Origin of the sequence: Sphingobium sp. Cam5-1 (genome assembly GCF_015693305.1) — a bacterium.
Taxonomy (GTDB): Bacteria; Pseudomonadota; Alphaproteobacteria; order Sphingomonadales; family Sphingomonadaceae; genus Sphingobium.
The window spans coordinates 112,644-222,402 of sequence record NZ_CP065138.1 but is presented as its reverse complement, the minus strand read 5'-3'; the positions used below and the strand labels follow the sequence as shown (position 1 = coordinate 222,402).

The 109,759-nt window shown below is 62.8% G+C and carries 124 protein-coding genes, 1 other RNA gene and 4 pseudogenes (2 of these 129 only partly in view); 64 read left to right on the top strand and 65 right to left on the bottom strand.

The annotated features are described in order from the left end of the window. The 6 genes in view from cpaB to IZV00_RS01170 are tightly spaced (at most 58 nt apart) and all read left to right on the top strand, a layout consistent with a single transcriptional unit that may run on beyond the window. Positions 1-849 carry the 3' portion of a Flp pilus assembly protein CpaB gene (gene cpaB / locus IZV00_RS01195; protein ID WP_196225423.1) on the top strand. It extends 165 nt beyond the left edge of the window, so the window shows 849 of its 1,014 coding nt (coding positions 166-1,014); the start codon falls outside the window, past its left edge; its stop codon occupies positions 847-849. A gap of 1 nt (position 850) precedes the next feature. Further along, positions 851-2,371, top strand: coding sequence for a type II and III secretion system protein family protein (locus IZV00_RS01190; RefSeq protein WP_196225422.1), 1,521 nt, complete (start codon positions 851-853; stop codon positions 2,369-2,371). Positions 2,372-2,388: 17 nt separating this feature from the next. Beyond that, a complete protein-coding gene (locus IZV00_RS01185) occupies positions 2,389-3,030 on the top strand; it encodes a CpaD family pilus assembly protein (protein WP_196225421.1) in 642 nt (213 codons plus the stop codon). A 2-nt stretch (positions 3,031-3,032) separates the two neighbouring features. After that, on the top strand, positions 3,033-4,313 hold the full coding sequence (locus tag IZV00_RS01180) for a pilus assembly protein CpaE (protein WP_196225420.1): 1,281 nt from the start codon (positions 3,033-3,035) through the stop codon (positions 4,311-4,313). A 58-nt stretch (positions 4,314-4,371) separates the two neighbouring features. Then, on the top strand, positions 4,372-5,367 hold the full coding sequence (locus IZV00_RS01175) for a type II secretion system F family protein (protein ID WP_196225419.1): 996 nt from the start codon (positions 4,372-4,374) through the stop codon (positions 5,365-5,367). A 16-nt stretch (positions 5,368-5,383) separates the two neighbouring features. After that, a complete protein-coding gene (locus tag IZV00_RS01170) occupies positions 5,384-6,373 on the top strand; it encodes a type II secretion system F family protein (RefSeq protein WP_196225418.1) in 990 nt (329 codons plus the stop codon). 103 nt (positions 6,374-6,476) lie between these two features. On the opposite strand, the gene IZV00_RS01165 is transcribed toward IZV00_RS01170, so the two are convergent. From IZV00_RS01165 to IZV00_RS01145, 5 genes are all read right to left on the bottom strand, one after another. Next, positions 6,477-7,169: an aspartate/glutamate racemase family protein gene (locus tag IZV00_RS01165; RefSeq protein ID WP_196225417.1), complete on the bottom strand. Its 693-nt coding sequence runs from the start codon at positions 7,167-7,169 to the stop codon at positions 6,477-6,479. 57 nt (positions 7,170-7,226) lie between these two features. Further along, positions 7,227-7,880 carry a hypothetical protein gene (locus IZV00_RS01160; protein ID WP_196225416.1) on the bottom strand — a complete coding sequence of 218 codons (654 nt, stop codon included), beginning with the start codon at positions 7,878-7,880 and terminating at the stop codon, positions 7,227-7,229. Then, a complete protein-coding gene (locus IZV00_RS01155; protein WP_196225415.1) occupies positions 7,877-8,158 on the bottom strand; it encodes an NADP transhydrogenase subunit alpha in 282 nt (93 codons plus the stop codon). The genes IZV00_RS01160 and IZV00_RS01155 overlap by 4 nt, the downstream gene beginning before the upstream one ends. A 127-nt stretch (positions 8,159-8,285) precedes the next feature. Next, positions 8,286-9,404, bottom strand: a complete 1,119-nt coding sequence (locus tag IZV00_RS01150; RefSeq protein ID WP_196225414.1) for an NAD(P) transhydrogenase subunit alpha — start codon at positions 9,402-9,404, stop codon at positions 8,286-8,288. A gap of 25 nt (positions 9,405-9,429) precedes the next feature. After that, entirely contained in the window at positions 9,430-9,537 is a 108-nt protein-coding gene (locus IZV00_RS01145; RefSeq protein ID WP_230463243.1) for an aa3-type cytochrome c oxidase subunit IV, read from the bottom strand. Between the two features lie 175 nt (positions 9,538-9,712). Here IZV00_RS01145 and IZV00_RS01140 point away from each other — a divergent pair, with 175 nt between their 5' ends. Next, positions 9,713-11,161: a sigma-54-dependent transcriptional regulator gene (locus IZV00_RS01140; RefSeq protein WP_196225412.1), complete on the top strand. Its 1,449-nt coding sequence runs from the start codon at positions 9,713-9,715 to the stop codon at positions 11,159-11,161. An 87-nt stretch (positions 11,162-11,248) separates the two neighbouring features. Then, positions 11,249-11,869, top strand: coding sequence for a hypothetical protein (locus IZV00_RS01135; protein ID WP_196225411.1), 621 nt, complete (start codon positions 11,249-11,251; stop codon positions 11,867-11,869). A gap of 171 nt (positions 11,870-12,040) precedes the next feature. Here IZV00_RS01135 and IZV00_RS01130 read toward each other — a convergent pair whose 3' ends face one another. Next, on the bottom strand, positions 12,041-12,856 hold the full coding sequence (locus IZV00_RS01130; RefSeq protein ID WP_196225410.1) for an HpcH/HpaI aldolase/citrate lyase family protein: 816 nt from the start codon (positions 12,854-12,856) through the stop codon (positions 12,041-12,043). A gap of 98 nt (positions 12,857-12,954) precedes the next feature. Here IZV00_RS01130 and IZV00_RS01125 point away from each other — a divergent pair, with 98 nt between their 5' ends. After that, positions 12,955-13,926, top strand: coding sequence for an SPFH domain-containing protein (locus IZV00_RS01125; RefSeq protein ID WP_196225409.1), 972 nt, complete (start codon positions 12,955-12,957; stop codon positions 13,924-13,926). Beyond that, the gene (locus tag IZV00_RS01120) at positions 13,926-14,369 is read left to right on the top strand and encodes an NfeD family protein (protein ID WP_196225408.1); all 444 of its coding nucleotides are present in this window, start codon (positions 13,926-13,928) and stop codon (positions 14,367-14,369) included. The genes IZV00_RS01125 and IZV00_RS01120 overlap by 1 nt, the downstream gene beginning before the upstream one ends. Before the next feature lie 421 nt (positions 14,370-14,790). On the opposite strand, the gene IZV00_RS01115 is transcribed toward IZV00_RS01120, so the two are convergent. The 3 genes from IZV00_RS01115 to IZV00_RS01105 all read right to left on the bottom strand — a co-directional run bounded on the left by IZV00_RS01115 (position 14,791) and on the right by IZV00_RS01105 (position 17,807). Continuing rightward, on the bottom strand, positions 14,791-15,606 hold the full coding sequence (locus IZV00_RS01115) for a ferredoxin--NADP reductase (RefSeq protein WP_196225407.1): 816 nt from the start codon (positions 15,604-15,606) through the stop codon (positions 14,791-14,793). Between the two features lie 173 nt (positions 15,607-15,779). Then, the gene (locus IZV00_RS01110) at positions 15,780-16,091 is read right to left on the bottom strand and encodes a hypothetical protein (RefSeq protein ID WP_196225406.1); all 312 of its coding nucleotides are present in this window, start codon (positions 16,089-16,091) and stop codon (positions 15,780-15,782) included. Positions 16,092-16,211: 120 nt separating this feature from the next. Then, positions 16,212-17,807 carry a phosphoenolpyruvate carboxykinase gene (locus IZV00_RS01105; protein WP_196225405.1) on the bottom strand — a complete coding sequence of 532 codons (1,596 nt, stop codon included), beginning with the start codon at positions 17,805-17,807 and terminating at the stop codon, positions 16,212-16,214. Positions 17,808-18,093: 286 nt separating this feature from the next. Between IZV00_RS01105 and IZV00_RS01100 the strand changes: the two genes are divergently transcribed. The 10 genes and pseudogenes from IZV00_RS01100 (at position 18,094) to IZV00_RS01055 (ending at position 26,162) form a co-directional block, all read left to right on the top strand. Further along, a complete protein-coding gene (locus tag IZV00_RS01100; protein WP_196225404.1) occupies positions 18,094-18,798 on the top strand; it encodes a response regulator transcription factor in 705 nt (234 codons plus the stop codon). Further along, positions 18,767-20,362, top strand: coding sequence for an ATP-binding protein (locus IZV00_RS01095; RefSeq protein ID WP_196225403.1), 1,596 nt, complete (start codon positions 18,767-18,769; stop codon positions 20,360-20,362). Before IZV00_RS01100 ends, IZV00_RS01095 begins: the two co-directional genes overlap by 32 nt. 94 nt (positions 20,363-20,456) lie before the next feature. Beyond that, positions 20,457-20,890: pseudogene (locus IZV00_RS01090) on the top strand (HPr kinase/phosphorylase). Continuing rightward, entirely contained in the window at positions 20,887-21,819 is a 933-nt protein-coding gene (gene rapZ, locus IZV00_RS01085) for an RNase adapter RapZ (protein WP_196225402.1), read from the top strand. The pseudogene IZV00_RS01090 and the gene rapZ overlap by 4 nt, the downstream one beginning before the upstream one ends. A 30-nt stretch (positions 21,820-21,849) precedes the next feature. Next, a complete protein-coding gene (locus IZV00_RS01080; protein ID WP_097091003.1) occupies positions 21,850-22,254 on the top strand; it encodes a PTS sugar transporter subunit IIA in 405 nt (134 codons plus the stop codon). After that, on the top strand, positions 22,251-22,523 hold the full coding sequence (locus tag IZV00_RS01075) for an HPr family phosphocarrier protein (RefSeq protein ID WP_196225401.1): 273 nt from the start codon (positions 22,251-22,253) through the stop codon (positions 22,521-22,523). Before IZV00_RS01080 ends, IZV00_RS01075 begins: the two co-directional genes overlap by 4 nt. Before the next feature lie 64 nt (positions 22,524-22,587). Beyond that, entirely contained in the window at positions 22,588-23,388 is an 801-nt protein-coding gene (locus IZV00_RS01070) for a TrmH family RNA methyltransferase (RefSeq protein WP_196225400.1), read from the top strand. Between the two features lie 115 nt (positions 23,389-23,503). Next, positions 23,504-24,778 carry an MFS transporter gene (locus tag IZV00_RS01065; protein ID WP_196225399.1) on the top strand — a complete coding sequence of 425 codons (1,275 nt, stop codon included), beginning with the start codon at positions 23,504-23,506 and terminating at the stop codon, positions 24,776-24,778. Positions 24,779-24,985: 207 nt separating this feature from the next. Further along, positions 24,986-25,165 carry a hypothetical protein gene (locus IZV00_RS01060; RefSeq protein ID WP_196225398.1) on the top strand — a complete coding sequence of 60 codons (180 nt, stop codon included), beginning with the start codon at positions 24,986-24,988 and terminating at the stop codon, positions 25,163-25,165. A gap of 4 nt (positions 25,166-25,169) precedes the next feature. Then, positions 25,170-26,162: a TerC family protein gene (locus IZV00_RS01055; RefSeq protein ID WP_196225397.1), complete on the top strand. Its 993-nt coding sequence runs from the start codon at positions 25,170-25,172 to the stop codon at positions 26,160-26,162. Between the two features lie 94 nt (positions 26,163-26,256). Here IZV00_RS01055 and rplS read toward each other — a convergent pair whose 3' ends face one another. The 6 genes from rplS to ffh all read right to left on the bottom strand — a co-directional run bounded on the left by rplS (position 26,257) and on the right by ffh (position 30,289). After that, positions 26,257-26,625, bottom strand: a complete 369-nt coding sequence (gene rplS, locus IZV00_RS01050; protein WP_196225396.1) for a 50S ribosomal protein L19 — start codon at positions 26,623-26,625, stop codon at positions 26,257-26,259. Positions 26,626-26,636: 11 nt separating this feature from the next. Further along, the gene (gene trmD, locus IZV00_RS01045) at positions 26,637-27,368 is read right to left on the bottom strand and encodes a tRNA (guanosine(37)-N1)-methyltransferase TrmD (protein WP_196225395.1); all 732 of its coding nucleotides are present in this window, start codon (positions 27,366-27,368) and stop codon (positions 26,637-26,639) included. Continuing rightward, positions 27,365-27,637 (bottom strand): hypothetical protein, encoded by a 273-nt coding sequence (locus IZV00_RS01040; protein ID WP_196225394.1) that lies wholly within the window; start codon positions 27,635-27,637, stop codon positions 27,365-27,367. The genes trmD and IZV00_RS01040 overlap by 4 nt, the downstream gene beginning before the upstream one ends. A gap of 13 nt (positions 27,638-27,650) precedes the next feature. Continuing rightward, the gene (gene rimM / locus IZV00_RS01035) at positions 27,651-28,133 is read right to left on the bottom strand and encodes a ribosome maturation factor RimM (RefSeq protein ID WP_196225393.1); all 483 of its coding nucleotides are present in this window, start codon (positions 28,131-28,133) and stop codon (positions 27,651-27,653) included. Positions 28,134-28,243: 110 nt separating this feature from the next. Then, positions 28,244-28,711, bottom strand: a complete 468-nt coding sequence (gene rpsP, locus IZV00_RS01030) for a 30S ribosomal protein S16 (protein WP_196225392.1) — start codon at positions 28,709-28,711, stop codon at positions 28,244-28,246. Between the two features lie 105 nt (positions 28,712-28,816). Next, positions 28,817-30,289, bottom strand: a complete 1,473-nt coding sequence (gene ffh, locus IZV00_RS01025) for a signal recognition particle protein (protein WP_196225391.1) — start codon at positions 30,287-30,289, stop codon at positions 28,817-28,819. 348 nt (positions 30,290-30,637) lie between these two features. On the opposite strand from ffh, the gene dapF reads away from it, so the two are divergent. The 4 genes from dapF to ispZ all read left to right on the top strand — a co-directional run bounded on the left by dapF (position 30,638) and on the right by ispZ (position 34,484). Then, complete coding sequence (gene dapF / locus IZV00_RS01020) at positions 30,638-31,438, top strand: diaminopimelate epimerase (protein WP_196225390.1); 801 nt, start codon at positions 30,638-30,640, stop codon at positions 31,436-31,438. A 3-nt stretch (positions 31,439-31,441) separates the two neighbouring features. Beyond that, positions 31,442-32,773 carry a tRNA (N(6)-L-threonylcarbamoyladenosine(37)-C(2))-methylthiotransferase MtaB gene (gene mtaB, locus IZV00_RS01015; RefSeq protein ID WP_196225389.1) on the top strand — a complete coding sequence of 444 codons (1,332 nt, stop codon included), beginning with the start codon at positions 31,442-31,444 and terminating at the stop codon, positions 32,771-32,773. After that, on the top strand, positions 32,770-33,708 hold the full coding sequence (ftsY, locus tag IZV00_RS01010) for a signal recognition particle-docking protein FtsY (RefSeq protein ID WP_196225388.1): 939 nt from the start codon (positions 32,770-32,772) through the stop codon (positions 33,706-33,708). Before mtaB ends, ftsY begins: the two co-directional genes overlap by 4 nt. A 128-nt stretch (positions 33,709-33,836) precedes the next feature. Continuing rightward, positions 33,837-34,484, top strand: coding sequence for a septation protein IspZ (ispZ, locus tag IZV00_RS01005; protein WP_196225387.1), 648 nt, complete (start codon positions 33,837-33,839; stop codon positions 34,482-34,484). Positions 34,485-34,554: 70 nt separating this feature from the next. Here the strand turns inward: ispZ and IZV00_RS01000 are convergent, their stop codons facing one another. Further along, positions 34,555-35,118 carry a urate hydroxylase PuuD gene (locus IZV00_RS01000; RefSeq protein ID WP_196225386.1) on the bottom strand — a complete coding sequence of 188 codons (564 nt, stop codon included), beginning with the start codon at positions 35,116-35,118 and terminating at the stop codon, positions 34,555-34,557. A gap of 212 nt (positions 35,119-35,330) precedes the next feature. Here IZV00_RS01000 and IZV00_RS00995 point away from each other — a divergent pair, with 212 nt between their 5' ends. Then, positions 35,331-35,942 (top strand): superoxide dismutase, encoded by a 612-nt coding sequence (locus IZV00_RS00995; protein ID WP_196225385.1) that lies wholly within the window; start codon positions 35,331-35,333, stop codon positions 35,940-35,942. Positions 35,943-36,072: 130 nt separating this feature from the next. Next, positions 36,073-36,504 (top strand): hemerythrin domain-containing protein, encoded by a 432-nt coding sequence (locus IZV00_RS00990; protein WP_196225384.1) that lies wholly within the window; start codon positions 36,073-36,075, stop codon positions 36,502-36,504. Here IZV00_RS00990 and IZV00_RS00985 read toward each other — a convergent pair. From IZV00_RS00985 to mscL, 11 genes are all read right to left on the bottom strand, one after another. Beyond that, complete coding sequence (locus IZV00_RS00985; RefSeq protein WP_196225383.1) at positions 36,497-36,841, bottom strand: (2Fe-2S) ferredoxin domain-containing protein; 345 nt, start codon at positions 36,839-36,841, stop codon at positions 36,497-36,499. The two genes, IZV00_RS00990 and IZV00_RS00985, sit on opposite strands and share 8 nt — an antisense overlap. Then, entirely contained in the window at positions 36,814-37,362 is a 549-nt protein-coding gene (locus IZV00_RS00980) for a J domain-containing protein (protein ID WP_196225382.1), read from the bottom strand. Before IZV00_RS00980 ends, IZV00_RS00985 begins: the two co-directional genes overlap by 28 nt. Positions 37,363-37,552: 190 nt before the next feature. Then, an RNA gene (rnpB, locus tag IZV00_RS00975) (RNase P RNA component class A) lies at positions 37,553-37,950 on the bottom strand. 43 nt (positions 37,951-37,993) lie between these two features. Beyond that, a complete protein-coding gene (locus tag IZV00_RS00970; protein ID WP_196225381.1) occupies positions 37,994-38,692 on the bottom strand; it encodes an N-acetylmuramoyl-L-alanine amidase in 699 nt (232 codons plus the stop codon). A gap of 144 nt (positions 38,693-38,836) precedes the next feature. Further along, a complete protein-coding gene (locus tag IZV00_RS00965; protein WP_196225380.1) occupies positions 38,837-39,709 on the bottom strand; it encodes a CheR family methyltransferase in 873 nt (290 codons plus the stop codon). Continuing rightward, positions 39,706-40,788, bottom strand: coding sequence for a chemotaxis protein CheB (locus tag IZV00_RS00960; RefSeq protein ID WP_196225379.1), 1,083 nt, complete (start codon positions 40,786-40,788; stop codon positions 39,706-39,708). The genes IZV00_RS00965 and IZV00_RS00960 overlap by 4 nt, the downstream gene beginning before the upstream one ends. A gap of 54 nt (positions 40,789-40,842) precedes the next feature. Beyond that, on the bottom strand, positions 40,843-41,208 hold the full coding sequence (locus IZV00_RS00955) for a response regulator (RefSeq protein WP_196225378.1): 366 nt from the start codon (positions 41,206-41,208) through the stop codon (positions 40,843-40,845). A gap of 77 nt (positions 41,209-41,285) precedes the next feature. Continuing rightward, positions 41,286-41,723, bottom strand: coding sequence for a chemotaxis protein CheW (locus tag IZV00_RS00950; protein ID WP_196225377.1), 438 nt, complete (start codon positions 41,721-41,723; stop codon positions 41,286-41,288). Between the two features lie 9 nt (positions 41,724-41,732). Continuing rightward, complete coding sequence (locus tag IZV00_RS00945; protein WP_196225376.1) at positions 41,733-44,096, bottom strand: chemotaxis protein CheA; 2,364 nt, start codon at positions 44,094-44,096, stop codon at positions 41,733-41,735. A 139-nt stretch (positions 44,097-44,235) separates the two neighbouring features. After that, positions 44,236-44,511: a hypothetical protein gene (locus IZV00_RS00940; RefSeq protein WP_196225375.1), complete on the bottom strand. Its 276-nt coding sequence runs from the start codon at positions 44,509-44,511 to the stop codon at positions 44,236-44,238. A 144-nt stretch (positions 44,512-44,655) separates the two neighbouring features. Then, positions 44,656-45,084: a large conductance mechanosensitive channel protein MscL gene (mscL, locus tag IZV00_RS00935; protein ID WP_196225374.1), complete on the bottom strand. Its 429-nt coding sequence runs from the start codon at positions 45,082-45,084 to the stop codon at positions 44,656-44,658. A gap of 102 nt (positions 45,085-45,186) precedes the next feature. On the opposite strand from mscL, the gene IZV00_RS00930 reads away from it, so the two are divergent. Genes IZV00_RS00930 through IZV00_RS00915 form a run of 4 tightly spaced genes read left to right on the top strand, consistent with a single transcriptional unit; the run spans position 45,187 to position 47,824 of the window. Further along, positions 45,187-45,789 (top strand): LemA family protein, encoded by a 603-nt coding sequence (locus IZV00_RS00930; protein ID WP_196225373.1) that lies wholly within the window; start codon positions 45,187-45,189, stop codon positions 45,787-45,789. A 9-nt stretch (positions 45,790-45,798) separates the two neighbouring features. After that, the gene (locus IZV00_RS00925) at positions 45,799-46,605 is read left to right on the top strand and encodes a TPM domain-containing protein (RefSeq protein ID WP_196225372.1); all 807 of its coding nucleotides are present in this window, start codon (positions 45,799-45,801) and stop codon (positions 46,603-46,605) included. After that, on the top strand, positions 46,605-47,282 hold the full coding sequence (locus IZV00_RS00920; protein WP_196225371.1) for a TPM domain-containing protein: 678 nt from the start codon (positions 46,605-46,607) through the stop codon (positions 47,280-47,282). Before IZV00_RS00925 ends, IZV00_RS00920 begins: the two co-directional genes overlap by 1 nt. Further along, positions 47,279-47,824: an NUDIX hydrolase gene (locus tag IZV00_RS00915; RefSeq protein ID WP_196225370.1), complete on the top strand. Its 546-nt coding sequence runs from the start codon at positions 47,279-47,281 to the stop codon at positions 47,822-47,824. The genes IZV00_RS00920 and IZV00_RS00915 overlap by 4 nt, the downstream gene beginning before the upstream one ends. A gap of 3 nt (positions 47,825-47,827) precedes the next feature. Here the strand turns inward: IZV00_RS00915 and IZV00_RS00910 are convergent, their stop codons facing one another. Continuing rightward, positions 47,828-48,286, bottom strand: a complete 459-nt coding sequence (locus tag IZV00_RS00910) for a DUF6456 domain-containing protein (protein ID WP_196225369.1) — start codon at positions 48,284-48,286, stop codon at positions 47,828-47,830. A gap of 101 nt (positions 48,287-48,387) precedes the next feature. On the opposite strand from IZV00_RS00910, the gene IZV00_RS00905 reads away from it, so the two are divergent. Together IZV00_RS00905 and IZV00_RS00900 are read left to right on the top strand one after the other, a co-directional pair. Further along, positions 48,388-48,951: a helix-turn-helix domain-containing protein gene (locus tag IZV00_RS00905; RefSeq protein ID WP_196225368.1), complete on the top strand. Its 564-nt coding sequence runs from the start codon at positions 48,388-48,390 to the stop codon at positions 48,949-48,951. Positions 48,952-49,009: 58 nt separating this feature from the next. Further along, positions 49,010-50,182, top strand: coding sequence for a glycosyltransferase (locus tag IZV00_RS00900; RefSeq protein ID WP_196225367.1), 1,173 nt, complete (start codon positions 49,010-49,012; stop codon positions 50,180-50,182). A gap of 98 nt (positions 50,183-50,280) precedes the next feature. Here the strand turns inward: IZV00_RS00900 and IZV00_RS00895 are convergent, their stop codons facing one another. Next, positions 50,281-51,027: an HAD-IIB family hydrolase gene (locus IZV00_RS00895; RefSeq protein WP_196225366.1), complete on the bottom strand. Its 747-nt coding sequence runs from the start codon at positions 51,025-51,027 to the stop codon at positions 50,281-50,283. On the opposite strand from IZV00_RS00895, the pseudogene IZV00_RS21095 reads away from it, so the two are divergent. Then, positions 50,920-51,723 (top strand): annotated as a pseudogene (locus IZV00_RS21095) (phosphotransferase family protein); the annotation flags it as partial. The gene IZV00_RS00895 and the pseudogene IZV00_RS21095 overlap by 108 nt on opposite strands. Before the next feature lie 198 nt (positions 51,724-51,921). Here the strand turns inward: IZV00_RS21095 and IZV00_RS00885 are convergent. The 7 genes from IZV00_RS00885 to thiS all read right to left on the bottom strand — a co-directional run bounded on the left by IZV00_RS00885 (position 51,922) and on the right by thiS (position 59,107). Beyond that, positions 51,922-53,190 (bottom strand): capsule biosynthesis protein, encoded by a 1,269-nt coding sequence (locus tag IZV00_RS00885; RefSeq protein ID WP_196225365.1) that lies wholly within the window; start codon positions 53,188-53,190, stop codon positions 51,922-51,924. After that, positions 53,183-54,775 (bottom strand): capsular polysaccharide export protein, LipB/KpsS family, encoded by a 1,593-nt coding sequence (locus IZV00_RS00880; protein ID WP_196226442.1) that lies wholly within the window; start codon positions 54,773-54,775, stop codon positions 53,183-53,185. Before IZV00_RS00880 ends, IZV00_RS00885 begins: the two co-directional genes overlap by 8 nt. Positions 54,776-54,851: 76 nt before the next feature. Then, positions 54,852-56,147, bottom strand: a complete 1,296-nt coding sequence (locus IZV00_RS00875) for a glycosyltransferase family 4 protein (protein WP_196225364.1) — start codon at positions 56,145-56,147, stop codon at positions 54,852-54,854. Between the two features lie 44 nt (positions 56,148-56,191). Beyond that, positions 56,192-56,632, bottom strand: a complete 441-nt coding sequence (locus IZV00_RS00870; protein WP_196225363.1) for an HIT family protein — start codon at positions 56,630-56,632, stop codon at positions 56,192-56,194. A 10-nt stretch (positions 56,633-56,642) separates the two neighbouring features. Then, entirely contained in the window at positions 56,643-57,278 is a 636-nt protein-coding gene (locus tag IZV00_RS00865; protein WP_196225362.1) for a CoA transferase subunit B, read from the bottom strand. After that, positions 57,278-57,988 (bottom strand): CoA transferase subunit A, encoded by a 711-nt coding sequence (locus tag IZV00_RS00860; RefSeq protein WP_196225361.1) that lies wholly within the window; start codon positions 57,986-57,988, stop codon positions 57,278-57,280. The genes IZV00_RS00865 and IZV00_RS00860 overlap by 1 nt, the downstream gene beginning before the upstream one ends. A gap of 117 nt (positions 57,989-58,105) precedes the next feature. Beyond that, entirely contained in the window at positions 58,106-59,107 is a 1,002-nt protein-coding gene (gene thiS, locus IZV00_RS00855) for a sulfur carrier protein ThiS (RefSeq protein WP_196225360.1), read from the bottom strand. A gap of 122 nt (positions 59,108-59,229) precedes the next feature. On the opposite strand from thiS, the gene aroQ reads away from it, so the two are divergent. The 6 genes from aroQ to polA all read left to right on the top strand — a co-directional run bounded on the left by aroQ (position 59,230) and on the right by polA (position 66,040). Further along, the gene (gene aroQ, locus IZV00_RS00850; protein WP_196225359.1) at positions 59,230-59,670 is read left to right on the top strand and encodes a type II 3-dehydroquinate dehydratase; all 441 of its coding nucleotides are present in this window, start codon (positions 59,230-59,232) and stop codon (positions 59,668-59,670) included. A gap of 96 nt (positions 59,671-59,766) precedes the next feature. Then, the gene (gene accB / locus IZV00_RS00845) at positions 59,767-60,255 is read left to right on the top strand and encodes an acetyl-CoA carboxylase biotin carboxyl carrier protein (protein WP_196225358.1); all 489 of its coding nucleotides are present in this window, start codon (positions 59,767-59,769) and stop codon (positions 60,253-60,255) included. A gap of 9 nt (positions 60,256-60,264) precedes the next feature. Further along, entirely contained in the window at positions 60,265-61,617 is a 1,353-nt protein-coding gene (gene accC, locus IZV00_RS00840) for an acetyl-CoA carboxylase biotin carboxylase subunit (protein ID WP_196225357.1), read from the top strand. Continuing rightward, on the top strand, positions 61,614-61,958 hold the full coding sequence (arsC, locus tag IZV00_RS00835; RefSeq protein WP_196225356.1) for an arsenate reductase (glutaredoxin): 345 nt from the start codon (positions 61,614-61,616) through the stop codon (positions 61,956-61,958). The genes accC and arsC overlap by 4 nt, the downstream gene beginning before the upstream one ends. Before the next feature lie 226 nt (positions 61,959-62,184). Then, entirely contained in the window at positions 62,185-62,763 is a 579-nt protein-coding gene (locus tag IZV00_RS00830) for a hypothetical protein (protein WP_196225355.1), read from the top strand. Positions 62,764-63,253: 490 nt separating this feature from the next. Further along, the gene (polA, locus tag IZV00_RS00825) at positions 63,254-66,040 is read left to right on the top strand and encodes a DNA polymerase I (protein ID WP_196225354.1); all 2,787 of its coding nucleotides are present in this window, start codon (positions 63,254-63,256) and stop codon (positions 66,038-66,040) included. A gap of 116 nt (positions 66,041-66,156) precedes the next feature. Here the strand turns inward: polA and IZV00_RS00820 are convergent, their stop codons facing one another. From IZV00_RS00820 to IZV00_RS00810, 3 genes are all read right to left on the bottom strand, one after another. Beyond that, on the bottom strand, positions 66,157-67,614 hold the full coding sequence (locus tag IZV00_RS00820) for a mannose-1-phosphate guanylyltransferase/mannose-6-phosphate isomerase (protein ID WP_196225353.1): 1,458 nt from the start codon (positions 67,612-67,614) through the stop codon (positions 66,157-66,159). Positions 67,615-67,710: 96 nt separating this feature from the next. Further along, positions 67,711-67,992 (bottom strand): TFIIB-type zinc ribbon-containing protein, encoded by a 282-nt coding sequence (locus tag IZV00_RS00815; protein ID WP_196226441.1) that lies wholly within the window; start codon positions 67,990-67,992, stop codon positions 67,711-67,713. A gap of 2 nt (positions 67,993-67,994) precedes the next feature. Continuing rightward, complete coding sequence (locus tag IZV00_RS00810; protein ID WP_196225352.1) at positions 67,995-68,705, bottom strand: Bax inhibitor-1/YccA family protein; 711 nt, start codon at positions 68,703-68,705, stop codon at positions 67,995-67,997. Positions 68,706-68,988: 283 nt separating this feature from the next. Between IZV00_RS00810 and cysS the strand changes: the two genes are divergently transcribed. From cysS to IZV00_RS00790, 4 genes are all read left to right on the top strand, one after another. Next, positions 68,989-70,506, top strand: coding sequence for a cysteine--tRNA ligase (gene cysS, locus IZV00_RS00805; protein WP_196226440.1), 1,518 nt, complete (start codon positions 68,989-68,991; stop codon positions 70,504-70,506). A 107-nt stretch (positions 70,507-70,613) separates the two neighbouring features. After that, on the top strand, positions 70,614-70,970 hold the full coding sequence (locus tag IZV00_RS00800; protein WP_230463242.1) for a Rap1a/Tai family immunity protein: 357 nt from the start codon (positions 70,614-70,616) through the stop codon (positions 70,968-70,970). A 155-nt stretch (positions 70,971-71,125) separates the two neighbouring features. Beyond that, on the top strand, positions 71,126-72,496 hold the full coding sequence (locus IZV00_RS00795; RefSeq protein ID WP_196225351.1) for a class II 3-deoxy-7-phosphoheptulonate synthase: 1,371 nt from the start codon (positions 71,126-71,128) through the stop codon (positions 72,494-72,496). A 139-nt stretch (positions 72,497-72,635) separates the two neighbouring features. Next, entirely contained in the window at positions 72,636-73,397 is a 762-nt protein-coding gene (locus IZV00_RS00790) for a ParA family protein (protein ID WP_196225350.1), read from the top strand. Positions 73,398-73,514: 117 nt separating this feature from the next. On the opposite strand, the gene IZV00_RS00785 is transcribed toward IZV00_RS00790, so the two are convergent. Then, positions 73,515-75,236, bottom strand: coding sequence for a fatty acyl-AMP ligase (locus IZV00_RS00785; protein ID WP_196226438.1), 1,722 nt, complete (start codon positions 75,234-75,236; stop codon positions 73,515-73,517). Between the two features lie 201 nt (positions 75,237-75,437). Here IZV00_RS00785 and IZV00_RS00780 point away from each other — a divergent pair, with 201 nt between their 5' ends. From IZV00_RS00780 to IZV00_RS21400, 4 genes and pseudogenes are all read left to right on the top strand, one after another. Beyond that, on the top strand, positions 75,438-75,962 hold the full coding sequence (locus tag IZV00_RS00780) for a regulatory protein RecX (protein ID WP_196225349.1): 525 nt from the start codon (positions 75,438-75,440) through the stop codon (positions 75,960-75,962). A gap of 65 nt (positions 75,963-76,027) precedes the next feature. Continuing rightward, on the top strand, positions 76,028-76,555 hold the full coding sequence (locus IZV00_RS00775) for a DUF192 domain-containing protein (RefSeq protein ID WP_196225348.1): 528 nt from the start codon (positions 76,028-76,030) through the stop codon (positions 76,553-76,555). Positions 76,556-76,606: 51 nt separating this feature from the next. Further along, complete coding sequence (locus IZV00_RS00770) at positions 76,607-77,005, top strand: NADH:ubiquinone oxidoreductase subunit NDUFA12 (RefSeq protein ID WP_196225347.1); 399 nt, start codon at positions 76,607-76,609, stop codon at positions 77,003-77,005. Then, positions 77,002-77,409 (top strand): annotated as a pseudogene (locus IZV00_RS21400) (DUF2155 domain-containing protein); the annotation flags it as partial. The gene IZV00_RS00770 and the pseudogene IZV00_RS21400, both read left to right, overlap by 4 nt. Positions 77,410-77,444: 35 nt before the next feature. Here IZV00_RS21400 and aat read toward each other — a convergent pair. The 7 genes from aat to sdhC form a co-directional block, all read right to left on the bottom strand. Further along, positions 77,445-78,200 carry a leucyl/phenylalanyl-tRNA--protein transferase gene (gene aat / locus IZV00_RS00760; RefSeq protein ID WP_196225346.1) on the bottom strand — a complete coding sequence of 252 codons (756 nt, stop codon included), beginning with the start codon at positions 78,198-78,200 and terminating at the stop codon, positions 77,445-77,447. A gap of 152 nt (positions 78,201-78,352) precedes the next feature. Next, positions 78,353-78,754 (bottom strand): hypothetical protein, encoded by a 402-nt coding sequence (locus IZV00_RS00755; RefSeq protein ID WP_196225345.1) that lies wholly within the window; start codon positions 78,752-78,754, stop codon positions 78,353-78,355. A gap of 174 nt (positions 78,755-78,928) precedes the next feature. Next, positions 78,929-79,171, bottom strand: coding sequence for a hypothetical protein (locus IZV00_RS00750; protein ID WP_196225344.1), 243 nt, complete (start codon positions 79,169-79,171; stop codon positions 78,929-78,931). Positions 79,172-79,267: 96 nt separating this feature from the next. Next, a complete protein-coding gene (locus tag IZV00_RS00745; RefSeq protein ID WP_196225343.1) occupies positions 79,268-79,699 on the bottom strand; it encodes a GFA family protein in 432 nt (143 codons plus the stop codon). Between the two features lie 92 nt (positions 79,700-79,791). Beyond that, entirely contained in the window at positions 79,792-81,606 is a 1,815-nt protein-coding gene (gene sdhA / locus IZV00_RS00740) for a succinate dehydrogenase flavoprotein subunit (protein ID WP_196225342.1), read from the bottom strand. Beyond that, on the bottom strand, positions 81,606-81,995 hold the full coding sequence (gene sdhD, locus IZV00_RS00735) for a succinate dehydrogenase, hydrophobic membrane anchor protein (protein WP_196225341.1): 390 nt from the start codon (positions 81,993-81,995) through the stop codon (positions 81,606-81,608). The genes sdhA and sdhD overlap by 1 nt, the downstream gene beginning before the upstream one ends. After that, on the bottom strand, positions 81,995-82,390 hold the full coding sequence (gene sdhC / locus IZV00_RS00730) for a succinate dehydrogenase, cytochrome b556 subunit (RefSeq protein WP_196225340.1): 396 nt from the start codon (positions 82,388-82,390) through the stop codon (positions 81,995-81,997). The genes sdhD and sdhC overlap by 1 nt, the downstream gene beginning before the upstream one ends. A 168-nt stretch (positions 82,391-82,558) precedes the next feature. Here sdhC and IZV00_RS00725 point away from each other — a divergent pair, with 168 nt between their 5' ends. From IZV00_RS00725 to IZV00_RS00710, 4 genes are all read left to right on the top strand, one after another. Further along, a complete protein-coding gene (locus tag IZV00_RS00725; RefSeq protein WP_196225339.1) occupies positions 82,559-83,890 on the top strand; it encodes a methyl-accepting chemotaxis protein in 1,332 nt (443 codons plus the stop codon). 80 nt (positions 83,891-83,970) lie between these two features. Next, positions 83,971-84,969 (top strand): 50S ribosomal protein L11 methyltransferase, encoded by a 999-nt coding sequence (locus IZV00_RS00720; protein WP_196225338.1) that lies wholly within the window; start codon positions 83,971-83,973, stop codon positions 84,967-84,969. Between the two features lie 203 nt (positions 84,970-85,172). Further along, positions 85,173-85,700 (top strand): porin family protein, encoded by a 528-nt coding sequence (locus IZV00_RS00715; RefSeq protein WP_196225337.1) that lies wholly within the window; start codon positions 85,173-85,175, stop codon positions 85,698-85,700. 148 nt (positions 85,701-85,848) lie between these two features. Beyond that, complete coding sequence (locus IZV00_RS00710) at positions 85,849-86,568, top strand: dienelactone hydrolase family protein (protein WP_196225336.1); 720 nt, start codon at positions 85,849-85,851, stop codon at positions 86,566-86,568. Between the two features lie 22 nt (positions 86,569-86,590). Here the strand turns inward: IZV00_RS00710 and IZV00_RS00705 are convergent, their stop codons facing one another. Continuing rightward, on the bottom strand, positions 86,591-87,721 hold the full coding sequence (locus tag IZV00_RS00705; protein ID WP_196225335.1) for a M14 family metallopeptidase: 1,131 nt from the start codon (positions 87,719-87,721) through the stop codon (positions 86,591-86,593). Then, positions 87,718-88,314 (bottom strand): hypothetical protein, encoded by a 597-nt coding sequence (locus IZV00_RS00700; RefSeq protein ID WP_196225334.1) that lies wholly within the window; start codon positions 88,312-88,314, stop codon positions 87,718-87,720. The genes IZV00_RS00705 and IZV00_RS00700 overlap by 4 nt, the downstream gene beginning before the upstream one ends. 200 nt (positions 88,315-88,514) lie before the next feature. Here IZV00_RS00700 and ykgO point away from each other — a divergent pair, with 200 nt between their 5' ends. Next, positions 88,515-88,640: a type B 50S ribosomal protein L36 gene (ykgO, locus tag IZV00_RS00695; protein WP_004210176.1), complete on the top strand. Its 126-nt coding sequence runs from the start codon at positions 88,515-88,517 to the stop codon at positions 88,638-88,640. Continuing rightward, positions 88,641-89,121, top strand: a pseudogene (locus IZV00_RS00690) (HAD-IA family hydrolase). Here the strand turns inward: IZV00_RS00690 and pyk are convergent. Then, positions 89,105-90,556 carry a pyruvate kinase gene (gene pyk / locus IZV00_RS00685; RefSeq protein ID WP_196225333.1) on the bottom strand — a complete coding sequence of 484 codons (1,452 nt, stop codon included), beginning with the start codon at positions 90,554-90,556 and terminating at the stop codon, positions 89,105-89,107. The pseudogene IZV00_RS00690 and the gene pyk sit on opposite strands and share 17 nt — an antisense overlap. Before the next feature lie 119 nt (positions 90,557-90,675). Between pyk and IZV00_RS00680 the strand changes: the two genes are divergently transcribed. From IZV00_RS00680 to ruvC, 5 genes are all read left to right on the top strand, one after another. Then, on the top strand, positions 90,676-90,963 hold the full coding sequence (locus tag IZV00_RS00680; RefSeq protein WP_443020069.1) for a DUF1244 domain-containing protein: 288 nt from the start codon (positions 90,676-90,678) through the stop codon (positions 90,961-90,963). A gap of 45 nt (positions 90,964-91,008) precedes the next feature. Next, positions 91,009-91,251 carry a DUF2312 domain-containing protein gene (locus IZV00_RS00675; protein ID WP_066524871.1) on the top strand — a complete coding sequence of 81 codons (243 nt, stop codon included), beginning with the start codon at positions 91,009-91,011 and terminating at the stop codon, positions 91,249-91,251. 90 nt (positions 91,252-91,341) lie between these two features. Further along, positions 91,342-91,668, top strand: a complete 327-nt coding sequence (locus IZV00_RS00670; protein ID WP_174525906.1) for a heavy metal-binding domain-containing protein — start codon at positions 91,342-91,344, stop codon at positions 91,666-91,668. 64 nt (positions 91,669-91,732) lie between these two features. Next, a complete protein-coding gene (locus IZV00_RS00665; RefSeq protein ID WP_196225331.1) occupies positions 91,733-92,476 on the top strand; it encodes a YebC/PmpR family DNA-binding transcriptional regulator in 744 nt (247 codons plus the stop codon). Between the two features lie 181 nt (positions 92,477-92,657). Continuing rightward, complete coding sequence (ruvC, locus tag IZV00_RS00660; protein WP_196225330.1) at positions 92,658-93,149, top strand: crossover junction endodeoxyribonuclease RuvC; 492 nt, start codon at positions 92,658-92,660, stop codon at positions 93,147-93,149. A gap of 85 nt (positions 93,150-93,234) precedes the next feature. Here ruvC and grpE read toward each other — a convergent pair whose 3' ends face one another. From grpE to IZV00_RS00645, 3 genes are read right to left on the bottom strand one after another with little or no spacing between them, the layout of a single operon-like run. Continuing rightward, positions 93,235-93,789: a nucleotide exchange factor GrpE gene (grpE, locus tag IZV00_RS00655; RefSeq protein WP_196225329.1), complete on the bottom strand. Its 555-nt coding sequence runs from the start codon at positions 93,787-93,789 to the stop codon at positions 93,235-93,237. Beyond that, complete coding sequence (hrcA, locus tag IZV00_RS00650; RefSeq protein WP_196225328.1) at positions 93,786-94,829, bottom strand: heat-inducible transcriptional repressor HrcA; 1,044 nt, start codon at positions 94,827-94,829, stop codon at positions 93,786-93,788. Before hrcA ends, grpE begins: the two co-directional genes overlap by 4 nt. A 43-nt stretch (positions 94,830-94,872) precedes the next feature. Further along, positions 94,873-95,382, bottom strand: coding sequence for a DUF6438 domain-containing protein (locus IZV00_RS00645; protein ID WP_196225327.1), 510 nt, complete (start codon positions 95,380-95,382; stop codon positions 94,873-94,875). Positions 95,383-95,477: 95 nt separating this feature from the next. Here IZV00_RS00645 and rph point away from each other — a divergent pair, with 95 nt between their 5' ends. Next, a complete protein-coding gene (rph, locus tag IZV00_RS00640) occupies positions 95,478-96,194 on the top strand; it encodes a ribonuclease PH (RefSeq protein WP_196225326.1) in 717 nt (238 codons plus the stop codon). 99 nt (positions 96,195-96,293) lie between these two features. Next, positions 96,294-96,923 carry an RdgB/HAM1 family non-canonical purine NTP pyrophosphatase gene (rdgB, locus tag IZV00_RS00635; protein ID WP_196225325.1) on the top strand — a complete coding sequence of 210 codons (630 nt, stop codon included), beginning with the start codon at positions 96,294-96,296 and terminating at the stop codon, positions 96,921-96,923. Positions 96,924-96,938: 15 nt separating this feature from the next. Here rdgB and IZV00_RS00630 read toward each other — a convergent pair whose 3' ends face one another. Next, on the bottom strand, positions 96,939-97,607 hold the full coding sequence (locus tag IZV00_RS00630) for a CAP domain-containing protein (RefSeq protein WP_443020054.1): 669 nt from the start codon (positions 97,605-97,607) through the stop codon (positions 96,939-96,941). Between IZV00_RS00630 and hemW the strand changes: the two genes are divergently transcribed. Next, the gene (gene hemW / locus IZV00_RS00625; RefSeq protein WP_196225324.1) at positions 97,606-98,781 is read left to right on the top strand and encodes a radical SAM family heme chaperone HemW; all 1,176 of its coding nucleotides are present in this window, start codon (positions 97,606-97,608) and stop codon (positions 98,779-98,781) included. The genes IZV00_RS00630 and hemW overlap by 2 nt on opposite strands. 10 nt (positions 98,782-98,791) lie before the next feature. Here the strand turns inward: hemW and grxD are convergent, their stop codons facing one another. The 8 genes from grxD to IZV00_RS00585 form a co-directional block, all read right to left on the bottom strand. After that, complete coding sequence (grxD, locus tag IZV00_RS00620) at positions 98,792-99,124, bottom strand: Grx4 family monothiol glutaredoxin (protein WP_196225323.1); 333 nt, start codon at positions 99,122-99,124, stop codon at positions 98,792-98,794. 64 nt (positions 99,125-99,188) lie between these two features. After that, positions 99,189-99,422 (bottom strand): BolA/IbaG family iron-sulfur metabolism protein, encoded by a 234-nt coding sequence (locus IZV00_RS00615; RefSeq protein ID WP_176591755.1) that lies wholly within the window; start codon positions 99,420-99,422, stop codon positions 99,189-99,191. An 18-nt stretch (positions 99,423-99,440) separates the two neighbouring features. Next, on the bottom strand, positions 99,441-99,764 hold the full coding sequence (locus IZV00_RS00610) for a DUF1476 domain-containing protein (RefSeq protein WP_196225322.1): 324 nt from the start codon (positions 99,762-99,764) through the stop codon (positions 99,441-99,443). Between the two features lie 58 nt (positions 99,765-99,822). Further along, positions 99,823-100,416, bottom strand: a complete 594-nt coding sequence (gene leuD / locus IZV00_RS00605) for a 3-isopropylmalate dehydratase small subunit (RefSeq protein WP_196225321.1) — start codon at positions 100,414-100,416, stop codon at positions 99,823-99,825. Between the two features lie 109 nt (positions 100,417-100,525). Continuing rightward, positions 100,526-101,980: a 3-isopropylmalate dehydratase large subunit gene (gene leuC, locus IZV00_RS00600; RefSeq protein ID WP_196225320.1), complete on the bottom strand. Its 1,455-nt coding sequence runs from the start codon at positions 101,978-101,980 to the stop codon at positions 100,526-100,528. 90 nt (positions 101,981-102,070) lie between these two features. After that, on the bottom strand, positions 102,071-102,757 hold the full coding sequence (locus tag IZV00_RS00595; protein WP_196225319.1) for a glutathione S-transferase family protein: 687 nt from the start codon (positions 102,755-102,757) through the stop codon (positions 102,071-102,073). Between the two features lie 140 nt (positions 102,758-102,897). Further along, complete coding sequence (locus IZV00_RS00590; RefSeq protein WP_196225318.1) at positions 102,898-103,050, bottom strand: hypothetical protein; 153 nt, start codon at positions 103,048-103,050, stop codon at positions 102,898-102,900. Between the two features lie 23 nt (positions 103,051-103,073). Further along, positions 103,074-104,666 carry an isocitrate lyase gene (locus IZV00_RS00585; RefSeq protein WP_196225317.1) on the bottom strand — a complete coding sequence of 531 codons (1,593 nt, stop codon included), beginning with the start codon at positions 104,664-104,666 and terminating at the stop codon, positions 103,074-103,076. Positions 104,667-104,808: 142 nt separating this feature from the next. On the opposite strand from IZV00_RS00585, the gene IZV00_RS00580 reads away from it, so the two are divergent. Further along, positions 104,809-106,209, top strand: coding sequence for a helix-turn-helix domain-containing protein (locus IZV00_RS00580; RefSeq protein ID WP_196225316.1), 1,401 nt, complete (start codon positions 104,809-104,811; stop codon positions 106,207-106,209). Positions 106,210-106,247: 38 nt separating this feature from the next. Here IZV00_RS00580 and IZV00_RS00575 read toward each other — a convergent pair whose 3' ends face one another. Genes IZV00_RS00575 through IZV00_RS00565 form a run of 3 tightly spaced genes read right to left on the bottom strand, consistent with a single transcriptional unit; the run spans position 106,248 to position 107,874 of the window. Further along, a complete protein-coding gene (locus tag IZV00_RS00575) occupies positions 106,248-106,658 on the bottom strand; it encodes a hypothetical protein (RefSeq protein ID WP_196225315.1) in 411 nt (136 codons plus the stop codon). Between the two features lie 28 nt (positions 106,659-106,686). Next, complete coding sequence (locus tag IZV00_RS00570) at positions 106,687-106,890, bottom strand: hypothetical protein (protein WP_196225314.1); 204 nt, start codon at positions 106,888-106,890, stop codon at positions 106,687-106,689. A 45-nt stretch (positions 106,891-106,935) separates the two neighbouring features. After that, positions 106,936-107,874, bottom strand: coding sequence for a right-handed parallel beta-helix repeat-containing protein (locus tag IZV00_RS00565; RefSeq protein WP_196225313.1), 939 nt, complete (start codon positions 107,872-107,874; stop codon positions 106,936-106,938). Positions 107,875-108,206: 332 nt separating this feature from the next. Here IZV00_RS00565 and IZV00_RS00560 point away from each other — a divergent pair, with 332 nt between their 5' ends. After that, positions 108,207-109,688, top strand: coding sequence for an ABC transporter substrate-binding protein (locus IZV00_RS00560; RefSeq protein WP_196225312.1), 1,482 nt, complete (start codon positions 108,207-108,209; stop codon positions 109,686-109,688). Positions 109,689-109,705: 17 nt separating this feature from the next. Further along, positions 109,706-109,759, top strand: partial view of a DUF4112 domain-containing protein gene (locus IZV00_RS00555; protein WP_196225311.1) — the start only. The gene runs 369 nt beyond the window's last position; 54 of the gene's 423 nt are visible here — the first part of the coding sequence; it begins with the start codon at positions 109,706-109,708; its stop codon lies off the right edge, out of view.

Below are 109,759 nucleotides of genomic sequence, written 5' to 3'. Positions count from 1 at the left end.
TTGCCGGTCGGCACCATCCTGGACGCGGAAAGCTTCCGCTTCCAGCCATGGCCGAAAGATCTGGTCGAACAGGCCTATTATATCCAGGGTCAGGCCGATCCCGCCAAGCTGGTGGGCAGTGTCGTGCGCACCGCCATCTCCGCCGGGCAGCCGATGACCGTCGGCTCGGTGATCAAGCCGGGTGAGCGCGGTTTCCTCGCCGCAGCGCTCGGGCCGGGCATGCGCGCTGTCACCGTGCCGGTGTCGGCGCAGAATTCGGTCGCGGGCTTCGTCTTCCCGGGCGACCGCGTCGACCTGATGCTGACGCAGAGCGTGGCGGGCGGCGGCGACGGTGAAGCGCTGAAGGTTTCCGAGACCATCCTGCGCAACCTGCGCGTGCTCGCCACCGACCAGCGCATGGACGCGCTGGGCGCGGACGGCAAGCCGGTCGTGCAGACCTATTCCAACGTGACCATCGAAGTGACACCCAAGATCGCGGAGAAGATCGCGGTGGCGCAGACCATCGGATCGCTCTCGCTGACGCTGCGTTCGATCGCCGACAATGCGTCGGACCTCGACGCCGCCATCGCTGGCACTGACGTCGATTTGCCTGATGGCGCCAATCCGAACGCGGAAAAGAAGATCATCGCAAAGCTCGCCGCGCGCCCGGTCGACAAGGGCAGCACCTTTTCAACGGGCGCCGACGTGTCGCGCTACCAGCGCAGCTCCGTCCCCGCCAAGCCGATGCAGACCGCCGGGGTCGCAGTGCCCGCAGATGGCTCGTCCGCGGCGCCGGGCGGCATCAGCGGCCCTGTGATCCGCGTCGCACGCGGCACCAATGTGACCGTCGTTCCGGTCGGGGGGAAATAAGATGAAGCGTATCAACATTGATGCGGGCAAGAAGGCGGTGAAACCGCTCATCGGCCCCGCGATCGCTCTCGGCCTCGCCGCCGCCATGGCCGCCACGCCGACCACCGCACTCAACGCCGCGCCTTCATCGATGCAGGACAATGCGATCCTGATGTCCGTGGGCGGCAGCAAGGTCATCAATCTGGGCGCGAAGATGTCGGACGTGGTGATCGGCGACCCCAATGTGGTCGACGTCCATGTCCGTGCCCAGAACCAGCTCTATTTGATCGCGAAGGCAGCCGGTGAAACCACCGTATTCGTGACCGCGACCAACGGCAAGGTACTGTTTTCCGGCACCGTCCGCGTCGGCAACAACCTGTCGAATATCGACGAAATGCTGAAGCTGGCGATGCCCGAAGCCGCCATCGCCGTCAACAAGATGAACGGCATGGTCCTGCTGACCGGCACCGTCGCCGCACCAGAAGATGCAGCGGAGGCCGAACGGCTGACGCAGGCCTTCGTGGGCAAGGACGTAACGGTGGTCAGCCGCCTGCGCACCGCAACGCCGCTTCAGGTCAATCTTCAGGTCAAGATCGCTGAAGTCAGCCGCGACATAGGGCATCAGATCGGCGTAAATCTGAGAGGTTTGGGGACCGGATCCGGCAACTTCAGCGGCTACATGAACCGATCGGATCGTGGCTTCGCGACTTCAGGGAGTTTCGTGCCGGGTCTTCCCAATGGCGATATCACTCGTCAATGGACGTTCAACAGCCCGATCGATGGCACCACGTCCCTCGGCTTCGTTGCCAAATTGCTCGGCATGGATGTCGCGGGCGCGCTGGACCTTGCCGAATCAAGCGGCCTGGCCACCGCACTGGCCCAACCGAACCTGACCGCACTGTCGGGCGAGACGGCCAGCTTCCTGGCGGGCGGCGAATATCCCTACACCGTCAGCAACGGCACGCAGGGCAACAGCATCGAGTTCAAGCAATATGGCGTGCAGCTGGCCTTCACGCCGACCGTGCTGGCCGATGGCCGCATATCGCTGCGCGTCCGTCCCACTGTGTCGAGCCTCGACTTCTCGGTGAACACCACCGTCCCGGCGCTCAAGAGCCGCACGGCCGAAACCACTGTTGAACTGGGTTCGGGTCAGGCCTTCATGATTGCGGGCCTGCTCAACAACGACACCGCCAACTCGATCAGCAAGACGCCGGGCTTCGGTGAAATCCCGATCCTTGGCAGCCTGTTCAAGTCACGCCGGTTCCAGCGTCATGAGACCGAACTGGTCATCGTCGTCACCCCTTATCTGGTGAAGCCGATGAACGCGTCGGACGTGCACTTGCCGACCGATGGCTTCCGCAATGCCAATATCGCCCAGGGCCTTCTGCTCCAGCAGGGGAATGACGGGGTGAGTGGCGCGCGCCCGCCCTTGCCACGCCGCGAACCCGGCCCGGCCCCCGCGCCCGGCCCGCAGGCGGCGGCTCCCCGCGACACAGGCAAGCGTTCGGCGAAAGCCGACGCTGCGCCGGGCTTCAGCTTCTGATCGGAAGGACGACAGTCATGACTTCCCTGTCCGCCAAAAATATCCTCCGCTTCGGCGCGCTCGCACTGCTGGCGCTGCCGCTTGCCGCCTGCAATTCCAGCGTCAATCGCGGCGTTGAATCGGTGCATCAGCCGGTCGTCAGCCACGATGCCTACACCTTCGACGTTCAGGCTGGCCCTGACGGCGCCCTTGCCCCTTCGGAAGCGCGCCGCCTGGACGACTGGTTCGCCTCCATCGGTCTTGGCTATGGCGATCAGGTCGCGATCGTTACCGACGCCTATTACAGTCCCGAATTGCGCGAAAGCATCGCCGATGTCGTCGCCCGCCACGGCATGCTGGTGGGCGAGGACAGCTCTGCTGCGGCAGGCTCCGCGCCTGCTGGCAGCGTCCGGCTGGTCGTGCGCCGCGCCACCGCTCGTGTGCCGGGATGCCCTGACTGGTCGAGCAAGAAGGAAACTGAATCCCAGCTCGGCACCACCTCCAATTACGGTTGCGCCGTGAACAGCAATCTTGCCGCCATGGTCGCCAATCCTGAAGATCTGGTGCGCGGCCAGAGCAGCGAAAGCGACCTGCGCACAGCGACATCCAACCGGGCCATTTCGACCTACCGTGAAAAGACGCCGACCGGTTCGGGCGATCTCAAGAACTTAGGACGCTGATCATGAACGCACCCTGGAAACCTGCCATGTCTGGACAGCGCGATCCCTTCCACGCCTTTGTTTGCGACGATCATAGCCACGATCTGCTGGCGATGGTCGCGGCCGAGATGGGCTGGGCACCGGAAAAGGTGAACAAGGGCGGCATGCGCAATGCCGTGCAGAGCCTGTCGGTCAGCGCCAGCCCGCAAATCCTGTTCGTCGATATGTCCGAAAGCGGCGACCCGCTGAACGACATCAACAGCCTTGCCGAAGTGTGCGAACCCGGCACGGTGGTGATCGCCGCCGGTCAGGTCAACGACGTGCGCCTTTACCGCGACCTCGTCGCCAGCGGCATTCAGGATTATCTCCTGAAACCCTTTGGTGCGGACCAGCTTCGCGACGCACTGGCTCAGGCGCAGGCGGTGTTCTTCGCCCCGCGCGACGCGGCGCCTGAACGGCCGCATCTGACCACCGCCGTCATCGGCACGCGCGGCGGCGTGGGCGCTTCCAGCATCGCCACCTCGCTCGCCTGGCTACTTAGCGACAAGCAGAAGCGGCCGACCGCGCTGCTCGACCTCGACGTTCATTTCGGCACCAACGCACTGGCGATGGACCTGGAGCCGGGCCGTGGCCTGACCGACGCGATCGATAACCCCAGCCGCATCGATGGTCTTTTCATCGAGCGCGCAATGGTACGGGCGAGCGACACGCTGGCGATCCTGTCGGCCGAAGCACCGATCAGCCAGCCGATGCTGACCGATGGTGGCGCCTTCTACCAGCTGCTGGAGGAGTTCCGCGCCGCTTTCGAATGCAGCGTCGTAGATCTGCCGCGCCATATGCTGATCCAGCATCCGCACCTGATGAGCGACGTCAATGTCGCCGTAGTGGTCACGGAACTGACGCTGGCGGCGGCGCGCGATTCGATTCGCATCCTGTCCTGGCTGAAGAGCAACGCCCCCCAAACGCGTGTGATCGTGGTTGCCAACCGCGTCCATGCAAGCGCGCAGGAAATCAGCCGCAAGGATTTCGAAACCTCGATCGAACGCAAGGTCGACATTTTGATCCCCTTCGACCTGCGGGTCGCGGCGCAGGCCGCCAAGCTGGGCAAGACATTGGCCGAGGCGGCCAAGGGCAGCAAGGTCGGCGCCGCGTGCGTCAGCCTGCTCGACGCCACCATGGGGGCAGCCGAGGATAGCGAAGCCGTCGATGGCAAGCCCGCAAAGAAAAAGGGCGACTCCCTGCTCGGCAAGATCGGCGACCTCCGGGGGCTGATCCCGGCGCGCAAGGACAAGGCCAAGGCCTAGATTTGGTTCTGGCATGCCGTCATCTGGCGGCATACCTTTTAACGGAACGGGCGATACCATGAGCAATTCGATATTGCTGATCATGCTGCTGACGGCCTTCCTGGGTCTGGTAGCGATGGCCTTTGCTGGCCCCTCGGCTGAAAAGGCCAGCAAGCGCCGTGTCGCCCTGATCCGCGAACGTCACAGCGGATCGACCGACGCGCTGATGGAAGCGCGCATGCGCAAGGCCATTTCCAATCGACAGCCGGGCAACGAGATGAAGATGCTCGTTTCGCTGGTTCCGAACCCGGAAAATCTGGCCAAGCGCATCCGCATGACCGGCAAGAAATGGACGGTCAGCCAATATATGACCTCCTGCGCCTTCATTGCTCTGGGCATCTGCGCCTTTCTGTTCGTGCGCGGCTTCGCACCGCTGCTCGCCATCATGGTCAGCCTGGCTGCAGGGCTCGCCCTGCCCCACATGTGGGTCGGCCGCCTGATCAAGAAGCGGGTGATGCAGTTCACGATGAAATTTCCCGACGCGCTCGAACTGCTGACACGCGGTCTGCGATCGGGCCTGCCCATCACCGAAACGCTGGGCGTCGTGGCAAACGAAGTGCCTGGGCCAGTGGGTGAGGAATTCAAGCTGATCACCGAGCGCATCAAGATCGGCAAGACGATGGATCAGGCGTTGCAGGAAACGGCCGATCGCCTCGGCACGCCGGAATTCCAGTTCTTCGTCATCAGCCTCGCGATCCAGCGGGAAACGGGCGGCAACCTTGCCGAAACTCTCTCCAACCTCGCAACCGTGCTGCGTCAGCGTGCGCAGATGAAGCTGAAAATCCGCGCCATGTCGTCGGAATCCAAGGCGTCGGCCTACATCATCGGCGCGTTGCCGTTCCTGGTGTTCGGCATGATCTGTTACATTAACTTCAGTTACATGCACCCCTTCTTCACGCCCGATCCGGCCGGCCTGTTTGGGATGTCGACGATGCAGGTCATCGGTCTGGGCGGCATGTGCTGGATGAGCATAGGCGTCTTCATCATGGCGCAGATGATCAACTTCGAAATCTGACGGGGGATAGAAAGACATGGAAACCGCTTCCCCCGCCGGCACTCTTTTCGGCATGAACGCCACGGATTTCGGCACCTTGCTTGCCGCCATGGCGACGCTGGCCATGCTGTTCGTGCTCTATACGGTAATGACCGTGCGCGACCCGATGGCAAAGCGGGTCAAAGCGCTCAATGAACGGCGCGAACAGTTGAAGGCGGGGATCACCGCGTCCACCGCGCGCCGCCGCGCCAAGCTGGTCAAGAAGAGCCAGACGACCGACCAGATGCGGTCCTTCCTGTCGAGCCTGAAGGTGTTGCAGGACGACCAGCTGAAGGAGGCCCAGCTGAAGCTGGCGCAGGCGGGCATCCGGTCGAAGGATTTGGCGGTCGCCGTCATCTTCGGCCGCATGGTGCTGCCGATCGTCATCGGCGGTCTGGCTGCTCTGCTGCTCTATGGCGTCGGCATCTATCCCGACTGGGGCGGCGCGAAGCGTTTCATGGCCTTCGCCGTGGCGCTGCTGCTGGCCTACAAGGCGCCCGACATCTTCATCGACAACAAGATCCAGAAGCGCTCCGCCGCGATCCGCAAGGGGTTGCCCGACGCGCTCGACCTGCTCGTCATCTGCGCCGAGGCGGGCCTGACCGTCGATGCCGCCTTCAGCCGCGTCGCCAAGGAATTGGGCAAGGCCTATCCGGAACTGGGCGACGAGTTCCAGCTGACGGCGATCGAACTCAGCTTCCTGACCGAACGGCGCATGGCCTTCGAAAATCTCGCCAACCGCGTGAAGCTGGATGCGATCAAGGGCGTGGTCACGACCATGATCCAGACCGAGAAATACGGCACACCGCTCGCTTCGGCCCTGCGCGTGCTGTCCGCTGAATTCCGCCATGAACGCATGATGCGCGCCGAGGAAAAGGCCGCGCGTCTGCCCGCCATCATGACGGTGCCGCTCATCCTTTTCATTCTGCCGACGCTGTTCGTCGTGATCCTTGGCCCTGCGGCCTGCTCGATCAGCACGGCATTCTGAGACAAGCTAAAAAGGGGAGGAAGGGGACGTCCGAGAGGGCGTCCCCTTTTCTTGTCCGGTCTATTCGTTTCTCGACAGCGCTCGAAACGAACGGAGTGCCGGACTAGTCGCCCAGGATAACATCGACCCCGGCCCGCGCGTGGATCGCCGTGCCGTCATAGATGGGCAGCACGTTCGCCTTCACATCCACGATCATTTCCAGTTCGGTGCAGGCAAGGATCGCCGCCTGCACATTCTCCTTGGCGATGTCCGTCAGTTCCGACCGCATATAGCGTTCGGATTCGCGGCTGACCTTGCCGATCGTCAGTTCCTCATAAACGATGCGGTCGATCCGCTCGGCGAGTTCCAGGTCCGCAGGCAGCAGCGAAATGCCGTGGCCGACCAGCCGTTGCCGGTAGAATTTCTCGGTCATGACGTTGCGGGTGCCTATCAGGGCAGCCCTTTGCACGCCGTCGGCCTTCATCTTGCGGCCCACCGCATCGGCGATGTGGATGATCGGCGTGTCCACCCCGCCCTGCACCTCTTCATAGACGCGGTGCATGCTGTTGGCGCAGATCAGCAGCGCCTTTGCCCCCGCCTGCTCCAGCCGCCGGGCGGACGCGGTCAGCACTTGCGCGGCATGCGCCCACTCTTCCTCCGTGGTGGAGCGGCCGATGTCGGCGAAGTCGAGACTTTCGATCAGCAGGGGCGCGCTGTGCTGCCCGCCCTTCGCGCGGTACACCGCCTGATTGATGATCTGATAATAACGTGCCGTCGATGTCCAGCTGAGACCGCCGATCAGGCCGAGCTTCTGCATGGTGCGCCTTACCCCAATTGCCGTCCGGGAGTGCCCCGGCGTCTGTCCGCTTCAGCGTTACGGACGGGCCTCCGCGTCGGCAAGCCCCTTCCCGCGCGCGCCACCGCATAAGCGCAACGCGATTCCCGTTCCCGCCGCTCCGCCAAGCCCGCCGACAACGGCCAGGCCCATATTTTCCAGCAGGAAAGCGAAGGCTGCGGTGGCCCAACCGACCATTCCGATGCTGATAGCGAGCAATGCCATATTTCCGCCCCCACGCCTCAACAGCGCGAAGGCTGCGGCGGCACAGGCGCCACTTCCCGCCAGCGCCACCACGCCGAGAGCCAGCAAATGGCGCGTCGCGACATCGGCGCTCCCCTCATCAACCAGGCCGAAGGCGAAGGGATTGAGCCAGGCCGCGGCGGCGGCGGAAATCATTGCCGCTCCCGCAAACCCGGCGAAAATCGTCAGCAGCACCGTCAACCGGCTTTCCGGCCATTCCCGTCCGAGCAACAGGCCAAACGCCCCGCCGATCAGCAGCGCGCCGATAATCTCCGGCGCGTTGAGCACGTCCATGTCGTAGACGGCGGCTGCGGACAGGATCACCGTCCCTGCCAGAGCCGTCTGGCGCCGCCGCCTGCCAGCCACGGTGCCCAGCGGCCACAGCGCGAAAACGAACAGCGCCGCCGCTACGGTCTGAGCAAGGATGATCGCGTCAAAGCTCGGGCTCACGGGCGTTTCGCTGCCTGTTGCGATTTTTCAGCCCGGCGCGTCGCGACATAGCCGCCGCAAAAGGAAGCGCTGGCAAGAATGAGGGCGAGCAGGCTCAGATCGCGCGCCCAAGTGCTGCTCACTTCCGCCGCAACCACCAGCGTTCCGGCGATGCCAGCAGTGACAAGCAGGAATAGCGGGACGACTCGGCTGCTCAGCTCGTCCATCGACAGGCGCCATGCGGCAATCGCACCAACCGCGCAGGCAAGAAGGAAACAGAAGAGGAGAAGCCCGCTCATTCCTGCCCTTTGAAGGTCATGTCGAGGTCGATCGGAACGGAGTTCCGCGCCGCAGGGCCGCCGCTAATGTTCGTCCCCAAAACGAAGACCTCCTCCCCCGCGCGAGGCACGGGAGAGGAGCAGCCACTTATTGCAATCGGTCGCTGACGACCTTGCCGCCTTGCGTCAAGCGGATGGCGTTGCCGATTTCCTCGTCCAGCACCGGCGCATTCTGTTCCTTGTTCCAGAAGGCCGAGAGGAAATTATAGAGGTTGCGCGCGAACAGGGCCGAAGCATCGGCGGCTAGCCGCGAAGGCACATTCTTGTGGCCGACGATCTTGACGCCATGGCGCTCGACCACCTGGCCCAGCACCGCGCCCTCGACATTGCCGCCCTGCTCGACGGCGAGGTCGACAATTACGCTGCCCGGCTTCATCGTCGCGATCTGCGCATCGGTGATGAGGCGCGGGGCGGGTTTACCCGGGATCAGCGCCGTCGTGATGACGATGTCCTGCTTGGCGATGTGGCTGGACACCAGTTCGGCCTGCGCCTTTTGATATTCCTCGGACATTTCGGTGGCATAGCCGCCCTTGCCCTCGCCCTCGATACCCGCGACGCTTTCGACGAAAACCGCCTTCGCGCCCAGGCTTTCGATCTGCTCCTTGGTGGCGGAGCGCACGTCGGTCGCCGACACTTGCGCGCCCAGACGCTTGGCCGTCGCGATCGCCTGAAGCCCGGCGACGCCCACGCCCATGACGAACGCCTTGGCCGGGGAGATCGTGCCTGCCGCCGTCATCATCATCGGGAAAGCACGGCCATATTCGGCCGCCGCGTCCAGCACCGCCTTGTAGCCAGCGAGGTTCGATTGCGAAGACAGGATGTCCATCGACTGCGCGCGGGTGATGCGCGGCATGAATTCCATCGCCAGCGCCTCATAACCCGCCGATGCATAGGCATCGACGCGCGCTCGCTCGACAAAGGGGTTGAGTCCCGCGACGATCCACGCGCCGGGCTTCGCGCCCGTAATGGTCGCGACGTCCGGCCCCTGAACGCCCAGGATGATGTCCGCGCCCGCCACCGTGGCCGCGCGGTCGGCAATGGTCGCGCCCATGGCGGCATAATCGGCATCGGCGATGGCGGCGGTCAGACCTGCGCCTGCTTCCACCACGACATCAGCGCCCAGCGCCTTGAACTTCTTGACGGTTTCCGGCGTACCGGCGACCCGGCGCTCACCCTCGGCAAGCTCCCTGATAATCGCAATCTTCATCGACATCCCCCTGTCGCCGCCGGTCTTAGCTGGAGATCAGCAGGACGACGATCGCGGCCAGCACGACGCATGCAATTGTGCCCCGCTTCACCAGAGTCACGAACCCTGCATAGGTCTGGGTTGCGCTCTCCATATTTCCTTCTGACGCCATTTCCATTCCCTTAGTCGCCTGTGTTTTTAAGCGCGCCCCTCTTATCGACAAGGTTCTCCCCCCTCAACCTCGAAACAACCAGAGAAAAACTTTCCGGTTAAGGGCGCCTTTACCCCCTTGAGCTAGGCTGGCGCCACCGAACAAGAAGAGGGGTAAGATGGCGCGCGACGGCGTACCCATGCTGATGCTGATCGATGAAGAGCCCGCCCAGCGCAGGCTCGTATCCGCGCTTGCAGCCCGCGCCGGATGGCGCACGATCTTCGCGAATGATGGCGACATGGCGATCGCCATGCTCGGCACGCAGGACGGCATGCGCCTTGACGCGGTGCTGCTGGATCAATGGATTCCGGGTCCTGACGCAACCGGCCTCGTCCGCGAATTGCGCAGCCGCCGCCCTGCCCTGCCCATATTGATTCTGACCGCGCACAACAGTGTAGCGGTTGCCGTCGATGCAATGCGCGCTGGTGCGACGGACTATCTGGCCAAGCCGGTCGCGCCCGAAAGGCTGCTCGCCGCGCTCAATGCCACCCTGTCGCAGGAACATGGCAAGGGCGAGTTGCGCCCGCTCACCGAAAAAATCTCCGCCGCCCTGTCGTTCGAGGACGTGGTCGGCGCCGCGCCGCAATTCCGCGCTGCCCTCGCGATCGCGGCAAAGGCCGCGCGCGCCCGCGTGCCCGTCCTGATCGAAGGCGAAAGCGGCGTCGGCAAGGATGTCATCGCCCGCGCCATTCACGCCGCCTCGCCCCGCCACAAGCAGGCGATGGTAACCGTCAATTGCGGAGCCATCCCCGCAAACCTCGTCGAATCGGACCTGTTCGGTCACGAGCGCGGCGCTTTCACCGGCGCCTTCGAGCGTCAGGTCGGCAAGTTCGTCGCCGCCGACATGGGCACGATCTTCCTCGATGAAGTCAGCGAAATGCCGCTCGACGCTCAGGTAAAGCTATTGCGCGTTCTTCAGGATGGCGAAGTGCAACCCCTCGGCGCGCGACGGCCAGTCCATGTCGATGTCCGGATCATCGCCGCGACCAACAAGCGGCTGGTCGAAGAAATCGAGGCGGGCCGCTTCCGCGAGGACCTCTATTATCGCCTGAACGTCGTTCAGCTGACCATCCCGCCGCTGCGGGAGCGGATCGGCGACGTGCCCGCGCTCTGCCGCCATCTGCTGGCCCGCATCGCCACCCAGCCGGGCCTTCGCGGCCTGGGCCTGACCGACGATGCGCTCGCGCTGCTGATGCAGCATGAATGGCCGGGCAATGTGCGCCAACTGCAAAACGCCCTCTTCCGCGCCGCCGTCCTGTGCGAAGGCGACGCCCTGACGCCGCAGGATTTTCCGCAGATCGCCGCGCATATCCGGACGCGCGCCAGTGGCGAACCGCTCCATCCCCGCTTGCGCACCGTGCCGCAAACGCATCGGGAAGCGGCGGGCATCACCCTTTTCGAAGGCGACGGCCATGTCCGCCAGCTTGCGGAGATCGAAGCGGACGTGATCCGCCTCGCCATCGGCCATTATCGCGGCCGCATGACGGAGGTCGCCCGCCGCCTCGGCATCGGCCGTTCGACCCTTTACCGCAAGCTCGCCGAACTCGGGATCGACAGCGCCGCCTGAACCGCGCCCGTCGCGGCGCAGCGCTCATCCGCCGCTCGACATCGTTGCGACGTTGAAATGTCGGGCCGCCTATGCTTTGGACAGGGCATGAAAAAGCTCAGCCTAGCCGCCCTCCTTTCCGTCCTCCTGCTGGCCGCCTGCGGACGCGCCGAGCCGGTGGAGGATATGCCGAGCCAGGAGGAACTGGCCGCCGCCGCCAACGCCGCCACGGCAAAGGCACTCGCGGAAAGCAAGGCGGAGGCTGCCGAGAACCGCAATTATGTGAATAGCGATCGCGGCTTTTCGGTCAGCTTCCCCGAAGGCTGGGAACAGGATGCCGCCGCGAGCACGCCGGATGGCACGGTCTTTCAGGACCCCGGCGCAGGCGCGGACGTCCGCGTCTTCTGGCAGCGCAGCGGAGAGCAGCAGACGCTCCAGCAGGTCGTCCAGTCGATGAGCAGCGGTTCGGAAGGCGTCGACGGCGACTTTATCGGCGACAATGAATATCGCGGTACGGCCAATGATGGAGAGGGTAACAATGTCGCCGTCCGCCTGCTCCGCCAGCCGGACGGGGGGATTGTCACCGCCACCTTCGTTTACCCGGAGATGCTGAGCGAACAATATCAGCCGATCGCAAAGAAGGTGCTGGATAGCTTGCGTGTTTTTGCGGCGAAGGGGGCAGCGGAGCCCGTAGAGGCGGGCGAGGCGGCCAACGCGGCGGAGCGATAAAGGGACGTCATCTCCCCTCCCGCAGGCGTTCAAACGAGGCACGTGACTCGTTTGAAGGGCCGGGGGTGGGCCTGCGCAATGCCAGATTTACATTTTGAGGTAAGCTCCAAAGCTCGCTTCGCTCGCGCCCACCCCTAACCCCTCCCGCCTGCGGGAGGGGAACAAGATGACTCAACCCATCACCGCCTCAGCCCGAGCAATAAGCGCCCGTGCCTCCTCAACATGCATCCCCTCGATCATGCGCCCCTCAAACCGCTCAGCCCCGCCCGTCGCCGCCTCGATCAAGCGCCGTGCGTCAGCCACCGCCTGCGCATCCGGCCCGAACACCTGGTTGGCGACCGGCACCTGGCTCGGGTGGATCAGCGTCTTGCCGTCAAAACCTAGGGCGTGCCCGGCGGCGCATTCCGCTTCGAAACCCGCTTCATCGTCCAGCCGGTTGAACACGCCATCGAATACCGCGATCCGCGCCGCCCGCGCGCTCAGGATCACGGACTGCAAGGCGAAGCTCAGCCCTTCCCGACCCGCCGAAGGAGGAATGCCAAGGTCCTGTCGCAGATCATTGGTGCCCATGAACAGCCCCGCGGTGCCCTCTTCCGCCGCGATCGACGTGGCGGCAAGAACGCCAGCCGCGCTCTCGATCATGGCGATGACCGGCTTCTGGCAGACGCTGAACACGTCGCGCACCTGCTTGCCGCTTTCGACCTTGGGCAGGATGACATAGTTGGCGGCGGAACGCTTGACCGCGATCATTTCCGGGCCGTGCCACGGCGTCCCTTCGGCATTGATCCGCACGGCGCACAGCCGTTTACCAAAGCCTTCGGCGGCGGCTTCGACCGCGTTGGCACGCGCCTCTTCTTTACGGTCGTCGGGCACGGCATCTTCCAGGTCCAGCATGACCATGTCGCAGGAAAGCGTACGCACCTTGGCAATGGCGCGCTTGTTCGACGCAGGCAGGAACAGCAGCGATCGGGCGTGGCGCAGCAACATGGCAGGTCTCCTTTTCGGGCTGGGCGGCGGCGTGACGGTTTGACTTTCCCCGTTAACGAATCCGCGTCATAGTCAAGCGCTTCTTAAGGGGGAAAAAGATGCTGACGACCTTCGCGCTAACGGTGACTTTCCTGGTGCTCTTCTATCTTGCCGTGAGCGTCAAGGTGGTGCGTCAGGGCTATCAATATACCATAGAACGCTTCGGTCGTTTCACCGAAGTCGCGCGCCCCGGCCTCAATTTCTACCCCGCCTTTTTCTACGCCGTCGGGCGCAAGATCAACATGATGGAGCAGGTGGTCGATATTCCGGGGCAGGAGATCATCACCAAGGATAACGCCATGGTGTCGGTAGACGGCGTCGTCTTCTTTCAGGTGCTCGACGCCGCCAAGGCCGCCTATGAAGTGTCGGAGCTGTACGTCGCGATCATGCAGCTGGCGACCACCAACCTGCGCACCGTCATGGGATCGATGGACCTCGACGAAACCCTGTCCAAGCGCGACGAAATCAACGCCCGCCTGCTCTCTGTGGTCGATCATGCGACCAACGCCTGGGGCATCAAGATCACGCGCGTGGAGCTGAAGGACATCCGCCCGCCCGCCGACATCGTCAACGCCATGGGCCGCCAGATGAAGGCCGAACGCGAAAAGCGAGCCCTGATCCTGGAATCCGAAGGCTTGCGCGCTTCTGAAATCCTGAAAGCCGAGGGGCAGAAGCAAAGCCAGATCCTGGAAGCCGAAGGCCGCCGCGAAGCCGCCTTCCGCGACGCCGAAGCGCGCGAACGCGAGGCCGAGGCGGAGGCCAAGGCGACGCAGATGGTGTCCGAAGCCATCGCGTCGGGCAACGCACAGGCGATCAACTATTTCGTCGCCCAGAAATATGTCGAGGCGGTGAGCCAGTTCGCCACCTCGCCCAATGCCAAGACCATCCTGTTCCCGGTCGAGGCGACGCAGCTCATCGGCACGCTGGGCGGCATTGGCGCGCTCGCCAAGGAAGCGCTGGGCGGTGACGGCGCACCGACCTCGCCCCCTGCTCCGCCCCGCCGCAGCCCCTTCGCGCAGGGTCAGAGCTGATGGACTGGCTCAGCATGCTGGACGATCATTGGGGCTGGCTGGTCTTCGCCGCCCTGCTCGGAGTCGCCGAAGTGATGATCCCCGGCGTGTTCCTGATCTGGGTCGCGCTGGCGGCGGCGGTGACGGGGCTGATCGCGCTGCTGCTGCCGGTGTCCGTGCCGGTGCAATTGCTGATCTTCGCCCTGCTTTGCCTGGTATCGGTCTGGGGCGGCCGTCGCTGGTATGCCGCCAATCCGGTAGATTCGCAGGACCCGCTGCTCAATGATCGGACGGCGAGGCTCATTGGCGAAATCGTGCTGGTGGTCGAAGCCATCGAAGCAGGCCGGGGCCGCGTGAAAGTCGGCGACAGTGTCTGGTCCTGCCGAGGCCCCGACGCGCCAGCGGGGGCCCGGGTACGCGTGGTTGGAGCGGAGGCTTCGGTGCTACAGGTGGAATTGGCCTGAGGCTGGTGACGGCGATTCCCCCTCCCGCAAGCGGGAGGGGGTTAGGGGGTGGGCTGGCGCAACATCTGCCTTGTTATGTGAGGCATAACCCAGAAGATCGCTCCGCTCGCGCCCTGCCCTAGCCCTCCTATAATCGGGAAGGTAATGTGAACGGGTGGGGCGGACATTTATCCTCCCCACGCTTCGCGCAGGGATTTGGAATGACCATAAGTGGTCGTTAGCCGACACTCCCATCCCGTCAAGCCAGCGGAAGCTGGCATCTCAGTCGATGGCGCTCGGCCTAGCCTCACGAGATCCCAGCTTTCGGTGGGATGACGGAAGTGTAGTGATTAAAAATGGCCCTGCGCAGAGGTTCGCCCATATCCAAACAAAAAGGGCCAGCGTCGCCGCCAGCCCCTCTTCTTCGACACTCTCCGCCAGATCAACCGACGAAGGCGCGCTCAATCACGAAAGCCCCCGGTGCCGCATTGGAACCCTCGACAAAGCCCTCACCCTCAAAGAACGCCGCGAACTGCTTGATCATCTCCATGCTGCCGCACATCATCACGCGGTCAGTTTCGGGGTTGAACTTCTTGTCGCCCGAGATGCCTTCGAACAGCGCCCCGCTCTCGACCAGCTTGTCGATGCGCACATTGTTGCGGAATGGTTCGCGCGTGACGGTCGGCACATAATGGAACTGGTTAGCGGCCTGCTCCGACACCAACGGGTCTTCCGCGAGTTTGGCCGTCAGCTCGTCATGGAAGGCAAGGTCGCTGACCCGGCGCACCGAATGGACGACGACGACCTCTTCGTAAAACTCATAAACGTCCGGATCGCGCGCCAGGCTGAGGAAAGGCGCAAGCCCCGTCCCGGTCGACAGCATGAACAGCCGCTTGCCCGGCAACAGCGCGTCGGTCACCAGCGTGCCGGTTGGCTTGCGGCCGAGATAGATCTGGTCCCCCGGCTGGATCAGCTGCAACTTGGAGGTCAGCGGCCCGTCCTGCACCTTGATCGACAGGAATTCCAGTTCCTCGTCCCAGGCCGGGCTGGCCACGGAGTAAGCGCGCAGCAGCGGCTTGCCATTGTCGCCCTGCAGCCCGATCATCACGAACTCGCCCGAGCGGAAGCGGAAGCTTGCCGGGCGGCTGATGCGGAAGCTGAACAGATGCTCGTTCCAATGCCGCACCGACAGCACGGTTTCGACAGTCAGGGCGCCGGTCGGCTCCAGTACCGGCTTTTCGATCGTCACGTCGCTCAAAACCTTGTCTCCTGCCAAATCCACTTGGCCAACGCCCGGTCAGGACGCCAGTTGCGTGGCTTTCGCAATAAGTGATGGCGGCGCGAATGCCTTTTCGGCCCCGTTAAGGCAAGGTGAAAAAACTTTCATGGCCGATAGCTGACGATCATCCCCCGCCAGCTTCAGCCGGATTTTCAGCCGAACAGCCCCTTGGCCAGCCTGCTGAGTTCGCCGATCGGGCTGCCGTCGCCATCGCTGTCGAACAGGCCGCCCAGCTTGCCCAGAATCGCCTCGGGGCCGCCGAACTGCGCGAACAGTTCCTGCAACTTGTCCGCCGACACGCCATGTTCCGCCGCAGTGGTGGCGAGCGCCGCGACATCGGTTTCGCCAGCAGCGATCTTGCCGCCAATCTCGGTCATCAGCGCCTGCATCTGCTCGGCCGAAAGCCCCAGCTTCGCCGCCACTGCTTCCAATCCGCCCACGCTGTTTATCAGTTGGTCAAACATCGCCTTAATCCCGTTATATTGGGCACCAGAATAGCACCGCATGCCGCCGCCCGAAAGCAAAAGAGCCGGAAGCATTGCCCCCGGCTCTTTTCAACCTTTGGAAGCGGGCAGCCCCGCCTGTCAGGCCGCCGTCAGCGCAGCCTGCCGTACCGAAGCATCGACATGATCTTCGAACTGGGCGAAATTATCGACGAACTGCTTCACCAGCTTGCCCGCCGTCTCGTCATAGGCGGCCTTGTCGGCCCATGTCGCACGCGGATCGAGAATGGTCGCATCAACGCCCGGCACCGCGACCGGCACCTCAAACCCGAAATTGGGATCGATCCGGAACTCGACATCATTGAGGCTGCCGTCCAGCGCCGCGTTCAGCAGGGCGCGCGTCACCTTGATCGGCATACGCTTGCCAACGCCATATTTGCCGCCGGTCCAGCCGGTGTTGACCAGCCAGCAGGTGACGCCACCCTTGTTGATCCGGTCCTTGAGCAGATTGCCGTAGATCGAAGGGTGACGCGGCATGAACGGCGCACCAAAGCAGGTGGAGAAGGTCGCCGAAGGCTCGGTCACGCCGATTTCCGTACCCGCCACGCGCGCGGTGTAGCCCGACAGGAAGTGATACATCGCCTGATCCGGGGTCAACCGCGCGATCGGCGGCAGAACGCCATAGGCGTCGGCGGTCAGGAAGATGATGTTCTTGGGCACCGGACCCAGATTCTTCTCCGACGCATTCGGGATGAAGTCGATCGGATAGGAACCACGGCTGTTTTCGGCCAGGCTGTTGTCGTCGAGGTCGATTTCCCGCGTATGCTCGTGGATCACGACATTTTCGAGCACCGTGCCGAAACGCTTGGTGGTGGCGAAGATCTCCGGCTCGGCGTCGGCCGACAGGTTGATCATCTTGGCATAGCAGCCGCCTTCGAAATTGAAGACCGCCGTGTCCGACCAGCCATGCTCATCATCGCCGATCAGCGTGCGGCTGGCGTCGGCCGACAGCGTCGTCTTGCCGGTGCCCGACAGGCCGAAGAAGACAGCCGTGTCGCCGTCCGGGCCGATATTGGCCGAACAGTGCATGGGCATCACGCCCTTGGTCGGCAGCAGATAGTTGAGGATGCCGAAGACCGACTTCTTCATTTCGCCAGCATATTTGGTGCCGCCGATCAGGATCAGCTTTTCGGTGAAATTGACCGCGATCACCGTTTCGCTGCGCGAGCCATGGCGGGCCGGATCAGCCTGGAAAGTGGGCAGGTCGATGATGGTATATTCAGGCGCGAAGGCGCTCAGTTCTTCGTGGCCGGGACGAACCAGCAGCGTGCGGATGAACAGATTGTGCCAGGCAAGTTCGTTGATGACGCGGACGTTGACGCGATGCTCAGGCTGCGAACCGCCGAACAGATCGGCGACGTAGAGCTTGTCCTTCTCGCCCAGCGCCTTGAAGAAATCTTCCTTCAGCGCGGCGAAATGCTCCGGCGTCATGGGAACGTTGGTCTTGCCCCACCATACGGTGGATTCGGTCTCGGCGTCCTTGACGATGAACTTGTCGTTGGCCGAACGGCCGGTGTGCTTGCCGGTCTTCACGACCAGCGGGCCGTCCTTGGACAGGATGCCCTCACCATTGGCGATGGCGGCTTCGACGAGCGGCGCGGTGCCGAGATTCCAATGTTGTTCAGCGGTCGTGGAAATGCCCTGATGATCCAGGGTGATTGAGGATTTGGCCTGCACGCCTTAGCTCCTGATGTGATTACTCCGGCTCGCCAACAACGAACGCTTGCGACCGATCCGCTCCCAGCGCCGCTCTCCCTTGTGGGCGGCGACATTCCTGCAGATGAGAGGCCCAATAAGCCTTTGCACCCCCAGCGTCAAATCCCGCCAGCAAGCCGTTTGTCCCAGATTAAGGGACAAAAACCGCATAATCGCCCGCCTACCCCTTTCTTGCGAGCGGGACGGGCATCGTCTAACGCTGGACAAGAAGGCCTGAGCAGAGCGGCCAAGATCTTTGGGAAGAAGCATGACTCCAACCATCGCCCTTGTGGATGATGACAAGAATATCCTGACTTCCGTGTCCATCGCGCTGCAGGCCGAAGGCTTTCTGACGCGCCTCTATTCGGACCCGGAGGCGGCGCTGAAGGCGCTGCTCGACAATCCGGCCGACCTTGCCGTGTTCGACATCAAGATGCCGGGCATGGACGGCCTGGAACTGCTCCGGCGGCTGCGTGAAAAAAGCCAGATGCCGGTGATCTTCCTGACATCCAAGACCGATGAGCTGGACGAAGCCCTTGGCCTTGCCATGGGCGCGGACGATTATATCGCAAAGCCCTTTTCGCAGCGCCTGCTGATCGCCCGCATCCGCGCCATCCTGCGCCGGGCGGAGGTGGGCCGGTTGGCCGACGCCAGTGACGAGCCCGCAGCCGACCCGATCATACGCGGACGGCTTGAAATGGACCCCGCCCGCCATCGCGTCAAATGGATGGGCCAGGACGTTACGCTGACCGTTACCGAATTCCTGATCCTCGAAACGCTTGCGGCGCGCCCCGGCGTCGTCAAGAATCGCAACCAGTTGATGGATGCTGCGTATCAGGATGACGTTTATGTCGACGACCGCACCATCGACAGCCACATCAAGCGGCTCCGCCGCAAATTCCGCGAGGCCGATCCTGAATTCAACGCAATCGATACGCTCTATGGCGCCGGATACCGATTCTCCGAAGAGTGATCCGCGGGACGGCGGGTTGCGTTGGTCGGGCCGGATCAGCCTGACGCCGCGCATCCTGGCGGTCAACGTGTTCGCGCTGGCTTTGCTGGCGGGCGGCTTCTTCTATCTGGACAGCTATCGCACCCGCATCGTGGACGCGCGCCTCGACCAGTCCGCGCGCGAGTTGAAGCTGCTGGCGATCGGCCTGGAGACGGCACCGGCCGAACGGCACAATGCGCTGATCGCCGCCTATGCCCGGCAGACACGCGATCGCGTTCGCCGCTATGGCCCGGACGGACGGCTGATCGCCGACAGCTTTGCGATGGATGCTCCTCGTTATCGGCTAACCCTGCCGTCGGAAGAAGGGTGGCGGCGCCATGTCGCGCGTTTTCTGGACAAGGCGGTGGACCGCGTCGTCTTCGCCGACCGACCGCCCAATTTCGAAGAGCCTGCCATCGATCGCGCCGATGCCTGGCCGGAGCTGCTGCTCGCCCGCAAGACAGGCCAGCCGCAGGCGATGAACCGCTATGCGCCAGATCGCACCTTCATGATCTCGGCCGCAACGGGCTTGAAGGACGGCGGCAGCCTCCTCGCGACCGAAAATGCCCGGGACATCACCCGGACGGTGCGCGCCGAACGGCTTAGGCTGGGCATTGTGATCGCCACGGCCGTGCTGGCTTCGGTTCTGCTGTCGTTGTTCCTCGCCCGGACCATCGTCCAGCCGCTGCAACGCCTGGCCCGCGCCGCCGTACGAGTCCGCCTGGGCCGCGCGCGGGAGGTCACCGTGCCCCGCCTGCCCGAACGACGCGACGAAATCGGCATGCTCGCTCGCGCGCTCTCCGACATGAGCCACGCGCTGCGCCAGCGGATCGATGCCACCGACGCCTTTGCCGCCGATGTCAGCCATGAACTGAAAAACCCCATCGCCTCGCTCCGCTCCGCCCTCGACGCGCTGGAACGGATCGACAAGCCGGAACTGCGCGATCAGCTGATGGCGATTGCCCAGGACGACGTGCGGCGACTGGACCGGCTCGTCACCGACATTGCCGAAGCGTCGCGTATCGATGCCCAGCTGTCGCGCACGCGCTTCGAGCCAATCGACCTCGGCCTGCTGATCGAGCGCATGGTGGTCGCGCGTGAGACACGGGGCGTTCCGCGCGGCGTCCGCCTCGCCTTCGCCCGCCCGCGCAAGGATGTCGCCGTCGTGCTCGGCGAAGAGCAGCGCCTGCTCCGCGTGCTCGACAATCTGATCGACAACGCCATCTCCTTCTCACCCGACGGCGGGCTGGTTCAGATCGTCGCAACCGTCGCCGATCATGAAGTGCTGGTGAGCGTCGAGGATGAAGGCCCCGGCGTGCCCGAGTCCCAGCGCGAGCATGTCTTCCGCCGCTTTCACAGCGTTCGCCCGGAAATGGAGAGCTTCGGCAAGCATTCGGGCCTGGGCCTCGCCATCGCCCGGTCTATCGTGGAAGGGCATCAGGGCAAGATCAGCATTGCCGACCGCGAAGATAATCAGCAGGGCGCCTGTTTCATGCTGCGCCTGCCCATGGGCGTGGAACGCGACCCCGGCATTGTCTCGGAATAGGACGGCCGCTCGAAGGTTTTTGACCTTTGCATGAATTCTTTGCGTCAATTCGATTCACACGCACCGTCGCAAGGTCTAGGATGCGTTCAGGGACATGGCGGCGCAAGACTCAACCGAAACAATGCATGCGACAAGCGTCGCGATAGACGGGCGGGCCGTGCTGATCTGCGGCGCGAGCGGCGCGGGCAAATCGGATCTCGCCCTACGCCTGATCGACCGTGGCGCCATGCTCATCAGCGACGACTACACCATCGTGCGGTCCAGCGGGGGCAGCTGGAGGCGTCTGCGCCAGCCACGATCGCCGGAATGATGGAGGTGCGCGGCGTCGGAGTCGTGGACCTGCCGTCGATCGACGGGGCGCGGTTGGCGTTGATCATCGACCTGTCGCAGGACATTGATCGCATGCCGGGCGACCCCGAAGAATGGCTCGTCGCCGGTGTCCCCCTGCCGGTGGTTAAGGTTTCCCCCTTTGAAGCATCGGCGCCGATCAAGGTCGAACTTGCGCTCAAGACGATGGGGCTGGCGTGACCGCACGGACGCCCAAGACCATCCTGCTGGTGTCCGGCCTTTCCGGCGCGGGCAAGACGACGGCGCTCAAGACGCTGGAGGACATGGGTTGGGAAGTCGTGGACAACCTTCCCCTCCTCCTGCTGGAGCGGCTGCTCGACACGCCCGTGCCCGCCGGTCACGAGGAACTGGATGACCGTCCACTGGCGCTCGGCATCGACGCGCGCACCCGTGGGTTCGACGCGCACACGATCGTTCAGCGCATAAAGGCCCTGCGAACGCGCCGGGGCCATGACGTCGAGACGCTCTTTCTCGACTGTTCCGACATGGAACTGGAGCGCCGCTTTGCCGAGACACGGCGCCGTCACCCGCTGGCTTCGGATCGCCCGGCGACCCACGGCCTCGCCCGCGAACGGGAGCTGACCGACCCGCTGCGCCGCTGGGCCAGCCATGTCATCGATACGACCAGCCTGACCAGCAACGCGCTGCAACAGGAAATCCGCAACCGCTTTTCGCGCGACGGCCTGTCCGCCCCGGTGCTGACGATCATGTCCTTCGGCTTTTCGCGCGGCGTCCCCCTGAACGCGGATTTGGTCTTCGACATGCGCTTCCTGCGCAATCCGCATTGGGAAGCGGAACTGAAGCCCAAGACCGGGCTGGACCCCGATGTCGCCGCCTATATCATCGAAGATCCCGCCTATGAGGACGCCGTGCGCCGCATAGAGGAACTGCTGGCGCTGCTCTTGCCCCGCTATCAGGAAAGCGGCAAATCCTATGTGACTGTCGCCTTCGGATGTACCGGGGGACGGCACCGTTCAGTCCATGTTGCCGAACGGGTCGCCAAATACTTGCAAGAGGCGGGCTTTTCGCCCACGGTCTCGCACCGCAATATGGAATCAGCGCCCCAGGACAGTCTGGAGAAGCGCGAACCGGGAGGCCCGAAAGCTTAAATCATGAAACAATGTGGGCCGAGTAGGTAGATGATAGGACTTGTTCTCGTCACTCATGGGTCACTGGCGACGGAATTTGTCGTCGCGATGGAGCATGTGGTCGGTCCGCAGCAGCAGATCGCGACCATCTGCATCGGCCCGGAGGACGACATGGAAGTGCGCCGCGCCGACATCGCATCGGCGGTGGAGCGGGTGAATGACGGGTCTGGCGTCATACTCCTCACCGACCTGTTCGGCGGCACCCCGTCCAACCTTGCCATATCGCTGCTAAAGGCGGGCGAGATCGAGGTTATCGCGGGCATCAACCTGCCCATGCTCATCCGCCTGGAAAGCGCGCGCAAGGTCATGGACGTGCGCCAGGCCGTCGCCGCCGCGCGCGAAGCAGGCCAAAAATATATCAGCGTCGCATCCGAATTGTTGGGCAGCACCACATGAGCGAAATCACCAGGCAAGTCCTGATCAGCAACAAGCGCGGCCTCCACGCGCGCGCCAGCGCCAAGTTCGTGACGCTGGCCAGCGGCCTTCCCGCCCAGATCACCGTGCGCAAGGATGGCAGCGAGGTGACCGGCACGTCGATCATGGGCCTCATGATGTTGGGCGCGGCGTTGGGCGATTCCATTACCATCAGCGCCAAGGGGCCCGATGCCGAGGAATCGCTCGGCAAGTTGGTGACGCTGGTCGAAGACAAATTCGGCGAAGAATAGCTCTTCCGCGCTCCGCCCGGGCCCGATAGAGAGGCCGCCTCATCCCAGGAGCAGAGCAGGCGCAGTGGCACGCGAGATCACCGGATTTTCCAACCCGCTGGTGAAGCGCGTCCGCTCCTTGCGCGAAAAGAAGTTCCGCAAGGCCGAAGGGCTGTTCCTGGCCGAGGGCTTGCGCATACTCACCGAGGCGCGCGAGGAAGGCGTGCTGCCGGAAATGCTGTTCCACGCCGGGTCCACCCACCCGCTCGCGGCAGACCTGATCGCGGCGATGGAGGCATCAGGCGGCGATGTCATCGAAACCACGCCGGACATTCTCTCCAAGATTTCCGGCAAGGATAACGCCCAGGCTGTCGTCGGCGTCTATCGCGACCGGCTCACCCCGCTGGAAAAGCTCGACCGCAGCAAGGCGGACATCTGGATCGTCGCCCAGTCGCTGCGCGATCCCGGCAATCTTGGCACCATATTGCGCACCGGCGACGCGGTGGGCGCTGGCGGCCTCATCCTGATCGACGATTGCGTCGATCCCTTTTCCGTTGAGTCCGTTCGCGCGTCGATGGGCGCGCTCTTCACCCAATCCATCACTCAGGCGCGCTGGGGCGAATTCTTGGCGTGGCTGCGGCAGGGGCCGGGCGAACTCATCGGCACAAGTCTCAAAGCCACGCAGGATTATCAGGAACCGCGCTATGCCAGCCCGGCCTTCCTGCTCGTCGGCAACGAGGCGCAGGGCCTCCCCGAATCCTATGAGGCCGAGTGCGACCAGCTGGTAAAAATGCCGATGCTGGGCAAGGCCGACAGCCTCAACGCCGCCGTCGCCTGCGCGGTGATGGCTTACGAACTGCTGAACCAGAAACGGGCACGTCGTTAGAAGCTCCAGCTAACCCCTCCCCGTTCGGGCTGAGCCTGTCGAAGCCCTTTCCTTTCTTGCGTCGGGACGGTCGAGGAAAAATGCTGAAAGAGAATACAGGGGGACAGACGGACATATGGCAAGCGAAGGAATCGGCGCAATGCTGCGCCACAAGCGGGTGCTGGCAGCCAGCCTGATCGGCACGGCGGTCGAATTTTACGACTTCTACATCTACGCCACCGCCGCCAGCCTCGTGTTCGGCCCGCTCTTCTTCCCCGCCTCCTCCCCTTCGGCCCAGCTTCTCGCCGCCTATGGCAGCCTCGCCCTCGCCTTCTTCGCCCGGCCCCTGGGTGCAGCCGTGTTCGGCCATTATGGCGACCGCATCGGCCGCAAGGCGACGCTCGTCACCTCGCTCATGCTGATGGGCGGATCGACGCTCGCCATCGGTTTCCTGCCGACCTACCAGATGATCGGCTGGTGGGCGCCGCTGATCCTGTGCATCCTGCGCTTCGGTCAGGGCTTCGGCCTGGGCGGAGAATGGGGCGGCGCGGCGCTGCTGGCGGTGGAAAACGCCCCGCCCGGATGGCGCGCCCGCTTCGGCATGTTTCCGCAGCTGGGCGCACCCGTCGGCTTCCTCGCCGCCAACGGCCTGTTCCTGATCCTGGGCATGTTCCTGACGGACAAGGATTTCTTCGCCTGGGGCTGGCGCCTGCCCTTCCTTGGCAGCGCGGTGCTGGTGTTCCTTGGCCTCTGGGTCCGGCTGAAACTCACCGAAACGCCAGAGTTCGCCGCCGCGCAAGCCGAAGCACCGCCGCCCGCACTCCCCCTCGCGACGCTCCTCTCCAACCATCTGGGCGCAGCCATCGCAGGCACCTTCGCCGTCGTCGCCTGCTTCGCCGTCTATTATATCGCGACCGCCTTCGCGCTCGGCTACGGCACCACCACCCTCAAGATCGATCGCGAAACCTTCCTGGCGATCCAGCTCGGCGCGATCCTGTTCATGGGCTTAAGCATCGTCATCGCCGGATGGTGGGCGGATAAGACCAGCCCCACCCGTGTACTCGTCGCAGGCTGCATCGGCACCGTCCTCATGGGGATCATCTTCGGCCCCGCCATGGGCACCGGACAATTGCTGCCGATCTTCCTGATCCTCAGCCTCGCCCTATTCCTGATGGGCTTCGTCTACGGGCCGCTGGGCGCCTATCTGCCCCACCTCTTCCCGGTCCAGCTACGCTACACGGGCGCCTCCTTCTCCTTCAACCTCGGCGGCATCATCGGCGGTGCGCTCGCCCCTATCGTCGCGACCTGGCTGATCCAGGTGCAGGGCGTGGCGCTCGTCGGCCTCTATATGTCGGCGGCGGCAGCGATCAGCCTGGGCGGGCTGTGGTTTACGAGCCGACAACCGGCCTGATCGTGGCACGGCAGCACTAAGGCTACCCCGCCGGACTTGCGCCCCGCGCGGGAACCGGTTATCCCCATCTCTGCGGACCGGGCCCCTCTGGCGCTGCTTCTCCCCAGAAGCGACGTGATGTCGGACCGCATCGGGTGACACCGGTGCAGGTTCCTTATCCCTCCCTGTCATCCGATCGAGCGAAACGCACGAAAGAGGATGGCACATATGAAGCCTTTCACCTTTATTCTCATGCTTCTGGCGCAGCGCGTCGATGACCAGTTGCGGATGGAGCGGCTGCGCTCAGCACCTGATCCCCGCCGCATCGAAAGGCTGTTGCAGCGCAGGGATCAACTGAACGCCCGCCTGCGCCGGTCGATAGCGCGCCCTGCCTGGAACGGGAGCTGACGCCATGGATTTCCTATCGCTGGCCTGGCTCGATACGCCACTCTGGATGTGGCTGTCCTTCCTTAGCATCGTGATCGCCCTGCTGGCGCTGGACCTCGGCGTCCTGCACCGGCGCGAACGCGAGATTGGCGTGCGCGAAAGCCTTACCCTTTCCGCCTTCTACATCCTTCTCGGCCTGGGGTTTGGTGCCTGGATATGGTGGCAGATGGGCGCGACGGCGGGCCTCAATTACGTCACCGGCTTTGTCGTCGAAAAAAGCCTGGCGATGGACAATGTCTTCGTCATCGCGATGATATTCACCTATTTCGGCATACCGCGTCTCTATCAGCATCGGGTGCTCTTCTGGGGCATATTGGGCGTCATCCTGTTGCGCGCGGTGATGATCGGCTTCGGCGCGGCGGCGGTGCAGCAATGGGGTTGGCTGCTCTATTTCTTCGCCGCCTTCCTGATCGCGACCGGCATCAAGATGTGGATGACCGCGGAGAAGGACTATGACGTCGGCGCGTCGCCGGTGCTGCGCTGGGTCAAGCGCCGCATGAGGGTGACCGACACTCTGCATGGTCGGCATTTCTGGGTGAGACAGACCGATCCCCGAACCGGAAAGATGGCTCTGTTCTTCACGCCGCTGTTCCTGGCGCTGGTCATGATCGAATTTGTCGATGTGGTGTTCGCGGTCGATTCGGTGCCGGCGATCTTCGCGATCACAACGGACCCGTTCATCGTCTACACGTCCAACATCTTCGCGATCCTTGGCCTGCGCGCGCTCTATTTCGCCCTGGCCGCGATGGTGGAGCGTTTCCACTATCTCAAATATGCGCTCAGCCTGCTGCTGATCTTCATTGGATCGAAGATATTTGTCGCCGACGCGTTGGGGCTGGCCAAAATCCCGCCGCCGGTCTCGCTGGCCGTCACCTTTGCCATTCTGGCAGGCGGCGTGGGCTGGTCATTGTGGAAGACGCGACCAGAAAAGGCGGCGCTTCCTGCCAAAGTCCAATAGGATCTGACCGGGTCAATCGGCCCCATAAGCAAACAGGCGGCGCTCTTTCGAGCGCCGCCTGTTCAACATAGCGACCCTAAAGCCGAGAGGATGATCAGTCCTCGGTGCGGACGTCGCGGCGCTCGGCGATGCGAGCGCGCTTGCCGGTGCGGCCACGCAGATAATAGAGCTTCGCACGACGCACGACGCCACGACGCACGACGGTGATCGAATCGAGGTTGGGCGAATAGAGCGGGAACACACGCTCCACGCCTTCACCGAACGAAATCTTGCGCACGGTGAAGTTGCTGCCCATGCCCTTGTTCGAGCGGGCGATGCACACGCCTTCATAGTTCTGGACGCGGCTGCGGTCGCCTTCGACGACCTTCACACCGACGCGCAGCGTGTCGCCGGGGCGGAATTCCGGGATATCCTTGGCGAGGGCCGCGATGTTTTCGGCCTCGATCTGCTGGATCAAGTTCATGACTTAAAGTCCTACCTTTTGCGTTGCGCACCAGAGGGCGGCTGGTCCCGAACGCCGATATGACGTTCCCAAAGGTCCGGCCGCCTTAGCCGTGTGTCATCTTCCGCCCTTTGTTTCCGCCAGGCGGCGATTTTCGCATGATCCCCCGATCGCAACACTTCAGGGATCGCGCGCCCTTCCCACAAAGCGGGTCGGGTATAGTGCGGATATTCGAGAAGGCCGCTTTCGAAGCTCTCTTCATCCCCACTGGAAGCCGCGCCCATTACTCCGGGAAGCAGCCGAATGCAAGCATCGAGCAGCATCAGCGCACCCATCTCGCCGCCGGACAAAATGATGTCGCCCATGCTGATCTGCTCAACCGGCCGCGCCTCGAAGATACGCTCGTCAAAGCCCTCGAACCGTCCGCACAATATCGTCGCGCCCGGCCCCGCCGCCAGTTCGCGCACGCGTGTTTGGGTGATCGGCTTACCGCGCGGCGTCATGGCGATCACCGGCAGGTCCGGCCCCTGTTCCAGCGCGTGATCGATAGCCAGCCCCAATATGTCGGCGCGCAGCACCATCCCCGCGCCACCGCCCGCAGGCGTGTCGTCAACGGTGCGGTGCTTGTCGGTCGCAAAATCGCGGATATGGATCGGATCGCACGACCATTTCCCTTCCGCCAGAGCGCGCCCGGCCAGCGACACGCCCAACGGTCCCGGAAACATCTCCGGATAAAGCGTCAATATCTGCGTCCGAAAACTCACGCCTTGCGCTTGCGCAGCCACGCCGCGGACATGCCCCCCAGCAACGACACGGTGCCGCCTGCCATCAGGGCAACACCGATAGCACGCAGCAGATCGGCAAAGGGCCGCTCCGGGTTCATCAAAGCGGGCAGGAGAAATAGCAGGGGAATAGGGATGACCAGCGCCACCGCCGCGCCAATCTTCAACGCGCGCTTCCATGGCATGGTGAACAAGCGCCACCCTGCGGCGATCATCATCAGCAGATAGAGGGCGGTAAGGATTTGGGGCATCAGCGACCGCCGATCAAACCGCAAAGGCCGCTTCGATCACGGCCCGTCCGTCCGCGATCGTGACCGCATGCATCGGCGCCATGAAGCGTTTGCCGTTGGGCCGTTCGACCTCGATAATATCGCCAGCGCCGAAATTCTCGACCGCGACGATATTGCCCAGCCCCTCACTCTCGCTGGAGAAACAGGGCAAGCCGATGAGGTCGGCATGATAATATTCACCCTCCTCCAGCGGAGGCAGGGCAGAGCGGGGAACGGTCAGTTCGGTCCCACGCAACGCTTCGGCGGCGCTGCGATCGCCAATCTCGGCGAAGCGCGCGACCGCACCATTGGGGCCGGAACGCACCGACTTCAACGTCAGCTTGCCGCCCGCAGCGTCGAAGCTCTTATAGGATTTGAGCGTTTCCACGCCTTCCCCAAAGAGCTTCAGACGAACCTCGCCCGCCACCCCATGCGCGCCGATGATAACGGCGAGAGTGACGGGTTTGTCGCCGCTCATGCCTCCCCTCCCTTCCAGGGAGGGGATTGAGGGTGGGTGCGAGCGAAGCGAGCCTTAGGCCCGCTCTACCCACCCCAACCCCTCCCTTGAAAGGGAGGGGCTTCATCATGTCAGCCTTCAGCCTGTTCTTCAGAAGCGGCTTCAGGAGCAGCTTCTTCAGCGGCAGGCGCTTCTTCAGCGGCCGGAGCGGCAGCGGCCTCAGCGGCAGCAGCCTTCGCGGCTTCGGCAGCTTCTGCGGCTTCCGCAGCCTTAGTCGCGCGGTCTTCGGCGCGATCCTTGGCCTTCTGGCCCGGCTCAGCCTTCTTCGGATTGTTGCGGGCAGCGCGTTCCTTCACGCCAGCCGCGTCGAGGAAGCGGGCAACGCGGTCGGTCGGCTGCGCGCCAGCGGCAACCCAGTGCTTCGCACGCTCAACGTCGATCACGACGCGCTTCTCGTCGCCCTTGGGCAGGACGGGGTTGTAGCTGCCGATACGCTCGATGAACTTGCCGTCACGCGGCGCGCGGCTGTCGGCCACGACGATGCGGTAATAAGGACGCTTCTTGGAACCACCGCGCGAAAGACGAATGGACGTTGCCATGTTAGTTTTTGACCTTTCTACTCTAATCTACTTAGCTTCAATTCGTCATCCCAGCGAAGGCTGGGATCTTGTGCCTGAGATCCCAGCCTTCGCTGGGATGACAGACTATTTCTTCATGAAATTCTGAAAGCCCGGCGGCAGGTTGGGCATATTGCCTCCGCCTCCAAGGCCGCCCAATCCACCAAGCCCGCCAAGGTCCGGCGCGCCACCCGCGCCACCCATCAGCTTGTCCATGCCACCGCCGGTGAACATCTTGGCGAGCCCCTTCAATCCGCCCATCTTGCGGATCTTCTTCATCGCCGTTTCCATCTCCTGATGCATTTTCAGGAGCTTGTTGACTTCCTGCACCGTGCGTCCGCTACCCTTGGCGATGCGGATCTTGCGCTTGGCGTTGATCAGGCCGGGCTTCTCCCGCTCCTTGGGCGTCATCGATCCGATCATCGCGTCCAGATGGATCAGCGTCTTGTCATTGGCCCCGCTCGCCGCCATCGCGGCCTGCGCCTTCTTGAGGCCCGGCAGCATGCCCGCCAGCGCGCCGAGGCCACCCATGCGGCGCATCTGGTTAAGCTGGGCGCGCAGGTCGTTCATGTCGAACTGACCCTTGGCCATCTTCTTGGCGAGCTTCTCGGCTTCATCGGCGTCGACCGCCTCGGCCGCCTTCTCGACCAGCGACACGACGTCGCCCATGCCAAGGATGCGCTGCGCCACGCGCGCGGGATGGAATGGCTCGATCGCGTCCAGCTTTTCGCCGGTGCCCGCGAATTTGATCGGGCGGCCTGTGACCGCACGCATCGACAGCGCAGCGCCGCCGCGCGCATCGCCGTCCATGCGGGTCAGCACCACGCCGGTCAGCGGCACCTGTTGGGTAAAGCTGGTTGCGACATTCACCGCGTCCTGGCCGGTCAGCGAGTCAACAACGAGCAGGATTTCCGCCGGATTGGAGACTTCGGCCACCGCCTTCATCTCGTCCATCAGCGCCTGATCGACGTGCAAACGACCCGCCGTGTCGAGCATCACCACGTCGAAGCCCTGAAGCTTCGCCGCCTGCAAAGCCCGCTTGGCGATATCGACCGGCTGCTGACCCGCCACGATCGGCAGGGTCGCGACATCGGTCTGCGTGCCCAGCACCGCCAACTGTTCCTGCGCGGCCGGACGCTGGACGTCGAGCGACGCCATCAGCACCTTCTTGCGCTCTTTTTCCTTCAAACGCTTGGCGATCTTGGCGGTGGAGGTAGTCTTGCCCGACCCCTGAAGGCCGACCATCATGATGACCGCAGGCGGACTGACATCGATCAGCAGGTCGGACGTTTCAGAACCCAGCGTCTCGGTCAGCGTGTCGGAGACGATCTTGACGACCATCTGCCCCGGCGTGACCGACCGCAGCACGTCGCTGCCCACGGCCCGCTCGGTCGCCTGATCGACGAACTGGCGCACGACCGGAAGCGCGACGTCGGCTTCCAACAGCGCGATTCGCACCTCGCGCATCGCGGCGCGGACATCGTCCTCCGTCAGCGCACCGCGCCCACGCAGCTTGTCGAATACCCCGCTCAGACGATCGCTTAGCGAATCGAACATCATCACCTCATTTGGGCCGAAAAGCCCGGAAAACAGCGCCACCCCGCCAAACGACAAAACCGCCGGCGGGCGAAACCTCGCCGGCCAGCGTCCATCCGGTGCTCCCGTGTGAGCACCATGGATCTGTCAGGGTATCGAACGGCGAACCGCCCAATTGCGATGTGGCCCTTAGCGGAATGGGGGGAGGGATGCAATGACGCGCACCACATTCTCTACCCGTCACCCCGGACTTGATCCGGGGTCCCGCTCGGTCCCGCGCAAGGAAGCGGGATCCCGGGTCAAGCCCGGGATGGCGGATGACGGGATGCAGACTCGCCTTTTTCCCCCACACCCCCTACATGCGCGACCATTATGGGCCGATTTTCCAAAATGCACGGGCTGGGCAACGACTTCGTCGTGATCGACGCGCGGGAGGGCGCGGTCGACGTGACCCCCACCCGCGCCCAAGCCATAGCCGACCGCCACGCAGGCATAGGCTGCGATCAGCTGATCCTCATCGGCCAGTCCGATCGCGCCGACGTATCCATGCGCATCTTCAACAGCGACGGCAGCGAAGTCGAAGCCTGCGGCAACGCTACCCGCTGCGTTCCCCTGTTCGTCGGCCGCGACGTGCTGATCGAAACCAAGGCGGGACTGCTGGAAGCCAAGGCAATCAATGGCGGTGCTACCGTCGATATGGGCGCGCCCCGGCTCGACTGGGATGCCATTCCCCTCGCCTACGCCCTGGACACGCTGACCATGCCAGTCAGCTGGGAAGACCTCCCCGCCCCCGCCGCCGTCAATGTCGGCAACCCGCATGTCATCTTCTTCGTGGACGATCTGAACGGTGTGAACTTCGAGCATTTAGGCCCGCTGATCGAGACCGATCCGCTCTTCCCCGCCCGCGTCAACGTCAACTTCGCGCAGATAGTCGGCGACAATCATATCCGCCTGATCGTCTGGGAACGCGGCGCTGGCCTCACCCGCGCATGCGGCACTGGAGCCTGCGCCACGGCCGTCGCAGGCGTACGGCGCAAGCTCGTTACCGGACCCACGCGCGTAACCCTGCCCGGCGGCGACCTCGTCATCGATTGGCAACCCGGCGGCCACATCATGATGACCGGCCCCGCCACCCACGTCTTCGACGGCGAGGCTGACTGGACGCGCTTTTAGAGCATGAGCGGCCCGCAGATCATCACCCTCGGCTGCCGCCTCAACATCGCGGAAAGCGAGGCCATCCGCGAGATGGCAGGCGGGCAGGATGACCTTATCGTCGTCAACAGCTGCGCGGTAACCGCCGAAGCGGTGCGCCAGACCCGCCAAGCCATCCGCCGCGCCCGCCGCGAACGACCAGAGGCGCGGATCATGGTGACGGGCTGCGCTGCACAAACCGAGCCGGAAACCTTCGCCCGAATGGCGGAGGTCGACGCGGTAATAGGCAACCGCGAGAAACTCGACCCCACCACCTACCCGTCACCCCAGCGGAAGCTGGGATCTCAGGCCCAACGCCGCGCCCTACCGCACGAGACCCCAGCCTCCGCTGGGGTGACGGACGTATTGAAGGCAGCGGAGAAAGTCCAAGTCTCCGACATTATGGCTGTCCGCGACACAGCGCCGCACATGGCCAGCGCCTTTGCCGAACATGCCCGCGCCTTCCTGGAGGTGCAAAATGGCTGCGACCATCGCTGCACCTTCTGCATCATCCCCTATGGCCGGGGAAATAGCCGCTCTGTCCCCGCAGGCGCCGTCATCGACAAGGCGCGCGAGCTGGTGGACGCAGGCTATCAGGAAATCGTGCTGACCGGCGTCGACGTCACCAGCTACGGCCCTGACCTCCCCGGATCACCCTCGCTCGGCCTCCTGGTCGAGCGCATCCTGAAAGCCGTGCCGTCCTTGCCGCGCCTGCGCCTCTCCTCCCTCGACAGCGTGGAGATCGACGACCGGCTCTTCGACCTCATCGCCCATGAGCCGCGCATGATGCCGCACCTCCACCTCTCGCTTCAGGCGGGCGACGACATGATCCTCAAGCGCATGAAGCGCCGCCATAGCCGCGCCGATGCCATTCGCATCGTGGAGCGGCTCAAGGCTGCCCGCCCCGCCATCAGCATCGGGGCGGACATCATCGCTGGCTTCCCGACCGAGGATGAGACGATGTTCGAAAACAGCCTGAAGCTGGTCGACGAATGCGCCATCGTGCACGGCCATATCTTCCCCTACTCCCCACGCGCAGGCACCCCCGCCGCCCGCATGCCGCAGGTGGACCGCGCTACGGTCAAAGCCCGAGCTGCCCGCCTTCGCTCGGCCTGCGAAGCGCAGCGCCAGCAATGGCTGCAAAGCCTCATCGGCACCACCCAATCGGTGCTGGTCGAGCGCAACGGCCTGACCGGCCACGCCGAAAATTTCGCGCCGGTTCGCTTCGTCACGCCTCAACCGCCTTCCTCGATCACGTCCGCAACCATCACGGCCCTTGAGAATGGCGTGCTGATCGCGCAAGAGGCTCGGCAATGACTGAACCCGGCACCAGCTGGCGCGACCGCCTCTTCGGCGGCCTGAAGCGCACCTCCGACAAGCTTGGCGAGAACCTCACCGGCCTCTTCACCAAGGCTGCGCTTGACGACCAGACGCTCGATGAGATCGAGGAAGCACTGATTGTCAGCGACCTCGGCCCCGCCATGGCCGCCCGCGTACGCGATCGCCTGTCCGAAGGCCGCTACAACCGCGAACTCACCGAAGACTATCTCCGCGAAATCATCGCGAAGGAGATCGAGAAGGTTCTCGCCCCCGTAGCCCGGCCGTTGGAGATCGAAGCCTTTCCTCGCCCGCAGGTCATTTTAGTCATCGGCGTCAACGGTTCGGGCAAAACCACCACCATCGCCAAGCTCGCCAATAATTTCCTGGAACAGGATTATGGCGTGATGCTGGCGGCGGGCGACACCTTCCGCGCCGCCGCAATCGGGCAGCTAAAGGTCTGGGCCGATCGCCTCGGCATCCCCATCGTCGCTGGCAAGGAAGGGGGCGACGCAGCAGGCATCGTGTTCGATGCGGTCAAGCAGGCGACCGCCACCGGCATCGACGTGCTGATCGTCGATACGGCCGGCCGCCTTCAGAACAAGACCGAGCTGATGGACGAATTGGCCAAGATTCGCCGCGTGCTCGGCCGGTTGAACCCGGCGGCTCCCCATGACGTTGTGTTGGTACTGGATGCCACCACCGGACAAAATGCTTTGAACCAGATCGAGGTGTTCAAGGAAGTCGCGCAAGTCACCGGCCTCGTCATGACGAAGCTGGATGGCACCGCGCGCGGCGGCGTGCTGGTCGCGGCGGCGGAGAAATATCGCCTGCCCATCCATGCTATCGGCGTAGGTGAAAAGATCGAGGATCTGCGCCCCTTCGACCCCGGCGACATGGCGCGCGCGATCGCAGGAACAGCCTATGCGCGATGAACGCCCCATCTGCGCCATGCCAGCAGAAGCTGGGGTCGCATGCCTTTACGGCACAACCCAGCCTCATGAGATCCCAGTTGAAATGAGTCACGTGCCTCATTTCAGCGCTGGGATGACGGAAATACACAATGACTGACACCAAACCCACCCACGGCGGCAACCTGAGCCTCGCGCTCGACTTCGGCCCGCTGCTCGTCTTCTTCCTGAGCTACAAGGGCGCGGGCTGGATCTGGGGTCCCGGCAATCCGATTACCGCGATGACCCTCAGCACGGCCGCGTTCATGGCCGCCATCGTCATCGCCGTGATCATTTCAAAGATAAAGCTTGGCCGCGTGTCGCCGATGCTGTGGTTGTCAGCGATGCTCGTCCTCTTTTTCGGCGGCCTCACCATCTATTTCCAGGATCAGAGCTTCATTCAGGTAAAGCCGACGATCATTTACAGCTTCTTCGCCCTGATGCTGTTCGGCGGGCTGCTGCGCGGCAAGGCGCTGCTCAAATATCTTCTGCAAGCCGCCTATGACGGCCTCACCGAAGAAGGTTGGCGCAAGCTGTCCCGCAACTGGGGCTTCTTCTTCGTCGCCATGGCCATCGCCAATGAAGTGATGCGCCACTCGATGACCTTCGACGCATGGCTCGCGGTCAAGGTCTGGGGCGTCACGATCGTGTCGCTCCTCTTCGCCCTCGCCAACATCCCGATGCTCACCCGCCATGGTCTGACGCTGGGCAATAATCTCGATAGCGAGGAAATCGGCGAAACCACCCCGCCACAGGGTTAATGTTCGTAGTAGAACGCGTTTTTAACGCAGGCGGGACCAGCCTTAGCCAACCCCGCCCACTCAATTAATGTCAACCGCCGTTGAAGTTCACCATGCAATAAAGCATCGGCAGCGACAGCAGGGTGTTCATACGCGAAAACATCATCGCGGTGGTCGCCGCCTTGGCCTTCACCGCATCCTCGGCAGGGACGATACCCAGCGCCTTTTTCTGGTTCGGCCAGATGATGAACCACACATTGAACGCCATCACCAGCGCCAGCCACATGCCGACGCCGATCAGCACGAAGCCCGGCTGAAGCGTCAGCGCTTCAACCAGATACGCGCTGCGCCAGGCGATGATCGCCCCGGTCAGCACGGTCAACGCTGCGCCCCAGCGGAAGAAAAACAGGGCCGAAGGCGCGATGAACTTCGACACGCCCGGCTTCAGTTCGGCCGGAACCTTGGGCATGGTCGGAATCTGAACGAAGTTGAAATAATAAAGAAGGCCGATCCACACGATGCCGAAGAACAGGTGGAGCCAACGCAGGATCGCCTGCTCGGGAATCGTGTTCGCCGGGACCGAGAAAATCACCACCAGCGCAAACACCAGCCCCACGGCGAGCACCAGATGCAAATTACCGAAGAATTTTGCCATTGATCCGTCCCCTATTATCCGGCCGCTATTTGTGAACGGCCTGACCGATGATTCTATGTCATCGTTACGCTGCTGTCACATGGATATTTCCATGCAGCTAAACGAAAATATCCTGTTTTCCGCAGCGCAATAAGGCTGCTACGGGGCCGGGACCCTTTCGGTGGCATGCCCGTTATGCCGCCATCCATCCCAAGAACCCGAGGAGTTCCGACATGGCCTTTGTGCTGCCCAATCTGCCTTACCCCAAGGATGCCTTTGGCGACATTCTTTCGGTTGAAACCTTCGACTATCACCATGGCAAGCATCACAACGCCTATGTCGTGAAGGCGAATGAACTGGTCGCCGCAGATTCCGCCCTGCAAGGCAAGTCGCTGGTCGAACTGATCAAGAGCAGCAAGGGCGCGCTGTTCAACCAGGTCGGACAGATCTGGAACCACACATTCTACTGGCTGTCGCTGTCGCCGGAAAAGAAGCAGCCGACCGGCACGCTGCTCGCCCTTATCAACGAAGGCTTCGGCTCGGTCGATGCCTTGATCGAAAAGCTGAAGGCGGAAGCCGTGGGTCATTTCGCCAGCGGCTGGGCCGCGCTAATCCTGAAGGACGGCAAGCTGGAAGTGACCAGCTATCATGACGCCGACACCCCCGTGGCGCATGGCCACACCCCGCTGCTGATCCTCGATGTGTGGGAACATGCCTATTATATCGACTATCGCAACCTGCGCCCCAACTATGCTGAGCGCCTGCTGAAGGATGCGATCGATTGGGATTTCGTCGCGCTGAACCTGGACGGCGAAGGCGCGAGCCGCGCCGATCAGCCGGGCTGATGCTTGTCACGCCGTCCGCTGCCCGAAAGGCGCGGCGGACGGCGTCTCCCTCGGTCAATATCCGCCGGAAAGAACGGATTATTAACGGCGCCGTGCGAAAAGCATCTTATCCTATGTTTGGAAACGGCCGATGGACCTGCAGCAATTACAAAGCCAACATGACGCGCTTGACGTATCCGCCGACGAATTTTTGCAGCTGATTTCCGACAACGCCACGCCTCGCCAGCTTGGCACCTTCCGCTGGCAGTTTGCCCGGCAATTAATGTCTCACCTCGCGCTGGAAGACCAGGTTTTCTATCCCGCAATGCAGAGGCAGGCGCATGCCCCCCTGCGGGAAACGGCAGCACGGCTGCAAGCGGAAATGGCGCCGCTGGCGCTGGCCTTCACCCACTATATGTCCCGATGGAGCGATGATCGCATTGCGCGCGAATGGCCCGAATTTTGCCGCGAAAGCCGCCAGATCATCGATGCCTTGCTCAACCGGATGCGCAAGGAAGAGAAGCTGCTGATGCCCCTGCTCGCCCAAGCGGGTCTGGAGCCGCCGCTCAAACAGGCTAGCTGACCCTGCCATTGGCCGGGGCAAGACCCAGGCTTTTCGCGACTTCGTCCAGATCAGCGCCCGGCCGGACCAGCAGCCAGTCCCGAGCCTGCGCGCCATTCACCACGGTCACCGCCCCCTTGGGACAAACGCCAAGGCAGTTTACCTCGATAATCCCCGCCGCCGCCTTGCGCCCTTTCTTCAGCGACAACCGCTTCCTTAGCGCCTTGGCGAGCCGCTCGTCCCCATCGGGACCAAAGCCCCCATCCAGCTTCTTCGAACATTTGCGGCAGACCAGGACCGCATTCTGCCAGTTGGATCGGACATGATCCTTCAATCCACGGTCTCCCGCGGCTTCCACGTCCGCCGCTCCTCTGCCGATCGCAGCACTTCATAGGCGGCCTGGATCGTCTGGAAACGGACGGCGGCGTCCACGTCGCCGGGCTTCACGTCGGGATGATTTTCCTTGGCCAGACGCCGCCAGCTCTTCTTCACAGCCTCGAAATCGGCATCGTCCTCCAGCTCCAGCGCTTTCAGGGCGTGAAGCTCGTCCCGCGACCGGCTGCCGTCACCCGGCCCGCCCCAACCATGATAGGCGCTGCCCTGATAGCCGCCAGCGTCGCGACGCTCGGCGCGCTCGCGCTGCTCCCGCTCTTCCTTGTCCAGCCCCTGAAAATAGTCCCAGTTGCGGTTATATTCGCCCGCATGATCGGAACAGAAGTACCAGCGTTCCGGGCTGTTGGGCGACTTGGGCGCGGGACAGTCGCCCGGCTGGTCACAGCCATATCGATCGCACATGCGCACCTGTTGCGCCTCACGCGATGCGCCGTAGCTGCGCCAGCGGGGAAAGCCCCAGTCATTTGATCGGCTGCTTCGTGCCATCGGTCCCAATTAGGTAAGCCGCAGGCAGAACGCCACCCCGGCGGTTCAAATAACATCCTCCCCATCGAAGATGGGGAGGGGGACCGCCGTCAAGCGGTGGTGGGGAGAATGCGCAACGTCATCCCTCTTCCCCTCTACCATTTGCTACGCAAACGGTCCCCCTCCCCCCGCTCCGCGCGGGGAGGATTCTAATGCCAGAGGGCCTGTAAGCCGGGTTCTGTCCACTCCTTGCGGAGATGGGCGGCCATTCCTCTAGGAGACGGATTGCTCCGTCCCTCAAGCAACCAACCCGGGCGGTCTCAGCCGAAACTGGCCTAGCGGTTCATCCTTGCGAACTGGCCGCGCGCCGCCCCTATTCGGTCTTGCTCCCGGTGGGGTTTACCGTGCCGCCTTCCGTTGCCGGAGACGCGGTGCGCTCTTACCGCACCCTTTCAATTTCGCTTAGCCGAAGCTGTAGCGACCTGCTTTCTGTTGCACTGTCCCTTGGATCACTCCAGCCGGCCGTTAGCCGGCACCGTCATTTCGTGGAGCCCGGACTTTCCTCGCCGTGGAAGTTACCCGCCACGCCGCGGCCGCCCGGCCCTCTGGCACGGCGCGCTATACATGGCTAAGCGCGATCCGTCATCCCCGCTTATTCATCACCCCTTGGCTTTGGCAGCAGCAAGGCGAGCAGGATCGCGCGGCATTCGCCATCGATCACGCCGTCAATCAGTTCCGGCCGGAAGCGCCGCTGGAACGCGACCACCGCCGCATCAGGCTCGGCAATGTCATAGCCAAAGCGCTCCAGCGCCAGCAGGAAAGCACTGTCCGACCAAAGCGGGTCCATCAGATTGCGGGTGGGACGCGGCAGCGCCAGGCGCAGCCGGGCCAGTCGCCACCAGGGGAAAAGCTCGCCCGGGTCCTGCTTGCGCGCCGGGGCGACATCGCTATGCCCGACGATATTGCCACGCGTGATGCCGTGACGTTGCACGATGTCATGCATCAGCGGGATGAGCGCCTCAATCTGCGCGTCGGGAAAGGGCCGATAACCCCATTCATGGCCAGGATTGACGATTTCGATCCCGATACTCGCCGAATTGACGTCATCCGTGCCGCGCCAATGGGACCGGCCCGCATGCCAGGCCCGGCTGGCTTCATCGACCATGCGGACGATCCCACCTTCTTCGGTTACGACATAATGAGCGGAAACCTTGGATTCCGGGCTGGCCATCCAGTTGATCGCACTCTGGGCGTCCGGCATGCCGGTATAATGTAGCACCAGCATGGATATGGGCAGCTTGCGCTCGTCGAAATTGGGCGACGGCGTTTCGATCATTGGAATGTCGCTCATCGGAAACCCGTAACCATCATCTGTCCTCGCCCCGCCGCATCAGGACGGGCAACTGCCGCAGACAATGGCCGAGAGCGAATGGCCGATCAAGCGCAAGCACTTCCCTGAACCAGTGTCGGGGACAGGATGTGCGCGAAACTCTGGTCAGACGGCGCGGCGAAGCGCCTCGTCGCTGTTCCGCGCCATTTCCAGCCGCCGCGCATATCCGCCGCGAAATTCCGGATGGGGAATGAAATCTTCGCTATGGCCGATCACGGTCTCGCCCGCCCCCAGCAACAGCACCGACTTTTCCTGGCTATGCCGCTTCAGAAGGCGGAACACCTCCTGCCGCCGCTCCGGCGTGAAATAAAGCAGCACATTGCGGCAAAGGAGCAGGTCATATTCTCCCGATGGAGCCTTCGCATCGAACAGATTGTCCGTCCGGAAATCGATCATCCGGCGCAGTTCCGGGCTGGCGCGCCAATTGTCTCCAACGGGTTCGAACCATTTGATCAGGTCGCCGACGGCAAGACCGCGCTGAACGTCCATCTGCGAAAAGATGCCGCTGCGCGCCTGTTCTATGGCCGCAGTCGAAATGTCCGTCGCCAATATTTCGATGCGCCAGCCGCGCCAGCGCGCGATGTCGTTGCGCAGTTGAATTGCGAGGGAATAGACTTCCTGGCCCGTGGAACAGCCCGCGCTCCAGATCCGCAGCACCCGGTCCCGCCGATCCGCATAAAAGGACGGCAGGATATGCCGGTGGATCATGTCGAAGATCTGGAGATCGCGGAAAAAGCTGCTTTCGTTGTTGAGCAGCGCGTTGATCACCTCATCTTCCAGACGCGGATCACGATTGCCCAGCAGGCGGGCGGCCAGTTCGTCCATGTCGGCAAGGCCATGGGTGCGCATGACCGGCTTGAGCGCCGTTTCCATCCGCCATGCGCGGCTTTCCGACAATATCTGCCCGGTGCGCGCCTCCAGCAGAGCCGAAAAGATGCGGGCGGCGCCGCTCGAGGATGAATCGGTCGAAAGGGTCAATGTGTCAAACCTTTGCTCTTTCCGCGCCGCGCGACGAAATCCATGATGGCATAAGGGTCCAGCAACGCACAGCTGAGCCCAGCCGCTGTCACCGATCCCGGCATGCCCCAAACGACGCTGCTCGTTTCATTCTGCGCCACGATCCAACCGCCTGCGGCAACGATGTCATGTCCGCCGACCGTGCCGTCACGGCCCATCCCGGTCAGGACGACGCCTGCCGCGCCCGCCCCATAGGCTTCGGCCATGCTGGTGAACATCGGATCGACGCCGGGCAGGTTTCCTGCGGGCGTGCGCTGCGGATTCAACGTGACCATCACTCGCCCATAAAGGCCCCGGCGAACCTGCAAATTGGCGTCGCCGGGCGCGACATAGATGGTATCGGGCACCAGCATTTCGCCCTGCTCGCCAACCTTCACGCGCAGGCTGGTCATCCGGGCGAGTTGCTGTACGAAATAGGATGTAAAGCTGACCGGCAGATGCTGGGTCAGCAGGATCGGCACGCCCAGCGGCTCGGTCATGCCGGCAAACAACTGACTGAGCGCATGGATGCCGCCTGTCGAAGCACCGATGCCGAGGCAAGCGAGCGGAGCGGTGGGCTTGCTCGCCGCCATGACGACGGGCTGCGCCTCCGCCGCCTGTGCCAGATTGGCGCCGAACAGGCGCGACAGCCGATCAATGAGCGTTTGGGGAAACTGTTCGCCGAAGCAACCGCTGCCGGGCTTCGCGAAAATGTCGCTCGCTCCCAGCGCCAGTGCCTCGATCGCGGCTCCGCTGCCTTCCTCGCAATTTCCGGAAAGGATGACCACCTTGCCGCCGGGATTCGCGCGAAGAAGGGCGGGAAGCGCCGACAATCCGCTCTGCCCCGGCAACTCGATGTCCAACAGGACCAGGTCGACCTCATGCGCGGCCAGATAACCTAAGGCATGTTCGGCGCTGTTGGTCTTGTGAACCACCGAAAATGCCGGATCGCTATCCAGGATACGCGCGATCATTGTCCGCACGACGACCGAATCATCGACAACCATTACGCGGACCTGCGGTCTGCTCTGGCTGGCCAGGATAGGCGTGACGGCGGACATTAATGGGCTTTCTGGCGACAGGAACGGACTGGGGCGAATCAGCGAATCAACGGTTCAGATGACACCCACGATCGACAGCTTGCTTTCCAGCGTCTCGCGATCGAACGGCTTCATCACATATTCGTCGGCGCCCGCCTCCACGGCTGCCTTGATATGACTGATGCCGTTTTCAGTGGTGCAGAAAATAATCTTCGGCCGAGCGGTTACCTTCGCGGTGGAAAGCGCCTGAAGAAACTCCATGCCGCTCATGACCGGCATGTTCCAGTCCAGCAGGACCACGTCCGGCGCTGCGGCTTCGCATTGGGTGAGGGCATCCTGCCCATCCACCGCTTCACTTACCGACAAATCGAGTGATTCCAGGATATGCCGTGCAACTTTGCGGATGACTTTCGAATCATCGACTACCAGACAGTTTTTCATGAAGCGTCCCTTGGATTTTTCCCCGTGCAGGAAAGATTAGCCACCAAAGCCGAGTAATTCGTAAACGAGCCGCGAATTTATGCGGCCTGTGCCATCAGGCCGGTTTCGATGAAGCTCGCCAGCGAAACCAGCAGGTGGGGATGCCCATCCTGTTCGACGATCGCCCGCGCATAAGGTGCCCAGGCCTTATCCAACTGCCCACGCAGCGGCAGGTCGCCTTCGGGCACCTGGCAAATATCATGCACCGCATCCACCATCAGGCCATAGCTGTGCCCGCTAATGTCGGCGATGATCGCCAGGCCCCGCCGATCCGGCGGCGTCGGCGCACCATGGATCAGGGCGGGCACGTCGATTATCGTGAGCACGCGGCTGCGCAGGGCGGACAGTCCGGCAACATGTCCCAGCATGCCCGGCACCGGCGAGATGTCGGCGAGCTTCACGACCGCCTCAACCTCATTCGCCTCCACGGCGACGCGGGTGTCAGCCAATGTCGCCAGAAGGTAAAGCTGCTCCATAAAACCTCCTTAGCGCCGGGTGCCAGTGATGGCCGCCATCAGGGCGTCCTGATCATAGCGATAAATGCTGCCATCCTCTGGCCCTGCCGGTTTTGGTGACGCGCGCAGCTGGACGATGCGGCATCCCAATATCTCGGCCGCCTGCGTCAGATCACGGTCAGAACAAAGGACCACGTCAGCCGGATCGACGGCCTCACCTTGGGGCAGGCCCAAAAGGACTTCATGGCCCGCCTGACGCAGCAAGGGCGCCAATATCTCACGCGTCCAGCCATCCTCACTGTCAGCAAGGACGCACCGTCCCCGAACCCGTCTCGCGAAGCCACTATCTGGCAGAGAGGCAAACAGCGCGAAGGGATTAAGGACCTCAAGATGTTCGCCATCGACCATGGCGACGCCGCTCAGCACGCCTTGCAGGGCGACCATGTCGGGCACGGCAGGCATTTCCACGATGTCGAGAACGGCGGCGACCGGATAGCAGGCTTCCTGATTGCCATCCCGAAGCCGCAGCGCCGAAACATGATCGGCAGTAAATTTATGCGCGCCATTGGCCACCGGCACCAGCCGTCCGTCCAGCCGCACAAAGGCATGGGCGCCCGAACGACCAAAGAGCGACGCATCAACGTCCTCCACCCGCTCCACCAGAGAAAGCTTGATCAGCCGCCGTTCGCCCGACAGCTCCTCAAAGCGCAGGGCCGACACCATCTCGACCCGGACAGCGCCATCATCATTGTCATCTGCCTGATCATTGGCCCGTTCATCCACAACATTCGGCAGGCGCGCGGCATTGGCGAGGCCCGCCGCATCGAGCAGCAACATCGGCTTGCCATTGTCGGGCAGCGTCATGCCCGCATAGACGCCGGTCGCCATGACCAGCGGAGATGCGGGACGAATAACCAGTTCCTCATGATTATCGACAGCGGCGACACCCAGGGCGAAGGGCACGCCAGTCGCAGATCGCACCACCATGATCGCGCGCGGACCCGGCTGGGCGGACTTCTCCATCCCCAACACATCTTCCAGATCGATCATCGAATGGCGCACGGACCGGATCGTCGCGATCTTCGCGCCACCGACTTCGGCGACATGCAGCGTCTCGTTATTATCGTGCAGTATCTCGACCACCGCCGCGCGCGGAATGGCGAAGTGCAGACCGCCAGACCGGATGATAAGACCCGGAATGATCGTCAGCGTCAACGGAACGCGCAATACGATCCGCAATCCCCGCCCAAGTTCGTTATGCAGCGCGATGACGCCGCCGATCCGCTCCACATTGGCGCGCACCACGTCCATCCCGACCCCCCGGCCGGATATCGCAGTCACATGGCTGGCAGTCGAAAGCCCGGCCTGGAAGATCAGCTCCAGCTTTTCCGCCTCGCCCATCCTGGCGGCGGCATCGCGGGTCAGCTTGCCTGCTGAAACTGCCTTTTCCACCAGGCGCCCGGTGTCGATACCCTGCCCGTCGTCGCTGACCTCGATCACGATCTGGTTGCCCGACTGGCGTGCCTGCAACTTCAGCGTCCCGGCTTCGGGCTTGCCCACCGCCCGGCGCTGCTCAGGTGTTTCGATGCCGTGATCGATGCTGTTGCGCACGATGTGGGTCAGTGGATCGACCACCATCTCCACCATCTCGCGGTCCATTTCGACGTCGCCGCCCTCAAGGACTAGGTCGATCCTCTTGCCCAGTTCGCGGCCCAGATCACGCACCATGCGTGGAATGGCGGTAAACAGCCTTTCCACACGCTGCATTCGCGTCTTGGAAATGGCGTCCCGCATGTCGGCAACGCATGTGGAAAGTCGTTCGAAGCTGCTCTCCAGCTCGGGATCGCTCGACCGTTCGCGCAGCTTGCGGGACAGTTCGTTGCGCGCCAGCACCATGTCCGACACGCCATTCATCAACTGATCGATCAGCGATAGCGGCAACCGGATGGTCCGGGGCACCGCCTGCGCGCCGCCTTGACGCACAGCCTCGATTGCGGGAGCAACCTCTGCGGCCGCCGTTACTTCCTCGCGTGCGGCGAGGGCACCAATCAGATAGTCGTCATTTTCATCGGGCAGCGCCGCGCCGATCGCCACCGCCTCTGCAAGTTCGGCGATCCGGTCCATAATGCCCAGCACGGCACTAACCGTCGCTGGATCAGCGGTACGGCTTCCTGCGCGGATTTCCGACAGCACATCCTCGGCCGCATGGCTCAGCCGTTCAAAACGCGGCAGGTTGAGGAAGCCGCAGCTGCCCTTTACCGTATGGAAGAAGCGGAAAATGGCGTCCAGCCGGTCGCGGTCGCTGGGGTCCGCCTCCCAGGCGACGACCTCGCCCGCCAGGGCTTCCAGCGTTTCCTGCGTCTCGGCTATGAATTCCTGAAGTAACTCGTCCATTCCCTTGGCCTTCACGGATGCGCGCGACGGCACCATGGGGAAGGCGTGGTTAAAGGCTCGTTAAAGACGTTGTTCTCTCAGCAAAAAGGGCGCCGCGATCATCATCGCGACGCCCTTTCCGGCTTGGGAAAGCGAAAGATTAGCGCTCCGTCTTCTCTTCGACGGCATCGGCAGCGCGCTCACCCGCTTCGCGAGTGGCCTCGGCCTTGTTCTCCAAAGCGTCGGCTGCGTTCTCGGCAGCGTTTTCGGCATTGCCGGACAGGTTATCGGCCATCGCTTCCATGTTGCTGGCCTGGTTGTCGATGGCGTCCGCCTGATTCTCGTATGCGTTCTCGACCTTGTTTTCCTGCTTGGAATCGCATGCAGCAAGCGCGATCAAGCTGGCAAGGCCGAGGACTGAGACGATGGTTTTCACGGCGTGTTCTCCTGTTGCGCCCCCTGGGGCTGACGTCATTCGGCAAGAATTCCGGCCGCGCAAAGCACCCAGAACTCTGACCGCGATCAACCGGTCGCACGGCAGATGGTTCCCGCCGCAGGCTCCTTTCGTCGCAGAAACGAATTATTTTTTGAGGTTGTCGCGAATTTCACGGAGCAACAGCACCTCCTCCGGGGTAGCGGCAGGCGCCTCATCGGGCTTGGGCATCAGCCTGTTCACCGCCCTCACCAGCAGGAAGATGATGAAGGCAAGGATGAGGAAATTGACCAGCACGGTCAGAAATTCGCCCCACCCCAACATGGCGACTCCTGCGCCCTTGAGATCGGCGTAGCTTTCCGGATTGCCCTTGAACCCGGCAGGTATGTCGCCGAGCCGGATGAAATAGCGGGAAAAGTCCGCCCCGCCGAACAGGTAGCCCACCACCGGCATGATCAGGTCATCTGTCAGCGACTTGGTGATGGTGGCGAACGCGCCGCCGATGATGACGCCAACCGCCAGGTCGATCACGCTGCCCCGGTTTATAAATGTCTTGAATTCGGAAATCAGTCCCATGTGAGAACCCCTTGCACTGATTGCGTGTTTAGCAGGATGAGCCGTTGCACCCGCTTCCACAACCACCTATTTCCGACGTCGCAACAATGCCGAGGATGCTCCATGACGATCCTGCGCCGATTTTCTGCTCTTCTCCTGCCCCTGCTAACGGCATTTGCGCTGTCTGCCTGCGGCATCAACAGCGTGCCCACCGCAGAGGAAGCAGCGAAAGCCAAATGGGCCGACGTCCAGGCACAATATCAGCGCCGCTCCAACCTGATCGGCAATCTGGTCGCCACAGTGAAGGCAGCTGGCAAACAGGAACAGGACACGTTGGTGAGGGTCACGGAGGCGCGTGCCAAGGCGACATCGGTGCAGGTCAACGCCGAGGATTTGTCCGACCCCGCCAAGGTCCAGCAATTCCAGCAGGCACAGGCGCAACTGAGCCAAGGTCTCGGGCGGCTGCTGGCATCGGTGGAGGCTTATCCGGACCTCAAGGCTAACCAGAATTTCCTCGATCTCCAGTCACAGCTGGAAGGGACCGAGAACCGGATCGCCGTCGCCATTCGCGACTATAATGAAGCGGTGCGCGCCTATAACACCCGCATTCGCACCTTCCCCGACGCGATCGGCGCCAAGATCATTCATGGCGCCAAGCCGATGACCCCCTTCCAGGCGACCACGCCGGGAGCCGAAGAAGCGCCCAAGGTCGACTTCGGCAACTAAGCGCCAGCCATGCTCCGCCGCCTGCTCCTGATCCTAGCGCTGCTCGTCTGGACGGCGGCGGCGGGTCTCGCTGTCCCCGCCGCGCAGGCCCAAAGCTTTCCGAAGTTCGACGACAAGGGTGTCGTGGATGCCGCGAACATCCTCGACCCCGCGCAGGAACAGGCGCTGAGCCAAAAGCTGATCGCGCAGAAGCAGGCGAGTGGGCGGTCGCTGGTCGTGGCGACCATCCCAGACCTTCAGGGCTACGACATTTCGGACTATGGCTACCGCCTCGGCCGCGCCTGGGGGATTGGCGACAAGAATAATCAGGGCATCCTGCTGATCATCGCCCCCCATGAGCGTAAGGTGCGGATCGAGGTCGGCTATGGCGTCGAAGGCATACTGACGGACGCGCTGTCTTCGCAAATCATCCGCAACGCCATCACGCCGCGTTTCAAGGCTGGCGACATGGCAGGCGGGATCGATGCGGGCGTCGATCAGATCACGTCGCTGCTCGCCCTGCCACCCGATCAGGCAAGGGCGCGCGCCGCGCAGGCGGAGGCCGAAGCCCGCCAGCAGGATAGCGGCGGAGGCGGCATCCTCGGCTTCTGGATCATCATGTTCTTCGTCTTCTTCGTCCTGCTTCCGCTGCTGTCGCGAGCGCGCGGCGGGAAGCGCTATCGCCGTGGTGGCGGCGCGCCTGTCATCCTCTGGGGTCCGGGCATGGGCTCTGGATGGGGCTCTGGCGGCGGGGGCGGATCAAGCTGGGGCAGCGGCGGAGGTGGCTTTTCAGGAGGAGGCAGCTTCGGGGGCGGCGGCGCCTCGGGGGACTGGTGATGCAAGTGCTTTTCAATCAGGCGGACCACGAACTGGTCACCGCCGCCGTCAAGGAAGCAGAGACACAAACATCCGGCGAGATCGTGACGATCGTCACGCGCCGTTCCGATAGCTATCATGATGTCGGCCTCAGCTGGGCGGTGGCGGCCATATTCCTCGCCTTGTCTTTCATGGCCGCATTCCCGGCGCAGCTGCGCGCCTTCCTGTCCACGCTGCTGCTGGATTGGGAACATGAGCTGGCCGACTGGAAGCTCATCCTCGGCCTGACCGGCCTTCTGATCCTGAAATTTCTCGTGGTGCGCTATCTGCTCGCCATCATGCCGCTACGCATGCTGATGACGCCGCGTGCGACCAAGGCCCGCCGGGTGCGCCGCCGCGCCATCCTTCTCTTCCGCACCGCCGCCGAAGCACGCACGCGCGGCCGCACAGGCGTCCTTATCTACCTGTCGCTTGACGAGCATCGAGCCGAGATCGTCGCCGACCGCGCGATCAACGAAAAAGTCGCGCCCGAAGCATGGGGAGATGCGATGGCAGCACTGATCGATGCGATCCGGGCGGGTCGCCCCGGAGAAGGGCTGGCACAGGCCGTACGTCAGGTCGGCGCTGTCCTCGCGGCGCATTTCCCGCGCGAGCAGGATGACATCAACGAATTGCCCGACAGGCTGATCGAATTATGAGTGAACAGGATATGGCCGCCCCGGAAGAAATCATGTGGGCTGGCCGTTTCATCACCGCCAAGCGTCGCGGCAGATGGGAATATGTAGGGCGAGCGCGCGGCATCCATGCTGCCGTTATCCTGGCCTTCGACGAAGACGCAGACGGGCGGCGGCATGTGCTGCTCGTCGATCAATTCCGGGTGCCGCTCGGCCGCCGCTGCATCGAACTGCCCGCTGGCCTTGTCGGCGATGATGAGGAAGGCGAGGCATCCGAACGCGCGGCGATCCGCGAACTGGAAGAGGAAACCGGATATCACGCCGGACGCATGGAGGCCGCTGGCGAATTCTACAGCTCGCCCGGCATGGTGTCCGAAAGCTTCTGCCTTTTCCGCGCCCATGACCTGCGAAAAACGGGTGATGGTGGAGGCGTGGACGGGGAAGATATCCGCGTCCACCGCATTCCACTGGATCAATTGACGGGCCAGATCGCCTTCTGGCGAGCCGAAGGTTTTGCCATCGATGTCAAACTGCTGCTGCTCCTCGGTGCCGAGCTGAGCCGCTAAACGTCAAGGCACGCGATACCAGGCTGCGACCCTCTCCAGCGCCAGCGTCAGGACCAGTTTGCCCGCCCTGCTCGGCCATCCGAGCGCCCGCTCCGCCGCGACCAGCCCCTCACCAGCGCAGGCAACCCGCCATAATATATCGCTAAGTCCCGGCCCGGCGGCGGCGATGGCGGCATGGAAACGCTCCCCCGCCGACAGCTGGGCTATGCTGGGATCAGGCGCTGCCGAGCCATTTCTTGGCCCACCCGTGGAACACGCCGCGTCCCATCGCATAGTGACACGCGGACCAAGCCCCGCCTTCTCCCAATCAGCGCGCAACAGCTCCCCCGCTCTGAAATAGCGCTCGCTCAGATGACCGCGCGCGTGCAGCCATGCCAACGGCGATTCGCCCAGGTTCACAGCCACTGTCTGGACATGTCCTGCGGGGTCCTCGATCTTCTGCTCCACATATTGGCTTCGCATCGGCTTCCTCCTCATGCATGAATGATGCGAAGGGGCTTGCCACGACGAACCATTTGTAGGAAAGACGAAAAACCAAATAGGTGAAAAAATCGGGAATGGGCATGATCACCCGGATTAGAGAAGTTCGAAAAGCCAAGGGTTTGACGCTGGAGCAAGTCGCGGCGCTTTGCCGTCCGGCAACCACGGCGCAGACGATCGGCAGGCTGGAAACCGGCACGCGAACCGTATCGGTCAACTGGTTGAACCGCATTGCCGACGCTCTGGGCGTTGGCTCATCAGAACTTGTGGCGCTCCCGGGTCAAAGCGTGGTGCCGGTCGCGGCGCTGCTCGGCCCGGAAGGCGCCCGCGCACCGACCCGCAGCCTGTCCTTCCCTCCACCCGTGCCCGCCGACGCGATGATCGGCGTTCAGGTGGCCGCCAGCATCGGCGATTATCGCAGCGGGGATGAAATCTGGTGCCGCCGCATCGGCCCGGACGAATTTGCAAGCGCGCTCAATCGGGACATATTGCTGCCACGCCATGCCGGACGGTTCGTCTTTGGCAGACTGATCGGGCGAGAGGGCGACAAGTTGCAAATACTGCCGCTCGGCAGTGGCAGCCGTCAGCAGGTGATCAGCGACCCACCCTGGGGCGCCGTCGCGGTTCAGTTGGTAAGACAATTATAGCCAAAGCCGCGCTTCAGCCCTAACTCTCGATTAACCGCGATGCTTTAAGGGGGACAGCATGACGCTGAATGTCCTTACGCTCTCGACCCTGTTCCCGGACATGAGCCGTCCGAATTTCGGGGTGTTCGTCGAACGGCAGGCGCGGGAACTCGCCAGCCGCCCCGATGTCAATGTCACGGTGATCGCGCCACTCGGGATTCCGATTTGGCCGATCGGCCTTGGCAATCAATATGCGCCGCTCCGCGCCCTGCCGCGCAAGGAACGGTGGCAGAACCTCACCGTCTACCGCCCGATTTTTTCGACGATCCCGAAGATCGGCGCGCGCTACAATGTCGGCAGCATGACCCGCGCAATCCTGCCGCTGGTACGCCATCTGCATGAACAGCAGCCCTTCGACGTCATCGACGCCAGCTTCTTCTTCCCCGATGGCCCGGTGGCGCAGCGCCTGTCACGCGCCCTCAGCATCCCCTATTCCGTCAAGGCGCGCGGCGCCGACATCCATTATTGGGGCAAACGGCGCGACACGCGCGGAATGGTGAAACGCGCCGGGGCGGAAGCGGCGGGCCTGCTCGCCGTATCCAGCGCAATGCGCCGGTCGATGGTCAAGCTGGGCATGGATGCGGAAAAGATTCGCGTCCACTATACCGGCGTCGATCTCGATCGCTTTGAACTGGCCGATCGCGCCGCCGCCAAGGAAGCACTGGGCTTTGAAGGGCCGGTAGTCCTGTGCGTCGGCGCACTCATTCCGCGCAAGGGGCAGGAACTGCTGGTGCAGGCGCTTCCGCGTCTGCCCGGCATCACCTTGCTCTTCGCTGGTCAGGGTCAATATCGCCGGGCGCTGGAAAAGCAGGCGGAGGAACTGGCCGTTGACCGTCGCATTGGTTTCCTCGGCTCCGTCCCGTATGACCGTCTGCCGCGCATCTATGCCGCCGCCGATGTGATGGCGCTGCCCTCCTCCTCCGAAGGACTCGCCAACGCCTGGGTCGAATCGCTCGCCTGCGGTACGCCCATCGTTATCACCGATGTCGGTGGCGCGCGCGAACTGCTCGACCGTCCGGAAGCAGGCAAGATCGTTGACCGTGATCCTGAAGCGATCGCGGCCGCCATTGGAGAGATTCTCTACAACCCGCCCGAGCGCGAAGCGGTGCGCGATGCAGCACTGCGCTTTACGTGGGAGGCCAATGCCGACCTTCTGCTCCACCATCTGAAGGGCATCGCCCGCAACGGCTAAGCGGGGTGGAGGGGTTTGCCTGTGAAACACACCCCCGCCCCTCTCAGATCATGGACCGCACGCCGCAACCGACGGCGCCCGGCATCAGGGCAATTCGGTCACTTCTGGCAGGAAACGATCGCCGCGATCACGGACAGCGTCTCCTCCGGGTCCCGGACACGCACCGTGTCCAGCCCCAATTCCTTGGCCGGATAATCATTGCCGCCCGGGAAGATCGCGTCGCCGATGAACATCATCGCATCCAGAGCGATGCCGCTCGCATCGCGCAACTTTTTGAGGCCATAGGCCTTGTCCACGCCCTCGCGCGTGATGTCGATCGATGTCGCGCCGCCCATGTTGATCGACAGGCCGGGCAACCGCTCCCGCAGGTCGGCCTGAATGATACGGCGCTTGGCAAAGTCGGGGTCCCATCCCTCCTTCGCATGAATAGGAGCCTGCTGGCCGAGCGCGGAAAAGGTGATCTGACTGCCCCGATCCTCGATCCGTTCGCCCCATGTTTCTTCCGGCACGAAACCCGTCGCTTCCAACGCCTGATCGAAGGCAGCGAAGATGCTCTGCTTCTGCGCCTCATCAAATAGCTCGGCATAGACTGGCGTCCATGCGCCTGCCTGATGCGTGAAAAGCTTGGTGCCGGTCGTCGGCATCAACCACAGACGCGACAGGTCCGCGCGGCTGGGCAGGCGGCTTGCCACCTGCTTGTCGAACTGCGGCCAATCACCCCCGGAAATCACGGCAACATGCGCTACCGTCATCAGGTCAGCCAGCGCCTCCCCCATCTCTTCTCCCAAAGGTTGCTTGCTTTCCGCCAGCGTTCCGTCGAGATCAAAGGCGATCAACTCTTTCATTTGGGCAAGCTCCTGGAATTCTGTCGGCGCAGCTACCATCAATTGAGCGATCGGCAAATGCACGGAAGTGAGGAAATGATGCAGCACATGTCGTTGGAAATGGGAAGCGATTGGCTGCTGCTCGACCGGGGCCAGAGCTCGGAGGTTTTTCATATTGGCGACGGAAAGGTCATCAAGATCTTCCACCCCGCCGTGTCCGATGAAATGATCGAGCGCGAAAGGGCGGCTGCCACGCTGGCCGATTCCCTCGGCCTCCCCACCGCCGCGCCGCGCGCGCGCGTCGAGGTCGATGACAAACGCGCCCTCATCTATCCAGAGATAAACGGCTCATCCGTCGCCAGAGCAATTCGCAAGAAGCCCTTCTCGGCCGCCTCCCTCCTCCGCGACATGGCTCGCCTCTTCCATAAGATGCACGGTCGCTCGGCATCGGGACTGCGCACGGTGAAGTCCGTGCTTAAAACCGATATCGAATATGGCCCGGCGCCCGACCGGCTCAAGCGCGCCGCCACCGATTATCTGGCTCGCCTCCCAGAGGGCAATCAACTCCTCCACGGCGACTTCCACATCGACAATATTCTGGTCAATGATAACGGGCTGGTCGTCCTCGACTGGGCGAAGGCCGCGATCGGCGTGCCCGCCGCCGATGCCGTGAGGAGCGAGATGTTGATGCGGTTCGGCGAAGGCCCTGCCGACCCCATCACCAACATCTGGCGCGACTGGGCCGCCCGTCAGCTTGGCCTCGCCTATCAAAGGCAAAGCGGCGTCACGCCCGATCAGCTTTCCCGATGGCGCCCCATCGTCGCGCTAGCATGGCTCCGCGCGCGCCCTCCCGTCCGCAATGCAGCTTTCACCCGCTATCTGAACAACGCCTTACGCGACGCACGAATCCTGTCCTCAGCTGACCCGCGCAAGATTGATCCGCCGCACTGGTCCATCCGAACGGCGCTCCCCCTGCTGCCTTTCTTCGCAAAGCCGCTCCACAGCATTGTTCACCAGCATATCGAGGCCCTGATCGCTTAGCAGGCCGCCCCGTATCAGGCATCGGTCGATCAGCACCCGGCGGAATGCCGCATAGAGAGTCTGATCCGGCGCCCCCGGATCGAGCCAGAACTCGTCCAGCGTCCCCCTATAAACGACGCCGGGCACCTTGTAGACGGCATGTCCCAGCACCAGCACCGGCTTGCCCTTGTTCAGCGCCAGCGTACCGACCGTGCTGTTGACCGTCACCACGCCGAGCGACCGGCCCACCACCTGCGCGATGTCAAGGTCCGCCAGATAATAGACCCGATCCGCCACCCCATATCGGGCCGCGAGCCGCCGCGTCAGCCGCTCCCAGGCGACCAATCCCGAATCCAGCGGATGCCGCTTCACCAACAGGTTAGTGCCCTCGGGTGCATATCGCGCGAAGCTCTTGATCACGAACCGCAAGGCCGCGCGCATATTGCCGAAGGGCGAATGGACGCGAATCTGATAGTCCGAATCCAGCTGCAGCGGCAGGGCGAAATAGGGCTTGTCCCGTATCGTCTCCCATTGCGCCCGCGACAAACGCACGTCCCGCTTGCGCAGCATCAGCTTCTTGAGCCAGCCCGCCGCCTCCAGCAGAAAGCTCTGCGGCCGATGCGTCCGATAAAAGGGAAAGATCGGCCACATCATCGCCGACGCCAGCCCGTTGCGCGTCGTGTTGACCGCACGCCTGCGGAAGGTCGAAGGGATTTGCGGCTCCCGCCCGCCCTCCGGCGGCAGGCCCAGCGCCTGATCCAGATACCATTGCGGGTCGAGCGGCAGCGTTGAATTGCCGTTCACCCCATCTTCTTGCAACGTCATGAAGTCCGGCCGGATATAACCTTCCTCCAGCACATGGACGCGCAAGCCCCGCAACCGCGCCATCTTGTGCGCCGACGCATGATAGGGGCGGCAATCGCCATAGAGAATCAGGTCTGTAACGCCGTGCTGGACGATGAAATCATCGAAGAAGAGCGGCCAGTTGCGGAAGGACCCGCGATAATCCGTCGCCTCCCCCGGCCAGTCCACCTTATCCCCGCCATTGATGTTGATCCGCAAGGCGCCATGCCCGCGCGCGCGCAAGGCATCGGCCAGCATCGCGAAAAAGGGTCCATGCGGCCCCTGAAGGAAAAGGAAGGTCTTGGCTTGGCTGTCAGCCATGGAGACGCTCGGCAGACACAGTCATAAATCTTCTAATTTTCCCCTGTAGCGTCCGCATTCGGATCAGCCATGATGGCGATGACGTCGATCCACTACCCAAACGTTCCACCATGATCTCGGGGCCGCAGGGCAGACCTGTTACCGGGTCGAGGTAACGAGGATAGAGAATGAGGGCGGCCGCCACAAGCTGATCGATGGTCAGCTTGCGCCCTCGACGCGGATTGGGCTCGGCCAGGTCGCGGGTCAGCCCCCATCCGGCGTAGAAAGGCATGCCATGCACCGTGACCGGCCGGTCGCGCAGCAGCGCCTCGAACCCGGTGAGCGACGAAAGCACATGCACGTCATCTACCGCCTGCACCAGCGCCATTAACGGCGCGCCGCTATCGAGCGCATCGGCATGCTCATGCACGACGGCATCGCTCAGATGCCCGCGCCGCAGCCCGGCCTGCACATCGGGATGGGGCCGGTAGATGATATGTGCATCCGGCTCGGCCTGACGAGCCCGCTTCAACAGCCCCAGATTGCCCTCGACACCAGCGCCGCCGAGCTGCACCGACAGGTCATCCTCCACCTGCCCGACGACCAGCACCGTGCGCTTGGCGCTGGGGAGGCTCGGCATCTGGCCACCATCCTGCCCATATTTGGTGACGCCCGTCACCCGAATCTTCGCGCGGAGCCGACCGGCGCGCTCCACTAGCGCCGGTGAAAACGCATGTGTCGCAAGCAACGTCTCCAGGTCGCTCGGCCCGCCCGCATCATAATAAATGCCCGACCGGTCGATAACGACCGACCCGGGCGGCGTCAGCGCGGCCCCCAGTCCCTTCGACCGCAAGAAGCCATCTTCCACCCGCGCAACCGCAATGTCCGGCGCGTCCGCCCGCAAGGAAGAAGGCACCCGCGATGGCCATACCGCCAGCGCTCCACCCTCGCGCCTTGCGCGCCGCGCTCCGGCGCGTGGGGAAAGGAAGGGCGGCGAACGCACCCCATCCCAAAGGAACCGCCGCATCGCTTCGCGCTTCCAGAAAGCCATGCCGCTGGCGGCGGCGATATGCCGGTTGCCTTGCAGATGGCGGCTCCACTCCGCCAGTTGCGCGACGGCTTGCTCGACACCCACCGCCTCGCCGCCGAAACAATCCCGGTAGCTGGCCGCCGCGACCGCGCGCTTTGCCGCCAGCCGAAGCCGTTCAGGCGCGATCACTTCCCCATCAGGGCCACGCACAGCAACGCCCACCATCCCCGCAATGATCGCCAGCTCATCATCGGCCGCCGCGTGGACGGAGCGCGCCTGCGCCACCAGCGCCCAGGGATCATATTCTTTGCCGGAAGGCCGCGCAGGCAGAATGACGATCTCATCGCGCTTCAGGCCCTCGCGGGGAAAACGACACCCCGCTCGCGCCACAAGCTTCACGCCCTCGCGCTGGCGACCCCAAAAGGCCCCTCCAACCCGCGCCGCCGCGATCTGGTCGATAACGCTGTCTGGAACCTCGTCCGGCTCACCCGCCCGCTCGCGCAGGATGCTCACCGCCGCCACGCGTGGAGCAATTCCGGGAAAGGGCGGCGATCGCAGGAAGGGCAGCGGCGTCACTTCGTCAAATCCCGTCCGCACCCGGCAGAAAAGCAATTGTCCACAATGGGTTTCATGCGCACCCCCGGCAGGGACGTCAAGCGGGCGTCGTAGCCGTCACATCGTCCAGCAATTGCATGATGATGTCGAAATAGTCCCGCCATTGGGGCGCGCGCCACGCCTTGATCCGCGCCAATTGCGCTGCACGTTCGGGCGAATCCGGCAGAGCATAGGCCTCGATCAAACGCATCCAGCCCAGCCCGTCCAGCGGGTCGAGATAATCCGGCGCCTCTCCCCCGACTTCCCGATGCGCGACGATGTCGCTGCAAATCACCGGCACGCCCACCGACAGCGCCTCGATCACCGGAATGCCGAAGCCTTCCTCGAACGAAGGCATCAGCATCGCCCGCGCGCCCGCGACCAGCGCGTGCATTTCCGTGTCTGGCACGCTTCCCGCTTCGATGACATGGCCGCGCAGGATTTCCGCCCGCTCCAGCATGTCGACGACATTCTCATTTTCCCATCCCCGGCGACCGATCAGCACAAGGACCGGAGCCCCATCGCCCAACCGCTCCACCAGACGCCGCCACAGATTGAGCAGCAACAGGTGATTCTTTCGCGGCTCGATGGTCGAGATGTAAACGAAATAAGGCCGCGACGGCACCTTATGGCTTTCGCCGCCGAATATGTCGGGCGGGTCAGAGCCGAAATGGGCGACGCACAGGCTGCGCCCTTCCAGGCTCCGCGTCATGAAGGGGCCAAGCGCATCGATCGTCGCCTGGCTGTTGCCGATGATGCCATCGGCATAGCGGTCGATCGTACGTATCCGCCGCCGATGTTCCTCCGCCCCCTGCGGCCGCGCGAACTCCGGATGAGTGAGCGGGATGACATCGTGCACCAGCGTCACGAAACGCGCGCCTTCCGCCCGCAGGATCGCGCCTACCTGATCCGGGTCGTCCAGATGATGGGGCGACACTTGCAAATAGACGCGCGGACTGCGGGCGCGGGGCACAGGACGCGGACGCAGCGCGATCAGGTGACGGATCACCGCCGCCCGTCCCGCCGCCTCATCCTTGGCGCTGCTGTTGCGCCAGCGCGCCGCCGTGAACGCCAGAAACTGCCGCACCGCCGCGCTGTTCAGCCGACCATAATAGCCGCCCGCCGGATGCACGGCGGCAAAGGCCAACCGCTCGGGAATCCGCTCCAGCAGTTCGCGCGCATAGACATATTCGACCCGGTCGATGCCTGTCGGCGCCGCATGGAAGCTGCGCGATAGCAACCGTGATATATCGAGGATGATCTCCGCCTTGCCATCCGCCGCAACATAGCTTCTTGCTGGTTTCGACCGCAATGCCAGCCGCGCGCCGGGCGCCTTGAACGGTTTCAGCGCCATGTCAGCGCTTCTCCATAGGCTTGGTCATGAAATTCGCGCGCGGCTCAGAACTGCGCACGTATCTCTTCCGCCAGCGCTTCGAGGGCAGCGGGATCAGCGAAATTGCCCTGCGCATGGGCGGAAAAGCCCATAGGCCCGCCCTGCCAGCGCGGCACGATATGGAAATGCAGGTGAAACACGGTCTGCCCGGCAGGCGCGCCGTTGAACTGGGCGACATGGATGCCGTCGGGATCGAGCGCCTTGGCGGTCGCCTTGGCGACTTTCCTCACCGTCGCCATCACCTGCGCCAGTGCATCCTCCTCGATCTCAAGGATATTGCGCGCCTTCGACCATTTGGAAATGACCAGGCTGTGCCCCTTCGACTGCGGCTGGATGTCGAGGAAGGCATAGGTGTGCGCATCCTCATACAGCTTGGTCGAAGGGAGCTTGCCCTGAAGGATCAGTGCAAAGACATTGCCTTCGTCATAAGTGCCCTCAAGGCTCATGCCACAGTCCTCAGCTCAGATAATGAGCCGTGGTCTTAGCGGCGACTTCCTCCGCCGTCACGCCCGGCGCGAGCTCAATGAGCTTGAACGGGCTGTCATGGTCTGCGCGCATGAACACGCAAAGGTCGGTGACAATCATATCGACAACATTCTTGCCGGTCAGCGGCAGGGTACAGGCCGGGATGAACTTGGGGCTGCCGTCCTTCGACGTATGTTCCATGACGACGATGATCTTCTTGACGCCCGCGACCAGATCCATCGCGCCGCCCATGCCCTTGATCATCTTGCCGGGGATCATCCAGTTGGCGATATCGCCATTTTCCGCGACTTCCATCGCGCCCAGCACGGTCAGATCGATATGTCCGCCCCGGATCATGGCGAAGCTGTCGGCGCTGGAGAAATAGGCACTGTTCGGCAGTTCGCTGATCGTCTGCTTGCCCGCATTGATCAGGTCCGCATCTTCCTCGCCCTCATAAGGAAAAGGCCCGATGCCCAACATGCCGTTTTCCGACTGCAGCGTCACTTCCACGCCAGCGGGAATATGGTTTGCCACCAGCGTCGGAATGCCGATGCCAAGATTGACGTAAAAGCCGTCCTTCAGTTCCTTGGCCGCCCGCGCAGCCATCTCGTCACGAGTCCAAGGCATTACGCGGTCTCCCTCTGGCGAACGGTGCGGAATTCGATCTTCTTGTCGTATGGCGCGCCGATGATCATGCGCTTCACATAGATGCCGGGCAGGTGAATCGCGTCGGGATCAAGGCTGCCGACCGGCACCACTTCCTCGACCTCCGCGACGCAGATCTTCGCTGCGGTCGCCATCGGCGCGTTGAAATTGCGAGCTGTCTTGCGGAAGATGAGATTGCCGCTCTCGTCGGCCTTCCAGCCCTTGATGATGGCGACGTCGGCAAAGATCCCGCGTTCCAGTATATAGTCCTGTCCGTCGAAATTCTTGACTTCCTTGCCTTCGGCAACCGCCGTGCCGACGCCTGTCTTGGTATAGAAGCCCGGAATGCCAGCGCCGCCCGCGCGGCATCGCTCCGCCAGCGTGCCCTGGGGGCAGAACTCCACCTCCAGCTCGCCCGCCAGATATTGCCGCTCAAACTCTTTGTTCTCGCCGACATAGGACGAGATCATCTTCTTGACCTGCCGGGTGCGCAGCAGCTTGCCGAGCCCCTCGCCATCAATTCCGGCGTTGTTGGAGGCGATGGTGAGGTCCTTGACCCCCGAATCACGGATCGCGTCGATCAGACGCTCGGGAATTCCGCAAAGTCCAAACCCGCCTGCACAAAGATGCATGCCATCGAAGAGAAGGCCCTCCAACGCAGACGCAGCATCGGGGTATAGCTTCTTGACCATCGCTTTTCCTCCTCCTGAATGCGTTTCGCCCATAGGAGGAAGCGGGCAGCCGGTCAATTTGCTGCAATGGCGAAAGTAGCGCTCCAGTGTTCCTGCGAAGGCAGGAACACAAAGCTCTCAAATCAATCCGGCAAGCGGACTGGACGGATCGGCATACATACGCTTCCCCATCCGCCCGGCGCGATAGGCCATGCGCCCGGCTTCCACCCCGGCCTTCATAGCCGCCGCCATCAGCACCGGGTCTTTCGCCTCCGCGATAGCCGTGTTCATCAGCACCCCAGTGCAACCCAACTCCATCGCCTCTGCCGCTTCCGACGCCGTGCCGACACCCGCATCCACCAGCACCGGTAGCTTCGTGCCCTCCACGATCAGCCGGATCGTGACCCGGTTCTGGATACCCAGCCCCGACCCGATCGGCGCGCCCAACGGCATGATCGCCACCGCACCCGCATCCTCCAGCCGCTTGGCCGCGATCGGATCGTCAACGCAATAAACCATCGGCTTGAAGCCTTCCTTGGCCAGCACCTCGGTCGCGCGCAAAGTCTCCACCATGTCGGGATACAGCGTCCGCGCCTCCCCCAGCACCTCCAGCTTGACGAGGTCCCAGCCGCCCGCCTCCCGCGCCAGCCGCAGCGTGCGGATCGCCTCTTCGCCGGTAAAGCAGCCCGCCGTGTTGGGCAAATACGTGATCTTCTTCGGATCAATGAAGTCGGTCAGCATCGGCGCCTTGGGGTCCGACACATTGACGCGCCGCACCGCCACGGTGACGATCTCCGCCCCAGACGCCGCAACCGCCGCCGCATTCTGCTCAAAATTCTTGTACTTGCCCGTGCCGACGATCAGCCGCGACCGGAAAGTCTTGCCCGCGACCGTCCAGCTGTCCTCGTCCACCGCCGACACATCGCCGCCGCCAACAAAATGCACGATCTCCAGATCGTCGCCATCCTCGACGCACACCTGCGCCAGGGTCGATCGCGGCACGACCTCCAGGTTGCGCTCCACCGCGACCTTCTCCGGCACGAAGCCGAGTTCGCTCGCCAGTTCCGCCAGCGTCATGCCCGCGCGCACGCGGCGATGCTCGCCATTGATGGAGATCGATACTGTTCCGTCAACGTGCAATGCTCTGTCCTGTCTCTCACGAAAGAACGTGTCTCGACTTGGCGGGACACGAAAGGCTAAGGATCTTGGGCAGCATATAGGGGCCACGACGTCCCTGCCGCAACATGCTAAGGGGGAATGCCATGGCCGACGCGCGGAAAATCTTTGTGTTGAACGGCCCCAACCTTAACATGCTGGGCACGCGGGAGCCGGAAATCTACGGCTATGACACGTTGGATGACATTGCCGAGCGGATGGAAGATGCCGCCACCCGCGCCCATGTCGAAATCGATTTCCGCCAATCCAATCATGAAGGCCATCTGATCGACTGGCTTCAGGAAGCGCATGAAGAAGGCGCGCACGCCGTCATCCTCAATCCTGGCGGCCTCACCCACACCTCCATCGCGCTGCACGACGCGATCAAGGGCATCAGCGTGCCCGTCATAGAGGTGCACCTGTCCAACCCGCACACGCGCGAGTCCTTCCGCCACAAAAGCTATGTGGGCATGGCGGCGAAGGGCACGATCGCGGGCTTTGGCGCCATGTCGTACATGCTGGCGCTGGAAGCCGCGCTGGAACTTTAAGCCGCCATCTGTTTTGGCGCTCAAAAGTTGCGCTTTGCCCCAAATGCGCATAGGCGCGGGCATCGCATAAGAGATTTTACGGTCCAGGGACTTCAAATGAACGATAAGGCTGAAAAGGGCGCAATGCAGGTCGACGTGCAGTTGGTGCGGGATCTCGCCGCCCTGCTCGACGACACCAACCTGACGGAAATCGAGGTTGAGGACGGCGATCGCAAGATCCGCGTCGCTCGCAAGGCCGCCAACGCCGCCGCCGTCGCCTATGCGCCCGCTCCTGTGGCAGCCCCGGTCGCTGCCGCGCCGGTGGCCGCGCCCGCAGCAGCCCCTGCCGAAGCCTCCGCGCCCGCAGCCGCCGCCAACGCCGTTCGATCGCCGATCGTTGGCACCGCCTATCTCGCCGCCGAACCCGGCGCGCCCGCTTTCGCCCCGGTCGGCTCGACCGTGAAGGCTGGCGACACCGTGCTGATCGTGGAAGCGATGAAGGTCATGAACGCCATCACCGCGCCCAACGCGGGCACGGTCAAGGCCGTGCTGGTCGATAATGGACAGCCGGTCGAATATGACCAGCCGCTGATCGTCATCGAATAAGGCGCGCCCATGGCCATCGAAAAGCTGCTGATCGCGAACCGGGGCGAAATCGCGCTCCGCATCCACCGCGCCTGCCATGAAATGGGCATCAAGACGGTGGCGGTCCACTCCACCGCCGACGCCGATGCCATGCATGTGCGCCTTGCCGACGAAGCGATCTGCATCGGGCCGCCCGCGGCCAAGGACAGCTATCTGAACGTCGCCGCGATCATCTCCGCCGCCGAAATCTCCGGCGCTGATGCCATCCATCCCGGCTATGGCTTCCTGTCGGAAAACGCCCAGTTCGCGGAGATTGTGGAAGCGCATGGATTGGCCTTCGTCGGCCCCAAGCCCGAACATATCCGCATCATGGGCGACAAGGTAGAAGCGAAGCGCACCGCAGGCGCGCTCGGTCTGCCGCTCGTCCCCGGTTCCGACGGCGCGCTTTCCAGCGTCGAGGAAGCCAAGGAAGTGGCGGCGAAGATCGGCTATCCGGTCCTCATCAAGGCGGCATCAGGCGGCGGCGGACGTGGCATGAAGGTGGTGCCGTCCGAAGACCTGCTCGAAACCTCGATGAAGCAAGCGGGCAGCGAAGCCAAAGCGGCCTTCGGCGACGACACCGTCTATATGGAAAAATATCTGGGTAACCCCCGGCATATCGAATTTCAGGTGTTCGGCGACGGCAATGGCAACGCGATCCATCTAGGCGAGCGCGACTGCTCGCTCCAGCGCCGCCACCAGAAGGTGCTGGAAGAAGCCCCCTCCCCCGTCCTCTCCGCCGCAGAACGCGACCGGATGGGCGAGGTCGTGCGCAAGGCAATGGCCGACATGGGCTATCGCGGCGCGGGCACGATCGAATTCCTGTGGGAAGACGGCGAATTCTACTTCATCGAGATGAACACCCGGCTTCAGGTGGAGCATCCGGTGACGGAGATGATCACCGGCCTCGACCTCGTCCGCGAACAGATCCGCGTCGCCGAAGGCAAGCCGCTCTCCGTCGAGCAAGCGGACATTGAATTCCACGGCCACGCCATCGAATGCCGCATCAATGCCGAAGACCCGCGCACCTTCGCGCCGTCACCGGGCACCGTCACCAGCTATCATGTGCCGGGCGGCATGCACGTCCGCGTCGATAGCGGCCTGTATCAAGGCTACCGCGTGCCGCCCTATTACGACAGCATGATCGGCAAGCTGATCGTCTACGGCCGCACCCGCGAAGGCTGCATCATGCGCCTCAAGCGCGCGCTGGAGGAATATGTGATCGAGGGCATGAAGACCACGATCCCGCTCCACCAGAAGCTGCTGACCGACCCCGACTTCCTCAACGGCGATTACACCATCAAGTGGCTGGAAGAGTGGCTGGCAAAGGACGAGGCCCAGTGAAGGCCACCATCTGGCACAACCCCCGCTGCTCCAAATCGCGGGCCGCGCTCGCCATTCTTGAGGGTACGCCGGGGGTTGAGGTCGAGGTCGTCGAATACCTGAAAACCCCACCCAGTCGCGCCGAGATCGAAACGGTGCTGGCCAAGGCAGGCGTCCGTCCTTCAGAAGCCGTCCGCAAGGGCGAAGCCGTGGTGAAGGAAATCGGCCTCGACGTGACCGGTGACAAGGCCGTCCTCGACGCCATGGCGCAACACCCGATCCTGATCGAACGCGCCATCGTCATCACCGACAAGGGCGCAGTTATTGCACGCCCGCCGGAGCGGGTGAGCGAAGTTCTTTAACCGCCGCCCGTCCTCCCCTCCCGCAAGCGGGAGGGGCCGGGGGTGGGCCAGCGCAACGCCTGTTTAGTATCGACCGGCGCAGAAGCTCGCCCCGTTCATCCGAACCGCGTCCTCTCCCTTGCGGGAGGCGATGTGGGTACCGGCAGGCTGAACGCAGTTTGGCTTCTAAAGACTGACTATTCTCGGACTTCTTTACCGATCCCGTCGCATCTGACATTTGGAGGCAATGGACATTCGGCATTTTAAGCGGGCTGAAGAACATCGCAGCGCCTGCAAGGAGAAATCCACCGCACTTACTGAGGCTTCGGATTTCAGTATCGCAGCTAGCCGATGGTCAGAGTTTCTAGTCGAGCATCAAAGATGGTTTGTCCGGATGCAGCAGGCGCTGGAGCGTGGTCCCTCTGCGGCTTGGTTTGGCCTGCTTAAGGGGAGCCGTAAGTCAAATCCCTTGTTCCAATATCTCCATCAAGCCCGCCATGCGGATGAGCATGGGCTGGAACGCATTGCCGATGCACAGCCGGGCAGTATTGGGATTGGAGTTGGTGGCGGATCCATCCACATTGAACGACTGGTGATTGAAAACGGCATCATCACTCAATTAGCGGGCTCACAGGACGGGGGGCCACTAAAGATCCGCTTCACAGAAGCGCACCTCAAGCTGAACCAAGTAGAAAATCGTGGAATTACCTACGATCCTCCAATCTGCGCTATGCATGGCGAACCATATTCCGCCATTCGTGCTGCCAAAGAGTGCCTTGACGCCATGGCGATCGCCTCAGACGAGGCGCAGAAGTTCTTCAATTAAACGAACGAAAGCACATCATGGGGTCAGCGAGTGGCAGGAGAGCCTTAGCGCGGCCCGGGCTTTTACAATCCAACGACGACCGTGTTCCCGCAATGCGTCGCGTGAATATAGGATGATCCTCCTAGCCTTCCACGGACACCTCACTCCAAATCACCCGTGACCCAATCACCACATCCCCAACAAAAACCATCCTATTTCTCCAACACAGCGCGATCTCACCCTGTCCTATTCCGCATCGGCGCGCTTATCCTCGATCCATCTTTGAAACGTCCGGCACATGCACCCTCGCGCACACGCGCGCTCAGGCTCGCGCGCGCATATGGTGTGAACTTCGGCGGAAAACCGCCATTTCTCGCCACTCCGTTCGCCAGTCCGCAAAAGCAGCTCCTATTTTCATCTGCCCCTTCGGACAGCGTGCCCAATCATGGGGACCGCCATCTCAGCCAACCCCACTGGAGCCACCCAGCATTACCCGCTATCCCCTGCGCCCATGGCCCAGAATCATCTCTACCTCGTCGACGGCAGCGGCTACATCTTCCGCGCCTACCACCAGCTTCCGCCACTCACCAACAAGCATGGCCAGCCGGTCGGCGCGGTCTATGGCTACACCACGATGCTGTGGAAGCTGGCCGAGGAATTGGGCAAGGCGGAAGGTCCGACCCATCTCGCGGTCGTGCTGGACAAGGGGTCTCACACCTTCCGCAACGACATGTACGACCAGTATAAGGCGAACCGCCCGCCCGCGCCGGAAGACCTCGTCCCGCAATTCCCGATGATCCGCGACGCGACCCGCGCCTTCTCGCTCCCCTGCATTGAGGAAGCCGGGTTCGAAGCTGACGACATTATCGCCAGCTATACCAAGGCCGCCGTTGCGGCTGGCTGGCACGTCACCATCGTCAGCTCCGACAAGGACCTCATGCAGCTCATCCAGCCCGGCGTCGACATGTACGACACGATGAAGAATGAGCGGCGCGGCGCGGACTATGTGATGACGAAGTTCGGCGTCCAGCCGGAGCAACTGGGCGACGTCCTCGCGCTGATGGGCGACAGCGTGGATAACGTCCCCGGCATCCCCGGCATTGGCCCCAAGACCGCAGCCAAGCTGATCAGCGAATATGGCAGCCTGGAAGCCGCGCTCGACGCCGCGCCTTCGATGAAGAAGTCGAAGATGCAGGAAAACCTCATCGCCCATGCCGACATGGCACGCCTGTCGCGCAGGCTGGTGGCGCTGCACGACGGCATGGACCTGCCCGAACCGCTGGAAGAGCTCACGCTAAAGGGCATTCCGCCCGAACCGCTCCAGACCTTCCTGGAGCATCACGGCTTCAAGTCACTGCTCACCCGCCTCGGAGCGCCCGCCGCCGCCGTTGCGGTCGCGACCGCCGCACTCGCCGTCACGGAAAGCACGCCCCCATCCGCCCCGGTCCTCGAAGAAGAGCCGCCGATAGACCGCAGCCTCTATGAAACAGTGGTGACGGAAGACGCGCTCGACCGCTGGATCGCCGCCGCCCATGCCGAGGGTTTCGTCGCCGTCGATACCGAAACGGACATGCTCGACTGCGTATCCTGCGCGCTCGTCGGGGTGAGCCTGGCCGTGGGGCCAAACGCGGCCTGCTACATTCCTGTCGGTCATGGCGGAAAGGATATGTTCGCGGAGAAGCCCGAACAGCTTGCCAAGGACCTCGTCCTTGCAAAGCTCAAGCCGCTACTCGAAGACGACAGCGTCCTCAAGATCGGTCAGAACCTCAAATATGACCTGACCGTGATGCGCCGCCACGGCATCGAAATCGCGCCCTATGACGACACCATCGTCATGAGCTTCGACCTCGACGCCGGACAGAGCCTGGCAGGCCACGGCATGGACGAAGCGGCCAAGGTCCACCTTGATCACACATGCATCAGCTTCAAGGATGTCTGCGGCACTGGCAGGAACCAGATCAGCTTCGCCGAAGTCCCGCTCGACAAGGCGACCGAATATGCCGCCGAGGACGCGGACGTCACGCTGCGCCTCTGGAAAATCTACAAAAACCGCATCGCCAACGAAGGCGCGACCCGCGTCTACGAACTGGTGGACCGCCCGCTCGTCTCGGTCATCGCGAAGATGGAGCATGAAGGCATCAAGGTCGACCGCGAAGCCCTCTCCCGCCTCTCCGCCGAATTCACCGCCGAAATCGCCAAGCTGGAGGGCGAGATACACGCCATCGCGGGGCAACCCTTCGCGATCGGATCGACCCAGCAGCTAGGCGCAATCTTGTTCGACAAGATGGGCTACAAGGGCGGCAAGAAGGGCAAGTCGGGCGCTTACTCCACCGACGTCACCATCCTGGAGCAGCTAAAGGCCCAGGGCGCCGAGATAGCGGGCAAGGTCCTGGACTGGCGGCAGCTGTCCAAGCTCAAGTCCACCTATACCGACGCGCTCCAGACCCAGATCAACAAGGATTCCAGCCGCGTCCACACCAGCTATTCGCTGTCGGGTGCGCAGACCGGCCGCCTGTCCTCCACCGATCCCAATCTCCAGAATATCCCCATCCGCACCGAGGTCGGCCGCCAGATCCGTCACGCCTTCGTCGCCGAACCGGGCAATGTCATTCTGGCGGCGGACTACAGCCAGATCGAGTTGCGCCTCGCCGCCCATATCGCCGACGTGCCAGCACTGCGCGAAGCCTTCCTCGCGGGCGAAGACATTCACGCCGCCACCGCCCAGCAGCTGTTCGGCGACGTCAACCGCGACACCCGCGGGCGGGCCAAGACGATCAACTTCGCCATCCTCTACGGCATTTCCCGCTGGGGCCTCGCCGGGCGGCTCGAAATCAGCGCCGACGAAGCGCAGGACATGATCAGCCGCTATTATGAGCGCTTCCCCGGGATCAGCCTCTACATCACCGAAACGCTCGAAAAGGCGCGCGCACGGGGCTACACCGAAACGCTCTTCGGCCGCAAAACCTGGTTCCCGCGGATCAAGGCACCTGTCCAGCACGAACGCCAGGGCGCCGAACGCGCCGCCATCAATGCCCCGATCCAGGGCACCAGCGCCGACATCATCAAACGCGCCATGGCCCGCATGGGACCTGCGCTGGCGGCGCAAGGGCTGCACAATGTGAAGATGCTGCTCCAGGTCCATGACGAACTGGTCTTCGAACTGCCCGAAGCGGACGTGGAACAGGCAAGCACCGTCATCCGCCAAGTCATGGAAACAGCCGCTGAGCCAATCGTAAAGCTCAGCGTGCCGTTAGGCGTGGAAATCGGTCACGGCCCAAGCTGGGGAGCGGCACACTGAAGATTTCACCTCGACCGACATCCGTCATCCCAGCGAAAGCTGGGATCTCAAGCGATCGGGCACGGCATAGCCTCATGCGATCCCAGCTTCCGCTGGGATGACAGTCTGGGTCCGCATCAATTCCGCGCGTACCGGTCCTCATATCGCACGATGTCATCCTCGCCCACATAGGAGCCCGTTTGCACCTCGATAAACACCATCGGAATCCGCCCCGGATTCTCGATCCGGTGCACCGCGCCCACCGGCACATAGACGGACTGGTTTTCCGAGAGCAGCTGCACTTCCTCACCCACCGTGACCTTGGCCGTCCCCTCGACGACGATCCAATGTTCCGAGCGGTGGAAATGGCTTTGCAGGCTAAGCGACGCGCCGGGCAGCACAGTGATGCGCTTCACCTGAAAGCGCGACCCTACGACCAGGCTCTCATACCAGCCCCAAGGCCGGTGATCCTTCGGGAAAGCCTCCGCCTGCGGCGCGCCCTTGCGCTGCAACGCTTCAACGACCAGCTTCACATCCTGCGTGCGCGACTTGTCCGCGATCAGCACCGCATCGTTCATCGCTACCGCAACGATATTATCAAGACCAAGACCGACCAACTCCAATCCCTCGCTCTCCGATCGCAGCAATGTGTCGCGGCAATCCAGCGCCGTCGCCGCGCCCGACAGAGCGACGCCATTTTCATCCGGCTGCGAATGGCTCCACACCGCATCCCAACCACCCAGATCCGACCATTCCGCGTCGAACGGCACCGCGGACAGATTGTCCGCCCGCTCCATGATCGCATAGTCGATGGCGACGCTTTCCGCCTGCGCCCATGGCTCCGCCGCCAGCCGCAGGAAGCCCAGATCGCTTTCCGCCTGCTCAACGGCTCCCCGCACGGCAGCAAGGATGCCCGGCGCATGCTGCTCGAACGCCGCGATCAGATCCCTGGCCGCGAACAGGAAGATGCCCGCATTCCACAGATAGTCGCCGGTCGCCAGCATCTCTTCCGCTCGCGCCGCATTGGGCTTTTCAACGAAGCTGGCGAGCTTGATCGGCGCGCCCGATCCATCCGGCTTGCTCTGCGCCTGAAGATAGCCATAGCCCGTCTCCGGCCGCGTGGGCTTGATCCCGAAGGTGACGAGGTCGCCCGCCTGCGCCGCGTTCACGCCCTTGCCCACGGCCGCATGAAACGCCGCCACATCGGGCACGACATGGTCCGAAGGCGCGACCAGCATGACCGCATCAGGCTTGCGCGCAACCAGATGCAGCGCGGCCGCCAATATGGCCGGGGCGGTATTGCGTCCTTCCGGCTCGATCAGGATAGCCTGAGGGTCGATATTCTCTTTCGCCAGCTGCTCGGCAATGATGAAGCGGAACAGCGAGTTGGTAAGAACCAGCGGCCGGTCGAAGGAGAACAGCTCGGTCTGGCCGGACAGTCGCCGTGCGACCGACTGGAACAATGTCGTCTCACCCAGCAACGGCACGAACTGCTTGGGGTAGGATTTGCGCGACAGCGGCCAGAGCCGCGTCCCCGATCCCCCGGCGAGGATGACGGGAGTGACCTCCAGATGAGGGGCATTGCTGATCGACATGAAATCCTGGCCGCGAAATGGAACTTTAGCCGAAGCTCTAAAGGATCAGTCGCCGGAGGCAAGCGCTTCAAAAAAAAGGACGGCGCAATGGCCGTCCTAATCGAACAATTCTTCCAGAAAGCTCTTCTTGCGCTTCTTCTGATAATAGCGGCTATCATCGCGATAGTCGCGGTCCGGCCTGTAGTGCGCTTGTTGAGGCTGCGGCGTGGGGGCGGCCGTGCCGGATCGCTCGATGATCTTGTCGAGTTCACCCCGGTCCAGCCACACTCCCCGGCACTGCGGGCAATAATCGATCTCGACCCCCTGCCGGTCTGTCATGGAAAGGCCCACATGACAGACCGGGCAGAGCATGGCCGACACGGCTTCTGGCGTACGCATCATTATTCCCGTTCGCCCGTCAGGCTCAGCAGCATCTGGAACAGGTTGACGAAGTTCAGGTACAGCGACAGCGCGCCCATCACCTGCATCTTCTGCGCAACCTCATGGCCGGCATAGGCGAAATATTCCGACTTGATCCGCTGCACGTCCCAGGCGGTCAGGCCGGTGAAGACCACGACGCCGATGATCGAAATCACCATCTGCATGGCCGACGAGCCGATAAAGATGTTGATCAGGCTCGCGACCAGGATGCCGATCAGGCCCATGATCAGGAACGAACCCATTTTCGACAGGTCACGCCCGGTGGTATAGCCCCACAGCGCCATCGCAAGGAACATCACCGCCGCCGAGAAGAAGGCCTGCGCGATGCTCGCCCCGGTGAAGACCAGGAAGATGCTGGCCAGCGACACGCCCATGACCGCGGAAAAGGCCCAGAACGCCATGCGGGCGCCAGCCGTCGTCATCTTTTCGATGCGGAAGCTGAAGAAGAACACGAACGCCAGCGGCGCGAAGATCGCCACCCATTTGAGCGGCGTGTTGAAGATCGCAGCGGCCAGCGCCGGCGTATTGCCGATAAAGGCGGCGACCAGGCCAGTGATGACCAGGCCGATACCCATGTTGCGGAAGACGCCCAGCATGTGACTGCGCAGCCCGGCGTCATGTTGCGCCGCCTGCGTCGTCCCATAATTTGGTGTACGAACGGGATTGTTCACGGCGTTAAAACTCCATCCTTCAAAACAAGCATTGTATGGATCGAGTGGCCCGGCGCGGTCTTCGTAGGGCTTGAGGGGGGAAAAGCCCACGAACCTGCACCGAGCGCACTCGATGCGGTCCGACATCACGATTGGATCAACGCCAACCGCCAGAGGGGCCCGGCCCGCACAAGCAATATTGGGGGTCGAACGCGTAAAGACAAGGGATCGGCCCGCCCGCAACAATTTTTTACAAATCACGCGATAGTTGATTCCTGCCGGGAAGCGCCCCATGGCTCTGCGCATGAGCGACCAGTTCACCTCCGCCGAGCAGCATGCCGACGCCCCGTTGCGCCTGTTCAACAGCCTGACCCGCACCGTCGAACCCTTCGCCCCGATCGACCCGGGCCATGCCCGCGTCTACAGCTGCGGCCCGACTGTCTACAACTATGCCCATCTCGGCAATCTGCGCGCCTATGTCTTCACTGACACCTTGCGCCGCACCCTGCTGTGGAAGGGCCTCACCGTCACCCACATCATCAACATCACCGACGTCGGGCACCTGACCAGCGATGCCGACGCCGGAGACGACAAGATGGAGGCCGCCGCCCGCGCCCAGGCCAAAAGCATCTGGGACATAGCGGCGCATTACACCGACGCGTTCAAGCAGAATATCGCCGATCTCAATATCATGCCGCCCAGCGAATGGACCGTCGCCACCGACTATGTCCCGCAGATGATCGAGTTTGCGAAGAAGATCGCGCCCGATCATTGCTACGAGCTGGAAAGCGGCCTTTATTTCGACAGCAGCACCGTGCCCGATTATGGCGCGCTGGCGGGCGGGCGGGATGACGCCGCCCATGCCCGCATCGATCCGGTCGCGGGTAAGCGCAATCCGTCCGACTTCGCCATCTGGCGCAAATCCCCGCCGGGCGAACAGCGCCAGATGGAGTGGGACAGCCCGTGGGGGAAGGGCGCGCCGGGATGGCACCTTGAATGTTCGGTGATGAGCGAAGCGCGCCTTGGTCATCCGTTCGACATTCACACAGGCGGCATCGACCATCGGGAAATCCACCATCCCAACGAGATCGCGCAGAATCAGGCTTATTGCGGCTGCACCGATGCGCAGCCCGGCTTCACCGGCGCGCGCTGGTGGATGCACAATAATTTCCTCGTTGATCGCCAGGGCAAGATGAGCAAGTCGAAGGGCGGCTTTACGACGCTTTTCTCGCTGATCGATGCGGGCGTGCATCCGCTCGCATACCGATTGCTGTGTCTGGGTGCCCATTATCGCAGCGAATTGGAGTTCAGCGCGGAGAGCGTCGGCGCGGCCCTCACTCGCCTCAAGCGCCTGATCATGGCCGTGGAGGGGCTGAAAAGCCGGGCCGAAGGCGTAACCTGGCAGTCACCCCGGCTCGATTACCTTCGCGCCAACCTTCACCCCAAGCTCGCGCCGCTGCTCGAACAGTTCGACGCCGCGATCAGCGACGACCTGATGACCCCGCGCGCGTTGCCGCTGCTCGAAGAGGCGATTGCCATCAAGAAGGTGCCGGTCGATGAGAAGCTGTGCCTGATCGCAGCGTTCGATCAGGCGTTGGGGCTCAGCCTTCTTCAGCTGAGCCGCGCGGACCTTCGCATCATGCCCAAGGACGCGCAGATCACGCCCGATGAGGTGGAGGCGGAACTCGACCGCCGCCAGAAAGCCCGTGCGGAGAAGGATTTCGCCCTCTCCGACCAGATCAGGGATGCGCTCATCGAACGGGGCGTCGATGTCATGGACGGTGACCCGCTGCGCTGGGAGTGGCAGCCAAGCTTAGGGTAAATGCCTTATTTGCCATAATGTTACGGGTTCGCAATAATGCGCCAGGCCGTGCTGCGCGCGCGCCTGTCCGGCTGGACAGGTCCATGCGGGAAGCGCACCATCGGCGCATGAAATGGCACATTCTGACGGCGCTGCTCCTGTTCGGGAGCCCGGTGGCCACTCCGCCTGCCGCCGCCCAGCACTTCATGTTCGAAACCGGCACCACGCTGCGCGCAAAGTGCCGCAACAAGGCGCCGGAATATGCGCTGGCCTGCACCGCGTACATCGTCGGCGCGGTGGACGGCATCAAGAAGGACGTGTTCATTGGTCGCGCCCAGCCTAATTGCTGGCCTGACCGGATGCAGGCGGAAGAAGTGCGGCGCATCGTCATCGCCTATCTTGAACGCTATCCCGACCAGCGCAACGCCCCGGCCTCGGTCATCGTCAGCATCGCGCTGAACGAGCATTATCCTTGCAAGAAGTGAAACGGCGGAAGTTGGTTCGCGCAGCACGTGGCCAATCCGCTGCACCTGAAACCCGCCTTCTCCGCGCCGCATCCCTGATGGGGATGGTATAAACTTGCTTTGATTCCTACATGGGCGTAGGGGCGGCCACTATTTTTAGCTTTGGGAGAATGGACGTGACGGCGAAGTGGACGCCGGAAAGCTGGCGCGAGCATAAGGGCATTCAGATGCCCGTCTATCGTGATGCACAGGCGCTTGCCGCCGTGGAGACGCAGCTCAGCCAGTTTCCCCCGCTCGTCTTTGCCGGCGAAGCGCGCAGCCTGAAGGCCGAACTCGCCAAGGTCACGACCGGCGAGGCGTTTCTGCTACAAGGCGGCGATTGCGCCGAAAGCTTCGCGGAATTCCATCCGAACAATATCCGCGACACGTTCCGCGTGCTGCTGCAAATGGCCGTGGTGCTGACATTTGCGTCCAAGCTGCCAATCGTGAAGGTCGGCCGCATGGCGGGTCAGTTCGCCAAGCCGCGCTCGGCCGATACGGAAACGATCGGCGGCGTCGAACTGCCCAGCTATCGTGGCGACAATGTCAACGACATCGCCTTCACGCCGGAATCGCGCGAGCCCGATGCCCAGCGCATGATCCGCGCCTACAACCAGTCGGCAGCGACGCTCAACCTGCTGCGCGCCTTCTCGACTGGCGGCTATGCCAGCTTGGATCGCGTGCATGGCTGGATGCTCGATTTCATGGGCCGCAGCCCGCTCGCGGCAAAGTTCGACGCCGTCGCTGATCAGATCGGCGCGGCGCTCGACTTCATGCGCGCTTGCGGCCTGTCGCCCGAAACCGTGCCGCAGCTTGGCGGAACCAGCTTCTACACCAGCCATGAGGCGCTGCTGCTCCCCTATGAGCAGGCGCTGACCCGTCAGGATTCGCTGACCGGCGACTGGTACGACACATCCGCACACATGCTCTGGATCGGGGACCGCACGCGGTTTGAAGGGTCTGCGCATGTCGAATATCTGCGCGGCATCGGCAATCCGATCGGCATGAAGTGCGGCCCGAGCCTCGAGCCCGACGCGCTGATCCGCCTGCTCGACATCCTGAACCCCTCGCGCGAGGCTGGCCGTATTACGCTCATCACACGCTATGGTCATGACAAGATCGAAGCGGGCCTGCCCAAGCTGGTCCGGGCTGTGCTGAAGGAAGGCCATCCCGTCGTCTGGTCCTGCGACCCGATGCACGGCAACGTCATCAAGGCAGCCAATGGCTACAAGACGCGGCCCTTCGACCGCATCCTCGCTGAAGTGCGCGGCTTCTTTGCCGTGCACCGCGCGGAAGGCAGCTTCGGTGGCGGCATCCATGCCGAAATGACCGGGCAGAATGTGACGGAATGCACCGGCGGCGCCATCGCCATCACCGACGAGGGCCTGGCCGACCGCTACCACACGCATTGCGACCCGCGCCTCAACGCAGCGCAGAGCCTGGAACTCGCCTTCCTGCTCGCGGAAATGCTGAACGAGGAATTGAAGGAACGTCGCGCAGCGGCCTGATCCTTCAGGTTGGAAAGATAAAATCCCGCCGGTCATCCCCGGCGGGATTTTTCATGAGGTCCGCGCATCTGTCACGACAGCGTCATTAACATATGATTGTCCGCTTGCTTTGGCGGGGCAAAGCCGTAGCTTTCGCCCCATGGCAAAGGAACCGGCATTGGCGACCATCGCCGTCTACAGCCTCAAGGGCGGGGTGGGCAAAACCACCTTCGCGATCAATCTCGCATGGGCATCCGCCACTATTTCACGGCGGCGCACCCTGCTGTGGGATCTCGACCCGCAGGCTGCGTCCAGCTGGCTCATCTCCACCGACCGACAGAGCCGCGACGCCGCACAAGCGATCTTCAGCAAGGATGTAGAGGTTCGCAAGCTCATCCAGCCTTCGACGGTGCCCGGCCTCGACCTTATCGCCGCCGACACGTCGCTGCGCAGTCTCGACCATCTCTTCCGCGAACTGGACAAGAAAAAGCGGCTCGCCAAGCTGATCGACAGCCTGGGCAAGGATTATGACCGCATCATCCTCGACTGCCCGCCCGGTCTCACCGAAACCAGCGAACAGGTGCTGCGCGCTGCCGACATGATCGTCATCCCAGTCATCCCCTCGCCGCTGTCGCAACGGGCGATGGGCGAGGTGGCGCGCTATCTGGTCCAGCGCGGCGGATCGCATGCCCCCATCATGCCCGTCTATTCCATGGTTGACCGCCGCCGCGCCCTGCATCGCAAGGCGATCGACGAACAGCCCGGCTGGCCCGCCATCCCGATGGCCAGCATGGTCGAACAGATGACGGTGCACAGGAAGCCGCTCGGCGCCTTCGCGGCGTCTTCACCCCCGGCACAGGCTTTCGCGAGCCTGTGGACCACGATCGAGCGGCAGGTGTTGAAAGATCAGAAGAGCGGGTAAAAACCACCCCCAACCCGTTCGGGCTGAGCTTGTCGAAGCCCTCTACTTCTCTTCCTGAAAGGAGAGCCCTTCGACAGGCTCAGGGCGAACGGGATAAAACTATTCCAATAGAACCAATCAAGCCGCGATGTCGTAAGGCCTGATCTCACCCGTCAGATACAGGTTCCGCGCCTTGGACCGGCTCAATTTGCCCGAACTCGTCCGCGGCAGCGTCCTCGGCGGCACCAGCTCCACGACGCAGTTCATGCCGGTGATCGCCCGCACCCGCTCGCGAATCTGGTCGCGCAGCCGCGTGCGCTCGTCATTGTCGGACGTGCGGCAATGCACGAGCACGGCGGGCGCTTCCTCACCGCCCGGCGTTGTAATCGCGAAGGCGGCGATGTCGCCCTGCTTGAAGCCGGGCAGCTGCTCCACCGCCCATTCGATATCCTGCGGCCAGTGGTTCTTACCGTTGATGATGATCATGTCCTTGGCGCGGCCGACAATGTAGAGATAGCCATCGCTCAGATAGCCCATGTCGCCGGTGTCCAGCCAACCGTCAGCCATGCAGGCGTCGGTCGCTTCCTGATCGCGGAAATATCCGACCATCAGCGACGGGCCGGTCGTCCACACCTTGCCGATCTGCCGCTCGCCCAGCGGTGCGCCATCTTCGTCACGGATTTCCACGATCATGTCGCGCGCGGGCTTGCCGCAGTTCACGATCGAACGAAAACGCTGCGGCCGTCCCTCGGTCGCGTCGCCGCCCGACAGGTCGGTTTCCTCGACCAGCTCGACGATGATGCCCTCGCCCGGCGGCATGATGGTGACGGCCAGCGTCGCTTCGGCCAAGCCATAGCTCGGCAGAAACGCCTTCGGGCTGAACCCTGCATCAGCGAACGCATCGACAAAGCTCTGCATCACGTCGGGGCGGATCATGTCCGCGCCATTGCCCGCGAGCCGCCAGCGCGACAGGTCGAACCGGTCCTGCGCCTTGGTCTGGCTCGACATGCGCCGCGCGCAAATGTCGTAGCCGAAGGTCGGCGAATAACTGATCGAGGTGCCTTCATTGCGGCTGATAAGGTCCAGCCATGCCAGCGGGCGGCGGGCGAAATCCTCGGTCTTCATATAATCGGTCGACACCTGGTTCGCGACGACGGACAGAAAACAGCCGACCAGCCCCATGTCATGATACCAGGGCAGCCAGCTGATGCAGCGATCGCTCTCCTGAACCTGCATGCCATGGCTGTGCGCGGCGAGGTTGCTCAGCAGCGCATGGTGCGTCACCGCGACGCCGTGGGGGAAGCGGGTCGATCCGCTGGAATATTGCAGATAGGCGATCTCCTCGCCCTTCGCTTGCGGCAGGTCGCAGGGTACGGCTTCGCGCGCGATGAAATCCTCGAATGCGATGCTCTCAACATTCTTCTGCCGCCCGGACTCGCCCGCCATCTCCTCCAGTTCCTTGGGGAAGAGGAACAGCATCGGATCGCAGCTGTCGAGCTGGACGTTGAGCTGGTCGATATAGCTTTCCTTGCCGCCAAAGCTGGTCGGCAGTGGCAGCGGCACCGGCCAGGCGCCGGCATAGATGATGCCGAAGAACAGCTGCGCGAAATCCGCACCAGTTTCCGCGACCAGGGCCACGCGATCCTGCGGCTTCACGCCATGCGCGATCAGGCGGTGGGCGCATGCAATGGCATCGGCGCGCAGTTCGGCAAAGGGATAGGGTCGCGCCAGATTGCCACGCGCATCATGGAAATTCAGCCCGCGCTGCCCCTGCGCCGCATAGTCGAGCGCCTCGCCCAGCGTCCCGAAATCCGAGAAGCGCCGGGGAAGGGCGTCATTGGTCGGCGTCGGTGCCATCATGCTTTGCGAACCCGTCATATTGGTTTCACCCAATTTCAATCTTGTCATCCGGGCGCGCCGCTATCATCTTTGAAGCGGCAATGCACCGGATAGTTGCATTCCAGCTTGGCCTTCTACAGCATGAGGCGCGGTAAAATTCCGGCCCCACTGTGGCATAATCAAGGCGCCCGTCGCATAAACCATTGCCATGAAGGCGCTCATATGACCGGCAAACGCCCCCGACCACCGCTGGATGGCGACAGCCTGCGCGATCTGGCCCTGCGTTACGTCGGCCGTTTCGCGACGAGCCGGGCGAAGCTGCTCGCTTATCTCAACCGCAAATTGCAGGAACGCGGATGGGCTGGCGAAGGTCCGCCCGCGCCCGAACGGCTTGTCGAACGGCTCGCCGAACTGCGCTACGTCGATGATCGCAGCTTCGCCGTCATGAAAAGCGCGGCGCTTACCCGTCGCGGCTATGGCGCACGCCGCGTTGCACAGACCTTGCGCGCAGACGGCATAGCGGACACTGATCGGGAAGAAGCCGACGTTCAGGTCGATAACGATAGTTGGGCTGCAGCCGATCGTTTCGCCCGCCGCAAACGCCTCGGCCCCTATGCCACGGCAGCAACCGATCCTAAGCAGCGTGAAAAGGCCATCGCCGCTTTCCTGCGCGCAGGCCACAGTTTCGACACCGCCCGCCGCTGGACGGACGCTGCCCCTGGTGAGCCGCCAGACCCCGACCAGTGACGGCGCGCCATGGGGCCTCGCAAAATCTGTGGCGTCACTACTCCCGGATAGGCTAGCACAGCAGGATGCGGATCGCCTTTCCCTTCCTGGTCGCGGTTTTAGCCGCCTGTTCTCCCACTCAGCCCAAGGCGGAAAAGACCGCCAGCCCTACAAACCAGCAGACCAATCTGCTCCCCCTTGAAATCCGTACGAACTCGGGCAGGCACCGTTTTGCGGTGGAAACCGCCATCACCGCAAAGGATCAGGAACGGGGCCTGATGTTCCGCAAGTCCCTGGATGCAAATAGCGGCATGCTCTTTCCCATGTCGCCGCCCCGGACCGCCAGCTTCTGGATGAAGGACACGCTGATCCCGCTGGACATGATCTTCATCCGCACCGACGGCGCGATCGCCTTCATCGCCGCCAATGCGGCCCCTTATTCACGCGTGCCGGTTTCTGCTGGGGTTCCCGTGGCGGCCGTCCTTGAGCTGCGCGGCGGACGAGCGGCTGAACTCGGCATCGTCGAGGGCGACAGTGTATCTTGGGGCAGCTGCGTCGATCCTGCGGTCAAAAGCCCTGCCAGCCTCGATTTCTGCCCACCGCGCACCCGCTGACGCCATATCCGCCTTGCCAATCCCCCACGGCAGGCGCTAAGCGCTTGGCGCATGGGAATCCTGGCCAAGATCTTCACCTGGTGGAATGGCGCGACCATCGGCACCGCACTTTATACCTCCCGCAAGGGCAAGAAAGTGGGCGAGGACCATCAGGGCAATATCTATTATGAAGGCGGCACGGACGTGCACGGCCGCGCCCGCCGCTGGGTAATCTACAACGGTAATAACGATGCCAGCCGGGTGCCTGCCGAATGGCACGGGTGGCTGCATCACACGATCGAAGGAACGCCGGAAAGCTTCCTGCCTCCGCCTCGTATCTGGGAACGGGATTTCACGCCCAACGCGACTGGCACTCCCAATGCTTACCGGCCCACGGGCGCGCTGGAAAAGGGTGCGCAGCGCCAGCGCGCGACCGGCGATTATGAAGCGTGGAGCCCCGACGCGTCATGACCCTGCGCCCGGCGGGGACGGTCCTGCCGATCCTGCCCCTCGCCCTGCTGTTGTCGCTTGCGGCCTGTGGCGGCGATGAACTCCCCACTGCGAACCAGACCGGCCCCGTGAAGATCGAGGGGCAGAAGATTCGCAATGGCGGATCCGGTTCTCTGCCCGGCACGCCAATGGCGGAGCGCGTGGCCGTGATCGGCCTGCTCAACAAGCGCAACGGCATCACCACTGACCTCACGATGAAGCCCGGCGACGCCTTACGCGTAGGCGATGCGATCGTCCGCCTGCAAGCGTGTGAGACGACCGCCCCCTGGGAAAATGTTCAGGAAACCGGGGCTTTCGTTCAACTCGACGTGCGCAGCACCGCCGACAATAAATGGCGTCGCAACTTCTCGGGCTGGTTGTTTAAGGAACGCCCGGATCGCAACGTCGTGCAGCACCCGATCTACGATGTCTGGGTAAGAAGCTGCACGATGTCCTGGCCCGAGAGCGGACCCGACACGGTCAAGCTCGGTGGCAAAGGTGAACCTCCGGCGGATTCTTCCCCCTCAAGCGGCGCGAATGCAAGCTCTGCCCAGGTTCCCGAACCTCCGGCCAACGCCGAAGAACGGCCCGAGCCAAGCGGTACGTCGCCCAGTGCGCCTGCCAGCAATCCCAGATAATCCTTCTGGCTGATTTCTATCGCGCCCAATGACCGAAGATGGTCGGTCATGAATTGGCAGTCGAGCAAGGTGAAGCCTGAAAAGAGCATGCGGGCAGTGAGCCAGGCCAGAGCGACCTTCGAAGCATCGGTTTTTCGCGACACCATGCTTTCGCCGAAAAAGGCTTGGCCCAAAGCGACGCCATAGAGGCCGCCCGCCAGCTCATCGCCATCCCAAACCTCGATCGAATGCGCGAAGCCGATCTCGTGCAGATGGCGATATGTCTGCTCGATCTCCTTGTTAATCCAGGTCGACGGCCGATCCTCCGCCGCTTGCGCGCATAGCGAGACAATGCCGCCAAAATCGCGGTTGGCAGTCACGCGGAAGCGCTCCTGCCGGATCGTCTTGGCCAGCGAATGAGACATGCGAAAGCCATGGAGCGGCATGATCGCTCGCCGCTTGGGCTCAATCCAATAAACCTCCTCCGCATCCCGGTCATCCGACATGGGAAACACGCCGATGGAATAGGCCTGCAAAAGGACCAGGGGATCGATCGTCATTGAATGAAGGCTTAGCGAGACGATGGGATAGGCGCTAGAGGGGGTTTTGCCGCCGTTCTCAAACGCAAGCCCTGAAATGACGTATATGGCGTAGGAAACGCACTGGCGGCTTTGAAAAGCGATACAAAGCTAAGCGGACACCGACTTATAAATCAGGGCTGAACGTCTCGAACGAGCTTGGCCTCAAAAAGCGCCTCCAAAAACTCCTGCGCAGTGGAGGCTCCATCGACGGGAGTAAAGCGGATACTCAATAGGTCTTGCGTTGAATCGGAAAGGAACTCCCCGACCCAGCCATTTGATTTTGTCACCTCAAAAGCCAATGGAACTTGCGCGGGCGAGCCTTGAAACGTGGCAGGCCGCGCATCTATGTTGTCGATTGCGGCGAGTATCTTATTGAATCGCCGTTTCCCAAAGGATCGAAATATCTTTCCTAAAGTGAGAGTACCAAGGATCGCACCAATCGCTATAAACAGAAACTGATCTGCTCCGAAAAAATGTGAGCCCGCGAGCGCAAGAGCAATCCAACACAATATTCCGCCGAAAGATGTTGCCATTCACCTCATCATTTGCGTTATCCGCTCCCGTCAACCGGCATCGCAATCCTACACGACATCATCACCAACTTGCCGTTACGCACGACGGTGAGATGCTTCTGCTGGCGTCCGATTTGGGGCTTAGGCCTATGTTTACAGAGGGCTGCTGCTGTGCCGATTGTGCGAGGGTCGCCCTTATGGATTTTCCGGGTCATCATGACGCAGGGCAAGCAGAACCGAGATACCATAGGCCACCGACAGCCAAAAAACTATCTGCCGATAGTCAGGAGCGATAAGCTCTAAGGCGTGGCCTATCTGCAATGCAATCACCACCCAAAATATAGGAGCGATGACGGCGATGAAGAAATATCTCGACGTGAGCGCATTTAGAAATGGCCGGATGCGATGACAGATAACCTCATTCTTCGATCGAACCAACGGCAATTTTCGGCAAGCGCCTAGGAAAAATTCAATGTCCAGCTATGGTCATCGGCCGACAAGTCCGCCCGCCCGTCGCGTTCAGCGGCCCGCACCTCACCCCTCACTTTCAGCGCGAATAAACCGCAGTACCCCTGCGATCCGCGCCCGCCCCTCATTGTCACTCGGATGGTTCTCGCCATCCAGCACGGGCACCTTATCGAAATCGAAGGGGCTCATTCCTTCGAGGCAGGCGACATTCACCCCATATTCGTTTGCATTGGAGCGGCGCTGGTGGTGCGTGTAGATGCCGCACCCCGAGCAGAAGAAGTGCTGCGCCGCTCCCGTATTGAAACGATAGCTCGTCAGCATATCGGCGCCCCGAACGACATGAAGACCGTCCAACTTCGCCGTGACAGCTACGGCGCCCCGCATCCGGCAAAATGAGCAGGTGCATCGGCGGGCGCTGTCGAGGCCATTGCTCAGCTCAACCTCGAACCGGACGGCGCCGCAATGACACTGGCCTACATGTCTGCTTGCATCCGCCATCGCCCGACCTCCTTCGACATGAACTGAACCATAGACAAAAAAGGGCGAGCCTTGCAGCCCGCCCTCTTACCTATCTCATCCGACGGCGCGGCTCAGTAAACGCGAGCCTTCGGCTTGATATACTCGGCTTCGTCGGTGAGCGTGTAGTCGTGCACCGGACGGTAATCGAGCGACACCTTGCCGCCCTTGCCGCCCCAGCCCTCGAACCAACTGACAGTGTGCTTCATCCACGTCTCATCATCGCGGTTTGGGAAGTCCTCGTGCGCGTGGGCGCCGCGGCTTTCCTTGCGGTTTTCAGCGCTGACCATGGTGCAGACCGCCTGAGACATCAGGTTATCCAGTTCCAGCGTCTCGATGAGGTCGGTGTTCCAGATCAGCGAGCGGTCGGAAACGCCAACGTCCTGCATGCTCGCATTGACCTGCGCCATCTTGGTGACGCCTTCACTCAGCAACGCGCTATCGCGGAACACCGCGGCATGCTTCTGCATGGTGTGCTGCATTTCGAGGCGGATCTTCGCCGTCGGCGAACCGCCCTTGGCGTTGCGGTAATGATCCAGACGCGACAGCGCCAGATCAGCCGCATCGGCGGGCAGCGGACGATGCGAGCCATTGGGCTTTATCGTTTCCTTGAGGTGCAGACCCGTAGCGCGGCCAAACACGACAAGATCGATCAACGAGTTGGAGCCAAGCCGGTTCGCGCCATGCACCGACACGCAGGCAGCTTCGCCGACCGCGTAAAGGCCCGGCACCACGACTTCCGGATCGTCACCGACCTTCGTCACCACCTGCCCATGATAGTTACAGGGGATGCCGCCCATATTATAGTGGACGGTCGGCGTCACCGGCAGCGGCTGACGTGTCAGATCGACGCCCGCGAAAATCTTGCCGCTTTCGGTGATGCCCGGCAGACGTTCGGCCAGCACCTTGGGATCGATATGGTCGAGGTGCAGATAGATGTGATCCTTGTTCGGACCAACACCGCGCCCTTCACGCATTTCCATCGCCATCGAGCGGGACACGACGTCACGCGACGCCAGGTCCTTGGCCGACGGGGCGTAGCGTTCCATGAAGCGCTCGCCCTCGGAGTTGGTGAGATAACCGCCCTCGCCGCGTGCGCCTTCGGTGATCAGCACGCCCGCGCCGTAGATGCCGGTCGGGTGGAACTGCACGAACTCCAAATCCTGGAGCGGCAGGCCAGCGCGCAGCACCATGCCGCCGCCGTCGCCGGTGCAGCTATGCGCCGAGGTGGCAGAGAAATAGGCACGGCCGTAACCGCCGGTCGCCAGCACCACCGCCTTGCTGCGGAAGCGATGGATCGATCCATCCTCCATGCAGATGGCGATCACGCCACGGCATTCCTTGCCGTTCGGGCCGTCTTCCATGATCAGGTCGATAGCGAAATATTCGATATAGAAGTCCGCGTCATACTTCAGCGACTGCTGGTAGAGCGCGTGCAGCATCGCGTGGCCGGTGCGGTCGGCGGCGGCGCAGGTGCGCTGCACCGGCGGGCCGGCACCCATATTCTGCATATGGCCGCCGAAGGGGCGCTGATAGATCGTCCCATTCTCGTTACGGCTGAACGGCACGCCGGCATGTTCCAGCTCGATCACGGCGGCAGGCGCTTCGCGCACCATATATTCGATCGCGTCTTGGTCGCCCAGCCAGTCCGACCCCTTGACGGTGTCGTACATGTGCCAGGTCCAGTGGTCGGGCGAATTGTTGCCGAGCGAAGCGGCGATGCCGCCCTGCGCCGCGACGGTATGCGAGCGAGTCGGGAACAGCTTGGTGATGCAGGCGGTCTTCAAGCCCGCTTCGGCGCTGCCCATGGTCGCGCGAAGGCCCGAACCGCCAGCACCCACTACGACCGTGTCGTAGGTGTGATCGATGATCTTATAGGCTTCGCTCATTACTTGACGATCCCCGTGAAGGCGATCTTGGCGATCGCGAAGATGCCAGCGGCGGCGCCAGCGATGGTGTAGAAGTTCAGCAGCAGGATGCAGAAGAAGTTCAGCCCCTTGTCGTGAACATAATCCTCCAGCATCACCTGCATGCCGAGGCGCAGGTGATAGAAAATGCTGACCAGCATCAGCATCAGCGGCACGGCTACCAGCGGATTGGCGATCCAGTTGCGGACGCTTTCATAATCCAGCCCCGGCAGGCTCACGAGGCTGAAGATCAGCCACAGAACCAGCAGCAGGTTGCCGACGGCGGTGTAACGCTGCGCCAGCCAGTGATGCGCGCCATGCCGCGCCGATCCCAAGCCACGGACGCGGCCGATTCCGGTTCCCGTACCCATCAGATTTTCCCCGAAAAGATGGTGGCCCACAGCGCCACGGTGGCCAGCGTAGACAGCACCGGGATCACCAGCGACCATGTCTTGTTGATGTTGAGCTCATAGCCCGCACCCATATCCAGCACGAAGTGGCGCAGGCCCGACATCAGATGCTGGAAGAAGAACCAGCTGATGCCGATCATCACCAGATAACCGATCGGCGAAGTGGCGCATTTGACGAAAGTTGCATAGGCTTCGGGACCGATCGCAGCGGCCATCAACCACCAAACCACGCCCAGAATCCCGACCGTAGCCAGACCGTTACCGGTCACGCGGTGCAGGATGGAGATGGCCATAGCAGGCCCCCATTTCCAGATCGTCAAATGCGGCGAGAGCGGCCGGCTCGTGGTTCGCGCCATATCTACCTACGTCCCTGATGCTTGTCCCTGATTCCCGTCCCCTTAAGAGCGAACGGTCAAGAGGGCAAGCCGCGCCGAAAGAGCGGCGGGGCGATCACGGCTAAGAACTGATTAACCAGATCGCGCTATGACCCGACGGACAAACAAGAGAATTGAGGTTTGCCGCATATGACGTCCGTCGCACCAGCGAAGAGCGCAATGATCGCCAGCATGGCGGAAATAGATCCCACCGGCGAATTGGCGGCAGGGCTGCGCGAGATTCGGGACATGATAGGCGACGGCGCATCGATCGCGGCCCGCACCTTCTTCGACAGCTACATGGATCAATCTCATCTGCGCAGCGTCCTGGCCGCCTCCACGATCGCCAAGATCGAAACCGAAGCACATGAATATGTGCGGCAGAAGCTCAGCTTCTATGAGGCAGGCAGTTGGGCGGGCAGTTCCATCGCCTGTGTCCGGTTGGCCCGCAAACGCGGCTTGCCCCTAGGCCTCGTCCTAACGGCGGTATCGGAAGCCAACAAACAGTTGACCAACCTCGTCTGGCAGAAGGCGGCGGACGATGCCACTCGCCAGCGGCTTGTGAACATCATCACCATGGTCAGCATGGTCGATGCCAGCATGATGACCAACGCCTTCGCGGGCGACGAGGCAGAAGCGCAGCGCAACGAACGCCAACGCATCGGCACCCTGTTCGAGCAGCGGATCATGGGCGAGATCGACGGCGCTTCCCAGCTCGGCGAATCGCTGCGTGAACAGGCGAAGGATGCCTCTGCCGCCACACGCGGCATGTTGGGCAAGGCTTCGGAAGTCGCCGCCGCCGCCGAACAATCCGCAATCGCGATGCGTGAAGCAGCCCGCACCTCTGCGGGGCTGATCCGGGCCATCGAGGATGCCCGCACGGAAGTCGAAAGCGCCGCAGACGTGGCGCAGCGTGCCGCCCGGCAGTCGGGCGATGCGGTGACGATGTCGGCGACTCTGACCGAGCATGCGAAATCGATCGAGTCGATCCTGGGCCTGATCCGCGACATCGCGGGCCAGACCAACCTGCTCGCTCTCAACGCCACCATCGAAGCGGCGCGCGCGGGCGACGCGGGGCGCGGCTTTGCCGTCGTGGCGCAGGAAGTGAAGAGCCTTGCGAACCAGACGGCGCGTGCGACCGATGAAATCGCGGGCAAGATAGCCGACATCCAGGCATCGACCCGGCAGTCGGTCGAAACCAATGAACGAATCCGCGATACGGTTGGGGAAGTGCAATCGAGCGCCGACCGCATCCGTCATGCCATGGACGCCCAGGCGCAGACGGTCACGATGATCACCGCCGCTGTCGATGAGACGGCGCTGGCCGCCGACTCGATGTCGAGCACCATTTCCGCCATCCGTCAGGATACGGAAGTTGTTGCTTCCGAAATCGACCAGTTGGAGCGCGGCTTCATGAGCGTGGAGGGCAAGCTTGCCAGCCTGCGTGCCGCATCATCCGATTTTGGACGGCAGGTGGCCTGAATTTCAGGGAAAAGGCAGCCGGAGAGCGACTGAAGCCCTCTGACTTCCCCTTCCCGCCTGAAGCTTCTAAAGGGCGCGGCATGACTGATGCCGCGCCCTCTTCCGTCCAAAGCTGGAAAGTCACCTTGCCCTGCACCCGCGCCGAGGCGGAGGCGTTGGACGGTGACATCGCGGGCTTCGCGCTCATGGACAAGCCGCCGGTGCTGATGACCAGCGAGGTCGCGCCGGACGATGAAAATGCATGGCAGCTTGATGCCTATTTTGAAGGCAAACCCAGCCCCGCCGCGATCAAGCTGCTCCGTACCCTGATCCCCAGCGCAAATGGGACCAAGCCGCTGATCGAACAGCTGCCCGATGAGGATTGGGTTACCCTGAGCCAGCAAGGACTGGAGCCAGTCACGGCCGGACGCTTCCACATCCGCAATCTTGCCAGCGACGCGGAGCAGCAGGGCCACGTCAATTTCCTGATCGAAGCGAGCCGCGCCTTTGGCACCGGGCAGCATGAGACCACCGCAGGCTGCCTTCTGATGCTAGACCGCATGCGGCAGGTTGGCATGCGCTTTGGCAATGTGGCGGACATTGGCACGGGCACCGGATTGCTCGCCTTCGCAGCGCTCCATTTATGGCCCCACGCCTATGCCACCGCGTCCGACATCGACCCGATCGCCGTCGACATCAGCGCCGAAAATGCCGTCGCCAACGATATCGCGGTCGGCAAGGGTCAAAGCCAACTGGCGCTGTATGTCGCGGCGGGCGTTGATCACCCCGCAATCGCGACGCGCGCGCCCTATGATCTGCTGATCGCGAACATACTCGCTGGCCCGTTGATCGAACTCGCCCCCTCGCTTTGCGCGCTCGTGGAGGAAGGGGGCACAATCCTGCTAGCCGGATTGCTGAAAGAACAGGCGGATGCCGTTCTGTCAGCCTATCGCGCTCAGGGCATGCGGCTGGCCGAGCGCATGGATAATGGCGACTGGCCGACGCTGCGGCTGCGCAAGCGTCCCCGTATCGGCTGGAAACGCCCAACCCGACTGGACTGGCAGGCGCGCGGTGAAGCCCCGGGGTTCGGCAGCCTCTAAAACCGGACGGAGCGACGGATGACCTTAGCGGGGTCATCCGGCTGACTAGGGCGCCGGAAATCCATTTCAAGACGTGATGCAACATTGCCACAGTTCGTTGTGCAATGCGGTATGTCGTTGTTTGTGATGCTTTACTCTTCACGCTCAGGCTCCCTAAAGCGCGCTCCGACAACATCCGGTTACCCCAGAAAAGGAGCCCCCCCATGAAAAAACTGATCGCTTCGGCGTTGCTGCTTGCCAGCGTTTCCGCACCGGCCTTCGCTCAGGACGCCGTGCCCTTTTCCGGTCCCTATGTCGGCGCAGTCGTCGGCGTGGATCATGTCGATTTCGACTCGGTCAACCATGACAGCGGCCTGCTGTACGGCGGCGTGATCGGCTATGACATCAACGTCAACGGTGCCGTTTTCGGCATTGAAGGCGAATATGCCGATTCCGACGTCAAGGAAGGTATCGTCCGCACTGACCGTGACCTCTATGCCGGCGTCCGCATCGGCGGCGAAGTCGTTCCGAACGTCCTCGCCTATGCCAAGGGCGGCTACACCAATGCCCGTCTGGAAGACACTCTGGACAACAGCATCAAGCTGGACGGCTACCGTCTGGGCGCCGGTCTGGAAACGACGGTTCAGGGCTTCATCGTTCGCGCCGAATATCGCTATTCGCGCTACGAGCAGATCGGTGGCGTGAACCCTGAACGTCACCAGGGCGCGCTGATCCTCGGCTACCGTTTCTAAGACACGGTTATAGCAGAAAAAGAAGGGCGTCCCTCTCATGAGGGGCGCCCTTTTCTTATACGCGCGAAAGTGACCGGCACCGCAACGCTTGCCACGCACACCCAGCGACCTAATGTCGCCTTGCCATTCTCATCAGCGAGGCAAGCCCATGACTATCACTCGCCGCGTCACGGTTCATGAAGGCCCCGGCGGACCCTTCGAGAGCATGGCCGTCTTCGACCAAACCGCAGGCGCACCCCGGCCCGGCATCCTGCTTTTCCCTAATGCGCTGGGCACCAAGGAAGCGGACTTCGTCTACGCCGAGAAGGTCGTGGAACTGGGATACACGGTCTTCGTCGCTGACATCTACGGTCAGGGCAAGCGAGCCAGCCGCGATGATCCCGACATGGGGCGCTACATGAACGAGATGAATGCCGACCGCGCCCTGCTGCGTGACCGGCTCAACGCGGCTCATTCCGTCCTCAAATCACTTCCCGAAGCGGACGCGAGCCGGACGGCCGCGATCGGCTTCTGCTTCGGCGGCAAATGCGTGCTCGATCTGGCGCGCAGCGGCGCCGACATCGCGGGCGGCGTCAGCTTCCATGGGATTTATGACGCGCCACCTTTTCCCAACGCCGCCATCAGGGCGAAGCTGTTGGTGTGCCACGGTTGGGACGATCCCTTGGCTCCCCCAGCGGCTACGGTGGCATTGGCTGACGAACTGACGAAAGCGGGATGCGACTGGCAGATCCATGCCTATGGGAACACCGGGCACGCATTCACCGATCAGGCGGTCAACATGCCGGACATGGGTCTCGCCTACAGCCCCGACGCGGACCACCGCAGCTTCCGGTCGATGAGGGACTTTCTCACCGATCTTTTTGGCTAACGGAGCCGCGCGTCAGGAAAGCTCAGAGTTCTCCGATCATCTCAGCCAGAACCGCAAGGCAGTCCTTGGCAAGCTGCTTCGATCGTGCCGGGGACCAGCCAAATTCCGGACCGGGCAAATCGTCATTGTCCTTGAAGGGCATCTCCAGCGTCATGGCGACCGCACCGAAACGTTCGGCAACCTGATTGGTGGACATGGTCAGGTTGCCCTTGCCCGGCGCCGATGAGGGGTATCCTCGCGCCGTCTGGAAATCGGGCGTCCGGGCCGCGAGCGTATCCCGAAAGCGATTATAGAGGGCGAGTTGCCGCTCGCCGAGCGAAGGAATGCCTTCAAAGCCCGCCAGGAAGACTGCGGGGATAGCTTCATCGCCATGCACATCCATCGCGAAATCGACCCCCGTCCGGTCCATTTCCTGCCGGACAAGGAAAACCTCCGGACTACGGTCCATCGACGGTTCGTGCCATTCACGGTTGAGGTTCACGCCCGCCGCATTGGTGCGCAGATGGCCCCGTCGGCTGCCGTCAGGGTTCATGTTGGGCACGATGTGGAAAGTCGCCTTCGCGCGGAGCAGCCGGGCGACGGCATCCTCCTCGTCGCAGAGCCGCTCCAGCGCGCCTTCCATCCACCACTGCGCCATCGTCTCGCCGGGATGCTGGCGAGCATAGAGCCAGACCTGCTTTGGCCCGTTGCCCAGCGTCAGAAGGTCGAGCGGCTGCTTGTCGAGCGTCAGGCCCAATTCCCGATGATCGACCCCCGGCTGGCAACCCGCCCAGGCGATCAGGTCGTGATGCCGCTCCATCGAATAAGGCGCGAAATAGGCGACCCACAGCGCATTGCGATCCGGCGAAAGGCTGATGGTGAGGACGCCGTCGGCATAGCTGGTGTCCGCCTGCGTCCAGACTTCCCGATCCTCGCTGATGCGCGCCTTATAACCCGGCCAACCGTCCGGATAGGCGGAGGTCCCGCCATTGACGATCGCCAATTCCACTTCGCGCCCGGCAACGCCCGCGATGCGAAAGTGGAACCATTGATAGAAGTCGCTTTGCCTGTCCTTGACGATCTCCAGCTCGGCCCGGACCCGTTCGCCAGTATCAATGATGGAAAGGACACGAATATTGCCGCTGTCGAAGGCATTGCTGATCGAGATGGTCATTTCACGGTTATAGTGCGCCCCGATTCCCCCGGATAGCCCCCGATCAACGCACTGGCGAGCTTTTGCGCGGCAATACCGGGCTGAGCGGCGGGCGTGCCTTCACGCGCCTGTGTGAGCGCCCGGCCTTCCCAGATCGTCGTCGAATCGGATCGCCTGCGGATCTGCACCTGCAACTCCGTCGTCACCATATCCTTCGGCCGTCCGGAGAGGTTGATGCCAATGCCCACGCCCATTCCTGAATAGCCGCCGCTGCCGACCGCTCCGCCAACGCCTACACTCACGGGCCTACCATCATTGCCGTAGCCGGTCGGACGGAAAGATCGGCGGAAACCGACCGATGCAACATAGTCGCTGCGCGCCCCGGCAGGTGCAGCGATGAAACCCACACGCTGCAACTCCTGCTCGACAGCGGCGGCATAGGTCCGGAACTCCAGCCCTGCATCGGGATTCGCAGCCATTTCTTCCACCGCCAACGTTCCGCTTTGCGCCGGATTTCCGACATGGAAGCGCGTTACCTCGACGGGTGGCACCGCCGTCGCGCATCCAGCGAGTGACAGGGCAAGGAATGAGGGCAGGAGTATCTGCTTGATCATGCTAATCTCCGACAAAGATGCGGCAATCCATAGACGATGCCGAACCGGCTATCCCTTCAACTCTTGAAGCCATGTCTTTGCTGCATATGGCATGAACGGGGCAAAAGTGCGGCCAGCCGCCCTTGACTTTCAGCCGCCCCACCCATAGGGGCTGCGCTTCGATTTTCCGATCACGCAAGATTCTTAGAAGGCTGACTTCCATGAAGATCCGCAACTCGCTCAAGTCGCTCAAGGGCCGTCACCGGGACAACCGCGTGATCCGCCGTCGCGGCCGTACCTATGTTATCAACAAGACCAATCGCCGCTTCAAGGCCCGCCAGGGCTAATTGAGCGAGCCGATCTCCGCCGTCATATTCGACGTCGGACAGGTTCTGTACCATTGGGAGCCTCGGCTCCTCTACGAGCGCCTGATCGATGATGATCGACAGCGTACAGCCTGCCGTTGCAGGCATGGCGCAGTTGGTCGGCGAATTATGTGGGCGGGGCGTCGCTCTTTATGGCCTCACCAATTTCAGCGCCGAATTCTGGAAGCCATTCCATGCGCGGGAGGCGGACTTCTTCGCTAACTTTCGCGACATTCTGGTGTCTGGCGCCGAAGGGTTAGTGAAGCCCGACCCTGCCATCTACCGCCTGGCGCTCGGCCGCTTTGGCCTGCGCGCCGAGGAAACATTCTTCATCGATGATCGGGAAGAAAATGTCGCGGCGGCGGAAGCGCTGGGCATTCGCAGCCATCTCTTCCGGGACGCAGAGGCCTTGCGCCGCGATCTTGCAGCGCAAGGCCTGCTACAGCTTAATCCCGCCCTGTAAGCTCATCGCCGCGAATGGCGGTGACATGCAGCACATTGGTCGATCCCGGAGTGCCGAAGGGGACGCCTGCCAGCACCACGATCTTGCTGCCCTTCTGCGTCATATTGTGTCGCAGCGCCATTCGGCGAGCCTTGCCGACCATCTCCTCGAACGTATCGATATCCTTAGTGCGCACCGCATGGACGCCCCACGTCAAGCCCAGCTTTCGGGCCGTGTCCAGCCGTGGCGTCAAGGCAAGGATCGGCGTCAGCGGCCGCTCGCGCGCCACCCGGCGAACCGTGCTGCCTGACGAGGTGAAGCAGGTGATCGCGCTGGCCCCAACGACCGAGACGATGCCCGCCGCCCCTTCCGCCAGCGCGTCGGCGGTGGTCGCATCGGGCTTGGTTTCGGTGAAATGCAGCCGGGCGAAATAGCCGGGGTCACGCTCTACGCTGTGGGCGATGCTGTCCATCATCGCGACTGCTTCCTCGGGCCAGTCACCCGCCGCCGTTTCCGCAGACAGCATGATCGCGTCGGCGCCATCATAGACGGCAGTGGCGACGTCCGACACTTCGGCGCGGGTGGGCGTCGGCGCCTTGATCATCGATTCGAGCATCTGCGTGGCGACCACCACCGGGCGTCCCATGCGCCGCGCCGTCGCGACAATCTGCTTCTGAAGCGGCGGCACGGCCTGAGGCGGCAGCTCGACGCCCAGGTCGCCGCGCGCAACCATCACGCCATCGGCCAGTTCCAATATCTCCTCCAGCCGCTGGACTGCGGCGGGCTTCTCAATCTTCGCCATCAGCGCGCCATGGCCGCCCATCAGCTTGCGCGCTTCCGCAAGATCTTCAGGACGCTGCACAAAGCTCAACGCAATCCAGTCGCAGCCCTGTTCGACCGCGAAGCTCAGGTCGCGCCGGTCCTTCTCCGTCAAGGCGGGTACGGGAACCACAACATCGGGCACGTTAACGCCCTTGCGGTTCGACAGGGTACCACCGACCTCGACCACCGTTTCGATCCGGTCATCCGACACATTCTTCACCCGCAGCACCAACTTGCCATCGTCCAGCAGCAGCCGCGTTTCAGGGACCAGCGCCGCGTAAATTTCCGGGTGGGGCAGGTTCACACGCCGTGCGTCGCCCGGCTTTTCGTCGCGGTCGAGTATGAAGGATGCACCCACCTCCAGAACGGCAAGGCCGCTCTTGAAAGTCCCGACGCGCAGCTTGGGTCCTTGCAAGTCACCCAATATGGTCGTCGGCCGCCCGAATTCCTTTTCCAGCGCCCGGATGGACGCGATACGCGCCGCATGATCCTCATGCGCTCCATGGCTCATATTGATGCGGAAAGCGTCTGCCCCGGCGATAAAAAGCGCGCGGATCACTTCCGGCGTGTCGCTCGCAGGGCCAAGGGTCGCCAAAATCCGGACCTTGCGCGAACGGGGCGGCAGTTTCGTCATTCTCAAATAGCTCCTGGCAGTGATGGTCAGCCCTCGGCTTGCCAGGGCGCCGTTTTAGATTATCCCTACTGCACGACAGGATGATGTAGATCAGCGAAAGGATCGCCGTGGCCGACAATATGCTCAACGATGCGGTGGCTGCAACCGCCTTCCGCCGCCTGATTGCGCATTTGCAGCACAGGACCGACGTCCAGAACATCGATCTGATGGGAACGGCGGGCTTCTGCCGCAATTGCCTCGCCGACTGGATCGCGGAAGCCGACGGCAATTTGAGCAAGGACCAGGCGCGCGAAATCATCCACGGCATGCCCTTTTCAGAGTGGAAACAGCGCCATCAGAGCGAGGCGACGCCAGAACAGATCGCAAAGATGCAGGAGAGTGTGGCGAAGAACGCTGACAATCATTAGGAGCGTGCGCCAACCCGATTCACATTCTATCCGGAGATATATTATATGAGCGAGGGCAACGTCGCCGCCGATCAGCTACGCCTTCTTATCGAACGCATCGAGCGGCTCGAGGAAGAGAAGAAGGGCATCGGCGACGATATCAAGGACGTGTATCTGGAGGCCAAGGCAACCGGCTATGATCCGAAGATCATGCGCCAGATCATCCGCCTGCGCAAAATGCCGCAGCATGACCGGCAGGAAATGGAGGCTATCCTCCAGACCTACCTGTCCGCCTTGGGCATGGAATAACGCACTCGTCTTCCGTTCGTCCTCCGCTTGTCGAAGGCCCCTTCTTTCTTCAAGAAGGGCCTTCGACAAGCAAGGTGCGGGAGACACATCATGTCCGAGATCATCGTCAGCACCACAAGCCGCCTCGAAGGGCGCCCTGCAAAGGAATATCTCGGCATCGTCACCGGCGAGGTGATCGTGGGCGCCAACCTGTTCCGTGACCTGTTCGCCAGTGTACGGGACATCGTCGGGGGCCGTTCGGGCGCTTATGAGGATGTGCTCCAGCGAGCGCGTGAGCAGGCGATCGGCGAGATGCGAATGCGGGCGGCGACGCTGGGCGCGAACGCTGTCGTCGGGGTCGACCTCGATTATGAAGTGCTGGGGTCCAACGGTTCGATGCTGATGGTCTCGGCCTCCGGCACCGCTATCCTCGTCTAGTTGCGCTTGGGCAGGACGCCCGCTAGAGAGCGCGCTTCGGATCAGACAAGTTTAGGAGCAGGCCGTGGCCGGCCATAGCAAATTCAAGAACATCATGCATCGCAAGGGCGCGCAGGACAAAAAACGTTCCTCGATGTTCTCCAAGCTCAGCCGCGAAATCACCGTGGCCGCGAAGATGGGCATGCCCGACCCGGACATGAACCCCCGCCTCCGTTTGGCGGTGAACGCCGCCAAGGCGCAGTCCATGCCCAAGGACAATATCCAGCGCGCGATCGACAAGGCGATCGGCGGCGACATGGAGAATTATGAAGAGATCCGCTACGAAGGCTACGGCCCCGGCGGTGTCGCCATCATCGTCGAAGCGCTGACCGACAACCGCAATCGCACCGCGACCAATGTGCGCACCGCCTTTTCCAAAAATGGTGGCAACCTTGGCGCTTCGGGCGCGGTCAGTCACGGCTTCGATCGCATGGGCCTCATCACCTATCCGGCGAACGCTGGCGATGCCGATGCGATCTTCGAAGCGGCCCTCGAAGCAGGCGCCGATGATGTGTCGTCGAACGAAGACGAACATGAAATCTGGACCGCCATGGACGCGCTGCACGAAGTCGCCAAGGCGCTGGAAGCAAAGCTCGGCCCGGCCGAAGGCGCTAAGCTCGCCTGGAAACCGCAGACCACCGTCGAGGTTGACGAGAGCAACGCCGCGACCCTGATGAAGCTGGTCGATACGCTGGAAGATGATGACGACGTCCAGACCGTCTGGGGCAATTATGAAGTGTCCGACGAGGTCATGGAGAAGCTGGGTTGATAAACACCCTCCCCTCTCCCCGGCGGGGAGAGGGTTGCGCAGCCTTGGCAGCGTGCTGCCCAAGCGAAGCTGGGAGAGGGGGGAGCCCCCTCACCTTCCGTACTTCCCCTCTCCAAGTCCGGCTAACCGGCAGGCCGGTAAGCCTCCCTATCCTCTCCCCTGAAGGGGCGAGGACAAATCCATGATCATCCTTGGACTCGACCCCGGCCTTGGCACCACGGGCTGGGGCTTGATCGCGGCTGACGGCAATCGCCTCACGCACATCGCCAATGGGCAGATCAAGACCGACGCCGACATGGCGTTGGCGACGCGGCTGTTGGCGCTTGATCTCGCGCTCACCGACCTCATCCTCGAACATCAGCCCACTGGCGCGGCGGTCGAGGAAGTATTCGTCAACGTAAACCCGCAATCAACGCTGAAGCTGGGGCAAGCGCGCGGCGTCGTGCTGCTAGCGGCATCCCGGTCGGGGATGGAGGTTGGCGAATATGCGGCGCGGCTTGTCAAAAAATCCGTCGTCGGCGTTGGCAACGCGTCGAAGGATCAGGTCCATGCCATGGTTTCGCGGCTGTTGCCGGGAGCCAAGGTTGCGGGACCGGATGCCTCGGACGCGCTCGCCGTGGCGATCACGCATGCCCATCACCTTGCCAGCGCCCGCCGCATTCCGCGCCGCTGAGCGCGGGCCTACGAAAAACGACCGCATTCAGAAAACCCGCCGGAACAAGTCCCGGCGGGCGCCTGATCTCCATAGTGAAGATTCGTCAGTCGGGCTTCTTGGCAACGCTCACCAAAGCCGGGCGCAGCAGGCGATCGCGGATTGTGTATCCCGCCTGCATTTCCACCAGCACGGTCCCGGGCTCAGCATCGTCCGACGGCACTTCCATCATCGCCTGATGCTTGTTGGGATCAAGCGGCTGTCCAACCGACACCAGCTTTTCGATGCCGTTGCGGCCAAAGACGCCTTCCAGTTCCCGGCCGGTCGCTTCGAGGCCTGCGACCAGTCCCTTGAACTTTTCATCGTCACGCAGTTCCGCCGGGATAGCTTGCAGCGCGCGGCCCAGATTGTCCGCGACCGACAGCATATCGCGCGCGAACGACGTTGCGGCATAGGCGCGCGTATCGGCGAGTTCCTTTTCAAGCCGCCGACGGACATTCTGCGTTTCGGCATGGGCGTAGAGCGCGTCCTGCTTCGCCGCCGCCAGCTCACCCTCCAGGGCCGCCAAGCGTTCAGCAGCCGCGTCGCCCACAGGCGCTGCGTCCTCGGGCAGTTCGTCAACGACTTCAGTATTTTCGATATTCAGCTTGTCTTCGCTCATCTCATCAATCTCGATAACGTCTGCGCAGTGAAATCCACCATGGGGATCACCCGCGCGTAGTTCAAGCGCGTCGGACCGATGACGCCGACCACGCCGACAACACGGCCATCGCCGCCCCGGTAAGGCGCGGCTATGACCGAAGAACCGGAGAGGGAAAAGAGCTTGTTTTCCGACCCGATGAAGATTTTCGTCGCGCTGCCCGCCAACGCGCCTTCCAGCAGGCGCGAAATCTCCTGCTTGCCTTCCAGTTGTTCGAGCAATTGGCGCACCCGTTCGAGGTCCGCGGCAGTGCCGTCATCCAGCAGATGCGCCTGACCGCGCACAATCAGTACCGGACGGTCATCCGCATCCTGCGACCAGACGGCGATGCCACGCGCCACCAATTCGCGCGCCGCACCCTGAATCGCCGTTCGCTCGCCCTCCATCTCGCGACGCAGGGCTTCGCCCGCCTCCCTGAGCGTCATGCCCGCGAAGCGCGCGGACATGAAGTTCGCTGCTTCGTTCAGCATGCCGGGCGTCACGCCTGCGGGCATGTCGAGTACGCGGTTTTCTACAGAGCCGTCCTGTCCCACCAGCACGGCCAGCGCCTGACGATCATTGAGCGGCACGAAACCGATCTGGCGCATCACCGGCTCGCGCTTGGGCACCATGACGATGCCCGCGCAGGCGGAGAGGCCCGACAGCGCGGCGGTCGCTGCGGACAATGCTTCCTCGATCGGGCCACCCTCGGCAATGCCTGCCTCGATCGCGCGGCGTTCCTCGACCGAAGGCTCGGCCGCCTGCATCATGCCATCGACGAAAAGGCGTAATCCGGTTTCGGTCGGCATGCGCCCTGCCGACGTATGCGGGGCGGCCAGCAGTCCCAGCTCCTCCAGGTCCTGCATGACGTTGCGAATCGATGCAGGCGACAGGCTGAGCGAGGCGATCTTGCTGATGGTGCGCGAACCCACGGGCAGGCCGGTGCCGAGATAGCTTTCGACCACCACCCGGAAAACGTCGCGCGCCCGCTCATTGAGTTCGGTAACCGGTGTGACCGCCATGCGCCCCTATCTAGGCGAGCACCGGGCCGTACTCAAGCCGGGGCTATCTTACAGCGGACGGTTTCACCATTGCGTCGATGTCCAGCATCCGGGGAACGGCCGCAATGGTGGCACGCAGCTTGCCATAGCTGGCGTCCATGCATCCCGACTGAAACTCCAGCCGGGTGGTCGGCTGCTGATCCCTCGTCCATTCGATGGTGTAGCCGGGCATGTCGGTCGCGAAACGGGTGCAATTTTCCCCATGAGCGATGCGCCGGACCGTTCCCGCCGGGGGCCGGAATTGCGCCAGCGCGGCTCGAAAGCGACGATATTGCGCAGGCGTGACCGTAAAGCGCGTCGCGCCCGGAACGGCCGTAAACCGCTCAGGCTCCAGCAGGCCCGAACCATCAGGCGTCACCTGCAGGCTATAAGTTGGGCAAACGCCGAAACAGGGACCCGCCGAAAAACGGATCGTGTCACCGGCAGCCACGGGCTTTTCCAGCTCGGGTCTTTCCGCCGCGCAACCGACGGTCAGGACTATGCCCGCCAAAATCATCATCGAACGCAATTGCATGCGCGCTTCCTACCATCTTTCGTACGTATCGCCACTGGCAAGACGACGCTCCCGGCGCTAAGCCGCACCGACTAATCGCTTCGGAGAAAATATTTATGCGTCCTTCCGGCCGCGCGCCAGATCAGATGCGCGCCATCACCATGGAGCCCGGCTTCACCATCCATGCCGAGGGCAGCTGCCTGGTCAGCTTCGGCGATACGCGCGTGCTGTGCACCGCTTCGGTTGAGGAGAAGGTGCCGCCCTTCCTGCGCGGCAAGGGTTCAGGCTGGGTGACGGCGGAATATGGCATGCTGCCCCGCGCCACCCATACGCGCGGCAGCCGTGAGGCGGCCAAGGGCAAGCAGTCGGGCCGCACGCAGGAAATTCAGCGTTTGATCGGCCGGTCGCTGCGCACCGTCGTCGATATGAAAAAGCTGGGCGAGCGGCAGATTGTTATCGATTGCGACGTGATCCAGGCAGATGGCGGCACCCGCACAGCGGCTATTTCCGGCAGCTGGGTGGCTTTGCGCATTGCCATCGACAAGCTGATCGCTTCGGGCGCGCTGGCCGAAGACCCGATCATCCAAAAGGTCGCGGCGATCAGTTGCGGCATCTATAATGGCACGCCGGTGCTGGACCTCGACTATGCCGAGGACAGCAATGCCGAAACCGACGCCAACCTGATCCTGACCGGCGACGGCAAGTTTGCCGAAGTGCAGGCGACGGCCGAGGGCGCCGCTTATGACGAGGAAGAACTGCTGCGCCTGCTGCGTCTGGCGCGCATCGGTTGCTCGCAAATCTTTGCGGCTCAGGACAAGGCGACGGGTCGCTAAGCCAGTTCGCCCGTTCGTTTCGAGCGTTTCGAGAAATGCTATCTATGCACTACGCGCTTCTCGACTATGCTCGAAGCGAACGGGGAGAATGACATAATCATGAGCGACGAGTTCGGACAGGAACAGGCGATCCGCAAGCTGGGGCCGGGCAAGCTGGTGATCGCCAGCCATAATCCCGGCAAGGTTCGGGAAATTGGCGAGTTGCTCGCCCCGTTCGGGATTGAGACTGTGTCAGCGGCGGCGCTGGACCTGCCTGAGCCGGAAGAAACTGGCACCACCTTCATCGCCAATGCAGAGCTGAAGGCGATGCAGGCGGCGGACCTGTCGGGGCTTCCCGCATTGGCGGATGATAGCGGGCTATGCGTCGAAGCGCTGAATGGTGATCCGGGCATCTTCTCCGCTCGCTGGGCGGGTGAGACGAAGGATTTCAGCATCGCCATGCAGCGCGTGTGGGATGCGATCGAAGCCAAGGGGCCTGACGCCGGGCATGGCGCGCATTTCATCTGCGCGCTGGCGGTGGCTTGGCCCGATGGTCATGTCGAAGCGTTTGAGGGGCGGGTCGATGGTATCCTCTGCTGGCCGCCGCGCGGAGACAAGGGCTTTGGCTATGACCCGATGTTCCAGCCGTTGGGCCACACCATCAGCTTTGGCGAGATGGAGCCGGAAAAGAAGCATGCGATGAGCCATCGTGCGGATGCCTTCGCCCAACTGGTCGCGACGGTTTTCTAGAAAAACAAGGCGGGCTTATTCGCCCATGCTGGCCAGACGGGAGCCGAAGGAGCTGTCATCCGCGTCCAGCGGGCCTTTTCCGAAAGCGTTACCCGCTGGAAAATAGCGGCAGACCAGATAATCGTAATTCTGCCCCTCGGCGAGGGCGCAGCCGACCTTTTGCGTGCTGCGCCAGATCATCTGCGTATAATGACCGACATCTTCCCAGCGGCCCGACAGGCTGATGTCCGGCAGCTTGCCTCCTCGCCGGAACAGGCGCTTTTCATCGAGGAAGGCGCCGATCATCGTCTCATATCCGTAGAGGCGTCGTGGACCCATCCAGAGATTTTCGCCGCTGGGAACAGCGCGGGATGCGCGCGGGGAATGTTGGAAGCGGTTGGTCACGGCCATCTGCCGGGCATATCGGGCAGCGTCCTGCGCGAGGTCGCTGTCCCATGCCAGCGGCGTGAGGCCCAGCGATTCGCGCTCGTCATTATGCATGCCCAGAACCACGTCGCGCAGCAATAGGTTGCCGCGTTCCGCCTCCTCCATGCCGTAATAGGCGGCGGGCATGACCGTCTGGGTGGGCACCGCCCGGCTCAACGGGGACGCTTTGGCTGGCTGAGCGGCAATGATTCCCGTCATCGCCATTACTGCCGTTGCTAGCCGTGCGGCCCAAAGCCGTCTAAGGACGCCTCCACCCATGCCCCTGCCCCCGATCGATTCCCCGGCGCCCGCGCCTGAAGCCATGGCCTTATATGTCCATTGGCCATTTTGCGTTTCCAAATGTCCTTATTGCGATTTTAACAGCCATGTCCGTGCGGACATCGATACCGATGCCTGGCGCACCGCGCTGTTGGAAGATCTGGCTCATGAAGCCACGCTGACTGGCGGGCGGCCGCTCTCTTCCATCTTTTTCGGCGGCGGCACGCCATCGCTGATGCCGCCGGAAATCGTCGCGAACATCATCGACGCTGCGGGCAGCTACTGGCGGCCAACGGCGGACATGGAAATCACGTTGGAGGCCAATCCGAGTTCGGTGGAAGCTGCGCGCTTCGCCGATCTGGCGCGTGCGGGGGTGAACCGGGTGTCACTGGGGGTGCAGGCGCTGGACAATCAGGCGCTGCATTTTCTCGGTCGGGCGCATGATGTGGGCGAGGCGCTGGCGGCGCTGGATGTTGCGCAGTCGGTGTTCGGTCGCGTGAATCTGGACCTCATCTATGCGCGGCCCGACCAGAGCGAGGCGGACTGGGAGGCGGAGCTGGCGCGCGGCCTGTCTTTTGGCACCGATCATCTGTCGCTTTATCAGTTGACGATCGAGCCGGGCACGCGGTTCGCCACCCTTGTCGCTCAGGGGAAGCTGACGCCCGCTGATCCGGACCATGCCGCAACCCTGTATGAGCAGACACGGGACATGACCGCTGCCGCCGGTTTGCCTGCTTATGAGATCAGCAACCATGCGAAGCCCGGTCAGGAAAGCCGCCACAACCTCACCTATTGGCGATATGGCACCTATGCCGGGATCGGTCCCGGCGCGCACGGACGGCGCGAGGGGATGGCGACGCTAAGGCATAAGAAGCCCGAAAACTGGATGGGTGCCGTGCGGCGCAACGGCCACGGACTGCAAAGCGAGGAAGCGTTGACGCCAGAAGATCGCGGGCGTGAAGCGCTGCTGATGGGATTGCGGCTTGCGGAAGGCGTCGATCTTGATCGCATCTCGGCGCTATCCAGTATCCCCGTCGAGCAGCTGATCGATGAAACTGCCGTTGCGCGGCTCGCCCCGTTGAACCTGATCGAGCGCAAAGGGCAGCATCTGCGGATCACGCCAGCAGCCATGCTGCTGCTGGACGCCATCCTGCCGGAGATTGTTAAGGTCTGATTGCGGCGATTCAGTTTGCCGCTGCGACGCCTTCATCGGCCATCAGCTGCTGAAGCTCACCGGCTTCATACATTTCCATCATGATGTCGCTGCCGCCGACAAATTCGCCCTTCACATAGAGCTGTGGGATGGTCGGCCAATCTGAAAAAGCCTTGATACCCTGCCGCACCAACTGATCCTGCAACACGTCCACCGACTCATAGGCAACGCCCAGATGATCGAGGATGGCAATTGCACGACTGGAAAAACCACATTGGGGGAACAGCGGCGTGCCCTTCATAAAGAGCACGACGTCATTGCTGTTCACAATATCGGCGATCCGCTGATGCACGGCGTCGGTCATGGGTCGGTCCAGTCCTGTCGGGCGCTGCAAAATGGCAAGCAGCGCGCATGAAAAATGATAGCGGTTAGTTGGGAACGGCAGTGGTCAGTTGCAAGGCGTGGAGTACGCCGCCCATCCGGCCGCCAAGCGCCGCATAGACGGCGCGTTGTTGAGCCACGCGGCTCATGCCCCGAAAACTTTCCGCCACCACGCGAGCGGCATAATGGTCGCCATCACCGGCGAGGTCGGTAATCTCCACCTCCGCGTCCGGAATAGCCGCCCGGATCATGTCCGCAATATCGTCGGCAGCCATTGGCATTGGTCAGGTCCGTCCGGCTTATTGTGCTTCGATGAACTGGCGGCGCGCGATCACCTGCTGCTCTTCCAGAGCCGCTCGCACGCCTGGCTCGTCAATGTCTACGCCCGCCTGGGTCATGTCGCCCACCAGCTTGCGAATGACATCCTCGTCGCCCGCTTCCTCAAAATCGGCCTGTACTACGGACTTGGCGTAGGCGTCGGTCTCTTCCGGCGTCAGCCCCATTTTGACCGCGGCCCATTCACCGAGCAGCCGGTTGCGCCGCGCCTGGATGCGGAACTGCATTTCCTGGTCATGGGCGAACATATTTTCAAAGGCCTTTTCGCGGTCGTCGAAAGTCGTCATGCCTGTGCCTTGTCAAAAAGAAGCTGAAGTCTGGGATGAGATAGGAAGATCGGGACGGTTACGCAACGGCGGGAACGAGCCAAGGCCGCAGCCCGGCGTCCTTCGCCTCGAACTGGCTGATCGTGTCGGCCTGCCCCAAAGTCAGCCCGATCTCGTCAAGCCCGCCAAGCAGGCAATGCTTGCGGAACGGGTCGATTTCGAACTGGAATCGATCCTGAAACTGCGTCGTGACGGTCTGATGTTCCAGATCGACATGGATGGGATCGATCTTCGCGACCTCCATCAGCCGGTCAATCGCTTCCTGCGGCAGGACGACTGTCAGGATACCATTTTTGAACGCGTTGCCGGAGAAAATGTCCGAGAAGCTCGGCGCGATCACTACCTTGATGCCAAGGTCAGCAAGCGCCCAGGCGGCATGTTCACGGCTGGATCCGCAGCCGAAATTGTCGCCCGCGATCAGGATCGGGCTGCCAGCATATTCGGGATCGTCAAAGACGTTGCCCGGTTCCTTGCGCAGCACTTCGAACGCGCCCTTGCCGAGGCCCGAGCGCGAAATGGTCTTCAGCCAATGCGCCGGAATGACGATGTCGGTGTCGACATTCTTCATCCCGAACGGATAGGCCTTGCCCTCAACGATATTTAGCTTGTCCATCAATGCGCCCGCTTGGTCTCCAGGCGGCGGCTGTCTTCCGCGCGCCCGAGAGTCGCCGCCATGGCGGCACTGGCCAGCGCGCCAAGCGCCAGCACCCAGAATACCTTCTTCATGCGACCACCTCTCCCTGTTTTTCGTTCAGCAATTCTCGCACGTCGGTCAGATGTCCGGTGATGGCGGCAGCAGCAGCCATCGCGGGGGATACGAGATGCGTCCGGGAACCGGGTCCCTGACGGCCCATGAAGTTGCGGTTGCTGGTGGAAGCGCAGCGCTCTCCGGCTGGCACCTTGTCGGGATTCATGCCGAGGCATGCGGAGCAGCCCGGTTCACGCCATTCGAATCCGGCATTGGTGAAGATGCGGTCGAGCCCTTCGGCCTCCGCCTGCTGTTTCACCAAACCGGAGCCGGGAACGACCAGCGCCTGCTTGATGCCGCCCGCAATATGGCGGCCCTTCAGCAGCGCGGCGGCAGCGCGTAAATCTTCTATGCGGCTGTTGGTGCAGCTGCCGATGAAGATATGTTCGACGGTCACGTCCTCCATCCGCTGCCCGGCGGTGAGGCCCATATAGTCGAGTGACTTCTGCGCGGCGGCGCGCTTGGACGCGTCGGCGAAGCTTTCCGGATCGGGAACGACGCCGGTCACTGGCACGACGTCCTCGGGGCTGGTGCCCCAGGTCACGTTGGGCACGATGTCGGCGGCATCGATGACGATGGTCTTGTCGAATTGCGCACCTTCATCGGTCGCCAGCGTCCTCCAATAGGCGACGGCGGCATCCCAATCGGCACCTTTGGGCGCCATGGGACGGCCCTTCAGATAAGCGACGGTTTTTTCATCCGGGGCGAACAGGCCCGAACGAGCGCCTGCCTCAATCGACATGTTGGCGACGGTCAGGCGGCCTTCGATCGACATGTCGCGGAAGACAGAGCCGCGATATTCCATGACGTAGCCGGTGCCGCCCGCCGTGCCGATACGGCCGCAGATCGCCAGCGCCACATCCTTGGGCGTAACGCCGAAGCCCAATTCGCCTTCGACCACGACTTCCATCGTCTTCGATTGCTTGAGCAACAGCGTCTGCGTGGCGAGCACATGCTCAACCTCCGACGTGCCGATGCCGAACGCCAGCGCGCCCAATGCGCCGTGCGAGCTAGTATGGCTGTCGCCGCAGACCAGCGTCGTGCCCGGCAGGGTGAAGCCCTGCTCGGGTCCCACGACATGGACGATCCCCTGCTCCCGGTCAGCATCGCCGATCAGGCGAACGCCAAACTCCGGCGCATTCCGCTCCAGCGCGGCAAGCTGCTGTGCGCTTTCGGGATCGGCGATGGGGATGCGGTTGCCCTGCGCATCGCGGCGGGGGGTCGTGGGCAAATTGTGATCTGGGACGGCGAGCGTCAGATCGGGGCGGCGCACGGGGCGGCCCGCTATCCTTAGACCCTCGAAGGCCTGGGGACTCGTCACCTCATGAACGAGGTGGCGGTCGATATAGATGAGGCAGGTTCCATCGGGACGGCGTTCAACGACATGCGCGTCCCAAATCTTCTCGTACAGCGTGCGGGGCTTGACCATAACCCTTTCCCCCTAGACCCAGAGCGGGCGCGGCGAAAGGGGGCATGGGACCAATATTTGCTGTTCCCGTGGATAGCAGCCGTGCGGAGATCAGGACGCGCGGTAATCGGCAATGATGCGACCAGCGGCGCCGACCTCCGCCTCATGGCTTTCCTCACGCCAGGTTTCGGCGAGGGCAGCGACCTCCCATTCCCGCATTGCGGGGTGGGCCAGCATGTGATCGACCCATGCGTGCGCCACTGGCCCGACATTCAGGTCATAGGTCCTCACCCGGAATGCGACAGGCGCGTAAAAGGCGTCGATCGCGCTGAACGCTGGCCCGGCGAGGAAAGGGCCGCCGAACCGCTTCAGCCCTTCCCCCCACAATTCCGAAAGCCGCGCTATATCGCGGTTCAGCTGCGGCGAGGGCAGGTCGCGTTCGACTCGCACTCCGACATTCATGGGGCATTCGTTGCGCAGAGTCGCAAAGCCGCTGTGCATTTCCGCAACGGCGCTTTGGGCGAAGGCGCGGGCGGATTCCTCCTGTGGCCATACGGCAGGGTGGCGATCGGCAAGATAGAGGGTGATGCCGAGCGAATCCCACACTGTCCGATCGCCGTCGATCAAGGCAGGCACCTGCCCGGTCGGTGAAAAGTTGCGGAAGGCAGAGTAATTTATGCTCTGCACAAAGGGCTCAAGCCGATCCGTGAAGGGAATGCCGAGCGCCTTCATCAATACCCAAGGACGCAGTGACCAGCTGGAATAATTCCGGTTCGCGGTAATGAGCGTGTAGGGCATGGGGCTCTCCCGTCGGGTCTGACGCATTCAGGATAAGCGTCCGGCCGTTTGGGCGAAAGCGCAAAGCTTGCCAAGGCGATCGACAAAGAGCCCGCCGCCAAGATTCTTGGCGGCGGGCTTTCTGTCATCGATATGGGCAATCAGCGTAGGCGGCCGAGCCGGTGATAAAGGTTGGCGAACTTCACCGAATCCGGCGTGTCTTTCACCTTCTGCAGATAATCAGCCACTGCCGTCCTGAGCAGCGAAAAATCCTCCGTCGAGAAAACCGCGCGGGACCTTGCAGGTTCAGTCATTTCGTCCTCCTTTCCTTGGTTCTTCACGCTGCGAACTGGTTCATCGTGTTATGCGAGCCGCCCGCCTTGAGCGCTGCCTCACCGGCGAAATATTCCTTGTGATCATCACCGATGTCGCTGCCCGCCATATTCTGGTGCTTCACGCAGGCGATGCCTTCGCGGATTTCGCGGCGCTGGACGCCCTCGACATAGCCGAGCATCCCGGCGTCGCCGAAATATTCCCGCGCCAGATTGTCCGTCGACAAAGCAGCCGTGTGATAGGTCGGCAACGTGATGAGGTGATGGAAAATGCCCGCCCGCGCTGCGGCGTCCTTCTGGAAGGTGCGGATTTTTTCATCAGCCTCGCGACCGAGTTCGGTGGCGTCATAGTCCGCGCTCATCAACCGGGCGCGATCATAGGCGGAAACGTCCCTGCCCTCTGCCTGCCAGCTGTCGAACACCTGCTGACGGAAGTTCAGCGTCCAGTTGAAGCTCGGCGAGTTATTGTAAACCAGCTTGGCGTTCGGGATGACCTCGCGGACACGGTCCACCATGCCCGCAATCTGTTCGACATGCGGCTTTTCGGTTTCGATCCACAGCAGATCGGCACCGTTCTGAAGCGAGGTGATGCAGTCCAGGACGACCCGATCCTCGCCGGTTCCGGAGCGGAACTGGAAGAGGTTGGACGCCAGGCGCTTGGGCCGCAGCAGCTTGCCGTCGCGAGCGATGACGACATCGCCGCGCAGGGTCGATGGATCGGCGACCTCTTCGACATCGAGGAAGCTGTTATACTGGTCGCCAAGGTCTCCCGGCTCGCGGCTGAAGGCGATCTGCTTGGTGAGACCGGCGCCGAGCGAATCGGTGCGGGCGACGATAATGCCGTCGTCGATGCCCAGTTCAAGGAAGGCGTAACGGCAGGCGCGGATCTTCGCGAGGAAGTCCTCATGCGGAACGGTGACTTTGCCGTCCTGATGACCGCACTGCTTTTCATCCGAAACCTGATTCTCGATCTGGAGCGCGCAGGCGCCGGCTTCGATCATCTTCTTGGCGAGCAGATAGGTTGCCTCGGCGTTACCGAAGCCTGCGTCGATGTCGGCGATGATCGGGACGATGTGGGTTTCGTGATTGTCGATCGCGTTGGTGAGGCGATGGACCTCAACTTCATTGCCCGTCTCACGCGCCTTGTCGAGGTCGCGGAACAGCATGCCGAGTTCGCGGGCGTCGGCCTGACGCAGGAAGGTGTAGAGTTCTTCGATCAGCGCAGGAACGCTGGTCTTTTCATGCATCGACTGGTCGGGCAGCGGGCCGAATTCGGAACGAAGCGCCGCGATCATCCAGCCGGAGAGGTAGAGATATTTGCCCTTGGTCGTGCCGAAATGCTTCTTGATGCTGATCATCTTCTGCTGGCCGATGAAGCCGTGCCAGCAGCCGAGCGACTGGGTGTAGTTTGCCGGGTCGGCGTCATAAGCGGCCATGTCGCGGCGCATGATGGCGGCGGTGTAGCGGGCGATGTCGAGGCCGGTGGGGAAGCGGTTCTGAAGGCGCATTCTGGCGACCGAATCGGCGGCGATGCCGTTCCAGTTGGGCTCTTCGCCCAGCAGGGTGGAGGCGCGGGTGATTTGTTGGGCGTAGGTCATCTCGATTCCCTGAATGAATTGGCGAATTAAACGCGTTTTGGGGAAAGGGGAGCCGAGCCGGGAGGGGGTGTGAGGTTCAGTTGTCGATCTTTACAAACTTTCCCTGTATAGTTGTAATGTCTGCACAGGAGCGCACGCGAACATGGCCAAGGATCGTCCCGTCTATATGGGGCCGCGCTTGCGGCGGTTGCGGCGGGAGTTGGGGCTGACGCAGTCCGATATGGCGGCGGACCTTGAGATTTCAGCTTCCTATGTCGCGCTGCTGGAGCGGAACCAGCGGCCTCTGACCGCCGACATGCTGCTGCGGCTGGCGCGCACATATCGGATGGACATGAGCGAGCTGGCGGGCGACGGCGGCGCGGAGCAGACGGCGCGGTTGCAGGCGGCGCTGAAGGACCCGATGTTCGCCGACATCGACCTGCCCGCGCTGGCGATGCAGGACGTCGCGATCAACTATCCGGGGTTCAGCGAAGCGTTATTGCGGCTGCATACCGCCTATCGCGAGGAGCAGATGGCGCTCGCGGATCGGAGCAGCGATCGTGCCGACGCACCCGACGAAGCGCCAGACCCGGCGGCCGAGGCGCGCCGGTTCCTGGGCGCGCGACGCAACAGCTTTCCGCCGCTGGACGATGCGGCGGAAAGGATCGCAGCGCAAATCGAACAAGCAGGCGGCACGGCGGCATGGCTGAAAAGCAAGCATGGCCTGCGCGTCCGACGCCTGCCGCCCGATGTCATGGCGGGGTCGATGCGGCGGCTGGACCGGCATCGGGACGCAGTGCTGATCGACGATGCGCTGGACGGCGCGAGCACCGCCTTTCAGCTGGCGATACAGATCGCCTATCTGGAGATGCGCACGGACATGGAGTCCCTGCTGAAGGACGGGCAGTTTTCCAGCGCGAGCGGACGGCAGCTGGCCCGCCAAGGCCTCGCCAATTATGGCGCCGCCGCCATATTGATGCCCTATGCAGCCTTCGCCAAGGCGGTGGAGGCGCGACGCTATGATGTCGAAGCACTGGCCCGGCAGTTCGGGACGAGCTTTGAACAGACAGCGCACCGGCTGACCACGCTGCAAAAACCGGGGCACGAACGCGTGCCCTTCTTCTTCCTGCGCGTCGATCGGGCGGGCAATATCAGCAAGCGGCTGGACGGCGCGGGCTTTCCCTTTGCGCGGCATGGCGGATCATGCCCGCTCTGGTCGATCCATCATGTGTTCGAGCGCCCCGGCGAGGTGGTGACGCAATGGCTGGAACTGCCCGACGGACAACGGTTTTTCTCGATCGCGCGAAGGGTGACGGCGGGCGGCGGCGGCTGGGGCGCACCGCGTGTGGAGCGGGCGATCGCGCTTGCCTGCGCCGCCGAACATGCCCATCGGCTGATCTATACGCAGGGACTTGGGGCGTCCGAGCCGACGCCGATCGGACTGACATGCCGCCTGTGCCATCGGAGCCAGTGCATGGCGCGATCCGCGCCGCCCATCGGCCGTGAAATGCTGCCGGAGGACTATCGCCGGGGCTACGCGCCTTTCGGCTTTGCCGACGGTTGAGCAATGGCGCAACCGCCGCACGAGCGATCCCGGTCGGTTCAGCCCGCGGCGCGCGCCTGCGGCGCCGATGAATCAGCAGGCGTCGCGAGCCAGTCGAGAGCCTCCTGCTCGGTTTCGAAATAGCCGTAGGTCGTGTTCATATTTTGCATCCGTTTCGTCTGCATACGCAGGAGTACCGAAGGCGAAACTACGGCGATGCGCCCGGTTTCCGCATCCTTGTGCGTGTAAGAGAGGCGACTGAGCGCTTCGCTGACTTCGGCGCTATGAATTTCCGTGCGGCATGTATTGGCCAGAACGTCGCACGACGGATCCGCCGCGCGGGTTTCTTCCGCGATGGCGCGGGCAAACCGATCAACCACATCCAGATTCCAGAAGCCGTAAGTGGTGATATGTAACAGCTTGCGATCGCGGTCATAACTGACCTCGAAAAAGCCCTCCAACTTCTGCACAAACCCTCCTAATCCAGAAGGGCCTAGTTCAGTCCTCCTGCAAATCCAGCCAGGCAACCACGTCATTGTCCGTGGCGATGAACAGCCCGTCCTGGATTTCCTGGGGCTGTTGCTGCGCTATATGCACGGCTTCGCTTAACGGGCCGTAAAAAAGGGTGGTCGCAGCGCCGCCTTCTTCGCTGTCGCTTAGATGATAAAGGCGGACGGTGGCGGAATCATAGGTGCTGCGCATGACGCCATTATCGGGCGGGGCAACCCGCCATGCAAGCGGGGGCCGTCAGCGGCGATCGGTGACCTTGATACCGGCGCCCAGGCGATTCGCGCCGATCTTCACCGCGTCGTCCGTGAAATTGGCGACGAAGCTGCTATTGCGTTGCAGGCCGGGCACGAAAGAGGCGCTGTTGCCAGCGATCGACAGGCCGCTGCTGTCATGTTCGCGCCCTTCCGGCGCGACGGTGATGAAGGCGCTATAATTATCCTTGTCCCGGCCCTGCACCATTTCATTGCCGCTGATCTCACCGCTCGCCCCGTTGGACAGGTCGATCATATAGTTGGTGAGGCGGCCGTGGCTGTCGTCGAAGCTGTTGCCGGTGATGGTGACGCGGGGCGTACGGGTTTTCAGGTAATGGCCGCCATCGCCCTGGTCGAATCGCGACCGCGTGACGGTAAGTTTGCCATATCGACCGATATAGATGCCATGGGCACAGTCCAGATCGCGATCGCACCGGCCGAGATGGCGGAAGGTGGATTTGTCGATCGTGACGCTGTTGCCCGGCGAGTCGCCGCTCAAAATCCCTTCTTCGCTATTGCGAAAGAGGCTGTTGGTGACGGTGAGGTTGCCGCCCTCCAGCCGAATGCCCGCGCCATTGCCATCGGGCACGCGCAGATTCTGGAACACGATGCCATCCACGCTGCTGGACCGGCCGCGCAGGACCAGTGCCGCCTTGCCTTCACATGGCATGCCATCGAGGATGACGCTGCCCGGCGTCTGGGCGCGGAAGGCGACGTCCCCGCCCTGCTGCACCGCGCATTGCGCATAGGTGCCGGGCGCGATCAGGACCGTGCCCTTGCCATTGCCGATCGCGGCCACCGCATCTTTCAGTGAGGTGTAGCCGCGTCCGCTTTCGACCACGGTGAAAGGCGTCGGCATCCCCTGTGCCAGGGCAGCGGCGCCAGCGGCGGCGGACACGAGCAGGATCGTCGAAAGGATACGCATATCTAAAGACATAGACGGTTGGGAAAGGGCGGCCAATGTGGAGTCGTGGTTAATGAAATCCTGTTCCGGGACAGGTCCGATCACCCTGCCCCTCGCCCGCCCTGCGGAAACGGCCCGTTTTTATTCACCGGGAGCATGGTGATGTTTGAGTCATCGTCACCCCGGACTTGATCCGGGGTCCCGCTTCTTTTCTGACGCTGCTGAGGCAGCGGGACCCCGGGTCGAGCCCGGGGTGACGGAAAATCAACCTTAACGCCGATGCTTTCATGTAAGACGATCACGCTCTAAAAAGCTTCAACTTGAGCCTCATAAACCCTAAGCCTGTCATACGCATGACCGTGGCTGCTCCCCTGCTTCGATCGATGGCTGTCCTTCTGGGCGCGGCCGCGATGATCGCGGGCTGTTCGCAGGAGGCGAGCGGGCCGGTGGTGGTGAGCGTGATCGGATCACCCGCTGACTTCGCCAAACCTATCGAAAACCTGCCCAATCCGGGCGCCAAGCTGATTCTGGAGGCCACCGCGCAGGGGTTGGTCGCCTTTGATGCGGGTGGAGAGATACTGCCCGCGCTCGCCCAGCGCTGGATCGTCGAGGAGGACGGGCGCAGCTATATCTTTCGCCTGCGGCGCGCGCAGTGGGCCGATGGGACGAAGGTGACGGCGAAGGATGTCGCGCGGCTGCTGATGGCGCGGATCGAGACGTTGCGGCGGCTGGACCCGGACGGGCCGCTGGACGCGGTGGAGGCGGTCGTGCCGATGACCGGCGAGGTGATCGAGATTCGCCTTGCCTATCCCCGTCCCTATTTGTTGCAGATGCTGGCACAGCCGCAAATGGCGCTGTTGTCGCGGCAGGGCGGCACCGGGCCTTACCGGCGCGAGGCATGGGGCAAGGCGCTGACGCTGACGCCGGTCGACAAGGCGCCCAAGGATGACGATGGGGATGAGGCGAAGGCGGCGGCGTGGGAAACACGCATATTGCGCGCGGACAGGGCCGCGCTGGCGATCATCCGTTTTCGTGAGGGCAAGGCAGCGGCGGTGCTGGGCGGGCGGTTCGCCGACCTGCCGCTGCTGGTGCCGGCCGGGGTCGATCGCGATGCGGTGCGGATCGACCCGGTGCAGGGCCTTTTGGGATTTGCCGTGACGGGCAAGGGCAAGCTGCTGGACGATGACGGCGTGCGGCGGGCGATCAACATGGCGATCGATCGCAGCCAGTTGCCCATATTGTTTCCGCTGGGCGGGTGGGCCATCACCGACCAGATCGTGCCTGCGCAGCTGGACCTGCCACGGCCGCCGACCGCGCCGGATTGGACAGCGATGCCGTTGGAGGACCGGCGGGCGGCGGCCAGTGCGGTCATCACACGGTGGCGCAGCGACAATGGTGACGCTCCGGTGCTGCGCGTGGCTTTACCAGAGGGGCCGGGGGCGACGAGCCTGTTCGCGCTCGTCCGCCATGACCTGGCGTTGATCGGATTGCGGGTCGAGCGGGTGGGCATGAAGGATGATGCCGACCTGCGGTTGATCGATGAAGTTGCCGCTTATGATAGCGTGCTCTGGTATCTCGGCCGCGCCGGGTGTGCGCGCAAGGTGCATTGTTCGGAGGAGGCCGATGCACAGTTGCGGGCGGCGAGCATGGCGGGCAGCGCGGCGGAGCGGATGGCGCGGGTGGCGCAGGCCGAGGCGCTGATGCAGGCGCATAACGGCTATATTGCCTTGGGCGCGCCGGTGCGATGGTCGCTGGTGTCGCGGCGGCTGACCGGATTCATGCCTTCGCCCCGCGCGCGGCATCCATTGAACCATCTGTTCCGCAGCCCCAATTAAGGGGCAGGAGGAACAGCATGGCGTTATCGCAAGACCAGTTTGACCGTGTGGTACGTGACCTGCCGGGCTTT

Bases quoted from the DNA above. Each gene is read 5' to 3' on its own strand.
- IZV00_RS00680 (WP_443020069.1), top strand. From the start codon at position 90,676: ATGCTCAACGATGCGGTGGCTGCAACCGCCTTCCGCCGCCTGATTGCG.
- rpsP (WP_196225392.1), bottom strand. From the start codon at position 28,711: ATGGCAACGTCCATTCGTCTTTCGCGCGGTGGTTCCAAGAAGCGTCCT.
- IZV00_RS00900 (WP_196225367.1), top strand. From the start codon at position 49,010: ATGACGCTGAATGTCCTTACGCTCTCGACCCTGTTCCCGGACATGAGC.
- aroQ (WP_196225359.1), top strand. From the start codon at position 59,230: ATGGCCGACGCGCGGAAAATCTTTGTGTTGAACGGCCCCAACCTTAAC.
- IZV00_RS00670 (WP_174525906.1), top strand. From the start codon at position 91,342: ATGTCCGAGATCATCGTCAGCACCACAAGCCGCCTCGAAGGGCGCCCT.
- IZV00_RS01135 (WP_196225411.1), top strand. From the start codon at position 11,249: ATGAAAAAGCTCAGCCTAGCCGCCCTCCTTTCCGTCCTCCTGCTGGCC.
- IZV00_RS00610 (WP_196225322.1), bottom strand. From the start codon at position 99,764: ATGACGACTTTCGACGACCGCGAAAAGGCCTTTGAAAATATGTTCGCC.
- IZV00_RS00980 (WP_196225382.1), bottom strand. From the start codon at position 37,362: ATGGCACGAAGCAGCCGATCAAATGACTGGGGCTTTCCCCGCTGGCGC.
- hemW (WP_196225324.1), top strand. From the start codon at position 97,606: ATGCCCCTGCCCCCGATCGATTCCCCGGCGCCCGCGCCTGAAGCCATG.
- IZV00_RS00565 (WP_196225313.1), bottom strand. From the start codon at position 107,874: ATGCGTATCCTTTCGACGATCCTGCTCGTGTCCGCCGCCGCTGGCGCC.
- IZV00_RS01040 (WP_196225394.1), bottom strand. From the start codon at position 27,637: ATGCCCCAAATCCTTACCGCCCTCTATCTGCTGATGATGATCGCCGCA.
- IZV00_RS00590 (WP_196225318.1), bottom strand. From the start codon at position 103,050: ATGACTGAACCTGCAAGGTCCCGCGCGGTTTTCTCGACGGAGGATTTT.
- IZV00_RS01175 (WP_196225419.1), top strand. From the start codon at position 4,372: ATGAGCAATTCGATATTGCTGATCATGCTGCTGACGGCCTTCCTGGGT.
- IZV00_RS01060 (WP_196225398.1), top strand. From the start codon at position 24,986: ATGAAGCCTTTCACCTTTATTCTCATGCTTCTGGCGCAGCGCGTCGAT.
- sdhA (WP_196225342.1), bottom strand. From the start codon at position 81,606: ATGAGCGAAGCCTATAAGATCATCGATCACACCTACGACACGGTCGTA.
- IZV00_RS00865 (WP_196225362.1), bottom strand. From the start codon at position 57,278: ATGCCTTGGACTCGTGACGAGATGGCTGCGCGGGCGGCCAAGGAACTG.
- IZV00_RS00745 (WP_196225343.1), bottom strand. From the start codon at position 79,699: ATGGCGGATGCAAGCAGACATGTAGGCCAGTGTCATTGCGGCGCCGTC.
- IZV00_RS01190 (WP_196225422.1), top strand. From the start codon at position 851: ATGAAGCGTATCAACATTGATGCGGGCAAGAAGGCGGTGAAACCGCTC.
- IZV00_RS00570 (WP_196225314.1), bottom strand. From the start codon at position 106,890: ATGCGCAGCACCTATGATTCCGCCACCGTCCGCCTTTATCATCTAAGC.
- IZV00_RS00905 (WP_196225368.1), top strand. From the start codon at position 48,388: ATGATCACCCGGATTAGAGAAGTTCGAAAAGCCAAGGGTTTGACGCTG.
- sdhC (WP_196225340.1), bottom strand. From the start codon at position 82,390: ATGGCGCGAACCACGAGCCGGCCGCTCTCGCCGCATTTGACGATCTGG.
- IZV00_RS00790 (WP_196225350.1), top strand. From the start codon at position 72,636: ATGGCAAAGGAACCGGCATTGGCGACCATCGCCGTCTACAGCCTCAAG.
- IZV00_RS01150 (WP_196225414.1), bottom strand. From the start codon at position 9,404: ATGAAGATTGCGATTATCAGGGAGCTTGCCGAGGGTGAGCGCCGGGTC.
- IZV00_RS01185 (WP_196225421.1), top strand. From the start codon at position 2,389: ATGACTTCCCTGTCCGCCAAAAATATCCTCCGCTTCGGCGCGCTCGCA.
- IZV00_RS01080 (WP_097091003.1), top strand. From the start codon at position 21,850: ATGATAGGACTTGTTCTCGTCACTCATGGGTCACTGGCGACGGAATTT.
- ykgO (WP_004210176.1), top strand. From the start codon at position 88,515: ATGAAGATCCGCAACTCGCTCAAGTCGCTCAAGGGCCGTCACCGGGAC.
- leuC (WP_196225320.1), bottom strand. From the start codon at position 101,980: ATGGTCAAGCCCCGCACGCTGTACGAGAAGATTTGGGACGCGCATGTC.
- IZV00_RS00720 (WP_196225338.1), top strand. From the start codon at position 83,971: ATGACTGATGCCGCGCCCTCTTCCGTCCAAAGCTGGAAAGTCACCTTG.
- IZV00_RS01055 (WP_196225397.1), top strand. From the start codon at position 25,170: ATGGATTTCCTATCGCTGGCCTGGCTCGATACGCCACTCTGGATGTGG.
- IZV00_RS00960 (WP_196225379.1), bottom strand. From the start codon at position 40,788: ATGTCCGCCGTCACGCCTATCCTGGCCAGCCAGAGCAGACCGCAGGTC.
- IZV00_RS00925 (WP_196225372.1), top strand. From the start codon at position 45,799: ATGCTCCGCCGCCTGCTCCTGATCCTAGCGCTGCTCGTCTGGACGGCG.
- IZV00_RS01145 (WP_230463243.1), bottom strand. From the start codon at position 9,537: ATGGAGAGCGCAACCCAGACCTATGCAGGGTTCGTGACTCTGGTGAAG.
- grpE (WP_196225329.1), bottom strand. From the start codon at position 93,789: ATGAGCGAAGACAAGCTGAATATCGAAAATACTGAAGTCGTTGACGAA.
- ruvC (WP_196225330.1), top strand. From the start codon at position 92,658: ATGATCATCCTTGGACTCGACCCCGGCCTTGGCACCACGGGCTGGGGC.
- IZV00_RS00930 (WP_196225373.1), top strand. From the start codon at position 45,187: ATGACGATCCTGCGCCGATTTTCTGCTCTTCTCCTGCCCCTGCTAACG.
- IZV00_RS01110 (WP_196225406.1), bottom strand. From the start codon at position 16,091: ATGTTTGACCAACTGATAAACAGCGTGGGCGGATTGGAAGCAGTGGCG.
- IZV00_RS01130 (WP_196225410.1), bottom strand. From the start codon at position 12,856: ATGTTGCTGCGCCACGCCCGATCGCTGCTGTTCCTGCCTGCGTCGAAC.
- IZV00_RS00915 (WP_196225370.1), top strand. From the start codon at position 47,279: ATGAGTGAACAGGATATGGCCGCCCCGGAAGAAATCATGTGGGCTGGC.
- grxD (WP_196225323.1), bottom strand. From the start codon at position 99,124: ATGACCGACGCCGTGCATCAGCGGATCGCCGATATTGTGAACAGCAAT.
- IZV00_RS01000 (WP_196225386.1), bottom strand. From the start codon at position 35,118: ATGGCAAAATTCTTCGGTAATTTGCATCTGGTGCTCGCCGTGGGGCTG.
- IZV00_RS01165 (WP_196225417.1), bottom strand. From the start codon at position 7,169: ATGCAGAAGCTCGGCCTGATCGGCGGTCTCAGCTGGACATCGACGGCA.
- IZV00_RS00580 (WP_196225316.1), top strand. From the start codon at position 104,809: ATGGCCAAGGATCGTCCCGTCTATATGGGGCCGCGCTTGCGGCGGTTG.
- ispZ (WP_196225387.1), top strand. From the start codon at position 33,837: ATGACTGACACCAAACCCACCCACGGCGGCAACCTGAGCCTCGCGCTC.
- mtaB (WP_196225389.1), top strand. From the start codon at position 31,442: ATGAGCGGCCCGCAGATCATCACCCTCGGCTGCCGCCTCAACATCGCG.
- IZV00_RS00715 (WP_196225337.1), top strand. From the start codon at position 85,173: ATGAAAAAACTGATCGCTTCGGCGTTGCTGCTTGCCAGCGTTTCCGCA.
- hrcA (WP_196225328.1), bottom strand. From the start codon at position 94,829: ATGGCGGTCACACCGGTTACCGAACTCAATGAGCGGGCGCGCGACGTT.
- IZV00_RS00615 (WP_176591755.1), bottom strand. From the start codon at position 99,422: ATGCCAATGGCTGCCGACGATATTGCGGACATGATCCGGGCGGCTATT.
- IZV00_RS00895 (WP_196225366.1), bottom strand. From the start codon at position 51,027: ATGAAAGAGTTGATCGCCTTTGATCTCGACGGAACGCTGGCGGAAAGC.
- IZV00_RS01100 (WP_196225404.1), top strand. From the start codon at position 18,094: ATGACTCCAACCATCGCCCTTGTGGATGATGACAAGAATATCCTGACT.
- IZV00_RS00755 (WP_196225345.1), bottom strand. From the start codon at position 78,754: ATGGCAACATCTTTCGGCGGAATATTGTGTTGGATTGCTCTTGCGCTC.
- IZV00_RS00955 (WP_196225378.1), bottom strand. From the start codon at position 41,208: ATGAAAAACTGTCTGGTAGTCGATGATTCGAAAGTCATCCGCAAAGTT.
- IZV00_RS01125 (WP_196225409.1), top strand. From the start codon at position 12,955: ATGCTGACGACCTTCGCGCTAACGGTGACTTTCCTGGTGCTCTTCTAT.
- IZV00_RS00910 (WP_196225369.1), bottom strand. From the start codon at position 48,286: ATGCGAAGCCAATATGTGGAGCAGAAGATCGAGGACCCCGCAGGACAT.
- IZV00_RS00800 (WP_230463242.1), top strand. From the start codon at position 70,614: ATGAAATGGCACATTCTGACGGCGCTGCTCCTGTTCGGGAGCCCGGTG.
- IZV00_RS00700 (WP_196225334.1), bottom strand. From the start codon at position 88,314: ATGATCAAGCAGATACTCCTGCCCTCATTCCTTGCCCTGTCACTCGCT.
- IZV00_RS00885 (WP_196225365.1), bottom strand. From the start codon at position 53,190: ATGGCTGACAGCCAAGCCAAGACCTTCCTTTTCCTTCAGGGGCCGCAT.
- IZV00_RS00945 (WP_196225376.1), bottom strand. From the start codon at position 44,096: ATGGACGAGTTACTTCAGGAATTCATAGCCGAGACGCAGGAAACGCTG.
- IZV00_RS00830 (WP_196225355.1), top strand. From the start codon at position 62,185: ATGGACATTCGGCATTTTAAGCGGGCTGAAGAACATCGCAGCGCCTGC.
- IZV00_RS00875 (WP_196225364.1), bottom strand. From the start codon at position 56,147: ATGGCGCTGAAACCGTTCAAGGCGCCCGGCGCGCGGCTGGCATTGCGG.
- dapF (WP_196225390.1), top strand. From the start codon at position 30,638: ATGGGCCGATTTTCCAAAATGCACGGGCTGGGCAACGACTTCGTCGTG.
- IZV00_RS01065 (WP_196225399.1), top strand. From the start codon at position 23,504: ATGGCAAGCGAAGGAATCGGCGCAATGCTGCGCCACAAGCGGGTGCTG.
- IZV00_RS01155 (WP_196225415.1), bottom strand. From the start codon at position 8,158: ATGAGCGGGCTTCTCCTCTTCTGTTTCCTTCTTGCCTGCGCGGTTGGT.
- IZV00_RS00585 (WP_196225317.1), bottom strand. From the start codon at position 104,666: ATGACCTACGCCCAACAAATCACCCGCGCCTCCACCCTGCTGGGCGAA.
- IZV00_RS01170 (WP_196225418.1), top strand. From the start codon at position 5,384: ATGGAAACCGCTTCCCCCGCCGGCACTCTTTTCGGCATGAACGCCACG.
- cysS (WP_196226440.1), top strand. From the start codon at position 68,989: ATGAGCGACCAGTTCACCTCCGCCGAGCAGCATGCCGACGCCCCGTTG.
- leuD (WP_196225321.1), bottom strand. From the start codon at position 100,416: ATGGACAAGCTAAATATCGTTGAGGGCAAGGCCTATCCGTTCGGGATG.
- rimM (WP_196225393.1), bottom strand. From the start codon at position 28,133: ATGAGCGGCGACAAACCCGTCACTCTCGCCGTTATCATCGGCGCGCAT.
- IZV00_RS00710 (WP_196225336.1), top strand. From the start codon at position 85,849: ATGACTATCACTCGCCGCGTCACGGTTCATGAAGGCCCCGGCGGACCC.
- ftsY (WP_196225388.1), top strand. From the start codon at position 32,770: ATGACTGAACCCGGCACCAGCTGGCGCGACCGCCTCTTCGGCGGCCTG.
- IZV00_RS00595 (WP_196225319.1), bottom strand. From the start codon at position 102,757: ATGCCCTACACGCTCATTACCGCGAACCGGAATTATTCCAGCTGGTCA.
- IZV00_RS01120 (WP_196225408.1), top strand. From the start codon at position 13,926: ATGGACTGGCTCAGCATGCTGGACGATCATTGGGGCTGGCTGGTCTTC.
- sdhD (WP_196225341.1), bottom strand. From the start codon at position 81,995: ATGGGTACGGGAACCGGAATCGGCCGCGTCCGTGGCTTGGGATCGGCG.
- IZV00_RS01075 (WP_196225401.1), top strand. From the start codon at position 22,251: ATGAGCGAAATCACCAGGCAAGTCCTGATCAGCAACAAGCGCGGCCTC.
- IZV00_RS00645 (WP_196225327.1), bottom strand. From the start codon at position 95,382: ATGCAATTGCGTTCGATGATGATTTTGGCGGGCATAGTCCTGACCGTC.
- IZV00_RS00775 (WP_196225348.1), top strand. From the start codon at position 76,028: ATGCGGATCGCCTTTCCCTTCCTGGTCGCGGTTTTAGCCGCCTGTTCT.
- IZV00_RS00675 (WP_066524871.1), top strand. From the start codon at position 91,009: ATGAGCGAGGGCAACGTCGCCGCCGATCAGCTACGCCTTCTTATCGAA.
- IZV00_RS00995 (WP_196225385.1), top strand. From the start codon at position 35,331: ATGGCCTTTGTGCTGCCCAATCTGCCTTACCCCAAGGATGCCTTTGGC.
- IZV00_RS00860 (WP_196225361.1), bottom strand. From the start codon at position 57,988: ATGGTCAAGAAGCTATACCCCGATGCTGCGTCTGCGTTGGAGGGCCTT.
- IZV00_RS00785 (WP_196226438.1), bottom strand. From the start codon at position 75,236: ATGATGGCACCGACGCCGACCAATGACGCCCTTCCCCGGCGCTTCTCG.
- rph (WP_196225326.1), top strand. From the start codon at position 95,478: ATGCGTCCTTCCGGCCGCGCGCCAGATCAGATGCGCGCCATCACCATG.
- IZV00_RS00560 (WP_196225312.1), top strand. From the start codon at position 108,207: ATGACCGTGGCTGCTCCCCTGCTTCGATCGATGGCTGTCCTTCTGGGC.
- IZV00_RS01180 (WP_196225420.1), top strand. From the start codon at position 3,033: ATGAACGCACCCTGGAAACCTGCCATGTCTGGACAGCGCGATCCCTTC.
- IZV00_RS00990 (WP_196225384.1), top strand. From the start codon at position 36,073: ATGGACCTGCAGCAATTACAAAGCCAACATGACGCGCTTGACGTATCC.
- IZV00_RS01140 (WP_196225412.1), top strand. From the start codon at position 9,713: ATGGCGCGCGACGGCGTACCCATGCTGATGCTGATCGATGAAGAGCCC.
- rdgB (WP_196225325.1), top strand. From the start codon at position 96,294: ATGAGCGACGAGTTCGGACAGGAACAGGCGATCCGCAAGCTGGGGCCG.
- IZV00_RS00950 (WP_196225377.1), bottom strand. From the start codon at position 41,723: ATGGAGCAGCTTTACCTTCTGGCGACATTGGCTGACACCCGCGTCGCC.
- IZV00_RS00870 (WP_196225363.1), bottom strand. From the start codon at position 56,632: ATGAGCCTTGAGGGCACTTATGACGAAGGCAATGTCTTTGCACTGATC.
- IZV00_RS00780 (WP_196225349.1), top strand. From the start codon at position 75,438: ATGACCGGCAAACGCCCCCGACCACCGCTGGATGGCGACAGCCTGCGC.
- aat (WP_196225346.1), bottom strand. From the start codon at position 78,200: ATGACGATCGATCCCCTGGTCCTTTTGCAGGCCTATTCCATCGGCGTG.
- IZV00_RS00820 (WP_196225353.1), bottom strand. From the start codon at position 67,614: ATGTCGATCAGCAATGCCCCTCATCTGGAGGTCACTCCCGTCATCCTC.
- rplS (WP_196225396.1), bottom strand. From the start codon at position 26,625: ATGAACTTGATCCAGCAGATCGAGGCCGAAAACATCGCGGCCCTCGCC.
- IZV00_RS00705 (WP_196225335.1), bottom strand. From the start codon at position 87,721: ATGACCATCTCGATCAGCAATGCCTTCGACAGCGGCAATATTCGTGTC.
- ffh (WP_196225391.1), bottom strand. From the start codon at position 30,289: ATGATGTTCGATTCGCTAAGCGATCGTCTGAGCGGGGTATTCGACAAG.
- IZV00_RS00770 (WP_196225347.1), top strand. From the start codon at position 76,607: ATGGGAATCCTGGCCAAGATCTTCACCTGGTGGAATGGCGCGACCATC.
- pyk (WP_196225333.1), bottom strand. From the start codon at position 90,556: ATGACGAAACTGCCGCCCCGTTCGCGCAAGGTCCGGATTTTGGCGACC.
- IZV00_RS00815 (WP_196226441.1), bottom strand. From the start codon at position 67,992: ATGCGTACGCCAGAAGCCGTGTCGGCCATGCTCTGCCCGGTCTGTCAT.
- IZV00_RS00920 (WP_196225371.1), top strand. From the start codon at position 46,605: ATGCAAGTGCTTTTCAATCAGGCGGACCACGAACTGGTCACCGCCGCC.
- accB (WP_196225358.1), top strand. From the start codon at position 59,767: ATGAACGATAAGGCTGAAAAGGGCGCAATGCAGGTCGACGTGCAGTTG.
- mscL (WP_196225374.1), bottom strand. From the start codon at position 45,084: ATGGGACTGATTTCCGAATTCAAGACATTTATAAACCGGGGCAGCGTG.
- IZV00_RS01095 (WP_196225403.1), top strand. From the start codon at position 18,767: ATGGCGCCGGATACCGATTCTCCGAAGAGTGATCCGCGGGACGGCGGG.
- IZV00_RS00630 (WP_443020054.1), bottom strand. From the start codon at position 97,607: ATGGGTGGAGGCGTCCTTAGACGGCTTTGGGCCGCACGGCTAGCAACG.
- IZV00_RS00725 (WP_196225339.1), top strand. From the start codon at position 82,559: ATGACGTCCGTCGCACCAGCGAAGAGCGCAATGATCGCCAGCATGGCG.
- IZV00_RS00970 (WP_196225381.1), bottom strand. From the start codon at position 38,692: ATGAGCGACATTCCAATGATCGAAACGCCGTCGCCCAATTTCGACGAG.
- accC (WP_196225357.1), top strand. From the start codon at position 60,265: ATGGCCATCGAAAAGCTGCTGATCGCGAACCGGGGCGAAATCGCGCTC.
- polA (WP_196225354.1), top strand. From the start codon at position 63,254: ATGGCCCAGAATCATCTCTACCTCGTCGACGGCAGCGGCTACATCTTC.